General features: G+C 65.1%; 100 protein-coding genes. 49 read left to right on the plus strand and 51 right to left on the minus strand.

The annotated features are described in order from the left end of the window. Positions 1 to 206: 206 nt before the first annotated feature. On the minus strand, positions 207 to 1,763 hold the full coding sequence (locus AC3WL2_RS11415) for an MFS transporter (protein WP_102684135.1): 1,557 nt from the start codon (positions 1,761 to 1,763) through the stop codon (positions 207 to 209). A 151-nt stretch (positions 1,764 to 1,914) separates the two neighbouring features. Between AC3WL2_RS11415 and AC3WL2_RS11420 the strand changes: the two genes are divergently transcribed. From AC3WL2_RS11420 to cysC, 3 genes are read left to right on the plus strand one after another with little or no spacing between them, the layout of a single operon-like run. Further along, positions 1,915 to 2,787: a LysR family transcriptional regulator gene (locus AC3WL2_RS11420; protein WP_102684136.1), complete on the plus strand. Its 873-nt coding sequence runs from the start codon at positions 1,915 to 1,917 to the stop codon at positions 2,785 to 2,787. Further along, positions 2,777 to 3,793 (plus strand): hypothetical protein, encoded by a 1,017-nt coding sequence (locus AC3WL2_RS11425; protein ID WP_256582559.1) that lies wholly within the window; start codon positions 2,777 to 2,779, stop codon positions 3,791 to 3,793. The genes AC3WL2_RS11420 and AC3WL2_RS11425 overlap by 11 nt, the downstream gene beginning before the upstream one ends. Positions 3,794 to 3,849: 56 nt before the next feature. Beyond that, on the plus strand, positions 3,850 to 4,425 hold the full coding sequence (gene cysC, locus AC3WL2_RS11430; protein ID WP_102684137.1) for an adenylyl-sulfate kinase: 576 nt from the start codon (positions 3,850 to 3,852) through the stop codon (positions 4,423 to 4,425). A gap of 32 nt (positions 4,426 to 4,457) precedes the next feature. Here cysC and AC3WL2_RS11435 read toward each other — a convergent pair whose 3' ends face one another. The 12 genes from AC3WL2_RS11435 to AC3WL2_RS11490 all read right to left on the minus strand — a co-directional run bounded on the left by AC3WL2_RS11435 (position 4,458) and on the right by AC3WL2_RS11490 (position 25,534). Further along, positions 4,458 to 5,954 carry a TolC family protein gene (locus AC3WL2_RS11435; RefSeq protein ID WP_102684138.1) on the minus strand — a complete coding sequence of 499 codons (1,497 nt, stop codon included), beginning with the start codon at positions 5,952 to 5,954 and terminating at the stop codon, positions 4,458 to 4,460. Positions 5,955 to 6,017: 63 nt separating this feature from the next. Continuing rightward, complete coding sequence (locus tag AC3WL2_RS11440) at positions 6,018 to 13,412, minus strand: Ig-like domain-containing protein (protein ID WP_102684139.1); 7,395 nt, start codon at positions 13,410 to 13,412, stop codon at positions 6,018 to 6,020. Between the two features lie 138 nt (positions 13,413 to 13,550). Beyond that, positions 13,551 to 14,141, minus strand: a complete 591-nt coding sequence (locus AC3WL2_RS11445) for a phage tail protein (RefSeq protein ID WP_102684140.1) — start codon at positions 14,139 to 14,141, stop codon at positions 13,551 to 13,553. A 75-nt stretch (positions 14,142 to 14,216) separates the two neighbouring features. Then, on the minus strand, positions 14,217 to 14,777 hold the full coding sequence (locus tag AC3WL2_RS11450; protein ID WP_102684141.1) for a GNAT family N-acetyltransferase: 561 nt from the start codon (positions 14,775 to 14,777) through the stop codon (positions 14,217 to 14,219). Positions 14,778 to 14,952: 175 nt separating this feature from the next. Continuing rightward, positions 14,953 to 15,936: a sulfotransferase family protein gene (locus tag AC3WL2_RS11455; protein WP_102684142.1), complete on the minus strand. Its 984-nt coding sequence runs from the start codon at positions 15,934 to 15,936 to the stop codon at positions 14,953 to 14,955. Then, on the minus strand, positions 15,924 to 16,724 hold the full coding sequence (locus AC3WL2_RS11460; protein ID WP_102684143.1) for an aspartyl/asparaginyl beta-hydroxylase domain-containing protein: 801 nt from the start codon (positions 16,722 to 16,724) through the stop codon (positions 15,924 to 15,926). The genes AC3WL2_RS11455 and AC3WL2_RS11460 overlap by 13 nt, the downstream gene beginning before the upstream one ends. Positions 16,725 to 16,811: 87 nt before the next feature. Next, positions 16,812 to 18,908: an HlyD family efflux transporter periplasmic adaptor subunit gene (locus tag AC3WL2_RS11465; protein ID WP_102684144.1), complete on the minus strand. Its 2,097-nt coding sequence runs from the start codon at positions 18,906 to 18,908 to the stop codon at positions 16,812 to 16,814. Further along, positions 18,905 to 20,224 carry an efflux RND transporter periplasmic adaptor subunit gene (locus AC3WL2_RS11470; protein WP_102684145.1) on the minus strand — a complete coding sequence of 440 codons (1,320 nt, stop codon included), beginning with the start codon at positions 20,222 to 20,224 and terminating at the stop codon, positions 18,905 to 18,907. The genes AC3WL2_RS11465 and AC3WL2_RS11470 overlap by 4 nt, the downstream gene beginning before the upstream one ends. Then, positions 20,221 to 20,997: an efflux RND transporter periplasmic adaptor subunit gene (locus AC3WL2_RS11475; RefSeq protein WP_046857240.1), complete on the minus strand. Its 777-nt coding sequence runs from the start codon at positions 20,995 to 20,997 to the stop codon at positions 20,221 to 20,223. The genes AC3WL2_RS11470 and AC3WL2_RS11475 overlap by 4 nt, the downstream gene beginning before the upstream one ends. A 173-nt stretch (positions 20,998 to 21,170) precedes the next feature. Beyond that, positions 21,171 to 22,565 (minus strand): GABA permease, encoded by a 1,395-nt coding sequence (gene gabP, locus AC3WL2_RS11480; RefSeq protein ID WP_102684146.1) that lies wholly within the window; start codon positions 22,563 to 22,565, stop codon positions 21,171 to 21,173. 353 nt (positions 22,566 to 22,918) lie between these two features. Beyond that, a complete protein-coding gene (locus AC3WL2_RS11485; RefSeq protein ID WP_102684147.1) occupies positions 22,919 to 23,935 on the minus strand; it encodes a magnesium transporter CorA family protein in 1,017 nt (338 codons plus the stop codon). Between the two features lie 12 nt (positions 23,936 to 23,947). After that, positions 23,948 to 25,534, minus strand: coding sequence for a RimK family ATP-grasp domain-containing protein (locus AC3WL2_RS11490; protein WP_250888383.1), 1,587 nt, complete (start codon positions 25,532 to 25,534; stop codon positions 23,948 to 23,950). Positions 25,535 to 25,626: 92 nt separating this feature from the next. Between AC3WL2_RS11490 and AC3WL2_RS11495 the strand changes: the two genes are divergently transcribed. The 4 genes from AC3WL2_RS11495 to AC3WL2_RS11510 all read left to right on the plus strand — a co-directional run bounded on the left by AC3WL2_RS11495 (position 25,627) and on the right by AC3WL2_RS11510 (position 29,765). Beyond that, on the plus strand, positions 25,627 to 26,739 hold the full coding sequence (locus tag AC3WL2_RS11495) for a peptidase C39 family protein (protein WP_102684149.1): 1,113 nt from the start codon (positions 25,627 to 25,629) through the stop codon (positions 26,737 to 26,739). 126 nt (positions 26,740 to 26,865) lie between these two features. Next, on the plus strand, positions 26,866 to 27,864 hold the full coding sequence (locus tag AC3WL2_RS11500) for an RHS repeat-associated core domain-containing protein (protein ID WP_102684150.1): 999 nt from the start codon (positions 26,866 to 26,868) through the stop codon (positions 27,862 to 27,864). A gap of 100 nt (positions 27,865 to 27,964) precedes the next feature. Further along, positions 27,965 to 28,732: an RHS repeat-associated core domain-containing protein gene (locus AC3WL2_RS11505; RefSeq protein ID WP_102684151.1), complete on the plus strand. Its 768-nt coding sequence runs from the start codon at positions 27,965 to 27,967 to the stop codon at positions 28,730 to 28,732. Positions 28,733 to 28,871: 139 nt separating this feature from the next. Beyond that, on the plus strand, positions 28,872 to 29,765 hold the full coding sequence (locus AC3WL2_RS11510; RefSeq protein WP_102684152.1) for a GNAT family N-acetyltransferase: 894 nt from the start codon (positions 28,872 to 28,874) through the stop codon (positions 29,763 to 29,765). Between the two features lie 52 nt (positions 29,766 to 29,817). On the opposite strand, the gene AC3WL2_RS11515 is transcribed toward AC3WL2_RS11510, so the two are convergent. From AC3WL2_RS11515 to AC3WL2_RS11530, 4 genes are all read right to left on the minus strand, one after another. Beyond that, positions 29,818 to 30,828: a zinc-dependent alcohol dehydrogenase family protein gene (locus AC3WL2_RS11515; protein ID WP_102684153.1), complete on the minus strand. Its 1,011-nt coding sequence runs from the start codon at positions 30,826 to 30,828 to the stop codon at positions 29,818 to 29,820. Between the two features lie 83 nt (positions 30,829 to 30,911). Continuing rightward, entirely contained in the window at positions 30,912 to 31,502 is a 591-nt protein-coding gene (locus AC3WL2_RS11520) for an HAD family hydrolase (protein WP_102684154.1), read from the minus strand. Next, positions 31,499 to 32,368, minus strand: coding sequence for an acyl-CoA thioesterase II (gene tesB / locus AC3WL2_RS11525; RefSeq protein ID WP_102684155.1), 870 nt, complete (start codon positions 32,366 to 32,368; stop codon positions 31,499 to 31,501). Before tesB ends, AC3WL2_RS11520 begins: the two co-directional genes overlap by 4 nt. A 92-nt stretch (positions 32,369 to 32,460) precedes the next feature. Beyond that, complete coding sequence (locus AC3WL2_RS11530) at positions 32,461 to 33,030, minus strand: GNAT family N-acetyltransferase (RefSeq protein ID WP_102684156.1); 570 nt, start codon at positions 33,028 to 33,030, stop codon at positions 32,461 to 32,463. Positions 33,031 to 33,197: 167 nt separating this feature from the next. Here AC3WL2_RS11530 and pmrG point away from each other — a divergent pair, with 167 nt between their 5' ends. From pmrG to AC3WL2_RS11545, 3 genes are all read left to right on the plus strand, one after another. Continuing rightward, positions 33,198 to 33,884, plus strand: a complete 687-nt coding sequence (pmrG, locus tag AC3WL2_RS11535) for a lipopolysaccharide core heptose(II)-phosphate phosphatase PmrG (RefSeq protein ID WP_102684157.1) — start codon at positions 33,198 to 33,200, stop codon at positions 33,882 to 33,884. A 105-nt stretch (positions 33,885 to 33,989) separates the two neighbouring features. Then, on the plus strand, positions 33,990 to 34,904 hold the full coding sequence (locus tag AC3WL2_RS11540) for a histone deacetylase family protein (protein WP_102684182.1): 915 nt from the start codon (positions 33,990 to 33,992) through the stop codon (positions 34,902 to 34,904). A 148-nt stretch (positions 34,905 to 35,052) separates the two neighbouring features. Then, positions 35,053 to 36,294: a TIGR03862 family flavoprotein gene (locus AC3WL2_RS11545; RefSeq protein WP_102684158.1), complete on the plus strand. Its 1,242-nt coding sequence runs from the start codon at positions 35,053 to 35,055 to the stop codon at positions 36,292 to 36,294. A 34-nt stretch (positions 36,295 to 36,328) separates the two neighbouring features. On the opposite strand, the gene rhlE1 is transcribed toward AC3WL2_RS11545, so the two are convergent. Both rhlE1 and yedA read right to left on the minus strand, forming a co-directional pair. Continuing rightward, positions 36,329 to 37,660, minus strand: coding sequence for an RNA helicase RhlE1 (gene rhlE1, locus AC3WL2_RS11550; RefSeq protein ID WP_102684159.1), 1,332 nt, complete (start codon positions 37,658 to 37,660; stop codon positions 36,329 to 36,331). Between the two features lie 55 nt (positions 37,661 to 37,715). Continuing rightward, positions 37,716 to 38,636 carry a drug/metabolite exporter YedA gene (yedA, locus tag AC3WL2_RS11555; protein ID WP_102684160.1) on the minus strand — a complete coding sequence of 307 codons (921 nt, stop codon included), beginning with the start codon at positions 38,634 to 38,636 and terminating at the stop codon, positions 37,716 to 37,718. A 152-nt stretch (positions 38,637 to 38,788) separates the two neighbouring features. On the opposite strand from yedA, the gene AC3WL2_RS11560 reads away from it, so the two are divergent. Beyond that, on the plus strand, positions 38,789 to 39,247 hold the full coding sequence (locus AC3WL2_RS11560; RefSeq protein WP_023631363.1) for an Lrp/AsnC family transcriptional regulator: 459 nt from the start codon (positions 38,789 to 38,791) through the stop codon (positions 39,245 to 39,247). 8 nt (positions 39,248 to 39,255) lie between these two features. Here AC3WL2_RS11560 and AC3WL2_RS11565 read toward each other — a convergent pair whose 3' ends face one another. Both AC3WL2_RS11565 and AC3WL2_RS11570 read right to left on the minus strand, forming a co-directional pair. After that, on the minus strand, positions 39,256 to 39,735 hold the full coding sequence (locus AC3WL2_RS11565; protein WP_023631362.1) for an NYN domain-containing protein: 480 nt from the start codon (positions 39,733 to 39,735) through the stop codon (positions 39,256 to 39,258). Positions 39,736 to 39,843: 108 nt separating this feature from the next. Further along, entirely contained in the window at positions 39,844 to 40,578 is a 735-nt protein-coding gene (locus tag AC3WL2_RS11570) for a DUF2076 domain-containing protein (RefSeq protein ID WP_102684161.1), read from the minus strand. Between the two features lie 157 nt (positions 40,579 to 40,735). Between AC3WL2_RS11570 and AC3WL2_RS11575 the strand changes: the two genes are divergently transcribed. Continuing rightward, positions 40,736 to 41,398: a YciC family protein gene (locus tag AC3WL2_RS11575; protein ID WP_102684162.1), complete on the plus strand. Its 663-nt coding sequence runs from the start codon at positions 40,736 to 40,738 to the stop codon at positions 41,396 to 41,398. 10 nt (positions 41,399 to 41,408) lie between these two features. Here AC3WL2_RS11575 and hrpB read toward each other — a convergent pair whose 3' ends face one another. Then, on the minus strand, positions 41,409 to 43,937 hold the full coding sequence (hrpB, locus tag AC3WL2_RS11580) for an ATP-dependent helicase HrpB (RefSeq protein ID WP_102684163.1): 2,529 nt from the start codon (positions 43,935 to 43,937) through the stop codon (positions 41,409 to 41,411). A gap of 119 nt (positions 43,938 to 44,056) precedes the next feature. On the opposite strand from hrpB, the gene AC3WL2_RS11585 reads away from it, so the two are divergent. Both AC3WL2_RS11585 and AC3WL2_RS11590 read left to right on the plus strand, forming a co-directional pair. Beyond that, positions 44,057 to 44,476: a polyribonucleotide nucleotidyltransferase gene (locus AC3WL2_RS11585; protein WP_102684164.1), complete on the plus strand. Its 420-nt coding sequence runs from the start codon at positions 44,057 to 44,059 to the stop codon at positions 44,474 to 44,476. A 25-nt stretch (positions 44,477 to 44,501) separates the two neighbouring features. Then, entirely contained in the window at positions 44,502 to 45,371 is an 870-nt protein-coding gene (locus AC3WL2_RS11590; protein WP_102684165.1) for a cation diffusion facilitator family transporter, read from the plus strand. 21 nt (positions 45,372 to 45,392) lie between these two features. Here AC3WL2_RS11590 and AC3WL2_RS11595 read toward each other — a convergent pair whose 3' ends face one another. After that, positions 45,393 to 46,226 (minus strand): DUF6515 family protein, encoded by an 834-nt coding sequence (locus AC3WL2_RS11595; protein WP_102684166.1) that lies wholly within the window; start codon positions 46,224 to 46,226, stop codon positions 45,393 to 45,395. A gap of 444 nt (positions 46,227 to 46,670) precedes the next feature. Here AC3WL2_RS11595 and AC3WL2_RS11600 point away from each other — a divergent pair, with 444 nt between their 5' ends. Then, entirely contained in the window at positions 46,671 to 47,147 is a 477-nt protein-coding gene (locus tag AC3WL2_RS11600) for an Lrp/AsnC family transcriptional regulator (protein ID WP_011535815.1), read from the plus strand. A gap of 53 nt (positions 47,148 to 47,200) precedes the next feature. Then, on the plus strand, positions 47,201 to 47,404 hold the full coding sequence (locus AC3WL2_RS11605; protein WP_023631482.1) for a DUF2788 domain-containing protein: 204 nt from the start codon (positions 47,201 to 47,203) through the stop codon (positions 47,402 to 47,404). A 23-nt stretch (positions 47,405 to 47,427) separates the two neighbouring features. Here AC3WL2_RS11605 and AC3WL2_RS11610 read toward each other — a convergent pair whose 3' ends face one another. The 4 genes from AC3WL2_RS11610 to AC3WL2_RS11625 form a co-directional block, all read right to left on the minus strand. Continuing rightward, a complete protein-coding gene (locus AC3WL2_RS11610) occupies positions 47,428 to 48,057 on the minus strand; it encodes a pseudouridine synthase (protein ID WP_102684167.1) in 630 nt (209 codons plus the stop codon). A gap of 6 nt (positions 48,058 to 48,063) precedes the next feature. Beyond that, positions 48,064 to 49,527 carry an AMP nucleosidase gene (gene amn, locus AC3WL2_RS11615; RefSeq protein WP_023632409.1) on the minus strand — a complete coding sequence of 488 codons (1,464 nt, stop codon included), beginning with the start codon at positions 49,525 to 49,527 and terminating at the stop codon, positions 48,064 to 48,066. Between the two features lie 77 nt (positions 49,528 to 49,604). Next, entirely contained in the window at positions 49,605 to 51,257 is a 1,653-nt protein-coding gene (locus AC3WL2_RS11620) for an acyl-CoA dehydrogenase family protein (RefSeq protein ID WP_102684168.1), read from the minus strand. Between the two features lie 99 nt (positions 51,258 to 51,356). Continuing rightward, a complete protein-coding gene (locus AC3WL2_RS11625) occupies positions 51,357 to 53,348 on the minus strand; it encodes a sensor histidine kinase (protein ID WP_102690671.1) in 1,992 nt (663 codons plus the stop codon). Positions 53,349 to 53,613: 265 nt separating this feature from the next. Between AC3WL2_RS11625 and AC3WL2_RS11630 the strand changes: the two genes are divergently transcribed. From AC3WL2_RS11630 to lnt, 8 genes are all read left to right on the plus strand, one after another. Next, positions 53,614 to 54,411 carry a hydroxymethylpyrimidine/phosphomethylpyrimidine kinase gene (locus tag AC3WL2_RS11630; RefSeq protein WP_102684169.1) on the plus strand — a complete coding sequence of 266 codons (798 nt, stop codon included), beginning with the start codon at positions 53,614 to 53,616 and terminating at the stop codon, positions 54,409 to 54,411. 14 nt (positions 54,412 to 54,425) lie between these two features. After that, entirely contained in the window at positions 54,426 to 55,049 is a 624-nt protein-coding gene (thiE, locus tag AC3WL2_RS11635) for a thiamine phosphate synthase (RefSeq protein ID WP_102684170.1), read from the plus strand. 17 nt (positions 55,050 to 55,066) lie between these two features. Beyond that, the gene (gene hemL, locus AC3WL2_RS11640) at positions 55,067 to 56,350 is read left to right on the plus strand and encodes a glutamate-1-semialdehyde 2,1-aminomutase (protein WP_102684171.1); all 1,284 of its coding nucleotides are present in this window, start codon (positions 55,067 to 55,069) and stop codon (positions 56,348 to 56,350) included. 199 nt (positions 56,351 to 56,549) lie between these two features. Then, on the plus strand, positions 56,550 to 57,095 hold the full coding sequence (locus AC3WL2_RS11645; protein WP_102684172.1) for a tetratricopeptide repeat protein: 546 nt from the start codon (positions 56,550 to 56,552) through the stop codon (positions 57,093 to 57,095). Between the two features lie 179 nt (positions 57,096 to 57,274). Then, a complete protein-coding gene (locus AC3WL2_RS11650; RefSeq protein ID WP_102684173.1) occupies positions 57,275 to 58,273 on the plus strand; it encodes a PhoH family protein in 999 nt (332 codons plus the stop codon). Next, positions 58,266 to 58,739 (plus strand): rRNA maturation RNase YbeY, encoded by a 474-nt coding sequence (gene ybeY, locus AC3WL2_RS11655; RefSeq protein ID WP_102684174.1) that lies wholly within the window; start codon positions 58,266 to 58,268, stop codon positions 58,737 to 58,739. The genes AC3WL2_RS11650 and ybeY overlap by 8 nt, the downstream gene beginning before the upstream one ends. 26 nt (positions 58,740 to 58,765) lie before the next feature. After that, positions 58,766 to 59,605: a CorC family transporter gene (locus AC3WL2_RS11660; RefSeq protein WP_023630352.1), complete on the plus strand. Its 840-nt coding sequence runs from the start codon at positions 58,766 to 58,768 to the stop codon at positions 59,603 to 59,605. Positions 59,606 to 59,613: 8 nt separating this feature from the next. Beyond that, positions 59,614 to 61,131 carry an apolipoprotein N-acyltransferase gene (gene lnt, locus AC3WL2_RS11665; protein ID WP_102684175.1) on the plus strand — a complete coding sequence of 506 codons (1,518 nt, stop codon included), beginning with the start codon at positions 59,614 to 59,616 and terminating at the stop codon, positions 61,129 to 61,131. A gap of 32 nt (positions 61,132 to 61,163) precedes the next feature. Here lnt and AC3WL2_RS11670 read toward each other — a convergent pair whose 3' ends face one another. Both AC3WL2_RS11670 and AC3WL2_RS11675 read right to left on the minus strand, forming a co-directional pair. Next, a complete protein-coding gene (locus AC3WL2_RS11670; RefSeq protein ID WP_102684176.1) occupies positions 61,164 to 61,925 on the minus strand; it encodes a YdcF family protein in 762 nt (253 codons plus the stop codon). 123 nt (positions 61,926 to 62,048) lie between these two features. After that, complete coding sequence (locus tag AC3WL2_RS11675; protein WP_046857271.1) at positions 62,049 to 62,363, minus strand: hypothetical protein; 315 nt, start codon at positions 62,361 to 62,363, stop codon at positions 62,049 to 62,051. Positions 62,364 to 62,600: 237 nt separating this feature from the next. Between AC3WL2_RS11675 and leuS the strand changes: the two genes are divergently transcribed. The 5 genes from leuS (at position 62,601) to AC3WL2_RS11700 (ending at position 68,608) form a co-directional block, all read left to right on the plus strand. Continuing rightward, positions 62,601 to 65,207 (plus strand): leucine--tRNA ligase, encoded by a 2,607-nt coding sequence (gene leuS, locus AC3WL2_RS11680; protein ID WP_102684177.1) that lies wholly within the window; start codon positions 62,601 to 62,603, stop codon positions 65,205 to 65,207. 62 nt (positions 65,208 to 65,269) lie between these two features. After that, positions 65,270 to 65,875, plus strand: coding sequence for an LPS-assembly lipoprotein LptE (locus tag AC3WL2_RS11685; protein ID WP_102684178.1), 606 nt, complete (start codon positions 65,270 to 65,272; stop codon positions 65,873 to 65,875). A gap of 37 nt (positions 65,876 to 65,912) precedes the next feature. Then, a complete protein-coding gene (gene holA / locus AC3WL2_RS11690) occupies positions 65,913 to 66,950 on the plus strand; it encodes a DNA polymerase III subunit delta (RefSeq protein WP_102684179.1) in 1,038 nt (345 codons plus the stop codon). A gap of 117 nt (positions 66,951 to 67,067) precedes the next feature. Further along, a complete protein-coding gene (arfA, locus tag AC3WL2_RS11695; protein ID WP_102684180.1) occupies positions 67,068 to 67,232 on the plus strand; it encodes an alternative ribosome rescue factor ArfA in 165 nt (54 codons plus the stop codon). A gap of 62 nt (positions 67,233 to 67,294) precedes the next feature. Continuing rightward, positions 67,295 to 68,608, plus strand: a complete 1,314-nt coding sequence (locus AC3WL2_RS11700) for a lytic murein transglycosylase (protein WP_102690672.1) — start codon at positions 67,295 to 67,297, stop codon at positions 68,606 to 68,608. 34 nt (positions 68,609 to 68,642) lie between these two features. Here the strand turns inward: AC3WL2_RS11700 and AC3WL2_RS11705 are convergent, their stop codons facing one another. The 13 genes from AC3WL2_RS11705 to AC3WL2_RS11765 all read right to left on the minus strand — a co-directional run bounded on the left by AC3WL2_RS11705 (position 68,643) and on the right by AC3WL2_RS11765 (position 81,101). After that, on the minus strand, positions 68,643 to 69,581 hold the full coding sequence (locus AC3WL2_RS11705; protein ID WP_102683779.1) for a S66 peptidase family protein: 939 nt from the start codon (positions 69,579 to 69,581) through the stop codon (positions 68,643 to 68,645). 98 nt (positions 69,582 to 69,679) lie between these two features. Beyond that, entirely contained in the window at positions 69,680 to 70,696 is a 1,017-nt protein-coding gene (gene lipA / locus AC3WL2_RS11710; RefSeq protein WP_102683780.1) for a lipoyl synthase, read from the minus strand. A 2-nt stretch (positions 70,697 to 70,698) separates the two neighbouring features. Further along, complete coding sequence (lipB, locus tag AC3WL2_RS11715; protein WP_102683781.1) at positions 70,699 to 71,346, minus strand: lipoyl(octanoyl) transferase LipB; 648 nt, start codon at positions 71,344 to 71,346, stop codon at positions 70,699 to 70,701. Continuing rightward, the gene (locus tag AC3WL2_RS11720; protein ID WP_102683782.1) at positions 71,346 to 71,621 is read right to left on the minus strand and encodes a DUF493 domain-containing protein; all 276 of its coding nucleotides are present in this window, start codon (positions 71,619 to 71,621) and stop codon (positions 71,346 to 71,348) included. The genes lipB and AC3WL2_RS11720 overlap by 1 nt, the downstream gene beginning before the upstream one ends. A 70-nt stretch (positions 71,622 to 71,691) precedes the next feature. Continuing rightward, complete coding sequence (locus tag AC3WL2_RS11725; protein ID WP_046857279.1) at positions 71,692 to 72,852, minus strand: D-alanyl-D-alanine carboxypeptidase family protein; 1,161 nt, start codon at positions 72,850 to 72,852, stop codon at positions 71,692 to 71,694. 278 nt (positions 72,853 to 73,130) lie between these two features. Beyond that, entirely contained in the window at positions 73,131 to 74,129 is a 999-nt protein-coding gene (locus tag AC3WL2_RS11730; RefSeq protein WP_046857280.1) for a septal ring lytic transglycosylase RlpA family protein, read from the minus strand. Further along, a complete protein-coding gene (gene mltB, locus AC3WL2_RS11735) occupies positions 74,130 to 75,140 on the minus strand; it encodes a lytic murein transglycosylase B (RefSeq protein WP_102683833.1) in 1,011 nt (336 codons plus the stop codon). It lies immediately after the preceding gene. 17 nt (positions 75,141 to 75,157) lie between these two features. After that, positions 75,158 to 76,261, minus strand: a complete 1,104-nt coding sequence (rodA, locus tag AC3WL2_RS11740) for a rod shape-determining protein RodA (RefSeq protein WP_052062270.1) — start codon at positions 76,259 to 76,261, stop codon at positions 75,158 to 75,160. A gap of 38 nt (positions 76,262 to 76,299) precedes the next feature. Beyond that, positions 76,300 to 78,198 (minus strand): penicillin-binding protein 2, encoded by a 1,899-nt coding sequence (gene mrdA, locus AC3WL2_RS11745; protein ID WP_102683783.1) that lies wholly within the window; start codon positions 78,196 to 78,198, stop codon positions 76,300 to 76,302. Between the two features lie 17 nt (positions 78,199 to 78,215). After that, positions 78,216 to 78,683: a 23S rRNA (pseudouridine(1915)-N(3))-methyltransferase RlmH gene (gene rlmH, locus AC3WL2_RS11750; RefSeq protein WP_023631106.1), complete on the minus strand. Its 468-nt coding sequence runs from the start codon at positions 78,681 to 78,683 to the stop codon at positions 78,216 to 78,218. A gap of 9 nt (positions 78,684 to 78,692) precedes the next feature. After that, positions 78,693 to 79,124 (minus strand): ribosome silencing factor, encoded by a 432-nt coding sequence (rsfS, locus tag AC3WL2_RS11755; RefSeq protein WP_102683784.1) that lies wholly within the window; start codon positions 79,122 to 79,124, stop codon positions 78,693 to 78,695. 44 nt (positions 79,125 to 79,168) lie between these two features. Beyond that, positions 79,169 to 79,861 (minus strand): nicotinate-nucleotide adenylyltransferase, encoded by a 693-nt coding sequence (gene nadD / locus AC3WL2_RS11760; protein WP_102683785.1) that lies wholly within the window; start codon positions 79,859 to 79,861, stop codon positions 79,169 to 79,171. Continuing rightward, positions 79,830 to 81,101, minus strand: a complete 1,272-nt coding sequence (locus tag AC3WL2_RS11765) for a glutamate-5-semialdehyde dehydrogenase (protein WP_102683786.1) — start codon at positions 81,099 to 81,101, stop codon at positions 79,830 to 79,832. The genes nadD and AC3WL2_RS11765 overlap by 32 nt, the downstream gene beginning before the upstream one ends. 297 nt (positions 81,102 to 81,398) lie before the next feature. On the opposite strand from AC3WL2_RS11765, the gene AC3WL2_RS11770 reads away from it, so the two are divergent. Together AC3WL2_RS11770 and AC3WL2_RS11775 are read left to right on the plus strand one after the other, a co-directional pair. Next, positions 81,399 to 82,091: a DNA-3-methyladenine glycosylase gene (locus AC3WL2_RS11770; protein WP_102683787.1), complete on the plus strand. Its 693-nt coding sequence runs from the start codon at positions 81,399 to 81,401 to the stop codon at positions 82,089 to 82,091. 3 nt (positions 82,092 to 82,094) lie between these two features. Then, positions 82,095 to 83,411, plus strand: a complete 1,317-nt coding sequence (locus tag AC3WL2_RS11775; RefSeq protein ID WP_102683788.1) for a bifunctional DedA family/phosphatase PAP2 family protein — start codon at positions 82,095 to 82,097, stop codon at positions 83,409 to 83,411. 54 nt (positions 83,412 to 83,465) lie between these two features. Here AC3WL2_RS11775 and AC3WL2_RS11780 read toward each other — a convergent pair whose 3' ends face one another. Genes AC3WL2_RS11780 through AC3WL2_RS11790 form a run of 3 tightly spaced genes read right to left on the minus strand, consistent with a single transcriptional unit; the run spans position 83,466 to position 85,141 of the window. Then, a complete protein-coding gene (locus AC3WL2_RS11780) occupies positions 83,466 to 84,056 on the minus strand; it encodes an LON peptidase substrate-binding domain-containing protein (RefSeq protein ID WP_102683789.1) in 591 nt (196 codons plus the stop codon). 9 nt (positions 84,057 to 84,065) lie between these two features. Beyond that, entirely contained in the window at positions 84,066 to 84,782 is a 717-nt protein-coding gene (locus tag AC3WL2_RS11785; protein ID WP_102683790.1) for an LrgB family protein, read from the minus strand. Next, the gene (locus AC3WL2_RS11790) at positions 84,779 to 85,141 is read right to left on the minus strand and encodes a CidA/LrgA family protein (protein WP_102683791.1); all 363 of its coding nucleotides are present in this window, start codon (positions 85,139 to 85,141) and stop codon (positions 84,779 to 84,781) included. The genes AC3WL2_RS11785 and AC3WL2_RS11790 overlap by 4 nt, the downstream gene beginning before the upstream one ends. Before the next feature lie 151 nt (positions 85,142 to 85,292). On the opposite strand from AC3WL2_RS11790, the gene AC3WL2_RS11795 reads away from it, so the two are divergent. The 3 genes from AC3WL2_RS11795 to AC3WL2_RS11805 all read left to right on the plus strand — a co-directional run bounded on the left by AC3WL2_RS11795 (position 85,293) and on the right by AC3WL2_RS11805 (position 88,260). Then, the gene (locus tag AC3WL2_RS11795; protein ID WP_023631661.1) at positions 85,293 to 85,748 is read left to right on the plus strand and encodes a MaoC family dehydratase; all 456 of its coding nucleotides are present in this window, start codon (positions 85,293 to 85,295) and stop codon (positions 85,746 to 85,748) included. 106 nt (positions 85,749 to 85,854) lie between these two features. After that, complete coding sequence (locus tag AC3WL2_RS11800) at positions 85,855 to 87,588, plus strand: C13 family peptidase (protein WP_102683792.1); 1,734 nt, start codon at positions 85,855 to 85,857, stop codon at positions 87,586 to 87,588. A gap of 27 nt (positions 87,589 to 87,615) precedes the next feature. Further along, the gene (locus AC3WL2_RS11805) at positions 87,616 to 88,260 is read left to right on the plus strand and encodes an oxidoreductase (protein WP_102683793.1); all 645 of its coding nucleotides are present in this window, start codon (positions 87,616 to 87,618) and stop codon (positions 88,258 to 88,260) included. A 93-nt stretch (positions 88,261 to 88,353) separates the two neighbouring features. Here AC3WL2_RS11805 and AC3WL2_RS11810 read toward each other — a convergent pair whose 3' ends face one another. The 4 genes from AC3WL2_RS11810 to AC3WL2_RS11825 form a co-directional block, all read right to left on the minus strand. Beyond that, on the minus strand, positions 88,354 to 88,614 hold the full coding sequence (locus AC3WL2_RS11810) for a YceK/YidQ family lipoprotein (RefSeq protein ID WP_371918108.1): 261 nt from the start codon (positions 88,612 to 88,614) through the stop codon (positions 88,354 to 88,356). A gap of 23 nt (positions 88,615 to 88,637) precedes the next feature. Then, on the minus strand, positions 88,638 to 89,267 hold the full coding sequence (gene ubiX, locus AC3WL2_RS11815; RefSeq protein WP_011532009.1) for a flavin prenyltransferase UbiX: 630 nt from the start codon (positions 89,265 to 89,267) through the stop codon (positions 88,638 to 88,640). Beyond that, complete coding sequence (mpl, locus tag AC3WL2_RS11820) at positions 89,264 to 90,613, minus strand: UDP-N-acetylmuramate:L-alanyl-gamma-D-glutamyl-meso-diaminopimelate ligase (RefSeq protein ID WP_102683795.1); 1,350 nt, start codon at positions 90,611 to 90,613, stop codon at positions 89,264 to 89,266. Before mpl ends, ubiX begins: the two co-directional genes overlap by 4 nt. Before the next feature lie 66 nt (positions 90,614 to 90,679). Continuing rightward, complete coding sequence (locus AC3WL2_RS11825; protein ID WP_102683796.1) at positions 90,680 to 92,614, minus strand: sigma-54-dependent Fis family transcriptional regulator; 1,935 nt, start codon at positions 92,612 to 92,614, stop codon at positions 90,680 to 90,682. A gap of 267 nt (positions 92,615 to 92,881) precedes the next feature. Here AC3WL2_RS11825 and exaC point away from each other — a divergent pair, with 267 nt between their 5' ends. The 9 genes from exaC (at position 92,882) to AC3WL2_RS11870 (ending at position 102,123) form a co-directional block, all read left to right on the plus strand. Further along, positions 92,882 to 94,402: an acetaldehyde dehydrogenase ExaC gene (gene exaC / locus AC3WL2_RS11830; protein ID WP_102683797.1), complete on the plus strand. Its 1,521-nt coding sequence runs from the start codon at positions 92,882 to 92,884 to the stop codon at positions 94,400 to 94,402. A 159-nt stretch (positions 94,403 to 94,561) separates the two neighbouring features. Next, positions 94,562 to 96,010, plus strand: a complete 1,449-nt coding sequence (gene eat / locus AC3WL2_RS11835) for an ethanolamine permease (protein ID WP_084941828.1) — start codon at positions 94,562 to 94,564, stop codon at positions 96,008 to 96,010. Positions 96,011 to 96,059: 49 nt separating this feature from the next. Beyond that, positions 96,060 to 97,454: an ethanolamine ammonia-lyase subunit EutB gene (locus AC3WL2_RS11840; RefSeq protein ID WP_102683798.1), complete on the plus strand. Its 1,395-nt coding sequence runs from the start codon at positions 96,060 to 96,062 to the stop codon at positions 97,452 to 97,454. Positions 97,455 to 97,462: 8 nt separating this feature from the next. Then, complete coding sequence (gene eutC / locus AC3WL2_RS11845; protein ID WP_102683799.1) at positions 97,463 to 98,281, plus strand: ethanolamine ammonia-lyase subunit EutC; 819 nt, start codon at positions 97,463 to 97,465, stop codon at positions 98,279 to 98,281. 107 nt (positions 98,282 to 98,388) lie between these two features. Next, on the plus strand, positions 98,389 to 98,847 hold the full coding sequence (locus tag AC3WL2_RS11850) for a GNAT family N-acetyltransferase (protein WP_102683800.1): 459 nt from the start codon (positions 98,389 to 98,391) through the stop codon (positions 98,845 to 98,847). A gap of 266 nt (positions 98,848 to 99,113) precedes the next feature. Then, positions 99,114 to 99,761, plus strand: a complete 648-nt coding sequence (locus AC3WL2_RS11855) for a DedA family protein (RefSeq protein ID WP_102683801.1) — start codon at positions 99,114 to 99,116, stop codon at positions 99,759 to 99,761. Positions 99,762 to 99,768: 7 nt separating this feature from the next. Beyond that, positions 99,769 to 100,584: a M90 family metallopeptidase gene (locus AC3WL2_RS11860; RefSeq protein WP_102683802.1), complete on the plus strand. Its 816-nt coding sequence runs from the start codon at positions 99,769 to 99,771 to the stop codon at positions 100,582 to 100,584. A gap of 91 nt (positions 100,585 to 100,675) precedes the next feature. Continuing rightward, positions 100,676 to 101,203: an inorganic diphosphatase gene (gene ppa, locus AC3WL2_RS11865; protein ID WP_016484715.1), complete on the plus strand. Its 528-nt coding sequence runs from the start codon at positions 100,676 to 100,678 to the stop codon at positions 101,201 to 101,203. Positions 101,204 to 101,424: 221 nt separating this feature from the next. Next, the gene (locus AC3WL2_RS11870) at positions 101,425 to 102,123 is read left to right on the plus strand and encodes a LexA family transcriptional regulator (protein WP_102683803.1); all 699 of its coding nucleotides are present in this window, start codon (positions 101,425 to 101,427) and stop codon (positions 102,121 to 102,123) included. A 253-nt stretch (positions 102,124 to 102,376) separates the two neighbouring features. Here the strand turns inward: AC3WL2_RS11870 and AC3WL2_RS11875 are convergent, their stop codons facing one another. Next, positions 102,377 to 105,304 carry a TonB-dependent receptor gene (locus tag AC3WL2_RS11875; RefSeq protein WP_102683804.1) on the minus strand — a complete coding sequence of 976 codons (2,928 nt, stop codon included), beginning with the start codon at positions 105,302 to 105,304 and terminating at the stop codon, positions 102,377 to 102,379. 170 nt (positions 105,305 to 105,474) lie between these two features. On the opposite strand from AC3WL2_RS11875, the gene AC3WL2_RS11880 reads away from it, so the two are divergent. The 6 genes from AC3WL2_RS11880 to AC3WL2_RS11905 all read left to right on the plus strand — a co-directional run bounded on the left by AC3WL2_RS11880 (position 105,475) and on the right by AC3WL2_RS11905 (position 112,363). After that, a complete protein-coding gene (locus AC3WL2_RS11880; RefSeq protein ID WP_102683805.1) occupies positions 105,475 to 106,014 on the plus strand; it encodes a sigma-70 family RNA polymerase sigma factor in 540 nt (179 codons plus the stop codon). Further along, the gene (locus tag AC3WL2_RS11885; RefSeq protein ID WP_102683806.1) at positions 106,007 to 106,936 is read left to right on the plus strand and encodes a FecR family protein; all 930 of its coding nucleotides are present in this window, start codon (positions 106,007 to 106,009) and stop codon (positions 106,934 to 106,936) included. The genes AC3WL2_RS11880 and AC3WL2_RS11885 overlap by 8 nt, the downstream gene beginning before the upstream one ends. A 100-nt stretch (positions 106,937 to 107,036) precedes the next feature. Then, positions 107,037 to 107,753, plus strand: coding sequence for a response regulator transcription factor (locus AC3WL2_RS11890; protein ID WP_219730280.1), 717 nt, complete (start codon positions 107,037 to 107,039; stop codon positions 107,751 to 107,753). Then, on the plus strand, positions 107,753 to 109,090 hold the full coding sequence (locus AC3WL2_RS11895) for a HAMP domain-containing sensor histidine kinase (protein WP_102683808.1): 1,338 nt from the start codon (positions 107,753 to 107,755) through the stop codon (positions 109,088 to 109,090). The genes AC3WL2_RS11890 and AC3WL2_RS11895 overlap by 1 nt, the downstream gene beginning before the upstream one ends. Before the next feature lie 83 nt (positions 109,091 to 109,173). Then, positions 109,174 to 111,399 (plus strand): TonB-dependent siderophore receptor, encoded by a 2,226-nt coding sequence (locus tag AC3WL2_RS11900; protein ID WP_102683809.1) that lies wholly within the window; start codon positions 109,174 to 109,176, stop codon positions 111,397 to 111,399. Between the two features lie 73 nt (positions 111,400 to 111,472). Next, positions 111,473 to 112,363, plus strand: coding sequence for an alpha/beta hydrolase (locus AC3WL2_RS11905; protein WP_102683810.1), 891 nt, complete (start codon positions 111,473 to 111,475; stop codon positions 112,361 to 112,363). A gap of 111 nt (positions 112,364 to 112,474) precedes the next feature. Here AC3WL2_RS11905 and AC3WL2_RS11910 read toward each other — a convergent pair whose 3' ends face one another. Continuing rightward, positions 112,475 to 113,272 carry a nucleotidyltransferase domain-containing protein gene (locus AC3WL2_RS11910; protein ID WP_102683811.1) on the minus strand — a complete coding sequence of 266 codons (798 nt, stop codon included), beginning with the start codon at positions 113,270 to 113,272 and terminating at the stop codon, positions 112,475 to 112,477. Between the last annotated feature and the right edge of the window lie 39 nt (positions 113,273 to 113,311).

Below are 113,311 nucleotides of genomic sequence, written 5' to 3' on the forward strand. Positions count from 1 at the left end.
TGCGATCTCTCGTAGCGGGAGGCGAATCATACAGCGTTACAACCTGCTGTCAACTGCCTTTTTCACCGCTGCCGATCAGATGACCGAAGCACTTCCGGAACCTTTCCAAACAATCAACTCATTGATATTCAAAGAGTTTTTCGATCCGATGTCGCTGGAAGTGGGGCGCATTATAAGGGGATCTGAAACCCCGTCAACCGTTAATTTCATATATTTGCAATGTCCGGTTCAGGCTGATGAAGAGCCTCCCCGATCGGCAAGGGCTTGTTCAGCAGTACCCCCACCAGCACCGCAAAGATCAGCGCCGCGACACCGGCACTGCACAGCACCGCCTCGAAGCCGCCGATGAGCGCCTGGCGCGCCAGGGGTGCCGCCACCTCTCTCAGCCTTGGGTCAAGCAACGCCAACGCAGCCTGCAGATCCCCCGCCGCCACCCGCGTGGCCATCTCCCCCGCCGCACCCAACGCCTCGGGTGCCTGGATCGCCAGGGCATCGCGCAGCAGTTGCCCACTGCGCGCCGCAAGGATGCCGCCGAGAATGCCTATGGCGAGGACGATGGCCCCAAAGCGCGTGGTGGTGCTTAGCCCCGAAGCCATACCGGTGCGCTCACGCGGCACGCAGGCCATGATGTTCTTCTGCGTATCGCCATTGAGCAGCCCCGCTCCGGCACCCAGCACGACACTGGCCAGGGCGAACGCGGCATAGCTACCCTGGCCGGTGGCCCAGGCGCAGGCCAGGTTGCCCACCCCGACCAGGACCAACCCCAATGCAAATACCTGGGCCGGCGACAGGCGCGCAGCCATGCGCATGCCCAGCCGAGGCGTCAGCAGCATGGCCACGGCGAACGGCAGCATGCCCGCGCCCGCGGCGAGGGCCGAGAGCTGCAAACCGCCCTGCAGGTACAACGGCAGCAAAGTCATCATCACCTGCGCACAGGCGGCATAGGCGAACATTCCCAGCAAGGCACCGATGAAGCGCCCGCTGCGCAGCAGGCCGAGGTCGACCATTGGCCGCGCTTGGCTGCGCTCGACCATCACGAACAGGCCAAGCAGGAACGCGGCGATCAGCAGACGCCCCAGTGTGGGGGCGCTATCCCAACCGACCCGATTGGCGTCGATCAAGGCCCAGATCAGGTAGCCCAGGCCACCGGCGAAAGTCAGACTGCCCAGTGGATCGAACCGCGCCGCCGAACCGTCGCGGGACTCCTCGATACTGCGTACGACCATGACCGCCAGCACGATCACCAGCGGCAGGTTGATATAGAAGATCCAGCGCCAGCCCAAGGTACTGGCGATCAGCCCACCGAGCAGCGGCGCGAAGGTGATGGTCGCGCCCATGCAGGCGCCCCAGAAGGCCCAGGCCCGCATGCGTTCCTGCGGCGCATGGAAACGGTGGCCGATGGCGGCCAGCGCGGCAGTCAGCAACAACGCGGCACCGATGCCCTTGGCTGCGCGGGCAAGATCAAGGAACAACAGGCTCGGCGCGGCGCCGCACGCCAGCGAGGCAGCGCCGAACAGCGCCAGGCCGAGCAGCAGCATGCGCCGCCTGCCGAAGCGGTCGGCCAGGCTGCCAGCGGGTAGCAGGCAGGCAGCGAACGCCAGCAAATACGCACTGACCACCCATTCGATGTCGCTGAACGAGCCGGACAGGTCGCGGGCAATGCTGGGCAGGCTGACCGCAACGATGTTGGTGTCGAGGATGATCACGGCGCACACCGCCGAGGCGGTGAACAGGGTGAAGCGTGGTGAGGCGGCTGCAGGCATGGCAAGGCTCCGTCATAGAGAGCAGGCAGGTCGTCGCCGCTTTACCGCCACGACGCCAGCCTTGTAGTGTTGCCTCAACCATAACGCCGCAGGGCGCCCGGCTTGTTAGCCAGCACGTCCCGCGTCATTAGCGCCTGGCTAACGAGGCCCCATGGAGATACGTCACTTCCGCTACTTCCTTGCCGTCGCCCGCCACGGCCACTTCACCCGCGCCGCCGAACAACTGGGTATCGCCCCGCCGACCCTGAGCCGGCAGATCCAGGACATGGAGCGTGAGCTGGGCGTGCGGCTGTTCGAACGCAGCCAGCGCGAGGTAAGCCTCACCGCCGCCGGCCAGGCCTTGCTCACCGAGGCCGAACAGGCGGTGCAGCAGTTCGACGCCGCACAGTTGGGTGCGCAGCGTGCCGGTCGCGGCGACAGTGGGCGGATCGAACTCGGCTACGTTGCCTCGGCGGCTTACTCCGGCACCCTGCAGCAACAGGTCAGTCGGTTTGCCCAGGCTTATCCCGGCATACAGCTGAACATTCGCGAAGTGCCCATGCTCGAGCTCCCCTCTCTTGTCGACGAGGGCCAACTCGACCTCGCCTACTTGCGCTCGCCGATGGAGCTGCCGCAGAGCCTGAATGCCATCGCCCTGCACCAGGAAGGTTTCGTCCTGGCGCTGCCGGCCAGCTCGCGTCTCAACGAACTGAAGACCATCCCGGCCTCACGCCTGGCCGACGAAACCTTCATCTTGCCCGAGCAGATCTCCGGCACACTGGCAATTGCCAGCCAGGGCAGTTTCACCCCGCGCCTGGGGCCGCAACCGGGCAGCCTGGTGGCGGTGCTCACCCTGGTGTCACTGGGCCAGGGCGTGGCCGTGGTACCGGCTTCGGTGGTCCAGCGCATCAGTTTGCCCCAGGTCAACTACCGGCCCATCGCCGACGCCCAGGCAAGTTCATGGCTGAGCCTGGTGCACCGCCGCTTCGAAAAGTCGCCCGCAGTGCTGCGCTATATAGAAGGAGTGCGCCAAGGTGCCGAATGATCACCTACGTTCTGGCTTTCGGGCACTGCTGGCGCTGCTCGCCTGCCTGGCCTGGCCCACGTGGGCCGGCGACGCCATGCAGACGATGGCGCTGGGCAAGCCTGCGCCCTACCCTTTCTTCACCTATGCCAATGCCAGGCTCGACACCCGCCTGCCGGTCCAACATGCAGTGATCGTGCTCCATGGCGTGCACCGTGATGCCGACCACTACTATCGCAGCGGCCTGACCCTGCTCGGCAATGCGGGACTTCCCCAGGACGACACGCTGCTGCTGGCCCCCCGCTTCTTCAGCGAAGACGATCCCCAGACAACGCCCACTCCGCCCTTGTGGTTGAAAAGCCAATGGTTGCAGGGCCACGAGTCCGTGGCCGGACGCTCCGGCATCTCAGCATTCGCCGTGCTAGACGACCTTCTCGCCTACCTTGCCGATCGTCATCGATTTCCACACCTTGAAGACATCACCTTGATCGGCCATTCCGCCGGCGGCCAACTGTTGCAGCGCTATACGCTGCTCGGCACGGGCGACCAGGCGCTGCGCGCCCTTGGCATCCATGTGCGCTACATTGTCGCCAGCCCTTCCACCTACCTGTACCTGGATGCCAACCGCCCCCTTGGCGAAGGCTTCGCCCCTTTACCTGCCGCGCAGTGCGCTGACTACGACCGTTACCGCTATGGCCTGCCGGGCGCACCGGACTACTTCGCCACGCAGCATCTCGATGCCCGCCAGGTGCTCAGCCGCTACGCCGCACGCGACGTGACCTACCTGGTCGGCGAACGCGACCGCCACCCCCGCAGCCGGATCATGGACCGCAGCTGTGCAGCCCAGGCCCAGGGTCGTGACCGGGTCGAGCGGCAACTCAACTACCTGCGCTACGAGGCTTTTCTTGCCCAGCGCTGGTCGATTACGCTCGCGCATCGTCAGCACGTACTGCCGGGTATCGGCCATGACCCCGCCTGCCTGCTGACCGATCCAGGCGTTGCGCAGTTGCTGTTCCCCGGCCACTGACATTCCACCACGCCGCGCAGTACACTCGGGCCCTCCCCCTTTCGGAGACGTCCAAGGTGCATCACGCAGGAAGCGATGAACATCCACCGGCACGTGCCCGAGCTGGCGCGGTCATCTGGCTTACCGGACTCTCCGGCGCGGGAAAGTCGACACTGGCCCAGGCCCTGGCCCGAGAGCTCCACGAGCTGGGACATGGCTGCTATGTACTCGACGGTGATGTACTGCGCACAGGGCTGAATGCCGACTTGGGTTTCTCGCCCGAGGATCGCCATGAAAACATCCGCCGCACCGCCGAGGTGGCGGCGCTGTTTGCCGATGCCGGGCTGATCTGCATTACCGCGTTGATCTCACCCTATCGCGCCGGACGCGCCACCGCGCGCCAGGCCTGCAAGGCGGGCTTCCACGAAGTGCACGTCAAGGCTGATCTGGCCACCTGCGAGGCCCGCGACCCCAAGGGCCTGTATCGCCGCGCCCGAGCGGGAGAGCTACCGGCCTTCACCGGGATCGATGCGCCCTACGAAGTGCCGGAGCGCCCGGAGCTGGTGGTGGAGACGACACAAGTGCCGCTGGCGATAGCCACGGCGCAACTGTTGGCGTACGTACAGCAGCGGGTACTGCACCAACCGCAGTAGGCGCAGGCTGACCCCGCGCCTGCTGGTTGCACTCAACTGCCCGGGGCGATATCGCCACGCTGCCAGCGTGCCTCGTTATTACCCAGGGCCTGGGCAATGTCGGCGAGTTCGCCGGACGGCAGGGTCTGTGGCAACGGGTCGAGCCCGGCGCTGGCGAACACCTGGCCATAGCTATTGCGCAGCTCGGCATAGGCCAGGTCGCGGCGCAGGTCGGCCTGCAGCGCATTCAGTTCCCCCTGGATCAGCTCCAGCTCGCCAATGCCCTGCGCCTGGTGGCGATTGCGCAGTTGCTCGACGATCTGCTGGTCAAGGGCGACCAATTGCTGGCTGGTGGCGAACTGGCGGCGAGCTTCGTTGTAATTGGCATTGGCCACGTAGAGCTGGGCCAGGATGGCCATCGACATCGCCTGGCGACGCGCCTCGACCACCTGTTCGCCAGCCTTGGCGACGTCGATGGACGCCGGCCCCGACAGCACGTTGAACAGGTTCCAGGTGACCTTGACGCCATAATCGGCCCAGTGCTGGTTGGTCAGGAAGCTGTTGCTGTCGTAGTGCCCACCCGCCGAGAACTCCAGCCCCGGCAGCATGCGCAGCATCGACTTGCGCACCTCGGCGGCGCTGATGCGGGCCTGGTAGTCCTGCTCGCGCAATTCGGGGCGCGTGGCCAGGGCCTGCTGCTCCAGCGCTTCGAGGCCCACCTTGAGCTCCGGCACGCTGTAGTCGTCAGTGGCGGCGAGGGTCAGCTCGCTACCCGGCGGCAGGTTGATCAGCGCGCCGAGTTCGGTCTTGGCCAGCGACAGCGCACGGCGCTGTTCCTCCAGCTGGCGGGTGGCCTCGATCAATGAGCGCTGGTAGTTGAGCGCCTGGATCGGGTCGCCGATGCGCTGGTCCCCCATGCGCTGGCTGTTGTCCCGGGCCTGCTCGACCCGCACCATCAGCGCGTCGATCTGCTTGAGCAAGCGCTCGGCGGCGACCGCCCGCCAGTAGGCCGAGCGTACGTCCTGGATGATGGTCTGCACCACCTTGCGCCGGCGCTCCTGGACGATCAGGCGCTGATCGCCCTGTTGCTTGGCGCTGACATAGCTGACACCGAAGTCGAGCACGTTCCACACCATGGTCAGGTCGGCCACGTCGCGGTCGCGGTCCTGGGAGGTCGATGGCTCCAGGGATTGGGTATTGGTCAGCACGCTTTGGCTGCTTGATGCGCTGACGTTGCTGCGCCCGGCGTAACCGGCCGACAGGGCCATGCGCGGCAGCATGTCGAAGGTGGCCAGGTCGACCTGGCGTTGGGCCAGGGCTTCTTCCATGATCTTGAGGCGTGCCTCCAGGTTGTACTTGACCGCACGAGCCATGGCCTGGTGCAGGGTCAGCGGCCCATGCAAGGCCTCCTGGCCCTTGAACATGCTGGCAAGGTCCGCCCGCGCCCGCTGCTCGCTGACACTGCGGTCGATGGGTTGGGTCTTGACCGCGCACCCTGTTACCGCCAGTGCCAGTACGCTTACCGCAAAAATCCTCGATGTTCTGCTCATCCCTGTCCGCCCCCTTGGTACGGCACTGCTTTTCTTCTAATTGGATTGCTCGCGTGCGCCGGCTCAGGCCTGCGGCACGGGTACCTCGACCTGCCCCAACACCTGCGCCAGTTGCCTGGCCTGGCGTTGCTCCCCCTCCTGGAAGGCCTGCAACTGCTGCCCGAGGGTCGGCGCCCCGGTCAGGCCCTTGCCCGCCCCTGCCTCTGCCCCCTGGCGGAATGGCTTGCCACCGCTCAGTTCATACTGGCCACCGTCATCCGGCAGCGTCTTGTCGAAGATGTTGGCCAGGCTGCTGGCCCCGAACACGTTGGCGTCACCACCACCAAAGCCGAGGAAACCGGCCCCCGAACCATTGCCGATACCGCTGTCAGCGTGCTGGCCGGCGAACACCTGGGCCAGGTAGCTCGGCGCCAGCGCACCGTTCTGGATGAACAGATTGCCCAAGGTCGGCAGCCCGCCGCCCGTTGTCGGCACCTCGAACAGCGGCTGTGGCAGCAGCGGCGACTGGAACGGCGCCGTTACCGGCAACGGTGCGATCACCACCGGCGTGCCTGGGCTGGCCTGGCCCGGGCGCGCCGGTGGGTATGCGCGGAATTCCGGATCACCGTCGGTAGACTGCAATGTCACGCTTTGCCCGGCGAAGCCGCCGACCACGTCGTTGCCTGCGCCATCGCGAATGCCGGTGCCACTGGCCTTGAGCCCAAGGGCCAGGCCACCACTGCCCGCCACGCCTGCGACATTGACCTGCCAGGTATGGCCGTCGAGGCGTACCAGCGACTGAAGCGTGCCACTGGCGTTGCCACTGGCCAGCAGTTCGAAGTCGCCCAGGTCGACCCCGCTGACGTCTTCGCTGAAGGTAACGGTGAAGGACTGGCTGCCCGGCGTCGGCGACGGATTCGCCACGATCGAGACCACGCCGGGTGGCGTGCTGTCGACAATGACCCCGTGGCTGTCGCCAATATTGTTCAGCGCCGGTGTCAGTTGATTGCCGGCCGCATCGTGCAGGCTCGCGCCATTGGCCGACAGGCCAAGCACCTGGATGCCATCGGCATCGTTGTCGCCGGCCTGGATCTGGTACTGGAACACCAGCGTCGGCGTGCCTGAGCCGGCCACGAAATCGGCGTAAACCGTGCGCCCGCCGACATCCAGGGCAAGCCGCGGCACGCCGTCGACCATCACCGCCTCGCTGGTGCTGACCACGAAGGTGAGCACATCGCCCGTGTTATAGGGGACGCCGACCGGCACGCCGACACTGCCCACCGTGGGGGCGTCGCGGTCGATGTTGTACGTGGCGCCGGTCAGGCCACCGACCAAGGCGTTGCCGGCCACATCGGTGATACCCGTGGCGCTGCCATTGAGGTTCAGGCCCAGGGTGCCGGTGCCGTGCACACCACTGACGGTGATGACATAGACTCCACCGCCCAGCGCTTGCAGGCCGCTGAGCGTGCCGCTGGCCGAGCCGGTGCCGACCAGGCTGAAATCGCTGAGATCGACGCCATTGACCTGCTCGTTGAAGGTCACGGTGAAGCGCACGCTCTGGGCGTTGCTCGGCGACGGGTCGAGGGTGACGATGCCGACCGCGCTCGGCGCCTGGGTGTCGACCAGCACCTGGTGGGTGTCAGCCACGCCATTGAGGGTCAGGTCCATGGCATTGCCCGCGGCGTCGACAAGGGTCGCACCATTGGCGACAAGGCCGGTCACGGTGATGCCGTCAGCGTCGTTGTCACCGGCCTGGACGATGTACTGAAACACCAGGGTCGAGGTGCCGGCGCCCGCCACCAGTTCGGCAAACACCGTGTGCCCGCCGATGTCCAGCGCCAGGCGCGGCGCCCCCGTGACCTGGACCGCTTCACTGGCGTTGACCACGAACACCAGCGAGTCGCCGGCGTTGTAGGACACCCCCGCCGGGCCACCGACGCTGGTCACGCTGGGAACGCGGGTGTCGATGGCGTAGTTGTTGGAATCGGTACTGCCCACGCCGGCGTTGCCCGAAGACGCCGCGACCACGCCGCTGTTGTCCAGGGTGATCAGGTTGCTGGTGTCCTCGACCCCGTTGCCAGGTGTCAGGGTCGCGGTCCAGGTGATGCCGCCATCGCTGCTGCTCAACCCGCTCAAGGTGCCATTGGCCACTGTCAGGTCGGCCAGGGTGAAGCCGCTCACCGCCTCGCTGAAAGTGATGGTCACCAGGCTCGACTCGCCCGCGCGCAGGGCCGTATCGGCAACCACGACGGTGGCGGTGGGGACGACGGTGTTGACCGTGTAGTTGGCCGATGAAGTGGTGCCGGTTCCGCTGTTGCCGGCCAGGTCGGTGTAGCCCGTGTTGTTCAGTACGATCAGGTTAGTGGCGTCCTGCACGCCGTTGCTCGGCGTGAAGATGGCGGTCCAGGTGATACCGCCGTCGACGCTGGACAGCGTGCCCAGGGTGCCATTGGGCAAGTTCAGGTCAGCGTTGGTGAAGCCCGCTACCGCCTCGCTGAACGTGATGGTCACCAACGAGGTTTCACCGACGCGTAGATCGCTGTCGGCCATGACGATGGTGGCGGTTGGCCGCTGGCTGTCGACGGCGTAGTTGTTCGAGTCGGTGGCGCCGGAACCGGCGTTGCCGGCGGTGTCCGTCACCCCGCTGTTATCCAGGGTGATCACGTTGGAGGTGTCGGTGATGCCGGCGGTCGGCGTCAGGGTCGCGGTCCAGGTGATACCGCCATCGCTGCTGCTCAGCCCGCTCAGGGTGCCGTTGGCCACGGTCAGGTCGGCATTGGTGAATCCGCTCACCGCCTCGCTGAAGGTGATGGTCACCAGCGACGTCTCGCCGATGGCCAGGTTGCTGTCGGCCACCACGATGGTCGCCGTCGGGCGCTGGGTGTCGATGGCATAGTTGTTCGAGTCGGTGCTGCCGGTACCGGCATTGCCGCTGCTCTGGCCGACCACGCCGCTGTTGTCGAGGGTGATCAGGTTGGTGCTGTCGGTGATGTTGCCGGTCGGGGTGAAGGTGGCCGTCCAGGTAATGCCGCCGTCGGCGCTGGAGACCGCGCTCAGGGTGCCGTTGGCCACGGTCAGGTCCGCGTTGGTGAATCCGCTCACCGCCTCGCTGAACGTGATGGTTACCAGTGAGGTTTCACCGATGCGCAGCGCCGCATCGCTTACCACCACGGTGGCCGTGGGTTGCATGGTGCTGACGCCGTAGTTGTTGGAGTTGGTGGTACCGCTGCCGGCGTTGCCAGCCAGGTCGGCCACCCCGCTGTTGCTCAGGGCAATCACGTTGGTGGCGTCCTGCACGTTTACCGAAGGGGTGAACGTCGCCGTCCAGGTGATGCCGCCATCACTGCTGGAAAGCCCACTCAAGTTGCCGTTCGCCACCGTCAGATCGGCGAGGGTGAAGCCGGTTACAGCCTCGCTGAAGGTAATGGTCACCGTGGTGGTCTCGCCGACGGTGAGATTGTTGTCGGCGACCACGATGGTGGCCGTCGGGCGCTGGGTGTCGACGGTGTAGTTGTTCGAGTCGGTCGTGCCGCTACCGGCGTTGCCGGCCAGATCGGCCACCCCGCTGTTGTCCAGGGTGATGAGGTTGGTGGTGTCGGTGATGTTGCTTGACGGGGTGAAGGTGGCCGTCCAGGTGATCCCGCCGTCGCTGCTGGACACCGCGCTCAAGTTGCCGTTGGCCACCGTCACGTCGGCATTGCTGAAACCGCTCACGGCCTCGCTGAAGGTGAACGTCACCAGCGACGTCTGGCCGATGACCAGGGTGGGGTTGGCCACCACGATGGTCGCGATCGGGCGCACGGTGTCGATGGCGTAGTTGTTCGAGTTGGTGGTGCCGCTGCCGGCGTTGCCAGCGCCATCGCTCACCCCGGTGTTGTCCAGGGTGATGACATTGGTCGCGTCGGTGATGGTGCTGTTCGGGGTGAATGTCGCGGTCCAGGTGATCCCGCCGTCGCTGCTGGAGACGGCGCTCAGGGTGCCGTTGGCCACCGTCAGGTCGGCATTGGTGAAGCCGGTCACGGCCTCGCTGAAGGTGAACGTCACCAGCGACGTCTGGCCGATGGCCAGGGTGGGGCTGGCCACCACGATGGTCGCCGTCGGGCGCTGGGTGTCGATGGCGTAGTTGTTCGAGTTGGTGGTGCCGCTGCCGGCGTTGCCAGCGGCATCGCTCACCCCGGTGTTGTCCAGATTGATGAGGTTGGTCGCGTCGGTGATGGCGTTGGTCGGGGTGAACGTCGCGGTCCAGGTGATCCCGCCATCGCTGCTGGACACCGTGCTCAAGGTGCCGTTGGCCACCGTCAGGTCGGCATTGGTGAAGCCGGTCACGGCCTCGCTGAAGGTGATGGTCACCTGGGACGTCTCACCGATGCTCAGGTTGCTGTCGGCCACCACGATGGTCGCCGTCGGGCGCTGTGTGTCGATGCTGTAGTTGGCCGAATTGGTGGTGCCTACGCCAGCGTTGCCGGCCAGGTCGGTGACACCGGCGTTGTTCAGGGTGATGACGTTGCTGGCGTTGGTGATGCTGTTGGTCGGGGTGAAGGTGGCGGTCCAGGTCTTGCCGCCATCGCTGCTGGACACCGCGCTCAGGGTGCCGTTGGCCACCGTCAGGTCGGCATTGGAGAAACCGCTCACCACCTCGCTGAAGGTGATGGTCACCGTCGCGGTCTCGCCCACTTTCAGGGCCGTGTCGCTGAGGGTGATGGTGGCGGTGGGCGGAACCGTCTCGTGAATGGCCACCGTGACCGAAGCCGCGCTGGAGGTGGCGCCATCGCCATCGTTGACGGTGACCGACAGGGTGCGGGTGGCCTGGCCGATGCTGTTGGCGGCATTGCTGTTGTCGTAGGTGAGGTTGCGCACCACCGCCTGGACTGCTGCGGCCGTGGCATTGCCGTTGAACGTCAGCACCAGGTTGGCGCCGCCCGTGCCGCCGGTATAGGTGCCGATGGCCACTCCGCCGTAGCTCACCGTGCTGCCGCTGACGCCGATCTGCCCGGCGCCATTGCCCTGGTTGCGGATGCCCAGCAGATCTTCGCCGGCCACACCGTTGGCGCTGACCGCCACGGTCAGGTTTCCGCTGGCAAAGTCGGCCGAGTCGCTGTCGGTGACCGTGGCGTTGCTGCCGCTGTCGAGCAGCACGGCGCCACTGCCTTGGATGAAGGTCTGGCTGTCGCCGTTGAGGTTGCCGATCACCGGCGCGGCATTGAGTGGCTGGACCACCACCGAAGCGGTGCGGGTAGTACTGCCCATGTCGTCATTGATACTGACGGTCACGCTACGGGTGCCGCTGGTGTAGGCCCCTGCGGCGTTGCCATAGGTCACTGCGGCAAGTACCGCACGATACTGGGCCAGGGTGGCCACGCCGCTGAGCGACAGCACCGCGCTGCCCGAGCCGCTGATGGTGATGCCGTAACTGGCCGCCGTGGCGATCTGCCCGGCGCTGAGCGACAGGGTCTCGCTGCCGCCATCGAGCACGCCGCCCAAGGTCAGGGTGGCACCACTGACCTGGGTATCGCCGTCGGATTGGCTGATGTTGATGTTCGGCACGATCACCACCGGGGAGCCGGCGAAATTGACGGTGCTGTCGTTACCACCGGTGCTGGTGTCCAGGTCGACCAGCGGCGGCGCCGAGTACAGCACCTCGTAGGCACCGATATCGACACCGCCGCCACGGGGCCGGTCGAAACCGCGCAGGTCGGTGGCCGGCGCGCCCGCCTGGGTGCCCTGGTCGATGGCGTTGCTGGCAGTGCTGGCCAGGCGGTAATCGCCGCCGGCGGCATTGACGAAGTTGACCGGGGTGCCGATCAGGTTGGTGGTGCTGGTGTAGCCACCGCCACTGCCGCTGTTGGTGGCGGCATCAAGGGCAGCGCCGTTGACCGTGTTGCCACTGATGATGCTGTTGAGCACCGTCACCGTGCCGGCGCCGCCAGTGGCCCACCCCAGGCCGGCGGAGTTGATGGTGCCACTGCTGGTGTTGAGGTAGGTGTTGTTGGCGATGGTGCTGTTGACGATGCTGACCGAGCCACCGGTATTGCTCAGCACGATGACCGAGGCGCCAGCGACCGTGGCAGTGGCGGCGTAGGTCCCACTGTTGTTGTAGATCGCCACGTTTTCCAGGACGTGGTTGTTGGCGCCGCCCAGGCGTACCAGCGACGACATGCCGGTGGCGCCGATGATGCTCGCATTGTTGTCATGGATCGTGGTGTTGCGTACCACCACCGTGGAGCCTAGGGTGGTCGCCGAGTTGATCACGGTGCCGGCGTTGTCCTGGAAGTTGGAATCCTCGACGGTGATCGAACCGCCATTGGCGCGGATGGCCCCACCGGTGATGTTGCCGGAGAAATGCCGCATGTCCAGGTTGCGCACCGTCAGCACACCGCCGCCGTTGCTTTGCAGGCCCGAGGCCTCGCCAGCATCGCGGATGTTGTTGCTGTTGACGTCGCCACTGAGGATGATGTCGCCCTTGCCGTCGCCGTCGACATCACCGTTGATGGTGATGTTGCTGGTCACCGCCAGCGCCGTGGCCGACGACCAGCGAATGGTCCCGCCTTTCAGGTTCTGGTGGAACACGATGATGTCGTTGCCGCTGCCCGCGGCGGAGCCATCTACCGAAGTGTCGGTGTTCGCGGCCTGGATGGCTTCGGCCAGGGATACCTGGCCATCGTTGGCGATGAGTGACGCATTGCTGCTGGTGACGGTGATGGTCGCCAGCGAGGTATTGAATGCCGACAGGTCGCCGCGCTGCACGCCCACGCCAGTGGCCACCGCGCCGGAAACGGTCTCCAGTTCCCAGTCCTCGCCAGCGCGGTTGCCAGTCGAGTCGGCCGAGGCGCCCACGTCGGCACCGCTGAGCCGCGCCACCTCGTTGACGAACATCTGGCCATCGCTGCCGGCGCCGGTGTTGCAAGCAAAGAAGCGGATATCGCCGCCTGGGGCCAGGCTGGCGCCGATGCGCGCCAGGTCGGTTCCATGGCTGGCCAGTTGGTTGGCCCAGATGGCATTGCCGGCCAGGTACACATAGCCGCTGTCGCCGTGGCTGATGATATCGACTGAAGTCACGTCGCTACGGCCATTGAGATAGTCGGCGATCTGCTTGAAGCCATCCTTGCCGTTGTCCAGCACCACCACCTCGACCCCGGCAGGCAGGCCGGCGATGAGTTTCTGGTAATCACTTACCGCAGAGTCGACGAATACCACTTCATGATTGCCCGGAGCCTGGGAGATCGGCGCGGTGGCCGGTGCCGCCTGATGGGCCGGTTCGTGGGCGGTGTTATCGCGGGTACTGGCCGCATCACTGGCGGCGCTGGTGTCCTTGCCTCCGGTGGCGGCTGCGGCGGCTTCGACCGCCTGAGCCCCCTGATCGGCGACCACGCCCACCGAGGCGTCGAACATCATGCGCGGTTCCAGGGCCTGGATGAGACTGGGCCGGCTCGCGGAAACGTTGGGTGTGTGGGTGTCTTTACCGCGTTTCCAGAATGCCATGATGCCCTCGCTCAGCCCTGCGGCTGCTTATGCCTGCCGTCCCTGCAATGAGGACGGCCTGTCCTTGTCTGGTAATCCTGAACGGACGACGGGGCGCCAATGCGCGCCCCGCAGCCCTGCCTGCCTAGCCAACCGGCTTCAGTTGCGTGAGGGGAAGATCCCTTCGGTCGCGATGATGAAGTTGATGCCCAGGTAAGGGCTCTGGTTCGAGAACGGCTGATTGCCTGCCGCGGTCACCCCTGTCGTGGCAGGGATGGTGAGGTTGAAGGGTTTGAGCGTGGTATTGCTGGCGGTAGAGGCGTATATGTCGATCGACACCCCCGAACCGGACGAATCCTTCGGTTTGGCCAGCACGCCAGTGGTCGAGGGTGCAGGCAGGTCGGCGTCACCTTCTGCGGCAGGGATGGCGACCGATACGGTCTGCGCGGGGATGTTCACGGCCTGCGACGCCATGTTCAGCGATGTCAGCGTGGTAGTCGGCGTGCCGGCTGCCTCGCCCAGCACGACACTCGGCAAGCCTGGCCCCTGCCCCTGCTGGACAGGTGCGCGACCACGCAGGTCAGGCAGGGCGAATGTAGTCTGGCCATTGCCACCGTAGGTCGTACCCAGAATCGAGAACAACGCGGTGTTCTGGGCGATGCTTAGCAGCTGCCCTTGGCAAAACATCCAACCCCGTGGCGCGAAGTTTCCCGCGAACAATGTGATCTGACCGATGAATGGCTCACTCATTTACTGCACTCCTTTGACAACGCGGCAAGGACGGGCCTCAAGGCCCGCAGGTAATCACGTTCGTGACAGGCACGCTCAGAGCTGCCGATCGGCGTGGAAAATCGTCTGGAGCTCCGGCCCCCTTGGATATCGGGGCTCACCGGTCGCATCAATCGCGGCAATGGACGCTGGCCGGCTCATTTTCAGCGACAAGCCGTTCTCGCCGACCACCCGGAACCCACAGCGCTGATAGAGCCGCAAGGCCGGGTTGTGGGCGGTCACATGCAGGCCGGCGCTGAGCCCCCGTTCATCGGCACGTGCCAGCCACTGGCCGAGCAGCCGGCTGCCGATGCCACGGCCGCGCCAGGCGGGCAGCAGGGCCATGTCGATGAATTGCACGTGGCTGTCGGTCCACTGCAGGCAGGCACGGCCGATGCGCTCGCCCGCCGTTTCGATGACAAAGAAGCCGGCGTCGGCGAACTGGGCCTGGTAGTAGTCGTGCTGGGCCTGGAACTGCTGGTCGAGGAAGGCATCGATAGCGGCCTGCGGCCACGGCAGCAGGGCCATTTCGGCGGCACGCGTGGTGCCATAGAGCTCGCGCAGGAACGCCCGGTCGGCGTCCACCATGGGACGGAGGTTCACCTCGGGGATGGACATCGGGTCTGGCTTCCCTGCGTAAGGTTACCCCATGGTGAGGGGCGCACATCCAAGTGAATTGTCCTACACGATCACCCGCAGCGTAGCCGAACAACAAGGCATATAGCCACTACTGTAGCGTGGTCTTTGCAACTATTTTCTCAAACACCCGTTCGAGGTATTTTGACGCCGGTTTCTAGGCATTTCGCAACCGTATGGATTCCAAAGCGTTGTAAGGCTGCAGGGCCCAACGGGCGATCGCCGCGCGCACCTCGTCGCTGGCTTCGTCACGCTTGCGCTGGCCATCGGCGCTGAAGTTCAGGGCCGGCTGCTTGGCGTCGAAGGCCGCGACCGCCTGCAAATCCGCTACTTCGCCTGGCAGGATGCCGAACAGTGGCCCCAGGCGCCCCCAGACAGCATCGGGCAACTCGCTGTAGTTCACCGCTATGGCACCTTCGCGTTCGCACAACGCTAGGCCAGCCGCAAGGATTTCGCCAATCATCCGGCAGGTGTATTGCACCGCGCCCATGCCCTGGGCCTCGGCCAGCACACTGTCGAGCCCAGAGGCACCAAGCAGGCCCGGTACCCGGTGCATGCCCGGCTGGCGCAATTGGGAAACCACGATTTCCAGCGGGTCACGGTAGAGGAATACCCGTGGCACCTGGGGATACAGCGCCGTCAGCAGTGGCGCGTCGAAGATGCTCCAGGCGTCGAGCTTGATCAACAGGTGGCGCTCGTCGCCCCGACGACGCTGACCGTAGGCCGAGCACAGCGCCCGCAATGCATCGGCCTGCCAGGCGACGGCGGACGGGTCCTGGCGCGCGGCACGCAACAGGTTGTCCAACGGCGGCGGCTCGGACAGCACGATGTTGCGGGCCTGACTGGCGAGCAATTGGGCGATCAGCGTCGAGCCACAGCGCGAGGCATGGAACACCAGCACCGAGGGCGCCAGGCCCGGGCTGTGCAGTTGCCAGTCGAGCAAAGCCTGGACATCGGTGTCGCGGCGCATGGCCTGGTTGAAGGGCAAGCGCAGTGCCTGGTCGACGTCGTCGCGGAAAAACGGCCGGGCCAGGCGCCTCTCGCCGAACCAGCACCAGTCCACCCGCCATCCGGCGTCGCCTTGCCAGAGGCGGATGGGCAGCCAGCCGTGAAAATCCATCGGGGTATTCACACTCGCCATTGATCGCTCCATGCCTGCTTGCCCCGGCGCATGGCGCCCAGGACCTCTGCCTCGGAAAACGCCAGCCCTAGCTCGGCACCAAGGCGCACCGCCTCGGCCACGAAGGCCCGGGGATCCTCCAACGCCTGTAGTTGCGCGGCCAATGCCGGCGCCTCACTCACCTGCTGGCGAAACCGTTCGAATGCCTGCCCAGCCCTCCCGGGCTGCAGTGCCGGCGTCTGCGCCAGGCCTCCGTCGATCAGCGCCAGTAGCCAAGGGTCGGCCGCGCAGTCGAGTACCAGGTGGATGCGCTCACCGGGCCCGGGGTTGTTGACCCGGTGGGGGCGCGACAAGTCGATGAACCAGCACTCGCCCGGGCGCATCGGCACTTGCAGGCCATCCACAAGAAACTCCACGCCCGGAGGGCTCAGCAGCGGTATGTGCAAGCGCAGGCAGCCGCCTGGGCGCCCGAGGTCGGGGTCACGGTGCTCGTGTATGCGCGCCCCCGCGCCCAGGCGAAGCAGGCGGGCGGCGCGCAGCGATGCCTGGAAGGGTGCGAGTGCTTGCTGCCAGGCCGGCTCGCCCTGCCACCAGGCCAGGCTATTCGGCGCGCCTGTGCCTGGGGCCAGAGGCAACGGCGCGTCCTCGGCGGCGACCAGCGCCACACCGCTCCAGTCACCCTCGTGGTAGCCCCGGTTGAAGTGCGCCTGCCAGGCGTGAGTGTCCAGCCGGGTCAGGGCCTGCAGCAACGCGGGCAGGTTGGTGGGCAAGGTAAGGCGGGAACACAGTGGCAGAGCGGTCTCGGTCATGCGGGCTCCTTGCGTTGGCATTGTCTTGAACGGTGTTCCTGGCATGGACAGCCTAAAGGCGACGGGTCCCTGGAGGGGAAAGGCCGCCTAAAACCCACTCTCACGAACCCCCAACGCCGCCAATCGTCGCCAGGCGGCCCCCAGCAACGACTCGCGCGCGCCCTCCAGTACCACCACCCCACGCAACGGCTGGGCCACATCGGGCACTTCGCCCAACGGGCTCAGGCGCACGCCATACTGGGCCTGCACCGGCTCCGCACGCTGCTGGCCATCACGCCGCACGGCTACCGGGCCATGGCGGTCGGAGGCCAGCGCTTCGAGCTCCAGCACGGCAACGCCGGTGGCATCCACCTGCTCCACGCGCACCGGCAATGCCGGGCGCGCCGGGTCATCGGCGATGAAGCGCCCTTCGCTGCCGGCCGCCACCCGCCACAGATCGGCTTCGGCCAGGTAACCGCGCAAACGCAGCCCCGGCTCGACTACCCGGCCCAAGGTTAGTGCCGGGCTTACCCATTGCCCCGCTGCCAGGCCGGCCGGCAGGTCACGCAGCACACCGTCGCGGGGCGCGCGCAGCTGCAGGCGCTCGCGCTGGGCGGCCAGGCCGCGGTACTCGGCCACGGCTTCGGCCAGTTGCTGCTCTAGCACCCCAGCGTCCGCCGCCGTCTCGCTGCGCCCGGCCTGGCGGCGCAACAGCAGCTGCAGGATGTCGATCTCGCGGCGCACGATGGACTGGCGCGACGTCAGGTCGGGCGATTCCAGCTCCACCAGCAGCTCGCCCTGGCGAACCGCCTGCCCTTCGCCCACCGGCAAGCTTTTCACCCGTGCCGCCACCGGCGCATGCAGGGCGCTGACGCGGGACGCCTCGAGCATCGCCGGCACGTCCACCGCGCCACGCCAGGGCAGCACCAGCACGGCCAGCAGCAAACCCAGCCCGGCCGCCACCCGCAGCGTCTTGCCCGGCGCCGCCTGGCCACGGTGCAGCCACCATTGCCGCAACTCCTTGTACACCGGCATACCGATGAACCAGGCCAGCTCCACCAGCATCAGGAAGATGCCCAGCACCTTGAAGAACAGGTGATACACCGCCAGGGCGATACCGAAGAACAGCACCGCGCGCCACAGCCAGGCGCCATAGCCCCACACCAGCAAACGGCGGCGCATGGTCGGCGACCAGGCTTCCGGGGCTGGCTCGCCATAGCCGAACAGCGCCTCGCGCAATCGCCAGCGACACAGGGCAAAGGCGCGGTTCTGCAGGTTCTCGACCCGCCACAAGTCACTGATCAGGAAGTAGCCATCAAAACGCATGAAGGGGTTGAGATTGACCAGTAAGGTGGTGATCCAGGTGGCGCTGGCCAGCATGAACGCTGCCGTGCGTGCCGGGCCGTCAGGCAGCAGCGACCAGGCCAGCAGCGCCAGCACCGCCAGCAGCAGCTCGGCGAACACCCCACCGGCATCGATCAGCAACCGCGCACGGCGGTCGCTGACGCGCCAGGCATCGCTGACATCGGTGTAGAACATCGGCAACAGCACCATGAACGCCAGGCCCATGCTCTGCACCCGGCACCCGGCGCGCTTGGCCATGAAGGCGTGGCCGAACTCATGGCAGAGCTTGGCGAACCCTAGCGCCGCGCCAAAGGCGAGGATGCCGCCGAGGCTGAACAGGTGCGGGAACGTGGCAATGAAGCGCGACCAGTCGCGGATCACCAGGAACATGCCCAACGCCAGCACCAACGGCAGGGCGTAGCGCAAGATCCAGCCTCCATGGCGTTCGAGCATCGGCCATGCGCGGTTGAGGAAGGCATCCGGGCGCCACAGCGGAATCCTGAAGAACAGGTACTGGTGCAGCACACGGGTCCACAGGCTCTGCCGGGTGGCGGCGGCCTTGGTCGCATAGCTTTCGCGCTGGCGGGCATCTTCGGCGCCGATCAGGTCGTGCTGGCCGAGAAACAGCAACAGTTCTTCCAATGCCTGCTCGTCGACTGCCAGGCCAGGCTCGGCATTGGCGGCAGCCAGCACACGCTGCGGGTCGCCCAGGCGCCAGTGCTGCAACAGCCGCACGGCGCCACCGCCCAGCTTGAAGTAACGCCCGCGCAGCGGGTCGGCCAGGGTCCACTGCGGCGCGCCGTCATGCCCGGCCGCCGCTGGCGACAGCTGCAGGTCGACGCGCAACGCCGGCAGGGTCACAGCCCCAGCCCCTGACGCAACGCAGCCAGCGGGCGACGCAGCAGGTAATAGACCAGCGGTGCGCGCTCCCCATACACCTTGGCGGTACCACGCAAGCCGATGCGCGGCGGTGCCTCGTCGAAACCGGCGTCCAGCCGGTAGGCCAGTTGCCCGGCTGCGGTGGCCTGGGCCTCGTAGGCCGCGCGCTCCAAGCGGGCGCCATGGCGATGCAGCGGGTCGCTGTCGAGGAACAACGCCACTTCGGCGCCGGGTTGCAAGGCGATGGCATCGCCCACCGGCAGCTCCAGGCGCAGTTCGGCCTGCTGCGGATCGGCCAGTTGCATCAGGCGCTCGCCGGTCTGCACGGGCTTGCCGGTCCAGCGCTCGGCGTCGGCGAACACCGCGATTCCCGCACGCTCGGCGCGAATTTCGCTGCGGCCGAGGAGCTGGCGGGCGTAGTCGAGTTCGGCGCGTTTCTGTTCCACGCGGGCGGCCAGCAGGTCGAGGCGGGCATTGGATTCGGCATCGCTGAAGGCGCGCTGGGTGCTGGCCTTGAGCTCAGCCTCGGCGACCCCGAGGGCGCGCTCGGCGACATCGACCTGGGCCTTGAGGGTGGTGGCGTCGAAGCGCACCAGCAGGTCACCGACGGCGACCGTCTGGTTGGGCTTGACCAGGAACTCGGCGATCACCCCGTCCAGCGGCGCGGCAACCACCCGCCCTGCCCGCGGCACGACCTCGGCCGGGGCCAGCACCGACTGGCGCACCGGCACCAACAGCACCAGCAACGACAACCCCAAGGCCGCCAGCAGGCGCCGCCGTGGCCAACGCAATCGCCAGGGTTTGGCCGGGCCCAAAGCCAGCCAGGCATGCGCGTAGGTCTCCCCCAACTGATTGAGCAGGGCTTGCTCGGCGGGGTTGAACGCCTGGTCGCGGGCCAGCCACAGCCCGCCGAACGCTTCGCCCTGGCGATCGAGCAAGGGCAACCAAAATGCGTGAGCGGCCGACAACAACTGCCAGTCTGCCTGGGCCTGGGTATCCAGCGTCGCCGGATCCACGGCCCCCGTCCGGGCCGCCACACCGGCGGCCTGGAGCGTGTGAGCGGCGCGTTCGACAAACGCCACGAACGGCGCATGGGCCTCGACCACACTGATGCCGGTCAGTGCTCGAACCTTGCCGGCGATCAGCAGGGCGGCATGGCGAAAACCAAACAGTGTCTGGCCATCGTTGACCATGTTGTAGGCGAGCTGCTCGGGACCAGCCGCCTGGCGGGCCTGACGCTGCAGGCCGAGAAACAGCGCGAAGGCACGCTCAGCCACCCCCGTGGCGGCGGCCGTCATGGTTGTGCGGCGAAGTGGGCGGTGCCGCTCATGCCGGCCAGCAGCCCCTGGCTGTCACGGGGCAGTTCGCCGATCAGCAGCAACGTCTGGCTGCCCTCGTCGATCCGTGCGCCGACGCGCTTGACCTGTGCCTGCAGCGGCTTGCCGGTTTCATCGGGAACGAACTCGAACGGCTGGCCTTGCTTGAGCTGCCCCAGCCAACGCGAGGGCACCAGCAGGTGGATCTCCAGCGAGCGGTTGTCCACCACCTCAAGCAGCGGTGACCCACTGGCGACGCTTTCATGGGGCTGGGCCCGGCGCTGAACCACCCGGCCATCGAACGGCGCGCTGACCACGCAGCGCCGGACCTGCACCTGGTACACCTGGGCCTCGGCCTGGGCCTGGGCCTGCTTGGCCTCGGCCAACGACACCTCGAACTGGCCGACCGACTTCAGCGCGGCCAGTTGGCGGTTGTGGTTGAGTTCCTCGCGGGCAGCGCGCACGGCGGCCTGGGCGGCGTTGAGCTGGGCCTGGTAGGCGCTGCAATCGAAGCGCGCCAGGGTGCTGCCCTGCTTGAAGTCCTGGCCATCGGCATAGGGCATCTCGACGATGCGCCCGGCCAGCTCACTGGACAGCACGGCCTGGTCACGGGCACGCAGCACACCACGGGGATTCTGCCCGGCGCTGGACGCAGCGGGGGTATCGAGCAAGGGGTCGGCGGGTGGGTCGCCGGCCTGCGCCAGCGGCAGGTGCAACAGACCCAGGGTCAAAGCCAGACGGAAACCGCGAAGCATGTTGCGCACTCCCTTGCGAGCTGATGGCCGGAGTGTAAGACAAAAAATGATGGCACGGATATATCACGCCGATGAAGATTCGGGGCTTTGCCAAAACCCGCAAATCCTCCGGGAAACGTCATGGCAACGCGTAGGCTCGGGCTTGCCACGTTGCGGGCAAGCCCGGTTTCACCTCAACCCGCAGAGCCTGCTGCTGCGGCGCCCCGCGCATGCCCCCGGGTGGTGATGATGCCGAGGAACGAGATCACGATCGCCAGGCTCAAGGTGGCGGTGACCTCGGCGCGGTGTTCCTCGGTGAACATCATCACGGCCAGTGCGCCGCCGATGAACAGGATCACCGCCCAGGTCAGCCAGGGGAACAGCCACATGCGGAACTTGAGGTTGGCGCTTTCGCGCTCCAGCCGTGCACGCATGCGCAACTGCGAAATGGCGATCACCAGGTACACCAGCAAGGCAATGGCGCCGGAGCTGGCCAGCAGGAACTCGAACACGCCCTTGGGCGCGAAGTAGTTGAGAATGGCGATGGCCGCGCCGATCAGGGTGCTGCCGAACACCGCCGCACGCGGCACGCCAACCCGTGAAGTGTTCTTCAGCAGCGCTGGCGCATCGCCGCGCTTGGCCAGCGAGTACATCATCCGCGAGGCGATGTAGATCGACGAGTTCATGCAACTGGTCACCGCGATCAGCACCACGAAGTCGACCATCAGCGCGGCGTTGGGGATGTTCATGATCTCCAGCGCGCGCTGGTAGGAGCCCACCACAGCCAACTGCGGGTCATTCCACGGCACTACCGAGATGATCACGAAGATCGACAGGATATAGAACGTACTGATGCGCCAGATCACCGAACGGGTGGCCTTGGCGATGTTGCGCGCCGGATCGCTGGACTCGGAAGCGGCGATGGTCACCGCCTCGGTGCCGATGAAACTGAACATCACGGTGATGAAGGCACCGACCACCGCCGACCAGCCCTTGGGCGCGAAGCCGCCATGCTCGTCGACCAGCGTGCTCAACCCGCTGACCTCGCGCTCCGGCAACCAGCCTGCCAGTGCGGCAAAACCCAGGCCGATGAAGCCGAGGATCGCGGTGACCTTGAGAATGGCGAACCAGAATTCGAACTCGCCGTACTTGGCCACGCTGAACAGGTTGGTGCAGGCCAGCAGCAGCACCGAGGCCAGGGCGAAGATCCAGCTGTCCACCTGGGGGAACCAGGCGTTGAGCACATGCCCCGCAGCCAGCGCCTCGATGGGGATCACCAGCACCCAGAACCACCAGTACAGCCAGCCGATGGTATAGCCGGCCCAGCGCCCGATGGCCTGGTCGGCATAGGTGGAGAACGAGCCGGTATCAGGATGGGCCACTGCCATTTCACCGAGCATGCGCATGACCAGCACCACCAGGGTGCCGGCCACAAAATAGGAAAGAATGGTGGCGGGCCCGGCAGCCGCGATAGCATGCCCGGAGCCGACGAAAAGTCCCGCGCCGATGATGCCGGCGATGGACAGCATCGTTACGTGACGTGGCTTGAAACCTTGAGCAAGGTTGCCATCAGTTCCCACGGTGTTCATTGGTCTTGTTCTCTTTTTACTGACACAAGGAAGGGACGGGCAGGCGTAGGCGAAACGGTCTCCTCGGCTAAGGGCGGAGTACGTTGCGCACGCTCTGTTACGGCCTTCTCATGCGCCCGGGGCAACGCACCATGGGGATGCGGGCTTCACTTTAAGCTGGGCGCGGCGCGAGCAAAATGCTCGAAAACGTCAGACAACTGTTCGATCACGACACCGCGTGCCCGTGCACGTCAGTCAAGCCCCCGGACATGCCTGTTTGCGTCAGTCGCGGTCACGCAGGTAGTCCCAGTAGAAGTTCACCACCGCGAACACCACGATCACCGTGACGATCATCAGGCCGATCTGCAGATTGCTCATGGCGCTCTCCAATTGGCGATACCAGGGAATGAGGGGGTCGGCCGTGCAACGGGGCGCTCGGTTTGCGCAAGGGGCACCACGGGCCGACGCCCCCTGGCCAGGCGCTTGAGCGCCAGCACCATGAGCACGCCCAGCAGCATCATCGTCAGCACCAGCACGGCATAGGCCAGCCACCAGGGCACGCCTGCCGTCATCATGCTGAACTCGGACATCCCGCCAATGCTGGCGATCAGGTTCAGCGGCAGGAACACCACGTTGATCAGGGTGAGCTTGCGCAGGGTCTCGTTCATCGCGTTGTTGGCCAGGTTGCCGCGGGCGTCCATCAGGCCGGCGAACACCGTCGAGTAGATTTCGGCCTGCTTGTGGCACTGGTTGTTCTCGATGACCAGGTCGTCGATCAGCGCCAGCACCTCGGGGTTGAAATGGCGCTTCTCGCCATGGGCGCGCAAGCGCGAGAGCACCGCGCCATTGCTGTGGATGGCGTTGATGTAGTGGATCAAGCTCTCGCTGAGGTTGAACATCTGCATCAGGTGATGGTTCTCCAGCGACTGCTCGAAGCGCTGCTGCAGTTCGCGGGCGACCATCTTGATCACCTTCAGGTGCCCCAGGTAGTGATGCAGGTTGTCCAGCAGGATGGCCAGCAGCACATCCATCGGATCATGCAGCGCATGGCGCTGCCCGAGGCCGTCGAGCAGGGAGGCGTCCGGGGCGATCAGCACCAGGTGGCCGTCGACCATCAACATGCCGAACGAAGACACCTGGAAGGCGAAACTGTTGCCCCCGGTGTAGCTCTCCGGGCGTTTCCAGATCAGGAACAGGCCATCGCGGTGCAGTTCTATGCGTGACACCTCGTCCGGGTCGAGTGCCGAAGCCAGGGCATGGGCATCCAGGTGGAACCAAGCCTGCAACAGCTCACGCTCAGCACTGTCCGGCTCTACGAACAGCAGCACCTCGCAATCGAGTCCTTCGCGCTTGCGCAACTGGCCATGGGCCAGGCTATAGCTTTCGATCATGCCAGCACCTCGTTACCAGGCTTGCCCCCGGCGCTTCTGCTCCAGGCGACGGATGAATTCCTCCAGCACCAGGGTGTAAAGGTCGTCATGCAGGTAGGCATCCTCGATGCCTGCGTCGAGGTTGGGGTTGTCGTTGACCTCTATTACCACCACCCGCTCGCCGACCTGTTTGAGGTCGACGCCGTACAGGCCATCGCCGATCAGGTTGGCGGCCTTGACCGCCAGCTCCACCACCGCCCGCGGCGCCTCGTGCACGGCCAGGGTGCGGCACTCGCCGTTGACCTCGTCGCGCTGGGCCTGATGGTTGAAGATCTGCCAGTGGCCCTTGGACATGAAGTACTGGCAGGCAAAAATCGGTTTGCGGTTGAGCACACCGATACGCCAGTCGTACTCGGTGTAGAGGTATTCCTGGGCAAGCAGCAGTACCGAATGCTCGAACAGGTCGGCGGTGGCGGCCTGGAGTTCGCCGGGGTCCTTGACCTTGATCACGCCCCGGGAGAAACAGCCGTCGGGGATCTTCAGCACCAGCGGAAAGCCCAACCGCTCGCCGATGCCTTCCAGGGCCTGAGGGTTGTCGCGGTAGAGGATCTCGCTGGCCGGCATGGCCAGGCGATGGCTGCGCAGCAGGTCGGTCAGGTACACCTTGTTGGTGCAGCGCAGGATCGATGCCGGGTCGTCCATTACCACCAGCCCTTCGCTCTCGGCCTTCTTGGCGAAGCGGTAGGTGTGGTTGTCGACGCTGGTGGTCTCGCGGATCAGCAGGGCATCGTATTCGGCCAGACGGGCGTAGTCTTTTTTGCCGATCAGCTCGACATCGACCCCCAACTGGCGCCCGGCGCGGATGAAGTGTTCCAGTGCCTTGGGGTTGGAAGGCGGCAGCGCTTCGTCAGGGTCGTGGAGGATCGCCAGGTCGTATCGCGCCACGCGGCGCGAGCGTGGCTGGCGCCAGATCCTGCGGCTGAAGCCATCGAGGGCGTTGGCGAACGGGTCCTGCTGGTCTTCACGCAACTTGTGCAGCGCACCGGCCTTGACCCCGGCGATATGCCAGGTGCTGGTCTTGCGGAACTCCACCAGCAGGATCGGGCACGGGAAACTTTCGAACAGCTGGCGGGCGATGTCCTGCAGCGGTTCCAGATCGGTACGGCCGAAATACAGGGTCAGGGTGAACCCTTCGGTTTCTCCATAGGGGTGATTGGCCAAGGCACTCTCGAGGCTGCGCGCCATGTCGTCGAGGGCCAATCCGTATAACGACTTACGGGTCAACTCACTGATACTTCTGACCGAGGGAATGACTTTATGCCCTCGCGCCTCGGCCAACAACGAACAATAATAACCGTGACCTAGATACTTGTAATTACGACATAGGTTTATTACCTGGACACGCTTGCCGTTATCGGCCTCGCGTGGCTCCTCCAGGTACTCCTGGGCCGTCAAGACGTCCTCGCTGGGCAGGTACGAAGCCCAGTCCTCACGCCGTTCAACGATGATCACCAGCTGACTTGACTTATTATCCAGCGTCAGTGGATAAATAACACCAGCTGTACTTGAGTGTGAACTTTCCCCGGGCCAGCCAGGTAAAGGTTCCTGAAACGAAGACATGATTGAAGCCCTGTGTTGGGTAGACACGGTTTCTATTAAGCACGAAGTTTTTCGAATGTCCCGTTTCATTACGCAACTTTTACGGCGGCCCTATGCACATCGAATTTCGCCTGGCAACTGTTGACGACCTGCCGGCCCTGCTGGCGCTGGAGAACCAGTGCTTCGCCATCGACCGACTGACCCCGCGCAGCTTTCGCTGGATGCTGTCCCACGCCAACGCCAGCCTGCTGGTGGCGCAACGCGACGGACAACTGATGGGTTATGCACTGTTACTCTTCCACCGTGGCACCTCGCTGGCCCGGCTGTATTCCATCGCCATTGCCGAACAGGCGCGTGGCCATGGCCTTGGCGCCCGCTTGCTGGAACAGGCCGAACATTGCGCCCTGGAGCACGAACGCGCCTACCTGCGTCTTGAGGTACGCACCGACAATCCCAAGGCCATTGCCCTGTACGAACGCCATGGCTACCGCCGCTTCGCCCAGGTCGACGACTACTACGAGGACCACACCAGCGCCCTGCGCTACGAAAAGCGCATCCTCCAGCACCCGGCGGGCGAGACGCGACCGGTTCCCTACTATGCCCAGACCACCGATTTCACCTGCGGCCCGGCCTGCCTGCTGATGGCCATGGCCGCGCTGCGATCGCAGCGCCCGCCAAGCCGCCGCGAGGAACTGCGCCTGTGGCGCGAGGCAACCACCGTGTTCATGACCTCCGGCCACGGCGGCTGCAGCCCCCACGGGCTGGCGCTGGCCGCATGGCGTCGGGGCTTTCGCGTGCGCCTGCTGCTCAATACCGAAGGGCCGCTGTTTCTCGATGGCGTGCGCCAGCCCGGCAAGAAGGAGGTCATGCGCCTGGTTCATGAGGACTTCTGCGCCGAATTGCAGGACAGCGACGTGGAGGTCGCCCGGCAGGCCCCCGACCTGCCCCGGGTACTGGCCGAAGGCGGCCTGGCGCTGGTGCTGATCAGCAACTACCGGCTGACCGGTAGCAAGGCGCCGCATTGGGTGCTGGTCACCGCCTGCGACGACGACTTCGTCTACCTGCACGACCCCGACACCGACCACGCTCGTCACCGGCAGGCCCTGGACTGCCAGCACCTGCCGGTCAGCTACCAGGAGTTCCAGCGCATGAGCCTGTTCGGTGGACGCAAGTTGCGGGCGGCGGTGGTGCTGTTCGAACGCGAATGCGCATTGGGCCAGAGATGATGCACGCCGGGGTGACTTGCCATGCGCACCCGATGGACCTGACATTTTTGCCAGTTACCCGGGCATCTTCCTGGTGCTAGCTTGATTTCACGCGGCGGTAAAAATAGTGGGAAGGTGCCTGGCTCGATGGATCAACTTCCTGAACTTATGTTGGCAATTGGACAAGAGGTCACCATGAAGACCACAAAGATGCTCGCGTCCGACTGGATGCAGACGCCACAAGTTGCGCAAAGCGGAGCGCTGCGCTTGCCTTGCAGCCATGCACCTTACGGTCACCGCAGCGCACCGACTGGCGCTCCGGATACAGGACTCACCGGACAACGGCGCGAGACCGGACTGGGCTGGTACCTGCTGGGCAACGGCCACAGGTGCTATAGCCCTGTGCTGATGCGCTTCCACTCTCCTGATTTGACCAACAGTCCTTGGAGCGGAGGGGGCGTCAACAGTTATATCTACTGCCAGGGGGATCCAATCAACTTCCATGATCGAAGTGGCCGAATCAAAAGCTTGGCGAATTCCACGGTAAGCACGTCCTCGTATCAGAATTTCAGCACAGCGACGAATACCACGGCAGGCATCATGCCTGGCGTCACTGCACTCTCATTCCTCGCTATCAGTAAGATGAACTCAGCGAGTATTTCTAGTACCGACGCAGCTATTTTGGCTGCTGGAGGTGTCGGTGCAGCTATTTATGCCGCAGGAAAAGTGGCGAGATACACATATGACGAGAATGTAGCCACTATATTGGAAGATGTAGGTACCACGGTTGTGAACGTATCAGGCATCGCCTCAATTGCCGCATTCTACAAATCCACAAAAGATGCACGATTTCAAAACCTTGCAGATCAACATATTTCCTCGTCACCGTTAATGTCACCTACGGGCACTGACCATGTCGACTCGCTTTTCTCTTCGAAGCCCTCAACCCCAGCCAGAGCCAGAGTTAATGTGATAGGAGGCAGAGCCTTGTATGTTTCATCCTCCTCGACACCCAGCAACAGTGCTCATTCATCCAGGGCCACTCTGTCCACGCCCGGATTCATGGGAAACATTAAGAATATATTCAACTTTATCAATGGAAATAAAGTACGCTCATCAGAGACCATCAACCTTGACGACCTTTGACAACCTCGAATACTCGAGCATGATAAATCACAGTGCCGACCCTTGAACAAATCCACATAGCAGCCATACAAGTGTCAGCCCAACTATAGTTTTCAGCCTTATGAAAAAGCATAATCACCCGACTAGTTTCTCCGGCAGCAAGCTGCTGACCATTGACCGCAGTGGTTCCGTACTGGATCTGCTGATAAAGCCATTTTCATATTCCTGCTTCGGTTACCTACCCGCCGATCATGGGCTATCCGTAATGCTGGCTTTCAATGCACTGCCGCTAGAGCCTTCTATTGGCTGCTATCTGCTGGGCAACGGTCGACGGGCCTACAACCCTATGTTGATGCGCTTCCAATCCCCGGATGCACTAAGCCCATTCGAAGCCGGGGGGCTCAACGCGTATGGTTACTGTGAGGGTGACCCGATGAACTGGCAGGACAAGTCAGGGCAGGCTCGCAGTTTCATCGAAAAGATTATGAGCTTTGTAGGAAACGGCCATGTGGAACATGTGGAATTTGTACAGCCCACTCCGCCCACTCCCCCCAACACACCAGAGCCAAGCAGAGCGGACAGAACACCTGGACATGCGGCGTCAAGAAAAGAAGTAAAATTCTCTGAAAAAGCCAGCATTGCAGCCTATGGACTTATAGACGCGCCCGACGTAGAAAAAAAATACCAACACACCGCCAAGGCCAAATTCGAACTTGAAGAAGCAGAGTCCGAATATAAAGCCAACCCAACAAATAAAAACAAAATAAGGCTTGGCAAAGCAGTTGATAAACAGCGAAGCGCGACCGTCCAGTTCAAAATTTCCAGAAAAACCACACCACCACTTTATACACCCCCAGTCACTTACCAGGAAAATATAAGAACCGAATAAGCATTTGACACAACTGACACAACTTTACTTTAAAACACAACACGTCACTTATCACCCGCCCCACTGGCTACAACTTATTACAGTTCAACATCCCCACCACTGCTAATCTACAGTTCCTTTTCGCTGAAAATTCGACACCATGGCAATCTTCCTCAATGATCCCTCCTTTGAGCGGATGGAGCACTACCACGACAACCCGCATCTGCGCGCCGAACTCAACGCCCTCACCCGCCAGACCTATGGCTTCGACTTCGAAGCCTGGTACCAGGCCGGTTTCTGGCAAGCCGACAACCAGCCGTGCTCACTGGTTCGCGACGGAAAGATGCTGGCCAACGCCTCGGCCAACCTGCTCGACTTCACCCTCGGTGGCCAACATATGCGCTGCGTTCAGATCGGCACGGTGATGACTGCGCCCGAAGCACGAGGCCGTGGCTACAGCCGTTATCTGATGGAAGTGCTGGTCGAGCGCTGGGCAGGCCACTGCGACCTGCTGTACCTGTTCGCCAACAGCACCGTACTCGATCTCTATCCCAAGTTTGGTTTTCGCCGAGTGGTCGAACACGAGTACTACCAACCCTGGTCGGCGCAGCCACGAGCCACGACCTTCCACCCGGTGAATCTGGATGATGGCGAACAACGTCAACGCTTCATCGATGCGCTGGAAAAGAGTTGTCCACAGGCACGATTGAGCCTGGTACCGAATGTGCCGCTGACGATGTTCTATTGCGATGGGCCATACCGGGAGGCGGTGTTCCATTCCGCAGAGCACGAGGCCTATGTGGTGATCGAACATGATGGCGAGCGGATGGTGCTGGTGGACGTGTTCTGCGAACGCGAACTGGTGCTCGCCGATATGGTGGCTGAACTGGTCACGGCTACGACCCGGGAGGTAGTGCTGGGATTTGCGCCGCTACATAGCGATGGCTTCGCGACGCGAGTTGTGGATAACGATGATGCGCTGTTCGTCTGGGGCGCGGCCCCCACCAGTGTCGATGGACAGGCGCTGATGTTTCCATTGCTGTCCCATACCTGAACTGGGTCCCACGCCAAACAGCGCACCGTCTCTTCACAGGGCCCTCAGACCTTCACCAGGTCAGGCAGATCTTGCCGAAATGCCGGTTGCTCTCCTGATACCTGAACGCCTCGACCATCTGCTCCAGTTCGAAATGCTTGTCCACCACCGGCCGCAGGCCGTTGGCGTCGATGGCGCGGACCATCGCCTGCTGCTGGGCGCGGCTGCCCACCAGCACGCCCTGCAGGCGGATCTGACGCACCAGCGCCTGCACCAACGGCAACTGCCCGGCCACGCCGGTGAGAATGCCGATCAACGACACGTGGCCACCGATGCGCGCCGCGATCATCGACTGCTCCAGGGTGGCCGGGCCGCCGACTTCGATCACATGGTCCACGCCACGGCCGCCGGTGAGTTCACGGACCTTTTCGCCCCAGGCAGGCGTGGCCTTGTAGTTGATCAAGTGATCCGCGCCCAGTGCCTTGAGGCGCTCGAGCTTGGCATCGCTGGACGAGGTGGCGATCACCGTGGCGCCGGCCAGCTTGGCGAACTGCAGGGCAAAGATCGACACGCCACCGGTGCCCTGCACCAGCACGCTGTCACCGGGCTTGAGGTGGTCGTCGCTCATCAACGCGCGCCAGGCGGTGAGGCCGGCGGTGGTCAGCGTCGCCGACTCGGCATGGCTGTAGCCTTTGGGCGCATGGGTGAAGGAGGTGGCCCGGGCGGTCACCTGTTCGCGGGCGTAGCCGTCGATGCCATCCCCCGGCACGCTGGCGAAGCCCTCGACCTGGGCCTGGCCGTCGAGCCAGTCGGGGAAGAACGTACTGACCACGGCATCGCCAACCTGGAACTCACTGACCCCGGCCCCCACCGCGATCACTTCGCCAGCGCCGTCGGCCATCGGGATGCGCCGCTCGCTCGGCCCCCACATGCCACTGACCACGGCGAAGTCGTGGTAGTTGAGGGAGCTGGCATGCAGGCGCACGGTGATCTCACCGGCCTTGGGCGCGGCGGTTTCGCAGGTGCCGACCTGGACCTTGTCGTAGCCGCCGCCGGGCAGGACGTAGAGGGCCTTGGTGCTCATGGGATGGGTCTCCATCATGGGAAAAGGTGCAGTGCAGCTTAGACAGGTCTGGACGATCGCGGGGCAGGCCCGCGACAGGGGCGTCAGCCGAGCAGCGCCCTCAACGCCCGGCAATCGGCCGCGTGCCAGTCGGCCAACTGCGGCCAGGGATTGTCCGGCAAGTTGACCAGCACGGTGCGGGTGCCTGCGGCCCGGCCGCAGTCGAGGTCGAAGCGGTAGTCACCGACCATCACCATTGCACCGGGGCTCACACCCCAGGCCCGGGCGATCTGCAACAACCCGTCCGGGCTGGGCTTGGGGGCCGCCTCGTCGCGACCGAGGATATGTTCGACCGGGAAGCAGTCAGCCAGGCCGATGGCCTCGAGGGTCACGTGGGCAAGCTCGCGGGCATTGCGCGTGAGAATGGCCAGCCGGCAGTCGCGTCGGGCCAGTTCGCGCACCAGTTCCACGGCGCCGTCGGCGGCCTTGGAGGCGATCGCCAGGTCGCGCTCATGCTCCAGCAGCCAGGCATGCTTGGCTGCCGCCTCCGCTGCCGGCAAGGCTGCCAGGTGGGTGAGGATGTCGTGCTCGGACGGGATTTCGAGCGCTTCGCGGATGGCCGCGAAGTCATGCACGGCAACCGTCAAGGTGCCGTCCATGTCGAACACCCAATGGCGAATGTCGCCCAGGCTCATGCCCAGTCCTTGCGATGGCGGATCAGGCCTTCCTGGGTCGAAGAGGCCACCAGTTGCCCGGCGCGGTTGAAGATGCTGCCCCGGCAGAAGCCACGGGCATTGCCGGCCCAGGGGCTGTCGGTGGCGTACAGCAGCCAGTCATCGGCGCGCAGGTCACGGTGGAACCATAGCGAGTGGTCGAGGCTGGCGATCTGCATGTCCTTCTGCCACACCGACTTGCCATGGGGCAGCAAGGATGTGGTGAGCAGGCCGAAGTCCGAGGCGTACGCCAGCAGGTACTTGTGCAGCGCCGGAATATCCGGGAGGTTGCCATCGGCACGGAACCAGGCGTACTTGACCGGGTCGCCAGGCTTGGGATTGAACGGGTCGCGCTCGGTGACCGGACGGATCTCGATGGGCTTGGCGCACAGCACCTTCTCGCGGATGCGCTCGGGCAGCTTGTCAGCCATGGCGCTGGCCAGCTCGACCTCGCTAGGCAGGTTCTCCGGGCCGACCACATCGGGCATCTGCGCCTGGTGCTCGAAGCCTTCTTCGTCGTACTGGAACGAGGCGCTGCAGGTGAAGATCGGCTGGCCCTTCTGGATCGCCGTGACCCGCCGGGTGCTGAAACTGCCGCCGTCACGGACACGATCCACTGAGTAGACCACCGGCATGCTGGCATCACCCGGGCGCAGGAAGTAGCCATGCAGCGAATGCACATGGCGCGCATCCTCGACCGTCTGGCTGGCCGCCGACAACGACTGACCGAGCACCTGGCCACCGTACAGCTGGCGGAAGCCCAGGTCCTGGCTGCGTCCGCGGAACAGGTTCTCCTCGATGGACTCGAGGCTCAGCAAGTCGACCAGATCGTCGAGTACGTGGCTCATGGGGGTTCTCCTGGCAAGGCAATACGGCGCGTTTATGCCGGCGAATGATACAGGGTTTTGCCGTTCGTCCCGTCGTACGAATGGCGAGCTATTCAGCCGCGCAGGTTCTGTTGCCAGCGGGCGCGGTCGATGCGGTACAACACATGAGGGCGCAGCGGATCGTTCGGCGGCAGGCGTGGGTGCTCGAAGCTGCCCTCGAGGTCCTGAACCATGCCGATGGCCTGCATCACTTTCTGCGACGGCAAGTTGCCCTCGGTGGTGAACGACACCACCTCGTCCAGATGCAACTGGGCGAAGGCACAGCGCAGGCAAGCCCAGGCCGCCTCGCTGGCGAAACCCAGCCCCCAGTGCCGGCGGGCCAGGCGCCAGCCGATCTCCACCGCCGGGGCGAAGGGCGCGTCGAAGTTGACGTTGAGCAGCCCGGTCATGCCGATGAAGGCACCGCTGTCCTTGCGCTCCAATGCCCACAGGCCGAAGCCGTACTCGTTGAAATGACCGCGCACGCGGCCGATCAGCGCGGCCGCCTCGACCCGGGTCATCGGTGCGGGGAAGTAACGCATCACCTGTGGGTCGGCGCACAAGGCGGCGAACTCGCGCAGGTCGTCGTCCTGCCATTGGCGCAGCACCAGGCGCGGGCTTTCCAGTTCGAGGATGGCGGTCATCGGCGCGGCTCCAGAATCTCGGTCTGGCAGTTTACAGCGTAGGCCGCGTCCATCGTCCAGCCGATGCATTTTTCACATCGGCTTCACCGCTCCCCGACAGGCGCCTTCGCACAATGCCGGCACCCACCGCGGCCTTGGTCGACGCCGCACTGCCATCGGAGTGACGCATGCCCCCCAGCAACACCCTGCACAACCCGGCCCTGCTGGCCCGCCCCGAACGCCGCCGCTCACGTACCGCGCTCGGCGCCGCCATCGGCCTGCTCCTGGTACTGGCTGGGACCAGCACCTGGCTAGCGACGAGGACGCACATCGTGAACCTTGGCAACGAGCAACAACTGAGTGACAGCGGCCTGCTGCAGGACTGGAAGGAAGGCGCGGTGATCGTGATGATCCGCCATGCCGAACGCTGTGACAGCGCCCCAGGCCCCTGCCTGGACGATGCGACCGGCATAACCGTGGCCGGCAGCCAGGCGGCGCAGCGGGTCGGCCACGGCTTGCGGCAGCTGGGGCTGACCGGAGCCGATGTGCTCAGCAGCCCGAAGCTGCGTACCCGCCAGACCGCGCACTTCATCCTTGGCCAGGCCGTGTCCAGCGAAGACTGGCTGGAGCGCTGCGACCGACCGTTCCCCGCCGAGGCCATGGCCCGCAAGCGGCCCGGGCACAACCTGGTACTGGTGACCCACAATGGTTGCATCGATCACTTCGCCCGCCAGCAGCATGTGCCGGGCGGCGAGCGTGAGAGCGGCTACGCCAGTGCGCTGTTCGTGTCGGTGGATGGCAATGGCAAGGCGCGGATTCTGGGGCGGATGAACGAGCCGGACTGGCAAAGGGTGCTGGCATCGGCAGGCCAATGAGCGCCACAAGATCACCGCAGCTCCGTGGGCTTGCCCCGCGATTGCGTTGGCGCCAGCGCCACCAATACTGGCAAGATCGGTGTTCGCCCCCAACGCGCCGACACCATGCCCCTGCCGCTGATCTACCACGACGACTACAGCCCCGAATTCCCGCCGGACCATCGCTTCCCGATGGACAAGTTCCGCCTGCTGCGCGATCACCTGGTAGACAGCGGCCTGACCACCGACACCGCCCTGCTGCGCCCTGAAATCTGCCCCACCGACATCCTCGCCCTGGCCCATGACCGTGCCTATATCGAGCGCTACATGAACGGCGAACTGTCCCGCGAGGACCAGCGCCGCCTGGGCCTGCCCTGGAGCGAAGCCCTGGCCCGACGCACCGTGCGTGCAGTGGGTGGTTCACTGCTGGCCGCCGAGCAAGCGCTGCAGCATGGCATCGCCTGCCACTTGGCCGGCGGCACCCATCACGCCCACTACGACCACCCGGCCGGCTTCTGCATCTTCAACGACCTGGCGGTGATCAGCCGCTACCTGCTGGAGGCCGGACGCGTACACCGGGTGCTGATATTCGACTGCGATGTGCACCAGGGCGACGGCACCGCGCGCATTCTCCACGACACGCCGGAGGCGATCACCGTGTCGCTGCACTGCGAGCAGAACTTCCCGGCGCGCAAGGCCCAGAGCGACTGGGACATCCCCCTGCCCCGCGGCATGCATGACAGCGCCTACCTCAAGGTGGTCGAGGATGCGCTGAACTACCTGCTGCCGTTGTACCAGCCAGACCTTGTGCTGTACGACGCTGGCGTCGATGTGCACAAGGACGACGCCCTGGGCTACCTGCAACTGACCGACGCAGGCCTCGCTGCCCGCGACGAGCATGTGCTGCGCCAGTGCCTGGGCCGCGACATCCCGGTAGTAGGGGTGATCGGTGGCGGCTACAGCAAGGACCGCCAAGCCCTGGCACGGCGCCATGGCATCCTCCACCACAGCGCGGCGCGGGTGCTCGGTTGTTCACAATGACTGTGGAACCGCCTGTGGATAACCTGCGAGAAAGGTGCTCCGGCCCTTTAACCGCCTGAGCTGCAAAGATATGATCATTTTTTGATCAGTGTCGTGGCAGGTCCGCTGAGGTAGAATACGCGGCCTTTTCCACAGCCCGTCGCCCGCCATGAACGATCCTCGCCCTGCCTCCCGCCCCCTTGTCGCCGTGATCGGTGGCGGCCCCGCCGGCCTGATGGCCGCCGAGACCCTGGCACGACGCGGGATGGCGGTGGAAGTCTTCGACGCGATGCCGTCGGTGGGGCGCAAGTTCCTGCTGGCCGGTGTCGGCGGCATGAACATCACCCATTCCGAGCCCTACCCGGCCTTCGTCGGCCGCTACGGTAAACGCCACGGCGAGATCGACACGCTGCTGCGCGACTTCGACGCCGATGCCCTGCGTCAGTGGATTCACGGCCTGGGCATCGAAACCTTCGTCGGCACCTCGGGCCGCGTATTTCCCCGCGACATGAAGGCCGCGCCGCTGCTGCGGGCCTGGCTCAAGCGCCTGCGCGAGGCCGGGGTGGTTATCCACACCCGCCACCGTTGGCTGGGCTGGACCGACGCTGGTGCCTTGCGGATCAGTTATCCACAGGGCGAACGACAAGTGCAGGTAGACGCCGTGGTACTGGCGCTGGGTGGCGGTAGTTGGGCGCGCCTGGGTTCGGACGGCGCCTGGGTGCCGCTGCTGACTGAACGAGGTGTGGATATCTCCACACTGCAGGCAAGCAACTGCGGCTTCGAAGTCGCAGGCTGGAGCACGCTGCTCAAGGACAAGTTCGCCGGTGCCCCGCTGAAGAACATTGCCTTGAGCGTCCCTGGCGCCGCGCCGCGCAAGGGCGAGTTCATCCTCACCGCTCAGGGAGTGGAAGGCAGCCTGGTGTATGCCTGGTCGGCGGCGCTGCGCGAGGCGATCAACCGCGACGGTCGGGCGACCCTGCTGCTGGACCTGCTGCCGGACCGGCCTGTGGACAAGATTGCCCAGGCCCTGGCCAGGCCGCGTGGATCGCGCTCGATGGCCAAGCATCTGCACGGTCAGCTGGGCATCGACGGGGTGAAAGCGGCGTTGCTGCGCGAACTGACCGACCAGGCGACCTTTGCCGACCCCGCCTGCCTGGCAGCGGCGATCAAGGCGCTGCCGATCGTGCTGGTGCGGACCCGGCCGCTGGACGAGGCGATCAGCAGTGGCGGCGGGGTGCAGTTCGAAGGGTTGGACGACGGACTGATGGTGCGCAACCTGCCCGGGGTGTTCTGCGCGGGGGAGATGCTGGATTGGGAAGCCCCGACGGGTGGGTACCTGCTAACGGCGTGCTTCGCTAGTGGGTTGCGGGCGGGAAATGCGGCAGCTGATTGGCTGACGCGCCTGACCTGAAGAATGCCGGGGCTGCTAGGCAGCCCCGAGGATCTCAAGGCTTGGGCTTGCGCGGCTTGCCACCGAACGCCGGTACCTTGCGCACCGCCTTGACCGCCGGCGCAGCAGCCCCCGCTCCCTCGCTGTCCATCCAGCGCCCCAGGCCTCGCTTGGCGCTGTTCTCCTTCGGCTTCTTGGGCTTCTTCGGTTTCTTCAGCACCTGGCCACTGGCATCGGTCACCGGCACCCGGTGATCGGGGATGAAATCCGGCTCCTCGTGCCGTGGCAACACCTGGCGGATCAGGGTCTCGATCGCGGCCAGCAATTGCACCTCGTCGGCACACACCAGCGAAATCGCCTCGCCCTTGTTCCCTGCGCGGCCGGTACGGCCGATGCGGTGCACGTAGTCTTCGGCGACGATTGGCAGGTCGAGGTTGACCACCAGCGGCAAGTCGTCGATGTCCAGGCCGCGAGCGGCCACATCGGTGGCCACCAATACCTGGATCTCACGGGCCTTGAAGCTGTCCAGGGCGCGCTGGCGAGTGGCCTGCGGACGGTCGCCATGGATGCCGTCGGCGTTCACGCCCTCGGCCAACAGACGCTCGACCAGTTGATCGACACCGTTGCGAGTCTTGGCGAATACCAGCACCTGCTTCCAGCGCTGCTTGCGCATCAGGTGGATGAACAGGTCGGCCTTGCGCTTTTTATCCACAGGCACCAGCCACTGCTTGACCGTGCTCGCGGCGGCGTTGCGCGGGCTCACTTCGATGCTCAGCGGATCGTTCAGCGCCAGGCCCGCGAGCAGACGGATCTGCTCGGAGAAGGTGGCGGAGAACAGCAGCGTCTGGCGCTTGCGCGGCAACGCCGCGTACACCGACTGCAGTTCTTCGGCAAAACCCAGGTCGAGCATGCGGTCGGCTTCGTCGAGCACCAGGGTCTGCACCTGGTTGAACTTCACCGCGTTTTGGCGGAAGAGGTCGAGCAAGCGGCCTGGGGTCGCCACCAACAGGTCGACACCACGACGCAGGCGCATCATCTGCGGGTTGATGCTGACCCCGCCATACACCGCGTAGGTGCTCAGCGGCAGGTTTTCGGCGTACTCGCGCACGTTGTTGTGCACCTGCTCGGCCAGCTCGCGGGTCGGCACCAGCACCAGCGCACGGATCGAGTTGCTGGCGACCTTCTCCCCTTCCAGGGCCAGGCGCTGCAGCACCGGCAAGGCGAAGCCGGCGGTCTTGCCGGTGCCGGTCTGGGCGGCGGCCATCAGGTCGCGACCGGCGAGCACGGCGGGGATGGCCTTGGCCTGGACCGGGGTGGGCGTGGTGTAGTCCAGCGTCTGCAAGGTGCGCAGCAGCGGTTCGATCAGGCCGAGTTGGGCGAAATTCATGGCAATACCGTCAGGGGGTTCAGCGAAGGCGGCAAGTTTACCGCAACGCCCTGCCCTACTTGCACATTTCGCCTTTCAGCGGCACCGGCTGCTGCGGCGCCTTGCGCCATTGCGGCAGGCCGATCAGCACCACCGCGCCAATGATCACCGCCATGGCCACGCACTCCTCGGCGCCGATCTGCTCGCCGGCGAAAACGATCCCCAACAGCACCGCCACCGCCGGGTTGACGTAGGCGTAGCTGGTGGCCGCTGCCGGGCGCACGTGCTTGAGCAGGTACATGTAGGAACTGAACGCCAGGATCGAGCCGAAGAACACCAGATAGGCCAGCGCCCCCCAACCGGCGGCCGTGGGCATCTGGGTCAGCCGCTCGCCGCTCACGGCGCTGCCGATCAGCAAGGCGGCGCCGCCCACGAGCATTTCCGCGGCACTGGCCATGGCGCCCTGGGGCAGCGGCAGGCTCTTGCTCCACACCGAGCCGAAGGCCCAGGCCGCCGCGGCGAAAAGGATCAGCGCCGCGCCCATGGGGCTGGCCTGCAGGTTCGAGCCCAGGTTGAGCATGCCGATGCCGACGAGTCCAAGGGCGATCCCCGCCCATTCCAGGCGCGAGTTGCGATGGCCGAAGAACAGCCCGAACACCAGGGTGAACAGCGGCACCGTGGCTACCGCCAGCGCCGCCACGCCCGAGGCGACCCCGGCATGCTCGGCCAGGGTCACACCACCGTTGCCGCAACTGAGCAGGAGAAAGCCGATGGCGCCGGCCGCGCGCCACTGCGGCCAGGTCGGCGCTGGCGCGCCGCGCCAGCGCAGGAAGCCATACAGCAGGCTGCCGGCAATCACGAAACGCACGCCGGCCATCAGCATCGGCGGCCAGGACTCCACGCCGATTCGAATGAACAGGTAGGTCGAGCCCCACACCAGGTACAAGGCAAGGAAGGCTCCGATGAGCAACAGCGGGAAGCGGCGGGCGGTGGACATGGCAGGGCTCGAAATCCGTTTACGGGTGGATTAGTTTAGAAAGGCCCTCGCGCAAACTTAAGTTACAAAACACGTTTAAAACACCGAAACACTTTGCAATACACGGTTATGCAGACGCTTCACCGTCGATTGCAAGGTCACCTGGAATCGCCATGGACAAGTACGATCGCATGCTTCTCGCCGCGCTGCTGGAAAACGGCCGGGCCACCTACGCGCAGCTGGCGCGCCAGGTCAACCTCTCCGCCCCGGCGGTGGCCGAACGGGTGGCCAAGCTGGAGGCCAGCGGTGTGATCAGCGGTTACACGGCCAAGGTCGACCTGGAAAAAATCGGCCTGCCGATCCAGTGCGTGATGGAACTGCGCCTGGCCAGCCATGGCAACCAGCAGGCCTACGAGGCCTTGGAGAAGATCCCTGAACTTACCGAGTGCCACCGGGTGACCGGTGACCCGTGCGTGATCATGCAAGCGGCCGTCACGTCCATGGGCGAGTTGGAGGCGCTGATCAACCGCGTGTCGCAGCTGGGCTTCACCAAGACCTCGATCATCCTGTCCAGCGCGGTGGCGCGAAGGGTGCCGCTGGGGCATCTGGGGGGTAATGGCAAAAAAACCTGAGCGTGGGTTCAGTGACGCAGCAGCAGCCTGCCCTCGATCGGCACGTAGCGGCTTGCGGCGCGGATTACCGACAACGCCGTCAACCCCGGCACGCCGTACACGACGGTTTCCACGCCATGGCGTTGCATTGCCCGCTCCAGCAACAGGTCGAAATCACCGTCGCCGGAGGCCAGCACTACCTGGTCGACCCGTGCCGCCGCCTCGATCACATCGAGGGTGATGCCTACGTCCCAGTCACCCTTGGCCGAACCGTCGGCACGTTGGATGAACGGCTTTAGGCGCACCTCGAAACCGAGGTTGCGCAGGATCTGCTGGAACTGTTGCTGCTTGCTGTCGCCGCGGTCGATGGCATAGGCCACCGCTTCGACGATCTGGCCCTCGCGGCTAACGTCGGCCCACAGCGCGGCGTAGTTGAAATGGCAGCCATGGCCTTGGCGAACCGTGTAGTAGAGGTTCTGTACATCGGCGAACAGCGCGATTTTCTTCACCGGGAGCCTCTCTCTGGCAGTGGCAGGCAATCGCGGGGCAATCCCGCTCCCACGCTTCGACAGGAGCGAGCTTGCCCCGCGATCAGACGCTGCAGTATGCCAGAGCCCTCAGACGTAGTCGTCGTCCGAGAAGAAGCCGCCATCATCGCCGCCGCTGTAGTCGGTATCGGCGAACCCACCCTGGTCATTGCCCCAGCCACCGTTGTCGGCTACCTGGCGCTGACTGTCCTGATCGTTCCAGCCGCCAGCGTCGCTGGCCGGCGCCGGCTCTTCCTTGATCACCTCGACGATTTCTTCAGGCTGCGAGTTGTGGTTGAACAGGCTGCTGATACCTTGAGCCAGCAGCACGCCACCAGCCACTCCCGCAGCAGTCTGCATTGCCCCGCCGAGGAAGCTGCTGGCACCGCTGCGCGCCGGAGCAGGCGCCGCACCGAAACCCTGTTGCGGTGGTGGCGGGGTATAAGCCTGCGGCGCCGGCTCACGCCAACCCCCTGTGGAAGTCGAAGCCGCTGCAACCGGCCGCTGCGGCTCCGGGCTGCGCGCTCCCGCGCCGAAGATGCTGGAAAGAAAACCGCCGCCGCTGCCACTGGGGCGACTTGCCTCCAGTTGCGCCCGCGCTTGCTTGAGCTCGGCTTCGAGCTGCTTGTTCTGCTCGTCCAGGCGCTTGATCGCCGCCTCCTGGACCAGAATCGCCTGGGCCATGTAGTAAGGCGCCGCCGGCTGCTGGCGCAGGTGCTCCTCGATGCGTGCCTGGGCCTGGGCATCGCGCGGCTGGGCCGGATCTTCGGCTTGCTTTAGACGGCCGAACAGGCCATCGATCAGGGTTTGTTCTTCAGTGTTCATCGGGGCAACCTCGTGCGCTGAACAGGGCATCGGACAGCGTCAAAGATGGGGGGCCGGGCGCAGCGATTCAATTGCGCTGGCCATGAAACTTTTTTCAGCAAGCGGTTGGTCTGGGCTAAAGTTACGCCCTGCTTTTTCCGCCATGCGATGTTGACCGATGAATCCGTTGAGCGTTCTGCGCGACTCCCTGTACTTCTTCCGCCGTCACCTGACGGGCATCCTCCAGCTGTGCCTGCCGTTGGTGGTACTCGAAGCCCTCGGCACCCAGCTGCTCTACAACCAGCTGGGCGAACAGGCCTCGCCGGCCTACGGCATGCTGGTCAGCCTGCTGTTCTATCCGCTGTACAGCGCCGCGCTGATCCTCTACCTCGACACCCGCAGCAATGGCCAGGCCATCGCCAAGCGCGACCTGTTCGCCCGCGCCCTGCAGCTGTGGCCGATGCTGGCCCTGCTGATCGTGATCAGCTCGCTGCTGATCATGGCGGGCCTGGCGCTGTTCATCTTCCCCGGCGTGTGGATCATGGTGAACCTGGTGTTCGCCGAGTACCTGCTGGTGCTGCGCGGCCTGCCGGTGATCGAGGCGATGCGCACCAGCGCGCGCATGACCACCGGGCACTTCCTGCGCATCATGGTGTGCATGCTCTCGGTACTGGCGCCGCTGTGGCTGATCGACGGCCTGCTGCTGCAGCTGTTCCCCGAGCCACAGGCCGGCGTGCAACTGGCATTGGACAGCCTCAGCGGCTTCCTGCAGCTGTTCAGCACCGTGGTGCTGTACAGGTTGTTCATGCTACTGGAGAGTGAGGCGGGCGCAACCACCTGATCGCGCGCGCTCAGGCTTTCCTCGGCTTGGCCCGCGCCGTAGCCTCGGCCACCAGTGGGTCTTCCGGCCAGTAGTGCTTGGGATAGCGCCCTTTCAGGTCCTTCTTCACCTCGGCGTAGGTGGTGCGCCAGAAGTTGGCCAGGTCCTGGGTCACTTGCACAGGCCGACGTGCTGGCGACAACAGGTGCAGCTTGACCTGCTGCCGCCCATTGGCGATGCGTGGAGTGTCGGCCAGGCCAAACAGCTCCTGCAGGCGCACGGCCAGGATCGGTGGTTGCTCGCTGTAGTCCAGGCGGATGCTTGAGCCCGAAGGCACGGCCAGGTGCGACGGTGCGAGCTCGTCCAGGCGCTGGGGCAGCGGCCAGGGCAGCAGGTTGCGCAGGATCGAGGCCAGATCCAGGTTGGAAAAATGGCTCAGCCGCGACACCTTGCCGAGGTAGGGTTGCAACCAGTCTTCCAGGCTGGCCAGCAAGGCATCGTCACCCAGGTCAGGCCATTCGCTGTGGTTGTCCTTTTCCAGGTCGAGCTGGCGCAGCAGCACGACACGGGCCTGCCACTGGCGCAGTTCCGGGGTCCAGGTCAGCAGGTTCAAGCCTTTGCGCCGTACCAGGCCGAGCAACGCCTTGGCCCGCGCCTCGTCGTCCAGCCCAGGCAACGGTTCACGGCTGAGCACCAGCTCGCCGACCTTGCGCTGGCGCTCGGCGCGCAACACCTGCTCGCGTTCGTCCCAGTCGAGCAGGTCGAGCTGCTCCACCTGCTCGGCCAACACTCCGTCGAACAGCGACGGGTCGAACTCGGCAGCCAGGTAGATGCGCTCCTCGCGTTGCCCCTGACGGCTGCCCAGGTCGGCGATCACCAGCCACGGGCTTTTCATCAGCACATCGGCTTCGGCGAACAATGCCGCGCGGCCATTGGCCAGGCGATACTCGGCGCCGCCGTCGCGACGTTGTTGCGCCACCCGGTCAGGGTAGGCCAGCGCCAGCACCGCGCCCAACCAGCGAGGATGATCGGGGTCGGCGACCGGGCTGCGCGGTTTGCCACGTAGCTGACCACGATACTGACGAGCCAGTTGCCGGGCGCGTTGCACGCCGCCCTGCCCGCCCCGGGAGGCGCGGCTTTCTCCGCTGAGCAAAGCCAGCCGGCTATGCAGGTCGGCACCGCCGCCGCGCATGATGTCGCGCTCGCCCAACAACGCGGCGACATCGCACGCCAGGTTGGCCAACCCAAGATCCTGGCCGCGCAGCAGCAGGTGGGCGATACGCGGATGCGCAGGCAGCTCGGCCATGGCCTGACCATGGGCGCTCAGGTTGTCGCGACAACCCGGCTTGAAGGCGCCGAGCCGGGCCAGCAGGTCCTGAGCTTGCGCGAAGGCGGCCGCTGGCGGTTGATCAAGCCAGCTAAGCTGCTCCGGCGGCACACCCCAGCGCGCCAACTGCAGGGCCAGCCCGGCCAGGTCGGCCTGGAGGATTTCGGCGCTGCCGTGGGCCGCCAGTTGGTCATGTTGCGCCTCGGACCACAGCCGATAGCACACGCCAGGCTCGAGGCGCCCGGCACGCCCGGCGCGCTGGGTAGCGCTGGCGCGGGAGATGCGCTGGGTGTCCAGGCGGGTCATGCCGCTGCCGGGGTCGAAGCGCGGCACCCGCGCCAGCCCGGCGTCGATCACCACGCGCACACCGTCGATGGTCAGGCTGGTCTCCGCGATATTGGTGGCCAGCACCACCTTGCGCTGGCCCTTGGGCGCCGGCTCGATGGCGGCGCGCTGGGCACTCAGCTCAAGCTCACCGTGCAGCGGGCAGAGCAGGATCTCGGGGCGCTCGCCCACAGCCTCCTGCAGAGCCTGGTGCACGCGGCGGATCTCGGCCTGTCCGGGGAGGAACACCAACAGGCTGCCGGATTCATCGGCCAGGGCCTGGAGCACGCAGTCGACCACGCGCGGCTCGACGAACTCGCCAGGCTGGAACGGCCGGCCCCAGCAGATATCCACCGGATGCATGCGCCCCTGGCTGCTGATGATCGGTGCATCGTCGAGCAGGCGCGACAGGCGCTCGCCCTCCAAGGTTGCCGACATCAGCAGGACCTTCAGCGGCGGCTGGTCACGCAGCAACGCCCGGCCGTTGAGGCTCAGGGCCAGGGCCAGGTCGGCATCCAGGCTGCGCTCGTGGAACTCGTCGAAGATCACCAGGCCCACGCCTTCAAGCGCAGGATCGCTTTGCAGGCGGCGGGTGAGGATGCCTTCAGTGACCACTTCGATACGCGTGTTCGGGCCGACCTTGCTGTCCAGGCGGATGCGATAGCCCACGGTCTCGCCGACCTTCTCGCCCAGTTCACTGGCCAGGCGTTCGGCGGCGGCGCGGGCGGCCAGGCGCCGCGGCTCGAGCATGAGGATGGTCTGCCCGGCCAGCCAGTGCTCGTCGAGCAGCGCCAGCGGTACGCGGGTGGTCTTGCCGGCGCCGGGGGGCGCCTCGAGCACCGCTTCGTCACGTTCGGCCAGGGCTTGGCGCAGGTCGGACAATACGGCATCGATCGGTAATGAAATCATGGTGGTCCTCGAACAATCGTCCGAGTATAACGGCGAACCGAGGCTGCCCTATCATGGTCTTAACCTCAGGCGCCGGCGATTGCCGCGCCCTTGATCGTCGTTACCTTCCGGAGATTCACATGCGCATCCCTTCCCGCGTCATCGGTGGCGCCCTCATCGCCACCCTGCTGACCCAGCTGACGGCCTGCGGCACCCTGTTCTACCCTGACCGTCGCGGCCAGATCGAAGGCAAGATCGACCCTGTGGTCGCGGCCATGGACGCCATTGGTATTCTCTTCTACGTGCTCCCCGGCCTGATCGCCTTCGGTATCGACTTCGCCACTGGCGCCATCTACTACCCCGGCGGCAAGAGCGCGCAGATCGACCCGGCCAAGCTCAAGCCGGCGGTCAATGCCGACGGCCAGGTCGACAGGACCAAGCTGCAGGCTATCCTGGAGAGCGAACTGGGCCAGCGCCTGCCATTGAACGACCCACGGCTGATCCAGCACCGTGGCAGTGTCGAGCAACTGGCCAGCTACGGCCTGGTGCCTGCCGCCTGATCTGACCACGGACGATCTTCTGCGCATGACCGCCACCGCCGAACACCAACGCTTGCTGCGCCTGGCCACCCGCGCCTCGCTGAGCGTCGCCTGCATCCTGGTGCTGAGCAAGGCCGTGGCCTGGTGGCTGAGCGGCTCGGTCAGCCTGCTGGCCGGGCTGACCGACTCGGCGCTGGATGCCGCCGCCTCCTTTCTCAACCTGCTGGCCGTTCACTACGCCTTGCGCCCCGCCGACGACGACCACCGTTTCGGCCATGGCAAGGCCGAAGCCCTGGCCGGCATGGCCCAAGCACTGTTCATCGGGGTCAGCGCGGTGCTGATCGGGGTCCAGGCGGTTGATCGGCTGACGTCGCCGGAGCCTTTGGGCGACACTGCCGCCGGCATCGTGGTGATGCTGCTGTCGCTGGTACTGACCCTCGCATTGCTGGCATTTCAGCGCAAAGTCATCCGCGCGACCGGCTCCACGGCCGTGCGCGCCGACTCGCTGCACTACCGATCCGACCTGCTGCTCAACGCCAGCATCCTCCTGGCGCTGCTGCTGGCCCGCTTCGGCTGGCCACAGCTCGATGCCCTGTTTGGCCTGGGTATCGCCCTGTACATCCTGTGGAGTGCGCTGCAGATCGCCCGCGAGAGCACGGCGATCCTGATGGACAAGGAACTGCCTGCCGATGTCGGCGAGCGCATGCTCGAAGTGGTGCTGGCGATTCCCGGGGTGAAGGGGGTGCATGACCTGCGCACACGGGTGTCCGGCAGCCAGTGGTTCGTGCAACTGCATCTGGAACTGCCCGGCGAAATGCCGCTGCATGCCGCCCATGAGTTGTGCGTGCAGGCTTCGCAGGTCATTCGCCAGCGCTATCCGCGGGCCGATGTGATGGTTCACGCCGACCCGGTGTAGCCCGCGCTCGCAATTGCCTTGTCAATTGACGCTGTAGCCGCGCCCACTCAGGCACGCCCCCAATGCCCGCCTATAGTTGTCCGCCACATTGGCCGGAGGCGCATAGGTCGCCGTCGCCGGATCGAACCCCGACTGACTCACCGCCCAGCGGTGGCACTGGTAGCGGTCCTGCTCCTGCTGCTCCGGCCCCTGGCCGTACATCGGGTAGGCGATCACATCATAGCCACTGCCCTGCTGCTGCGGTGCAGGCGCAACGCTGGGCGGGTTGACCACCACATACTCGCGGCTGTCAGCCTGGTACTGGTAGTACGTGTCGGCCACCAGGAAGAACAACGCACCGCTCAACCACACCTCGCGGGCATAGGGCGGCAGATAGCCGACCCGCACACCGTAAGGCGGCGTGACCACCACGTAGCCGCCGCCATGCGGCCGGTACCAATAACCGCCGGAGTAGAAGTAGTCCTGTCCACGATAAGGCACCTTCCAGTAGCGGTCCGGGAAGCGATCGACAGTGTGCCCGGGGTGATACTGCGGCCCTGGCCCCCAGCCATTGCCATGACCATCAGGCCGTCCCGACCAATTGCCGCCCGGGCGCTGACCCGGACCACCCGCCTCCCAGTGACGGTTGTCACCGTAACGCCGGGGAATGTCCTGGTAGTAGCCCTGGCGCGGCGGTTGCGTCTGGCGCACTTCGTCACGTGAGTTGAGCGGCGATCCACGCCGTTCGCCACCGCCCTGCTCCTGTTGGCCGCCATGACTGTCATGCCCGTCTCCGGGACCCTCGGCCAGGGCGCCCAGGCTGATGCCCAGGCCCAGCAAACCAACACCTGCCAACCGCCAGATGCGCGAACTCATGTTGTTCCTCTCGATGAAAACGCCCGCTTGTACCGTTCGCAGTCTACTCCGGGGACCACGACCGGCAGATGAAACAGCGCACAGCCTAGTGCGGTGTTTCACAAATGACGACTCTGATTCGCGGCACAATAAAAAAGGGAGGCCTTGCGGCCTCCCTTCGGGAATTGTCGTCCGTGCTCGGCGCTTGTGGCACCGGCTCACCTCGCGCCGTCTTCTGGACAGTGCGTAGCCCGGGGGCCTGGCGGATCCTGTTGGATGGCTGGCCGCGACCGCCCGCCTAGGGCGCGTCGCCGTGGACTGATGTCCGGGCAGTGATTCTGGTGATAAAGATAGGGCAGACGCTGGGGCAGAGGATTGCGAAGATTGCTCTGATAAATACCGCTTGCGCAATTTTTCACTCAGGATCGATAATTCGCCGCAATCCGAACAGAAAAGGTCCTTTCCATGAGCAAGCTCGACCGCTACGACCTGAGCATCCTCGCCGAATTGCAGCGCGATGCGCGCATCTCCAACCAGGAACTGGCCGAACGCATCGGCTTGTCGCCGTCCCCCTGCTCGCGCCGGGTCAAGCAGCTCGAGGACGACGGCTACATCTCGCGCCAGGTGGCCCTGCTGGATCGCAAGAAACTCGGCCTGAGCCTGACAGCCTATGTGCTGATCGGCATGGACCGGCACACCCCGGAACGCTTCGAAACCTTCGAGGCGGCGATCCGCAGCCTGCCCCAGGTCCTCGAATGCAGCCTGGTCACCGGAATGGACGCCGACTACCAGCTCAAGGTGGTGGTGCCGGACATGGACCATTACCAGAAACTGCTGCTGGGCAGCCTGACCCGTATCGAAGGAGTAACCAGCGTGCGCTCCAGCTTCGTGCTCAACCAGGTGCTGGCCAGCACCGAGCTGCCATTGACCCACCTGCGTTGAATCCCTGCGCGCCCGGCGTATGATCGGGCTTTGCGCTTGCCTGGAGTAAACCGATGGATCCCGCCGTATTCGAAGAGTGGATGATGATCATCCTCGTCACCGTGCTGATCGCCTTCATGGGCTTCATCGTCTGGGACCTGGCGAAGAAGTCCAAGGCGGGGCGCTTTGGCACGCTGATCCTGTTCTTTGTGCTGGGCCTTGGCGTGCTGGCGTTCATCATCAAGAGCGTGGTCGTGGGGTTTCTGGAAGGGGTCTGACGACCCCAACGCCGGGGCGGCGACTACAGCTTCGCCGCCACTTCCCGCCATCGCCCCTGCTCCAACCCTTCGATCGTCCAGTCACCGATACGCACCCGTACCAGACGCAAGGTCGGCAGCCCCACCGCCGCCGTCATCCGCCGCACCTGGCGATTACGGCCTTCACGGATCACCAGCTCCAGCCAGGCAGTCGGCACGCTCTTGCGAAAACGTACCGGCGGATTGCGCGGCCACAACTCGGGCTCCTCGAGCAGACGTGCCTGCGCCGGCAGCGTGGGCCCGTCGTTGAGTTCGACGCCCTCGCGCAGGCGCTGTAGCTGCTCCTCGCTCGGCTCGCCCTCTACCTGCACCCAGTAGGTCTTGGCCAGCTTGTGCCTGGGGTCGGCGATCCGCGCCTGCAGGCGCCCGTCGTTGGTCAGCAGCAGCAGGCCCTCGCTGTCGCGGTCCAGGCGTCCGGCCGGGTAGATGCCGGGGATGTCGATGAAATCCTTGAGCGTGGCGCGCCCCTCGCCGTCGCTGAACTGGGTGAGCACATCGAACGGTTTGTTGAACAGGATCAGGCGCGACTCGGCCGGCGGCGCCTTGGGCTGGCGACGCGGGCCGGTGGTTCGCGCCGCAGGGCGGCGCGGGGTGCTACGGGGTGGCAGGGGCATGGATCCTCAGCGGAACGGCGGCTCATCGAAGCTGCGCAGTTTACGCGAGTGCAGCGAGTTGAGCTCGGTGCGCAGCAGGTCGAGGGCGGCGATGCCGATCTTCAGGTGCTGGCTGACCGCGCGGTTGTAGAAGGCGTTGGCCGACCCCGGTAGCTTGATCTCGCTGTGCAGCGGCTTGTCGGAAACGCACAGCAAGGTGCCGTAGGGGACACGCAGGCGGTAACCCTGGGCCGCGATGGTGCCACTTTCCATGTCCACCGCCACGGCACGGGACAGGTTGATCAACGGGCGCTCCTGTGCCCAGCGCAGCTCCCAGTTGCGGTCGTCGTAGGTGAGCACGGTGCCGGTGCGCAGGCGCTTCTTGAGCTGCTCGCCACGTTCGCCGGTGACCTGCGCGGCAGCTTCCTGCAACGCCAGCTGCACCTCGGCCAGGGCCGGGATCGGGATGTTCGGCGGCACGACCCGGTCGAGGATGCCGTCGCGGCGCATGTAGGCATGCGCCAGCACGTAGTCGCCGATGGTCTGCGACTGGCGCAGGCCGCCGCAGTGGCCGATCATCAGCCAGCAGTGCGGACGCAGCACCGCCAGGTGGTCGGTGATGTTCTTGGCGTTGGACGGGCCGACGCCGATGTTGACCAGGGTCACGCCATCGCCGTCGGCGGCGATCAGGTGGTAGGCCGGCATCTGGTAGCGGTGCCAGACCACGCTGGCGACCAGGGCCTGGGCCTCGCCGTTGTCCATGCCCTTCTCGATGACCACGTTGCCCGGCAGGACCATGCGCACGAAGCGTGGGTCCTCGCGCAGTTGCTCAAGGCCATGGGCGATGAACTGGTCGACGTAGCGATGGTAGTTGGTCAGCAGGATCCATGGCTGCATGTGCCGCCAGTCGCTGCCGGTGTAGTGCACCAGGCGGCGCAGGGAGAAGTCCACGCGGGCGGCGTCGAACAGCGCCAGCGGCAGGGTTTCGGCGCTTTCCCAGTCGTACAGGCCATCGGCGGTGTTGTCGGTGGCCGCCGACAGGTCGGTACTGGGGAACACCCGCGCCAGTTGCGCCGCGGTGATGCCGCTGCCCGCCAGCTCATCGCCCTGGTCAACCACGTAAGGGTAAGGAATGTTCTGTTCGCTGACACCAACTTCCACCGTCACGGTGTAGTCGTGCATCAACGGGCGCAGCTGTTCGAGCAGATAACCACGGAACGCCGCAGGTTGGGTGACAGTGACGCTGTATGTGCCATCCACCTGGACCTTGGCGTAGGCACGCGTGGTCGCGGCGACTTCACCCTGGCTGGAATAGATGAGGCGCAGGGCCGGGTAGCGAAACAGCGCGCGTTCTTCGTCACCGGGCTCGGTGCGGTCTTTCAGGTAGCGCTTGAGGGCCTGGCTCAGGGCACCGGTGGCCTGTTCATGCAAGGCCGCCAGACGGTCGACGGCCTGTTCGGGGGTATCAACGACTACAAACGCTTGGCTCACGCTGGGCTTCCTGTCTTATGGAATGCATGACAACCATCTTGCCTGCGTTGCAGGGTAAAAACACCCCCGCGATGGCGTTATCCGGCCCACACCGGCGTGGCCCTGGCTACCAGTGCCGCAGCATCAACCCCGCGCGGCAATGCGCCGTACACGCGACCACCACCGCCCAGCCGACTGCCGATGAACGCGTCGCTCACCGTGGCGTTGCCCGCCTCCAGCAACAGCTTGGCCTGCAACGCCACGGCAATGTCCTCGGTCAGTTGCCGGGCGCGATACTGGATATCGCCGGTATCGGCGAACGCGCCCTTGAGGTTGCCGATGAACGCCGCCAGGCGTGGGTCGCCATGCCCGTCCCCCAGCTCGGTAAACAGCGCCTCCAGCACACCCGGCTCCTTCGACAAGGCGCGCAGCACGTCCAGACACTGCACATTGCCCGAGCCCTCCCAGGTCGAGTTGACCGGCGCCTCGCGGTACAGCCGCGGGAGGATGCTGTCCTCGACGTAGCCGGCGCCGCCCAGGCACTCGGCGGCCTCGTTGATCATCCCGGGGGCGCGCTTGCAGATCCAGTACTTGCCCACGGCTGTCACCAGGCGGGCGAAATGTGCCTGCTGCGGGTCGTCGAGCCGATCAAGCGCCTGGCCCATGCGCAGGCTCAGGGCCAATGCGGCCTCGCTTTCCAGGGCAAGGTCGGCGAGCACGTTCTGCATCAAGGGCTGTTCGGCCAGCACGCGCCCACCGACCTTGCGGTGGGCGCAGTGATGCGCGGCCTGGGTCAAGGCCTGGCGCATCAAGGCGCTGGAGCCGACCATGCAATCGAAGCGGGTCATGGCCACCATCTCGATGATGGTCGGCACACCGCGCCCCTCCTCGCCCACCATCCAGGCCAGGGCGCCACGAAACTCCACTTCGCTGGAGGCGTTGGAACAGTTGCCGAGCTTGTTCTTCAGGCGCTGGATATAGAACTGGTTGCGGTTGTCGTCAGGGCGGTGCCGAGGCAACAGGAAGCAGCTCAGGCCCTTGTCGGTCTGCGCCAGGGTGAGGAAGGCATCGCACATGGGTGCCGAGCAGAACCATTTGTGCCCCACCAGTTCATAGGGCTGGCCTGCACCGGGCGCGCCGACTGGGTAAGCGCGGGTGGTGTTGGCGCGCACGTCGGTACCGCCCTGTTTTTCAGTCATGGCCATGCCGAGGGTGACACCAGCCTTGTGCCGGTCGCCGACGTTGCGCGGGTCGTACTCGCGGGCAAGGACCTTCGGCAGCCAGTAGCCGGCCAGCTCAGGCTGCAGCCGCAGGGCCGGCACGGCAGCGAAGGTCATGGTCAGCGGGCAGCCGGTACCGGCCTCGGCCTGGCTGTGCAGGTAGGTCATCGCGGCACGCGCCACGTGGGCACCGTCCCGTGGCTCGGCCCACGGCAGCGAGGGCAAGCCGTGCTCGACGGCGGTACGCATCAACTGGTGATACGCGGGGTGGAACTCCACCAGGTCGATGCGGTGGCCATAGCGGTCATGGCTGCTGAACTCGGGCTTGTGGGCATTGGCCAGGAAACCCGCCGTCATCAGCGGCCCACCGGCCAGGGCACCGTAGGCATCGATCCGCGACTCGGCCCAGCCGGCGCCGAAACGCCGCGACCACTCCTGCAAGGGCTGGTCTAGGCGGTAGAGGTTGGCACCGTCGAGGGACGGCGGCTGGTTGGTGACTTCGTGGGTTTCAGCGAACTGGTGCAGGTTCATCGGGGCCTCCTGGATCCGCTCATGGCTGGATAACCCAGTGAAGCACCGCGGGCCGGTCAGTCAAAGTGACAAAACGGACTACATCGGGGGCACCTCTGTTCAGAAGCGGTCCAGGCTCGAGGCGGCACGGGCCGGTGGAGCCTGCACCTGTGCCACCATCAGGGGCAGCGTCAGCTCGAACCGACTGCCCAGCCCCTGGGTGGACTCATGGGACAACGTGGCGCCGATCAACTCGCTCAACTGGCGGCAGATGGACAGGCCGATCCCCAATCCGCCATAGCGCCGGGTCATCGAACCGTCCACCTGGAAGAAGCGCTGGTACAGCACCGCCTGGTCCAGATCGTCGAAACCGATGCCACTGTCGCTGACCGTGAGGCTCAGTACCAGGCTGTCAGGTCCGGTACGCCGGCCACGGGCCTGCACGGTAACGCCGCCCTGGTGGGTGAACTTCAGCCCGTTGTCCACCAGGCACGCCAGGCAGCGGGCGAGCTTCTGCGCATCGCCGACCAGGCTGTCGGGCAGGTCGGCGGGGATGTCCAGGCTCAGGTACAGGCCCTTGGCCAGCGCCTGGCTCGCATAACCGGCCCGCAGTTCCTGGAGCAGGCGCCGCAGGCTGAACGCCATGCCATGGTTGCGCAGGCGCCCGGCCTGCAGTTCGGTGAGGATGAGGATATCGTCGACCATCGCCATCATGTCCTGGGCCGAGCCGGTGGCGGTGCGATGGTACTGAGCCTGCTCGGCGCTCATGGGCAGTGTGTGCAGCAGTTCCAGCGAACCGATCACGCCGTTCATCGGCGTGCGCAGCTCGTGGGTCACGGTGGCGAGGAACTCGTCCTTGAGCCGGTTGCTGCGGGCCAGTTGCAGGTTCAGTTGCTCCAGGGTGCGTCCGGTGTCACGCAGGGTCTGCGCCTGCTGCTCGCGCAAGCTGTTGATGCGGTCGGCCAGGGCCAGCGACAACAGCGCCACCTCCAGCGCCGCGCCAAGCTGGCTGGCGTACATGGTGATGAACAGGTTGGGCAGGTGCCCAAGCACCATCAAGGTGTTGACCAGCCCGCCGACGAGGAAGGCCGTCCAGGCGATGATGAACCAGCGCGCAACGCGCAAGCCACGCCACCAGGCATACAACCCCGCACTGAAGATGCTCACGGTGAACAACAGTGCCAGCAGCGTGGCCATGCGCAGCGCCACGCCGTAACGCAGGGTCACCGCCAGCACCATCACCAGCGCACCACCTGCCATCAACCCCTTCAGCAGGCGGTCGAGGCCACGGCTGAGGTTGCCCAGTTGCAGGAAATGGCGGGCGAACTGGCAGCCGAACAACCCGGCGGCGCCGATGAACAATGGCGTGGCGGCATTTGCCCACCAGGGGTTGTCCGGCCAGAAGTAGGCGATGCCGGCACCGTTGACCGAAACCTGGTACAGGCCGAACGAGGCAATGTAGAGGATGTAGTACAGGTAGCTGACATCACGCACGCTGAGGTACAGGAACAAGTTGTAAACCAGCATTACCAGCAGCACGCCGTAGATCATGCCCAGCACGTAAAGACGCGTGGGCTGGTCTTCCAGATAGGCCTGGGCCGACCACAATGTCAGCGGCGCCTGGATCGAACCCTGGCTGTGCAGGCGCAGGTAGACGGTCGTCGCCTGGCCAGGGTGCAGCGGCAGCTCGAACAGATAGTTGTTCTGGCGGATCTGCCGGCTGGCATAGGGCAAGGCATCACCCGTGCGCTGGGCCAGGCGATAGGTGCCCTGCGCGTCCGGCAGATAGAGTTCCAGATGATCCAGCGGCGGGTAGGCAAGCTCCAGCAACCACTGGCGTGGTGCTGGCGAAGGCGTGGCTGAATAGGCAAGATCGACACGGAGCCAGAAAACGGAGGTCGAATAGCCGGCGTTGAGCACCTCGTCGTGATGGGCATGGAAGCGTCCGGCGAATGCGGCGGTACTGACCTGGGCGATGCTGGCGCTGCCATCGTGGTCTTCATAGACCTGCATGTAGCGGCCCAGCGGCAAGCGCCCGGTGGAGTCGTCGAATTCGACCGCTCCGGCAAGCAGGGGCAAGCAGCCCAGAAGCACAATCAGCAAATAGCGCATACAGCCCCAGCATGGCCTGTCCGGTCGCGTCGCGGTTGCCTCCCTTCCCTTTGAGACGACGTGATCCGGCAGAACCCGTTCATCGAGTTATCCGAGCACTCTAGCATAGCCTCCAGCACTGCTCGGCAGCTACTGAGATTTTCAATGCAGAGGCTCTAGGACGCACGTTTCAGAATATCCAACAAAACCAACCTGACCACTTGATCAGCAATTCTCTCGCCGCGACCGAACCGCACAAAAAGGTTTGGTGATAAGCTCGCCGACCATGAATACCTACAGCTCCCGCCCCGTTGTCCTCTGTCTCTCCGGCCACGACCCCAGTGGTGGCGCCGGGCTGCAGGCAGATATCGAAGCCCTGATCGCCCAGGGTTGTCACGCCGCACCCGCCGTGACCGCCCTGACCGTGCAGGATACCGTCAACGTTTCCGACTTCCGCGTGCTTGACCGCGAGTGGGTGCTGGCCCAGGCCAACGCCGTGCTGGCCGACTCCCCGGTAGCCGCGGTGAAGCTGGGCATGCTCGGCTCGATCGAGATGGTCGACACCGTCGCCGAACTGCTGTCCGCCCACCCGCACCTGCCTCTGGTCTGCGACCCCGTTCTGCGCGCCGGTGGCGGTGGCCGCCTGGGCAAGGACGAGGTCGGCTACGCGCTGCGCGAACGCCTGCTGCCGCTGGCCACCATCGCCACGCCGAACCTGCCGGAAGCACGCATTCTGGCGGAACTGCCCGAAGGCACCGCGGACGAGTGCGCCGAGAAACTGCTGCCGTTCTGTAGACACCTGTTGATTACCGGCGGTCACGGCGACGAGGTGGAAATCCACAACCGCCTATATAGCCGCGACGGTCAGCAGCACACCTGGACCTGCCAACGCCTGCCGGGGAGCTACCACGGCTCGGGCTGCACCCTGGCCAGCGCCCTTGCCGGCCGCCTGGCTCTGGGCGAAGCATTGACCAGCGCCGTGCGCAGCGCCCTGGACTACACCTGGCGCACCCTGCGCGACGCAGAACAGCTGGGCAAGGGCCAGTACGTACCGCGCCGCCTGCCCCTGGATTTCTGTTCCTGACACGAGGCCATCCGATGAAGCTCCGCGGTCTGTACGCGATCACCGACAGCCAGCTGCTGGCCGGCCGTTTCCTCTCCCACGTTGAAGCGGCGCTGGAAGGTGGCGTTCGTCTGCTGCAATACCGCGACAAGAGCGACGATACCGCCCACAGGCTGCGCGAGGCCCAAGCGCTGAAGACGCTCTGTGAGCGTTACGGCACCGAGCTGATCATCAACGACGACGCCGAACTGGCTGCCCGCCTGGGCGTTGGCGTGCACCTCGGCCAGACCGATGGCCCGCTCACGCCGGCCCGCGCCCTGCTCGGCCGCGAGGCGATCATCGGCTCGACCTGCCACGCCAGCCTGGACCTCGCGCGGCAGGCCGCCAGCGAAGGCGCCAGCTATGTCGCCTTCGGCCGCTTCTTCAATTCCGTCACCAAACCGGGCGCGCCCGCCGCCAGCGTCGAACTGCTGGAACAGGCCCGCGCCCAGGTCAAGCTGCCGATCGCGGTGATCGGCGGCATCACCCTCGACAACGCCGCCCCGCTGGTCGCCCATGGCGCCGACCTGCTGGCGGTTATCCACGGCCTGTTCGGTGCCGACAGCGCGCAGGAAGTCACCCGCCGCGCCCGCGCCTTCAATGCCCTGTTCGCTTGCTGATTTCGAGAGAAGATCCCATGTCCCGTTCCGAAGCCCTGTTCGCCCAAGCCCAGAAACACATCCCCGGTGGCGTCAACTCGCCGGTGCGTGCCTTCAAGAGCGTCGGCGGCACCCCGCTGTTCTTCAAGCACGCTGAAGGCGCCTACGTCATCGATGAAGACGACAAGCGCTACGTCGACTATGTCGGTTCCTGGGGCCCGATGATCCTCGGCCATGCCCATCCGGACGTGCTGGACTCCGTACGCAAGCAGTTGGAGCACGGTTTGTCCTACGGCGCGCCGACCGCCATGGAAACCGAGATGGCCGACCTGGTCTGCTCGATCGTGCCGTCGATGGAGATGGTGCGCATGGTCAGCTCCGGCACCGAAGCAACCATGAGCGCCATCCGCCTGGCCCGTGGCTACACCGGCCGTGACGCCATCATCAAGTTCGAAGGCTGCTACCACGGTCACTCCGACAGCCTGCTGGTCAAGGCCGGCTCCGGCCTGCTGACCCAGGGCGTGCCAAGCTCGGCTGGAGTACCGGCGGACTTCGCCAAGCACACCCTGACCCTGCCGTTCAACGACATTGCCGCCGTCGAGAAGACCCTGGCCGACGTCGGCCAGAGCGTGGCCTGCATCATCGTCGAGCCGGTAGCTGGCAACATGAACTGCGTGCCGCCGGCGCCGGGCTTCCTCGAAGGCCTGCGCGCGCTGTGCGACCAGCACGGCGTGGTACTGATCTTCGACGAGGTGATGACCGGCTTCCGCGTCTCCCTCGGCGGTGCCCAGGGCCACTATGGCATCACCCCCGACTTGTCGACCTTCGGCAAGATCGTCGGCGGTGGCATGCCGGTTGGCTGCTTCGGCGGCAAGCGCGAAATCATGGGCTGCATCGCCCCGCTGGGCCCGGTCTACCAGGCCGGTACCCTGTCGGGCAATCCGCTGGCCATGGCCGCCGGCCTGACCACCCTGAAGCTGATCAGCCGCCCGGGCTTCCATGACGAGCTGAGTGCCTTCACCAGCCGCATGCTCGATGGCCTGCAACAGCGTGCCGATGCCGCGGGTATCCCGTTCGTCACCACTCAGGCGGGCGCCATGTTCGGGCTGTACTTCAGCGGCGCCGACGATATCGTCACCTTCGACGACGTGATGGCCAGCGATGCCGAACGCTTCAAGCGCTTCTTCCACCTGATGCTCGAAGGCGGCGTGTACCTGGCGCCAAGCGCCTTCGAAGCGGGTTTCACCTCCATTGCCCATGGCGACAAGGAGCTGCAGATCACCTTGGATGCGGCCGAGCGGGCATTTGCCAAGCTGAAGTAAGGGTGTTCCTGTCTCGGCCTGATCGCGGCCTTGCCCCACGATCAGGCCGGACCAAGCAAGCCTGTGAACCCCATCACAACCCGCTACGTCCCATCCGGCTGTAGAAATTCGCGTAAATCTTTGTAAGGTAGGCGCTGCTTATCCCATAATGTGCCACCAGAGACATTGGCCGTAGCTTTGCAGAGGTAAGTCGATCCCCATGAACCGCACCGGCCGCGCCCTTACCCTGGGCTGCCTGTTGCTTCTTCAGCCCCTGCTGGCCTTGGCGGAGGGCGGTAATTCGTTGCTGATTCCAGCGACGGGCCGCTGCGCCCTCGATACCGCGCCCGAAGACCTGCCCAATGCCCTGAAGGCCTGCGAGCAGACTGCTCAGTCAGGGGATGCCGAAGCGCAGTACGAGCTGGGCGAGTTCTACTACAGCGGCACGCCGCGCCAACTCGACAACGCGCTCAAGTGGTTCGAGAAAGCCTCGCTGCAAGGCCAGGCGCAGGCACAATACCGTCTTGGCTCGATGTTCTTCCACGGTGAAGGGGTCAAGGCCAACAACGTGCAAGCCTACATCCTGCTCAAGATCGCCGCGGTCAACGGTGCCGAAGACGCCCTGGACATGGCCGACGAAGTCACCGAGCAGATGCCCCGCGACGAGCTCGAGCACGCTACCCAGGTACTCGGCCAGATCTTCCGCAAATACCTGCTGGAACTGCAGAACGCCGAAGGGCGCACGCCCTTCTCCCCGCTTCCCTGAACCGTTGCCCGGCCCGGCGCTGGCCCCGGCATCATCGATTCGTCAACTTGCCCTGCCATGCTTGACGCACGGATCGGACGCTTCCCAGCGACCCTTGATCGTTTCAGTGCTTTCGCCACTGCCACTCAAGGGTTATTCTTGAGTTCACATTCATTGCCGTCGAGCGGCTAAAAACGACCTTGAACGCACCCATACAACCCCATCGCTTTATCCTCGAGCCCTTCGAGGCCCATCGCTTCGCCAACCTGTGCGGCCAGTTCGACGAGCACCTGCGCCTGATCGAACAACGCCTGGCCATCGAGATCCGCAACCGCGGCAATCAGTTCGAACTGATCGGCGAGCCCAAGACCACCTCCGCCGCCGAGCAACTGCTGCGCCGCCTCTATCGCGAAGCCAAGGCGAACGAGCTGTCACCGGAAACGGTGCACCTCTATCTCCAGGAGTCGACGATCGAGAACATCGAGAATCCGGCCGTCAACGAAGTCAGCGTTTCGCTGCGCACGCGCAAGGGCAATATCCGCCCGCGCGGCGTCAACCAGCAGCGCTACGTCAAGGAAATCCTGGCCAACGACATCAACTTCGGCATCGGCCCGGCCGGTACCGGCAAGACGTATCTGGCCGTGGCCTGCGCGGTCGATGCGCTGGAGCGTGAACAGGTGCGCCGCATCCTGCTGGTGCGCCCGGCGGTCGAGGCCGGCGAAAAGCTCGGCTTCCTGCCCGGCGACCTGGCCCAGAAGATCGACCCGTACCTGCGCCCACTCTACGACGCGCTCTACGAGATGCTTGGCTTCGAGCACGTGGCCAAGCTGATCGAGCGCCAGGTGATCGAGATCGCGCCACTGGCCTACATGCGCGGCCGCACCCTGAACAACAGCTTCATCATCCTCGACGAGAGCCAGAACACCACGCTCGAACAGATGAAGATGTTCCTCACCCGCATCGGCTTCGGCTCGACCGCGGTGATCACCGGTGACATCACCCAGGTCGACCTGCCCCGCGGCACCAAGTCGGGCCTGGCCCATGTGATCGAGGTGCTCAAGGACGTGCCAGGCATCAGCTTCACCCATTTCCAGCCCAAGGACGTGGTACGCCACCCGTTGGTGCAGCGTATCGTTGAAGCCTACGACCGCTTCGAAGCCCGTCAGTCCAAGCCCGAGGCAACCGGCAAAGATGCTTGAACTCGACCTGCAACGGGCCACGGACGCCGCTGCCCCCGATGACGCCGCCTTCCGCCGCTGGTGCGAACTTGCCCTGCGCCAGCGCAGCGCCGACTCGGAAATGACCATCCGCCTGGTCGACGCCACCGAAGGTCGCGAGCTGAACCATACCTACCGGCACAAGGACTACGCCACCAACGTGCTGTCCTTCCCCGCCGACGTCCCCGACGAGCTGCTCGACATCCCGCTGTTGGGCGACCTGGTGATCTGCGTGCCGGTGGTCGAGCGCGAGGCCGCCGAACAGGGCAAGTCCCTGGAGGCGCACTGGGCGCACCTGGTCATCCACGGCTGCCTGCACCTGCTCGGCTACGACCACATCGAAGACGATGAAGCCGAGGAAATGGAAGCGCTGGAACGGCAATTGCTGGCGGAACTGGGTCACCCGGACCCTTACGCCGACGACGAAACCGAAACAATCACACACTGATACTGCAAGGATCACGAGTAACCGCCATGAGCGAAGACCGATCGAGCAACGGGCAGAAGTCCTGGTTGGGTAAGCTGACCCAGGCTTTTGCCCATGAGCCGAAAAACCGCCAGGAGCTCCTTGAGCTGCTGCGCGAAGCCCATCAGAACAAACTGCTCGACAGCGAAGCGCTGACCATCGTCGAAGGCGCCATCCAGGTCGCCGACCTGCAGGTACGCGACATCATGGTGCCGCGCTCGCAGATGATCAGCATCAAGGCCAACCAGTCGCCCCGCGAGTTCCTGCCGGCAGTGATCGATGCCGCGCACTCGCGCTACCCGGTGATTGGCGAGAGCCACGACGATGTGCTCGGCATTCTGCTCGCCAAGGACCTGCTGCCGCTGATCCTCAAGGAGAATGGCGACAGCTTCAACATCAAGGACCTGCTGCGCCCGGCCACCTTCGTGCCCGAGTCCAAGCGCCTGAACGTGCTGCTGCGCGAGTTCCGCGCCAACCACAACCACATGGCCATCGTCATCGACGAATACGGCGGCGTGGCGGGGCTGGTGACCATCGAGGACGTGCTCGAGCAGATCGTCGGCGATATCGAGGACGAGCATGACGTCGAGGAAGACAGCTACATCAAGCCGCTGCCCAGCGGCGACTTCCTGGTCAAGGCACTGACCCCGATCGAGAACTTCAACGAGTTCTTCGACAGCGAATTCTCCGATGACGAGTTCGACACGGTCGGCGGCCTGGTGATGAGTGCGTTCGGCCATTTGCCCAAACGTAACGAAACCACCGAGATCGGCGGCTACCGCTTCCGCATTCTCAATGCCGACAGCCGCCGGATACACTTGCTGCGCCTGACACCGATCAACCGTTAAGGACGAACATGCGCTGGATCACCCGCCCCGGCTGGCCCGGTAACCTGCTGGCCATGGCGGCCGGCGCCTCCACCCTGCTGGCCCTGGCCCCCTTCGACATCTGGCCGCTGGCCCTGCTGTCCATCGCGCTGTTCTATGCCGGGCTGCGCGAGCTGAGCCCGCGACAGGCCCTGGGCCGGGGCTGGTGCTTCGGCTTCGGCCTCTACGGCGCCGGCACCTGGTGGATCTACGTCAGCATGAACACCTACGGCGGCGCCTCGCCGCTGCTGGCGATCCTGCTGCTGCTGGCATTCTTCGCCTGCCTGGCTTTCTTCTTCGCGTTGCCCGCCTGGCTCTGGGCACGCTGGCTGCGTCGCGACGAGGCGCCGCTGGCAGACGCCTTGTGCTTTGCCGCCCTGTGGTTGCTGCAGGAGGCCTTCCGGGGCTGGTTCCTCACCGGCTTTCCTTGGCTCTACGCAGGCTACAGCCAGCTCGACGGCCCACTGGCGGGCCTCGCGCCGCTGGGCGGCGTGTGGCTGATCTCGTTCGCCCTGGCGCTTACCGCCGCCTTGCTGTGCAACCTCCATCGCCTGCGCCAGCGCCGCTCGTTCCTGGCCGTTGGTGCGGTGCTGCTGGTGGCGCCATGGATCATCGGCCTGGCCCTGAAGGATCACGTCTGGACCAAGCCGGCAGGTGATCCGCTGAAGGTCGCGGCCCTGCAAGGCAACGTCGAGCAGGACCTGAAGTGGGACCCGGCGCATGTCGATGCGCAACTGGCGCTGTACCGCGACATGAGCTTCAGCTCCAAGCCCGTCGACCTGCTGGTTTGGCCGGAAACCGCCGTGCCGGTGCTCAAGGACCAGGCCCAGGGCTACATCGACATGATGGGCAACTTTGCCGCCGAGAGGCACTCGGCACTCATCACCGGCGTGCCGGTGCGGCAGATGGTCCACCACCAGCGCCGCTACTTCAACGGCATCACCGTGACCGGCGAGGGCGACGGCACCTACCTCAAGCAGAAGCTGGTGCCCTTCGGTGAATACGTTCCATTGCAGGACATGCTGCGCGGCCTGATCGAGTTCTTCAACTTGCCGATGTCGGATTTCGCCCGTGGTCCCGAGGACCAGCCATTGCTGCAGGCCAAGGGTTACCAGATCGCCCCGTACATTTGCTACGAAGTGGTCTATCCCGAATTCGCCGCGAGCCTGGCCGCACGCAGCGACCTGCTGCTGACCATCAGCAACGACACCTGGTTCGGCACCTCGATCGGCCCGCTGCAGCACCTGCAGATGGCTCAGATGCGCGCGCTGGAGGCCGGCCGCTGGATGATCCGCGCCACCAACAACGGTGTGACCGCGCTGATCGACCCGTTCGGCAGGATCACCGCGCAGGTCCCGCAGTTCCAGCGTGCGGTCCTGTACGGCGAGGTGGTGCCGATGCAGCAACTGACGCCGTACCTGCAATGGCGCTCGTGGCCGCTGGCGATCGTCTGCGTGCTGCTGGTGGGCTGGGCCTTGCTGGCCGGGCGCATCGCACGCACCGTCTGAAGCATCCCTTGGGCCGCTTAGCGGCCCAAGTCTTAGTAGAACAGGCGATACCCCACTAACCCCGCCGCCTCGTTGAGCAACTGCCCGCTCTGCCACATTGCCCGGTTTTCCGGCAGCAACCCCGCGAACGGCCGCGCATGATCGCGCCCCAGGAACCCCACCGGCGCCGGCACCACTTCGAACCCCGCCCGCTCGAAACTCCAGCGCGAGCGCTGCATGTGCCAGGCCTGCGTCACCACCACCACCCGCTTGATACCCAGCGGTTGCAACACCTTGGCGCTGAACTCGGCGTTTTCCCAGGTGGTGTGGCTGGCTTCCTCCTTCCAGGAAACCTTTACGCCAAAGTCCGCCTCCAGGCGGTCAGCCATCAGTTGGGCCTCACTGGGCGGCGTGCCATAGTGCAAGCCACCGCTGGTCAGCACCGGCAGCCCTGAGGCCTTGGCCAGTTGCGCGGCGTAGCGCATGCGCTCGAGGGCAACGTAGGTTGGCTGATCAAGGCCACCCCAGGCCGGGTCGCCGCGCTCCCGTCCGGCGCCCAGGACCACGATGGCGTCGGCCCTGGATGCCAGGCCTGCCCACCCCTCGAGCGCCAACGCAGGTTCTGTTTCAAGGGTTCGGGCAACTTGCTCGACCGTCAGTGGCAAGCTCATCAGCCACAAGCCACCCAGCCCCAGGGTGAAACAGGCCGCGGCCAGGCGCGGACGGCGCCGGCGCCACCACCAGGCGGCCAGCAGCAACAGGAACAGGACGCCAGGCGGCATCAACCATTGTTTGATGAAAAAGCGGATCGGCATCACACACCTCCATGGAAGGCGTGCAGCCTAAGAGGATCGGCACCGGGCCTCAAGGGCAACCGGCGCCGATCGATGCGTGCATTACGAAAACCGGCGCGTCGCCGCGCCTGCAACCCTGAACGGCTATCGGGACGGCAATGTCCTGGAGCTGGCTGGGGCGCCGGGGCGCCTGCGGTCCTTGAGCCAGACAATCCTGGCCGAGGACGGCTCCGGTTGCGGGTAGGCACCGGCACTGGCAAATCGGCCTTCCGGGAGGGATTCCAGGTAGGCTTTGATCACCTCGAACTCGGCATGGCTCAGGCCACGTAACTCCAGTTCGGCAGGCATCTCGTCGCGCAATCGCACGGAGGTTCTGGCCACTTCCAGTGCCAGGCCCAAACGGTCGATCAAGCGCTCGTAAAGCTCCGGTTTGCTTGCGGTTAGTTGCGACTCTCCCATCCGTTCACCTCATTGAAGGTAAGAATATCTCCCCCCACAGATGAGCTTAGCGTCACTCGTAAAAGCGGCCGGGCGCCGCGACCAACGGCCCGCGCGGCGGGCGATGCAATCAGGGTTTCCCACGATGCGCGGCGCTCATGTATGCTACGGCGTTCACTCTTGCAGATCCCGGAGTGCCGGACGCAGCGAGGTCGAGCTGCCTGGAACATGTCTCTTATCTCTCAATACAAAGTAGCCATGCACGAACAATACACGCCCCGTGATGTAGAAGCCGCCGCCCAGAATGCCTGGGACGAGCAACAATCGTTCGCTGTCACCGAACAGCCAGGCAAAGACACCTACTATTGCCTATCGATGTTCCCGTACCCGAGCGGCAAGCTACACATGGGCCACGTGCGCAACTACACCATCGGTGACGTGATTGCCCGCTACCAGCGCATGCTGGGCAAGAACGTCCTGCAACCGATGGGCTGGGACGCCTTCGGCATGCCGGCGGAAAACGCCGCGATGAAGAACAACGTCGCCCCGGCCAAGTGGACCTACGAGAACATCGACTACATGAAGACCCAGCTCAAGAGCCTGGGTCTGGCCATCGACTGGTCGCGTGAAGTCACCACCTGCAAGCCGGACTACTACCGCTGGGAGCAGTGGCTGTTCACCCGCCTGTTCGAGAAAGGCATCATCTACCGCAAGAACGGCACCGTGAACTGGGACCCGGCGGACCAGACCGTCCTGGCCAACGAGCAGGTCATCGATGGCCGTGGCTGGCGCTCGGGCGCGCTTATCGAAAAGCGCGAAATCCCGATGTACTACTTCCGCATCACCGACTACGCCGACGAGCTGCTGGAAAGCCTCGACGAGCTGCCGGGCTGGCCCGAGCAGGTCAAGACCATGCAGCGCAACTGGATCGGCAAGTCCCGCGGCATGGAAGTGCAGTTCCCCTATGACCAGGCGAGCATCGGTCATGAGGGCACCCTGAAAGTCTTCACCACCCGTCCGGACACCCTGATGGGCGCCACCTACGTTGCCGTCGCCGCCGAACACCCGCTGGCCACCCAGGCCGCCCAGGGCAACCCGGCGCTGCAGGCGTTCATCGACGAGTGCAAGAGCGGCAGCGTCGCCGAGGCCGACATGGCCACGCAGGAGAAGAAGGGCATGGCCACTTCCCTGTTCGTCGAGCACCCGCTGACCGGCGAAAAGCTGCCGGTATGGGTCGCCAACTACGTGCTGATGCACTACGGCGATGGCGCTGTCATGGCCGTGCCGGCGCACGACGAGCGCGACTTCGAGTTCGCCCACAAGTACAACCTGCCGGTCAAGGCGGTGGTGCGCACCAGCGTCGGCGACGAAGTCGGCAGCGAGTGGCTGGCCGCCTACGGCGAACATGGCCAGCTGATCAACTCCGGCGAGTTCGACGGCCTGGACTTCCAGGGCGCCTTCGATGCCATCGAGGCCGCGCTGATCAGCAAGGACCTCGGCAAGTCGCGCACCCAGTTCCGCCTGCGCGACTGGGGCATCAGCCGCCAGCGCTACTGGGGTTGCCCGATCCCGATCATCCACTGCCCGTCCTGCGGCGACGTGCCGGTGCCGGAAGACCAGCTGCCCGTTACACTTCCGGAAAACGTGGTACCGGACGGTGCCGGTTCGCCCCTGGCGCGCATGCCCGAGTTCTACGAGTGCACCTGCCCGAAATGCGGCACCGCGGCCAAGCGCGAAACCGACACCATGGACACCTTCGTCGAGTCGTCCTGGTACTTCGCCCGCTATGCCTCGCCGAACTACGATAAAGGCCTGGTCGACCCTAAAGCCGCCAACCACTGGCTGCCTGTCGACCAGTACATCGGCGGCATCGAGCACGCCATCCTGCACCTGCTGTATGCGCGCTTCTTCCACAAGCTGATGCGTGACGAAGGCCTGGTCACCTCCAACGAGCCGTTCAAGAACCTGCTGACCCAGGGCATGGTCGTCGCCGAAACCTACTACCGCGTCGCCAGCAACGGCGGCAAGGACTGGTTCAACCCGGCCGACGTCGAGATCGAGCGTGACGCCAAGGCCAAGATCATCGGCGCGCGCCTGAAGACCGATGGCCTGCCGGTGGAAATCGGCGGCACCGAGAAGATGTCGAAGTCGAAGAACAACGGCGTCGACCCGCAGTCGATGATCGAGCAGTACGGCGCCGACACCTGCCGCCTGTTCATGATGTTCGCCTCGCCACCCGACATGAGCCTGGAATGGTCCGACTCCGGCGTCGAAGGCGCCAGCCGCTTCCTGCGCCGCGTCTGGCGCCTGGCCCAGGCCCACGTGGCCCAAGGCCTGCCGGGCACGCTGGACATCGCCGCCCTGAGCGACGAGCAGAAGGTCATCCGTCGCGCCATCCATGCCGCGATCAAGCAGGCCAGTACCGACGTGGGCCAGTACCACAAGTTCAACACCGCCATCGCCCAGGTGATGACCGTGATGAACGTGCTGGAGAAGGCGCCACAGGCGACCGCCCAGGACCGCGCCCTGCTGCAGGAGGGCCTCGAGGCCGTGACCCTGCTGCTGGCACCGATCACCCCGCACATCTCCCATGAGCTGTGGAAGCAGCTGGGCCACGACCAGGCGGTGATCGATGCGAACTGGCCGATTGTCGATGAAGGCGCCCTGGTACAGGACACCGTGACCCTGGTGGTACAGGTCAACGGCAAGCTGCGTGGCCAGGTGGAGATGCCAGCCGCCGCCAGCCGCGAGGAAGTCGAGGCCGCCGCTCGCAACAACGAGAATGTCCTGCGCTTCACCGACGGCCTGACCATCCGCAAGGTCATCGTCGTTCCGGGCAAACTGGTCAACATCGTCGCCAACTGATGGCAACGCCCGCCTGCATATCCTGCAGGCGGGCGTAATCGGTCCACGAGGGAGCAACACACATGATCAAACGCAATCTGCTGGTAATGGGCCTGGCTGTCTTGCTCAGCGCCTGCGGTTTCCAGCTGCGCGGCACCGGCACCAACGAACTGAGCATCAAGGAAATTGACCTCGGCGCCCGTAACGAATACGGCCCGACCGTCATGCAGCTGCGCCGCACCTTGCAAAGCAGCGGCGTGAAAGTCTATTCCGGCGCCCCCTACAAGCTGGTGCTCACCAACGAGCAGGAAACCCAGCGCGCTGCAACCTACAGCGGTGGCAACCGTTCGGCCGAGTACGAACTCACGACCGTGCTGAACTATACGATCGAAGGCCAGAACGACAGCATGTTGCTTGAAGACAAGCTGCAAGTGCAGAAGTACTACGTCTACAACGGCAACAACATCACCGGCTCCGGCCAGGAAGCGAACCAGGTCCGCGAGGAAATGCGTCGTGACCTGGTACAGGCCATGATGGCTCGCCTCCAGCAACTGACCCCGACGCGCCTTGACGAGCTGCAACGCAAGGCCAACGAGCGCGCCGAAGCCGAGGCTCGCGCCCTGAAGGAAGCCCAGCGCATCCAGGACGAGACGCCTCAGCAGTCGCCGCTGGAAGTCCCGGCTCCCTGAGCCTGAACGGGGCACCTGAGGTGCCCCGCCCTTCGCCATGAAGCTCTCCCCCGCCCAACTCAACAAGCACCTGCAAGGCCAGCTGGCGCCCGTCTACATCGTCAGCGGTGACGACCCGCTGCTGTGCCAGGAGGCCGCCGACGCCATCCGCGGCGCCGCGCGCCAGCAGGGCTACGACGAACGCCAGGTGTTCAGCGCCGATGCCAACTTCGACTGGGGCAACCTGCTGCTGGCCGGGGCCAGCCTGTCGTTGTTCGCCCAGCGCCGGCTGCTGGAGCTGCGCCTGCCCTCGGGCAAGCCCGGCGACAAAGGCGCTGCCGCGCTGATGGAATACTGCGCCAACCCGGCCGAGGACACGCTGCTGCTGATCAGCCTGCCCAAGCTCGATGGCAGCGCGCAGAAAACCAAGTGGGGCAAGGCCTTGATCGAAGGCGCGCACTGCCAGTTCATCCAGATCTGGCCGGTGGACGCCCAGCAATTGCCGCAGTGGATCAACCAGCGCCTGTCCCAGGCCGGGCTGTCGGCCCAGCGTGACGCCATTGACCTGATCGCCGCTCGGGTCGAGGGCAACCTGCTGGCCGCCGCCCAGGAGATCGAGAAGCTCAAGTTGCTCGCCGAGGGCAACCAGATCACCGTCGAAACCGTCCAGGCCGCTGTCGCCGACAGCGCCCGCTTCGATGTGTTCGGGCTGGTCGATGCCATTCTCAATGGCGAAGCGGCCCATGCCCTGCGCATGCTCGAAGGACTGCGCGGCGAAGGTGTCGAGCCGCCGGTCATTCTCTGGGCCCTTGCGCGTGAACTGCGCTTGCTGGCCGGGCTCGCGCAGCAGTTCAGCCAGGGCGTGCCGCTGGACAAGGCCTTCAGCCAGGCACGCCCACCGGTGTGGGACAAGCGCCGACCGCTGGTGAGCAAGGCCCTGCAGCGCCTCTCTGCGCAGCGCTGGGCCATGCTGCTGCAGGATGCCCAGCGGATCGATGCGCAGATCAAGGGGCAGGCCGAAGGCTCGCCGTGGACCAGCCTGGCACGCCTGTCGCTGCTCATGGCCGGACAGCGCCTGGCGCTGCCCGCCGAATAAAGCGCATTGCGGGTCACGCCCGCGATGAGCCCCCGCTGCCATAAACACAATCAATTGGCTCACATGGCGCTACAGGCCTACAGTGCGCCCGCAATCCACCCCGACCGGGAATCCACCATGAGCAAGAAGCAAAAAAAGCACGGTCCCAACAAGGCCAAGTCGATCATCGCCCAACCGCTGTTCCGCTGCCGCCAGGAACAGGCAGGAAAAGGCAAAGGCAGCTACCGCCGCGAAGCCTTCCAATCGAGAGATTGGGAGGCTTCCTGCTTTATGGCCGCCTGAAAAGGCATGAAATGCGCAGGCATGGTATGGTCGGCACCTGACCTGCAATTCTGGATCTGTGCATGCCCTCTCGTCTCACTCTCCGCTGGCAACCCCGCCAGCTGATCGCGGCCACAAGCTTCATCCTGCTCGTCGCCTGCGCCGAGAAACCCACCGCCGCCGATGCCCTGCCGCTGGCACCCGCCCAGCCCGCACCCGTCGTAACGCTACCTGGCGCCACGCTCGATAGCAGCAACGAAATCCAGCCCCTGCAGACCTTCGCCCAATGGCAGGCCGGTTTCCGCGAGCAAGCCCTGCAAGCCGGGATCAGCGCCAACCTGTTCGACCGCGCCTTCCTCGGCGTCACCCCGGACATGGACGTGATCAAGGCTGACCGCAGCCAACCGGAGTTCACCCGCCCGGTCTGGGAATACCTCGACGGCGCCCTGTCGCCGCTGCGCGTACGCAACGGCAAGAAACTGCTCGAACAGAATGCCGAGCTGCTGGCACGCATCGAGCAACGCTACGGCGTCGACCGCCAGGTGCTGGTTTCGGTGTGGGGCATGGAGAGCAACTTCGGCCAGTTCCAGGGCAGCAAGTCGGTGATCCGTTCGCTGGCCACCCTGGCCTATGAAGGCCGCCGCCCCCAGTTTGCCCAGGACCAACTGATCGCCGCCCTGCAGATCCTGCAAAACGGCGACATCCAGCCTGACGCGATGCGCGGCTCTTGGGCCGGCGCCATGGGCCAGACCCAGTTCATCCCGACTACCTACCTCACCCACGCGGTGGATTTCGACGGTGACGGTCGCCGCGACATCTGGAACAGCACCGCCGATGCGCTGGCCTCCACCGCGCACTACCTGCAGGCCTCCGGCTGGAAGCGTGGCCAGCCCTGGGGCTTCGAGGTACAGGTACCTGCTGGCTTCGACTGGTGGCTGGCCGATGGCAGCCAGCGCAAGAGCGTCAGCGAATGGTTGCAACTGGGCGTGAAACTGCCCGCTGGTACCGCATTGCCCACCGGCAGCAACCAGCTGTCCGCCGCCCTGCTGCTGCCCGCCGGCGCCCGTGGGCCGGCGTTCCTGGTACTGGACAACTTCCGCGCGATCCTCAAGTACAACAACTCGTCTTCCTATGCGCTGGCGGTGAGCCTGCTGGGGGATCGCTTCTACGGTTGGGGGTTCATTGCCGGCAGCTGGCCGAAAGAAGACCTGCCGCTGAGCCGCAGCGAACGAATCGAGCTGCAGACCTTGCTCAACGCCAGTGGCCATGAGGCAGGCAATCCTGACGGGATCATCGGCGCCAATACCCGCAAGGCCATTCGCAATGCCCAGCAGGCGCAGGGCTGGCCGGCGGATGGTTATCCGACGCACAAGCTGCTCGACAGCCTGCGTCGCTAGAAAGTACTGGGGCCGCAAAGCGGCCCCAACTGTTTCAGGCCTTGAACAAGGCCTGCTCGAGCACCAGCCGTTTCGCTCCCGCCTCGAGCCTGACCTGCGCGCCCAATGGCAGGCACACATTCGGATCACAATGTCCGCTGCGCCACCCCGCCAGCACCGGCACCCCGAGCGGGCCGAAGATATCCAGCAGCAAGGGCGTCATGGCCGCGACCGTGATCCCGGCAAAATCCCCCACCAGTACACCACGCACACCCTCCAGCTTGCCGGCCAGGCGCAATTGGGTCAGCAGGCGGTCGACACGATAGAGCGGCTCGTTGACGTCCTCGATGAACAGGATGCTGTCCCGGGTGTCGACTTCCGCCAACGTCCCCAGCGTGGTGCCGAGCAGCGACAGGTTGCCACCGACCAGACGCCCGCTGGCAACACCGGACACCACGCTGGTGAGCGCAAAAGCCGCTGGATGGCCGATCGCATCACCCGCCCCCAGCCGTCCCCTCAACTGCCCGAACAGAGAGCTGACGGTGGGCTCGAGCTTGCCCCCCAGCAGGTCGGCATTGAGCATTGCGCCATGGAAGGCCAGCATCCCGGTATGTCGATTGAGCGCCGAATGCAGGGCGGTGATGTCGCTGTAACCCACCAGGGGCTTGGGATGGCGGCGGATCAGCTCGAAGTCGATGCGGTCCAGCAGGCGCATGCTGCCGTAACCGCCGCGCATGCACAGGATGGCGTCGATGTCCGGGGCGCTGAACGCATCGTGCAAGTCGCGCAGGCGCTGCTCGTCGCTTCCGGCAAGGTAACCGTCCGCCTGCAGCACCCCAGGATAGATGCGGCACTGCTGGCCACGGTCTTCGAACCACCGGCGGGCCTTGTCGGTATCCAGCCGTGCCGGACCGGCCGGGGCGACGATGGCGAAACGGGCGTTGTCAGGCAGGGCCTTGGGCAACAGGTACTCGGCAGTTTCCAGGCAATTCATCGCGCCACTCCTTGCAGCTTGTCGCTTGAAACTTGTAGCTCAAAAAAAAGCCGATGCCGCCTTCCGGCGCGCATCGGCATGTCCCGCTCAAGCCCGTCTCAGAGCTTGATCTTGGCTTCGTGGGCCTGCTGGTCGGCGTGGTACGACGAGCGTACCAGAGGGCCGGAGGCGACGTTCTTGAAGCCCATCTTGTAACCTTCCTCGGCGAACCAGGCGAAGGTGTCCGGGTGCACGAAGCGCTGTACCGGCAGGTGGTTGCGCGATGGCTGCAGGTACTGGCCGAGGGTGAGCATGTCGATATCGTGCTCGCGCATGCGGTGCATCACCTCGATGACCTCCTCGTCGGTCTCGCCCAGGCCCAGCATCAGGCCGGACTTGGTCGGTACGTGCGGGACCATCTGCTTGAACTTCTGCAGCAGGTCCAACGACCAGTCGTAGTCCGAACCTGGGCGTGCGGCCTTGTACAGGCGCGGCACGGTCTCGAGGTTGTGGTTGAACACATCCGGCGGAGTCTGCGCGGTAATTTCCAGTGCCACGTCCATGCGGCCGCGATAGTCCGGCACCAGGGTCTCAAGCTGCACGCCCGGCGACAGCGCGCGGATCTCGCGAATGCAGTCGGCGAAGTGCTGGGCACCGCCATCACGCAGGTCGTCGCGGTCCACCGAGGTGATCACCACGTACTTGAGGCGCAGATCGGCGATGGCCACGGCCAGGTTCTTCGGCTCGTCCAGATCCAGCGGCTTCGGCCGGCCGTGACCGACGTCGCAGAACGGGCAGCGGCGGGTGCAGATGTCGCCCATGATCATGAAGGTGGCGGTACCGCCAGAGAAGCACTCACCCAGGTTCGGGCAGGAGGCTTCTTCGCATACGCTGTGCAGCTTGTGCTTGCGCAGCAGTTGCTTGATGCGGTCGACTTCCGGGGAAACCGGAATGCGCACGCGGATCCAGTCGGGTTTTTTCGGCAGCTCTTCGGTGGGGATGATCTTCACCGGGATACGTGCCACTTTGTCGGCCCCACGCAGCTTCACGCCGGCTTCCACTTTTTTAGGAGCAGGGCGTGGGGTGACGTCTTGCGTCGGGATCAGGTTCGGCACGGCTTCTTGCACAGTTGTCATAATCAGTCGATTCCGCCCGTCAGGGTCGTCTGCTCAGCATAGTCGAGGTGCTTGACCAGCTGTCCGCGCAGCCTTGTCCTGACCTCAATGAGTTCGATCGGACCTGCCAGGTCGCGCAGCTGGGTCATGGCCAGCCCCGCATACCCACAGGGGTTGATTCGGCGGAATGGCGCAAGGTCCATGTCCACGTTCAGGGCAAGGCCGTGGAACGAACGGCCATTGCGGATTCGAAGGCCAAGGGACGCGATCTTCGCGCCATCGACATAGACGCCCGGGGCGTCGGGTTTGGCCAGCGCCTGCACGCCATAGCTGGCGAGCAGGTCGATGAGGGTCTGCTCGATGCGGCTGACCAGCTCGCGCACGCCGATACTCAGGCGGCGCACGTCCAGCAGCAGGTAGGCCACCAGCTGGCCGGGGCCATGGTAGGTGACCTGGCCGCCGCGGTCGGTCTGCACCACTGGTATCTCGCCGGGGATCAGCAGGTGCTCGGCCTTGCCGGCCTGGCCCTGGGTGAACACCGGAGGATGCTCGACCAGCCAGACTTCGTCCAGGCTGTCCGGGCCACGCTGCTCGGTAAAGCGACGCATGGCCTCCAGCACCGGTTCATAGGGCTGCAGGCCAAGATCGCGAAAACCGAGGCAAGCGGGCATCACAGCACCATTTTCACGATGCCGGTAGCGCGCAAGGCGCTGTTGATGTCATGCAACTGGTCCTCACCGGTGGCAACGATATGCAGCTGCACCGTGGTGTACTTGCCTTCCTTGCTCTGGCGTTCGGCCAGCGTCGAGAGGTCGACCCTGGCGTACTTGCTGAGAATCTCGATTACCGTGTCCTTGAAACCGACAACGGTGTCACCGATCACCTTGATCGGGTAATCCTCGCAGGGGAATTCGATCTTGTGCGACTTGACGTCTTCTTCGCTCATGGCGGAAACGGCCTCGTAAGCCGTGGCAGCAGCGCCCCCGCCTGGTTCACGGGGGCGTGCAAGTCACGTATCAGTTGAACAAACCGTAGAAGAACAGGCGGATGCTGTCCCACATGCGGCCGAAGAAACCTGCTTCCTCGACGCCGTCCAGGGCGATGAGGTCGGCACTGTGAACCACTTTCTCGTCCAGTTTGACTTCCACTTTGCCGATCACGTCACCTTTGGCGATGGGCGCGGTCAGTTGCGGGTTCATGGTCATCGAAGCCTGGAGGCGTTTCAATTGGCCTTTAGGCATGGTCATGGTCAGGTCGTTGGCCAGGCCGGCTTTCACCTGGTTGGTCGCGCCTTTCCATACCGGGGCTTGGGTCAGCTCGGTGCCTTTCTGGTAGAAGGTCTGGGTTTCGAAGAAGCGGAAACCGTAAGTCAGCAGCTTCTGGGTCTCGGCGGCCCGCGATTGCTCGCTGTTGGTACCAAACACCACGGCGATCAGACGCTGGCCGTCACGCACGGCCGAGGCGACCATGCAGTAGCCGGCTTCGTCGGTGTGGCCGGTCTTCAGGCCGTCGACGGTCTTGTCGCGCCACAGCAGCAGGTTGCGGTTAGGCTGCTTGATGTTGTTCCAGAAGAACTCTTTCTGCGAATAGATGGCGTAGTGCGCAGGATCTTCGTTGATGATCGCGCGCGCCAGCAGGGCCATGTCGTGGGCCGAGGAGTAATGCTCCGGGTTCGGCAGGCCGGTGGGGTTCATGAAGTGGCTGTTGGCCATGCCCAGGTCGGTGGCGGTCTTGTTCATCATGTCGGCGAAGGCATCTTCGCTGCCGGCGATGTGCTCGGACAGGGCGACCGATGCATCGTTGCCGGACTGGATGATGATGCCGTGCAGCAGGTCGCTGACGGTCACCTGGCTGCCGACCTTGATGAACATGCGCGAGCCGCCGGTGCGCCAGGCGTTCTCGCTGACGGTCACCGGGTCGTTCTCGCCAATCTGGCCACGACGGATGTCCAGGGTGGCGATGTAGGCGGTCATCAGCTTGGTCAGACTGGCTGGCGGCAGGCGCTCGTCACCGTTGTTCTCGACCAGCACGTTGCCGCTGGACGCGTCCATGAGTACATAGGACTTGGCGGCCAGTTGCGGTGGTGCCGGCATCATCTGCTCCGCTGCGAAGGCAGCAGGGGTGATCAGCAGCAGAACAGGCAGGCAAAGTCGTTTGGCAAGGTTGGTGATGTTCATCCGTCTCTCGTAAATCGCTAATGGTCTGATGTTCCGTGGGCAAGTTCATTTGCCCAGCGCCCCGTCAGTCTAGTTTTATGGCCTGTGGCCTGGCCCAAAAAGTGCGGCGTAATGCCGCTGCGGGCAAAAACGGGCATTGTACATATCATTGCCCGGCAATTCATGAACAAACCGACAGGTCGGCGTATCGGTTCATCGCGGGGCAAGCCCGCTCCCACGCCGTTCGGAGCACCTGACGTGGGAGCGGGCTTGCCCCGCGATGAAGCTGAAGCGACCGATCAGTCAGTGACCACCTTGGCCTGACCGAGATTGGCCAGGCGAATGCTGTCCTGGGCCTGCTGGATCTCACCCTGGCTGCTGATCGGTCCCAGGCGTACACGGTGCAGGGTCTGCTGGTTGCGCACGACGGAGCTGATGAATACCGGCGCGCTGACCATGGTGCTCAGCTTCGAGCGCAGCAATTCGGCGGCGTCCGGGTTGGCGAACGCGCCCACTTGCAGGATGCTGCCGCCGCTGGCGTTCGGCACATTGTTGCCGCCCACCTGCACCGGCACCACCGGCGCCGCGTGCTGCTGCGGCGGCGGGGTCCACTGCTCGACGCGTCCGGTGCTGGCGGCGATCGGCTGGGCCTGGGCCACCTGCGGCTCCTTGAGCACCATCGGCGGCTGCTGGCCACGCTGGGCCCACCATTGCTGCGGGTCGATGCCTTCGACGCGCACGTGCGCGGTGCCGCTTTCGGCATAGCCCAGCTTCTTCGCAGCAGCGTAGGACAGGTCGATGATACGGTCGGAATAGAACGGGCCACGGTCGTTGACCCTCAGGATCACGCTGCGCCCGTTGGCCAGGTTGGTCACCCGCACGTAGGCCGGCAGCGGCAGGGTCTTGTGCGCCGCGCTCATGCCATAGAGGTCATAGAGCTCGCCGTTGGCGGTGTTCTGGCCATGGAACTTGGTGCCGTACCACGACGCTGTGCCTTCGGCGCGGTAGTTGCGCGAATCCTGCATCGGGTAGTAGGTCTTGCCCAGCACCGTGTACGGGTTGGCCTTGTAGTTGCCGGTGTGCACGGTCGGGGTGGCGTCGGGGATCTTGTTGACGTCCACGTCCCACCAGGGCGCGCCGTCCTTGTGGGCACGGTTGATGTCCAGGCCCGGTTGCGCACGCACGGTGTTGCCGCTCTGCGGGGTGGAGGGCCGACTGGACGAGCAACTGGCCAGCACCAGGCCGACGGCGACGCAGGTCAGCAGTTTTGCGGCATTTGCAGTGAAGAGTTCGCGCATTTACTTGACGCCCCGTGCCAGAACCAGCTGTTGCGAAAGCTGATGCACCGCCATGGCATACATCACGCTGCGGTTGTAGCGAGTGATCGCGTAGAAATTCTTCAGGCCCATCCAGTACTCAGGGCCGTATTCACCTTCCAGGCGGAAGGCGGTGACCGGCAGATCATCGCGCAGCGCATCATGACTCGACCAGCCCAGCGCCCGCAACTGCGCGACCGTCTTCACCGGCTCGATGCCGCTGGTCAGGCCTTCGTCGGCGCGCTCGCCACGCACGCTGGCGCGGCTGACCACAGGCTCCCCGGCCACCCAGCCGTGGCGCTTGAAGTAGCTGGCGACACTGCCGATGGCATCGTCCGGGTTGTTCCAGATATTGATGTGCCCGTCGCCGTCGAAGTCCACGGCATAGGCACGGAAGCTGCTCGGCATGAACTGCGGCAGGCCCATGGCGCCGGCGTAGGAGCCCTTGAGCGTGAGCGGGTCAAGTTGCTCTTCGCGGGCCAGCAGAAGGAATTCGCGCAACTCCTTGCGGAAGAATTCGGCGCGTGGCGGATAATCGAAGCCCAGCGTGGACAGCGCGTCGATGACGCGATAGTTGCCGGTATTGCGGCCGAAGAAGGTTTCCACCCCGATGATCGAGACAATCACCTGCGCCGGCACGCCGTATTCCTGCTCGGCGCGGGCCAGCACGGCCTCGTGCTGGCGCCAGAAGTCCACACCACGGGCGATGCGCGCATCGGTGATGAACATCGGGCGGTATTCCTTCCACGGCTTGACCCGTTCGGCCGGCCGCGAGATCGCATCGAGGATCGCCTGCTTGCGCTGCACCTCGCGGAACACACCCATCAGTTGCTCGCCGGCAAAGCCATAGTCGCGAGTCATCTCGCCAACGAACTCGGCCACTTGCGGCGACCCGTCATAGTCACCGGCATTGGCCTGCTGGACTGCGCCGAGCAAACCCAACGCGCCGAACCACGGCGCCAGGCGGGCAGCCCAGCCACGCACTGCTTGCATGAAATTCTTCACCTTTTTCAAACCTGTGCGATCCATTTGCGGTGCGTATGGATCGACATCAGAACGCCAAACGCTGACAGCAGCGTCACCAACGAAGTTCCGCCATAGCTGATAAAGGGCAGCGGCACGCCCACCACGGGCAGAAGGCCGCTGACCATACCGATATTGACGAACACATAAACAAAGAAGGTCATGGTCAGGCTGCCCGCGAGCAGCTTGCCGAACAGGGTCTGGGCCTGGGCGGTGATCATCAGCCCGCGACCGATCAACAGGATGTAGATCAGCAGCAGCAGGCAGATGCCGACCAGGCCGAACTCCTCGCCGAGCACGGCGATGATGAAGTCGGTGTGGCTCTCGGGCAGGAAGTCCAGGTGCGACTGGGTACCCAGCAGCCAGCCCTTGCCGAACACACCGCCCGAACCGATCGCCGCCTTCGACTGGATGATGTTCCAGCCGGTACCCAGCGGGTCGCTTTCCGGGTCGAGGAAGGTCAGTACGCGCTGCTTCTGGTAGTCATGCATGACGAAGAACCACATCGCCACCGCCACCGGCACCGCCGCCGCGATCACACTGACGATCCAGCGCCAGCGCAGCCCCCCCATGAACAGCACGAACGCTCCCGAGGCCAGGATCAGCAACGCCGTACCCAGGTCGGGCTGGCGCACGATGAGGATGAACGGCACGCCGATCAGGATCAGGCTGATCGCCACATGCTTGAGGTGTGGCGGCAAGGTGCGTTTGGACAGGTACCAGGCGATGGTCGCCGGCATGATGATCTTCATGAATTCCGAGGGCTGGAAGCGGATCACCCCGGGAATATTGATCCATCGCGTCGCGCCCATGGCGTTGTGGCCCATCACGTCCACCACGATCAACAGGAACACCCCTGCCAGGTAGGCCAGTGGCACCCAACGCGCCATGAAGCGCGGCTCGAGCTGGGCGATGATGAACATTGACACCAGCCCGATGCCGAACGAGCTGGCCTGCTTCATCAGCAGGTCCCAGTTCTTGCCGCTGGCCGAATACAGCACGAACAGGCTGCCGGCGGCGAGCGTCAGCAGGATAAGCAGCAAGGGGCCGTCGATATGGATGCGCTGCAGGAAGCTGGCGCGCCTGCGCATCACGTCCTCGCTGGAGAGCATGCGGTCGAAGTTGTTCTTCACGGGGCCGATTCCTGGGCGACTGTAGCAGGGGCAAACTCGGGCTTGAGCCGGCCATTCTCGTCAAGCAGCCAGGCATCCATGACCTGACGTACCACGGGGGCAGCGACACCGGAGCCGGACTCGCCGTTCTCGACCATGACCGAGACCACGATCCTGGGGTCGTCGGCCGGGGCGAAGGCGACAAACAGGGCATGGTCGCGGTGGCGTTCCTGGAGTTTGTTGCGGTCGTACTTCTCGCCCTGCTTGATCGCCACTACCTGGGCGGTACCGCTCTTGCCGGCGATGCGGTACTGCGAGCCGATGGCGGCCTTGCGGGCGGTCCCGCGGGCGCCGTGCATCACCTGCTCCATGCCGTGGGTGACCCGGGCCCAGTCGGACTTGTCGCGCAGAACAATGTTTTCCATGGGGTTCTCGTCCACCGGTGGCTGGCCTTCTATGGTCTTGGCCAGGTGCGGGCGGTTCCACACGCCTTTGTTGGCGATCAGCGCGGTGGCCTGGGCCAGTTGCAGCGGCGTGGTCTGCATGTAGCCCTGGCCAATGCCGAGAATCAGGGTTTCGCCGGGGAACCAGGCCTGGCGGCGGGTGGCGCGCTTCCATTCGCGGGACGGCATCAAGCCGGGCGACTCCTCGAACATGTCCAGGGCGACTTTCTGCCCGATACCGAACTTGTTCATGTAGCTGGACAGCCGGTCGATGCCCATCTTGTGCGCGAGATCGTAGAAGTACGTATCGTTTGACCGCATGATCGCCACATCCAGATCAACCCAGCCATCGCCGCTGCGGTTCCAGTTGCGGTATTTGTGATCGTAGTTGGGCAGTTGGTAGTAACCCGGGTCGAACACCCGGCTGCCCGCCGTCACCACGCCACTGTCGAGCCCGGCGATCGCCACCGCAGGCTTGATGGTCGAGCCCGGCGGGTAGAGGCCGCGCAGCACGCGGTTGAACAGCGGCCGGTCGATCGAGTCGCGCAGTTCGGCGTAAGCCTTGAAGCCGATGCCGGTGACGAATAGATTGGGGTCGAAACTCGGCTGGCTGACCATCGCCAGCACTTCGCCGGTGCGCGGATCGAGGGCGACGATGGCGCCACGGCGCCCGCCCAACGCCTGCTCGGCGGCTTCCTGCAGCTTGATGTCGAGGCTCAGGACAATATCCTTGCCCGGCTTCGGGTCGGTACGCTTGAGCACCCGCAGTACGCGCCCCCGAGCGTTGGTCTCGACTTCCTCATAGCCCACTTGGCCATGCAGTTCGTCTTCGTAGAAGCGCTCGATGCCGGTCTTGCCGATATGGTGGGTGCCGCTGTAGTTCACCGGGTCGAGTGTCTTGAGCTCCTTCTCGTTGATCCGCCCGACATAGCCCACCGAATGGGCGAAGTGCGCGCCCTGGGGATAGTGGCGGACCAGCTGCGCGGCCACTTCCACACCAGGCAGACGGAACTGGTTGACCGCGATGCGGGCAATCTGTTCTTCGTTGAGCTCGAACAGGATCGGCACCGGCTCGAATGGCCTGCGCCCCTGCTTCATGCGTTTCTCGAACAGGGCACGGTCGTCAGGGGTGAGCTCGAGCACCTCGACGATCACGTCCAGCACATCCTGCCATTTGCCCGCGTTGCCAGCGCGTTCGCGGGTCATCACCAGGCTGAAGCTGGGGCGGTTGTCGGCCACCACCACCCCGTTGCGGTCGAAGATCAGCCCGCGGGTCGGCGGGATCGGCTGCACATGCACCCGGTTGTTCTCCGACAGCGTCGAGTGATAGTCGTACTGGATGACCTGCAGGTAATACAGCCGGGCGATCAATACGCAGACGAGCAGCACCACCGCCACGGCGCCCACGACGACGCGGTTGCGCACCAGGCGGGCGTCTTTCTCGTGGTCCTTGAGGCGGATCTGCTGCGGCATCGGACAGGCTTACAGGTTCATTTGTGGTAGGGATGCCCGGACAACACGGTCCAGGCGCGGTAGATCTGCTCGCCGATGAGTATCCTTACCAACGGGTGCGGCAACGTCAGCGGCGACAGCGACCAGCGCTGTTCGCTGCGCGCGCAGACTTCCGGCGCCAGCCCTTCCGGGCCGCCCACCATCAGGTTGACCGTGCGCGCATCCAGGCGCCAACGGTCCAGCTCGCCCGCCAGTTGCTCGGTACTCCAGGGCTTGCCATGGACCTCGAGGGTGACGATGCGTTCCCCAGGCTGCACCTTGCTCAGCATCGCCTCGCCCTCCTGACGGATCAGGCGGGCGACATCGGCGTTCTTGCCGCGGGTGTTCAGCGGGATTTCCACCAGCTCCAGCGCAAGCTCCGGGGGCAGGCGCTTGGCATATTCATGCCAGCCTTCCTCGACCCACTTGGGCATGCGCGAGCCGACCGCGATCAGGCGCAGACGCACGACGCTTCCTTATTCCCGGTCTTTGAGCTTGTCGGTGAAGTAGTCGCTGGCGTTTTCCGGGCTGTGGTGCTTGGCATCGGCGGCACGGCTCTGCTCGGCGCCCAACCACAGGCGCTCCAGGTCGTAGAACTGGCGGGCAGCGGCAGTCATCATGTGCACGATGACGTCGTTCAGGTCCAGCAGCACCCAGTCGCTGTCGCCCTTGCCTTCTTCACCCAGCGGCTGTGCGCCTTGTTTCTTGACCGCTTCACGGACCTTTTCCAGCATCGCGTTGATCTGGCGGTTGGAGGTACCGGTGGCAATGATCATGTAGTCGGTCAGGCTGTGCTTTTCACGCACGTCGATGACCTGGATGTCCTGGGCCTTGACGTCCTCCAGAGCCGTGATGGTCAGTTTGACCAGCTCTTCGCCACTGATGCCATTGATTTTCTGCTTGCTCATATAAAACTCGTTCAACTCGTTGGATGAGGCGCCCACTGGCGCCGTCAGTTGGACACACGATACAGGTCGTGTGCCTCGATATAGGCCAGTACTGCGTCCGGCACCAGGAACCGCACCGACTTGCCGCTGGCCAGCAGCTGTCGGATTTGCGTGGCGGACACCGCAAGCGGAGTCTGCCAGACGAACGAAATGTGCCCCGCCGGGCCGGACATGGCGGTGGGATCGCTCTCCGAGCGCGCCGCCAGCAGGTTGCGCAGCTCGTCAGGGGGTTCGACATCGGCATCCGGGCGTTGCAGCACCAGGATGTGACAGTGTTGCAGCAGCTCTTCCCAGCGATGCCAGCTGGGCAGGCCGCAGAATGCGTCCCAGCCCAGCACCAGGAACAACTGGTCGTGCGCGCTCAGTTCGCCGCGGATCGACTCCAGTGTGTCGATGGTGTACGACGGCTTGTCGCGGGCCAGCTCGCGGGCGTCCACGCTCAGGCGCTCAACACCCTGCACGGCGCCGCGCACCATGGCCAGGCGGTCCTGCGCGGCCACCTGCGGGGTGTCGCGGTGCGGCGGCCGGGCGTTGGGCAACAGGCGCAGTTCGTCCAGGCACATGAATTCGGCCACTTCCAGCGCACTGCGCAGGTGACCGATATGCACCGGGTCGAAGGTGCCGCCGAGAATGCCGACGCGCCGGACTGCGACAGGGTTGCTCAACTCAGCACGGCTCCTGGCCGCGCAGCTGGCCATCGCCGATCACCACGTACTTCTCGCAGGTCAGGCCTTCCAGGCCGACCGGGCCGCGGGCATGCAACTTGTCGGTGGAGATACCGATTTCCGCGCCCAGGCCGTATTCGAAGCCGTCGGCGAAGCAGGTCGGGGTGTTGAGCATGACCGATGCCGAGTCGACCTCGGCCATGAAGCGCCGGGCCTGGCCCTGGTGCTCGGTGATGATCGAATCGGTGTGGTGCGAGCCGTAATGGTTGATGTGCTCGATGGCCTGCTCCAGGCCGTCGACAACGCGGATCGACAGGATCGCGTCGAGGTATTCAGTGTGCCAGTCGTCTTCGCTGGCTGGCTTGGCGGCGATGAACGCCCGGGTGCGCTCGCAACCGCGCAGCTCGACGCCCTTGTCCTGGAAACGGCGGGCCATTTCCGGCAGGAAGCGCTCGACCACCGACTGGTCCACCAGCAGCGTCTCCATGGCGCCGCAGATACCGTAACGGTAGGTCTTGGCGTTGAAGGCAACGCGCCAGGCCTTGTCCAGATCGGCGTGGGCATCGACGAAGATGTGGCAGATACCGTCCAGGTGCTTGATCACCGGTACCCGGGCATCGCGGCTGATGCGTTCGATCAGGCCGCGGCCGCCACGGGGCACGATGACATCGACGAATTCCGGCATGCTGATCAGCGCGCCCACGGCTTCGCGGTCGGTGGTCTCGACCACCTGCACCACTGCCGGCGGCAGGCCGGCCTCGGCCAGGCCCCGCTGGATGCAGGTGGCGATGGCACGGTTGGAATGGATGGCTTCGGAGCCGCCGCGCAGGATGGTGGCGTTGCCCGACTTCAGGCACAGGCTGGCGGCGTCGATGGTCACGTTGGGGCGCGACTCGTAGATGATACCGATCACCCCCAGCGGCACGCGCATCTTGCCGACCTGGATCCCCGACGGGCGGTGGCTCATGTCGCGGATGGCGCCGACCGGGTCCGGCAGGCTGGCCACCTGGCGCAGGCCGGTGATCATGCCGTCGATGCGCGCCGGGGTCAGCGCCAGGCGCTCGAGCAGCGCGGGTTCCAGGCCGTTCTTGCGGCCATTGGCCAGGTCCTGCTCGTTGGCTGCGGTGAGCGCGTCGCGGGCCGCGTCGAGAGCGTCGGCGGCGGCCTGCAGGGCGCGGTTCTTCTGCGCGGTGCTGGCACGGCCGATCACCCGCGAGGCCTCACGGGCGGCGCGACCCAGGCGGGTCATGTAGTCAAGAACGGACTCGGTCATGGGTTCGGTGTCTTGGCAAAGGGGAAATCGGCTGATTATAACTGGAGCGCTCGGGTACGCCCAGCGGCGGGTGGCGGATGGTAGAAAATGGCTGCCGCCAATACGTAGGAAAGATGTAACCACCCGTATCGAAAATTACTTCGCCATGATCGCGGGGCAGGCCCGCTGCCACGCCCGGCGCGCCGTCCAGGCTTTGACGCGGGAGCGGGCGTGCCCCGTGGTGGGGTCAATCTGATTCAGCCTCGATTAAGCCATTCATTGCTATCATCCCCGCCTTCACAGCCACGAACCGCCCGTATGTCCGCCCCAGCCCCCTGCCCGGCCCGCGCCCTACCCGACAGTTTCTTCGATCGCGATGCGCAGACCCTCGCCCGCGACCTGCTGGGCAAGGTCATCCGTCACCGCCAGGGCGACCTCTGGCTGGCGGCGCGCATCATCGAGACCGAGGCCTACTACCTCACCGACAAGGGCAGCCACGCGTCACTGGGCTTTACCGAGAAGCGCAAGGCGCTGTTCCTCGATGGCGGGCATATCTACATGTACTACGCCCGCGGCGGCGATTCGCTGAACTTCAGCGCCCAGGGTCCGGGCAACGCGGTGCTGATCAAGTCCGCGTACCCCTGGACCGACGCCATTTCCGATGCCAACAGCCTGGCCCGGATGCAACTGAACAATCCCGACGCCAGCGGCGGGCTGCGCCCGCCCGAGCGCCTGTGCAACGGCCAGACCCTGCTGTGCCGCGCCATGGGCCTGAAGGTACCGCACTGGGATGCCCGGCGCTTCGACCCTGAGCGCCTGTACGTCGAGGACTGCGGCATCGAGGTACCCCGGGTGATCAAGACCACGCGCCTGGGCATTCCCCATGGCCGCGACGAACACCTGCCCTATCGCTTCGTAGACGCCGAATTCGCGCGTTTCTGCACCCGAAACCCGCTGCGGCGCGGCCAGGTCGAAGGGCAAGATTTCTTCATGCTTGAACAAGGAAACTGAACCATGGGCCAATGGCTGGACAGCCTGACCACCTGGCTTGGCGCCAACCCTCAGTGGCTGGGCCTGGCAATCTTCCTCGTGGCCTGCGTCGAATGCCTGGCCATCGCCGGCATCATCGTGCCTGGCACCGTGCTGCTGTTCGCCGTCGCCGTGCTGGCCGGCAGCGGCACCTTCAGCCTGGGCGAAACGCTATTGCTGGGTTTCCTCGGTGGCATGCTCGGCGACGCGATCTCTTATGCCATCGGCAAGTACTTCCACCAGAACATCCGCCGCCTGCCGTTGCTGCGCAGCCACCCGGAGTGGATTGGCAGCGCCGAGGCGTACTTCCAGCGCTATGGTATCGCCAGCCTGCTGGTCGGCCGCTTCATCGGCCCGCTGCGGCCGATGCTGCCGATGGTCGCCGGCATGTTCGATATGCCCCTGCCGCGCTTCATCGCGGTCAGCCTGGTGGCTGGCGCCGGTTGGTCGGTGGCCTACCTGCTGCCCGGCTGGGCCACCGGCGCGGCGATGCGCCTGCCACTGCCGGAAGGCTTCTGGCTGGACGCGGGGATTGTCATGGGCACCCTGGCGGTGCTGATCGGCCTGAGCCTGAGCACCAGCATCCGCGATCAACGCCACGGCACCCGCCTGATCGCCGCCCTCAGCGGCCTGGCGGTAACAGCGCTGTTCATCGGCTGGCGCTATTTGAGCGAATTCGACCAGGGCGTGATGACCCTGGTGCAGGAGCACCGCAGCCAGGCCATCGACGGCGCCGTGGTGGTGATCACCCGCCTGGGCGACTTCCGTACCCAGTTCTTCCTCGGTGGCTTGCTCACGGGCCTGTTGCTGCTGGCCCGGCAATGGCGCCACGCGCTGTTCGCCGGCGCGACACTGATCGGTACAGCCCTGGCCAACGGCACGCTGAAATGGCTGTTCGCCCGCGCCCGCCCCGAGGTGTTGACCGACCCGCTGACCAGCTACAGCATGCCCAGCGGGCATAGCTCGGCATCGTTCGCCTTCTTTCTGGTGCTGGCGGTGCTGGCTGGGCGCGGCCAGCCGCCGCGCATGCGCCTGACCTGGGTGCTACTGGGGTGCATCCCAGCCCTGTCCATCGCGCTGTCGCGGGTATACCTGGGTGCGCACTGGCCGACCGATATCCTTGCTGGCGCGCTGCTGGCATGCTGCGTGTGCGCGCTGAGCCTGACCTTGGTGCAATATCGCCAGCCGCTCACGGCGCTGCCGCAGCGGGTATGGTGGCTGGTATTGCCTGCGTGCATCGCGTTGCTGACATTCTTTGCCCTGCACGCACTGCCCAAGGCGTTGCTGCGCTACCAATACTGACGGCCATCACTGGGCAGCCCGCTCCTACCGAACATCGGAGCGGGCCTGGATGGTTCAGGCGAACAATTCGCCCTGGATGCGCTCCAGCAACGCCTGGATTGCCTCCAGCCTGAGCTGTGGCGAATCGATTGCCAGCAAGTCGAGCTTGTCCTCCTCCATGAACGGCAACAAGTAGGCCAGCTGGTTGCCCAACGATTGGCGCCCGTCTACGTCACGCGGCATGTCCAGCGCCTCAACCATCGGGTGTTCGCCCAGGGCCAGCAGCAGCGCCAGCAGGTCATCGTCCTGCTCCTGCAGCGGCCCATCCGCCAGTTCCGACAGCCACTGCACCTGGCCGACCATCAACTGGTCCTTCTGCACCTCGGTGCGCTCGACACGAAAACGCCGCACGCCCTCTACGCGGATGCCCAGCAGGCCGTTGTCCTGCTGCACGAAGTCGCGGATCAGCGCCTCGCAGCCGACCGACGCCACCACCGGCGCCGCCTTGCCCACCTGCTCGCCTTCCAGGATGCATACCACGCCAAAGCCTTCACCCTGCTTCATGCAACGGCCGATCATGTCCAGGTAGCGCGCCTCGAAGATCTGCAGATCGAGCAGGCAACCGGGGAACAGCACGGTATTGAGGGGAAACAGCGGTAATGTCATGTCGATTCCTCAAGCCACCAGGCTGACCGCCAACGGCAGGAACACCGCCGTGGCCACCCCCATCAGGCTCATCGCCAGCGCGGCGAAGGCGCCGCATTCGTCACTTTCCTGCAAAGCCACCGATGTGCCCACCGCGTGAGCGGTGACGCCCAGCGCCATGCCCCGGGCCTCGGGGCTGAGCACGCCGAAGCGGCTTAGCAGCGCCGGGCCGAAGATCGCACCGATCACCCCGGTGATCAGCACGAACACCGCGGCGAGGGCCGCCACACCACCAATCTGCTCGGCCACCAGCATGGCAATCGGCGAGGTAACCGACTTCGGCGCCATGGTCATCAGGATCATGTGCTCGGCGCCAAACCACCAGCCCAGCGCCAGACACGCCACGGTGGCGAACAGGCCTCCGATTACCAGCGTAGTAAATGTCGGCCAGAACAGCTGGCGGATCCGCCGCAGGTTCAGGTAGAGCGGCACCGCCAAGGCCACGGTGGCCGGGCCCAGGAGGATGTTCATGATCTCGGTGCTCTTGCGGTACTCGGCGTAGTCGATGCCGCAGACAAGCAGGATGCCGATCACCCCCAGCATCGACACCAGCACCGGTTGCAGGAAGATCCAGCGGGTCTTTTCATAACCTGCCAGCACCAGCTGGTAGGCGGCCAAGGTGATGCCGATGCCGAACAGCGGATGGTGGATGACCGCGTCGAGCGCGCCTTGCCAATCGAGGGTCATGGCTGCTCCTCGTGCTTGCCCTGGCGCTGGATGAGTTTCTGCATCAGCACGCCGACGAACACCAAGGTCGCCAGGCAGGAAATCAACAGCGCCCCGACGATGGCCCAGAAGTCCGCCGCGATGTCCCTGGCATAGACCATCACCCCCACCGCCGGCGGCACCAGCAGCAGCGGCAGGTAGCGCAGCAGGCTGCCAGCGGCCTCGTTGAGCGGCTGGCCGACTTCGCCACGAACCATCAGGAACACCAGCAGCAGCAACAGGCCGATGATGGGTCCGGGCAGGATGTGCAGGAACAAATGGTTGATCGCCGTTCCCAGCAACTGGAACAGCACCAGCCAGGTCAGACCACGCAACAGCATAGGGACCTCCGTCAGAACATGGCGGCCATTATAAGCACGCTAAGCAATTGCCTATAAGGCGATATTCGGCGAAAAACGGGCAACTTGACTGAAACGGTGCAGCGTGCTGATCTTGAACATTCGTACCAAATGACAATCTGGAGATGTCGCGATGCCCTATGTACCCGTTACAGAGCTTTCGCAGTACGTTGGCAAGGAGCTGGGCCGTTCCCAATGGCTGAAGATCGACCAAGAACGCATCAATCTGTTCGCCGAAGCCACCGGCGATTTCCAGTTCATCCATGTCGATCCGGTGAAAGCGGCCAAGACCCCGTTCGGCAGCACCATCGCCCATGGCTTCCTTACCCTGTCGCTGATCCCCAAGCTGATGGAAGACATTCTCGTGCTGCCCGAAGGGCTGAAGATGGTGGTCAACTACGGCTTGGACAGTGTGCGTTTCATCCAGCCGGTGAAGGTCGACAGCCAGGTACGACTCAAAGTCGACCTGACCGACGCCACCGAAAAGAAGCCCGGGCAATGGCTGCTCAAGGCCACGGTCACCCTTGAAATCGAAGGCGAAGAGAAGCCGGCCTACATCGCCGAACCACTGTCACTCTGCTTCGTCTGATCACCACACCGCGCCTGGTGCAGACGCACGGGGCGCGCAGCGCCCCAATTCACGGCCTGGCGTATTCTGCGGCATACTCGGCGCATCGTTTTCCCCGGAAGCCGCCATGCGCCCCCTGCTCCCTCTCACCCTGATCCTGCTGCTCGCCGCTTGTGGCGAAGGCGAATCCCTGTCTCCGCCGGACGCGCGCCTGCCCGATGGCGGTCGCTACCGTGGCCAGGTGGTGAACGGCCTGCTGCAGGGCGAGGGGCGTATCGACTACCCCAACGGCAGCTGGTACGCCGGCAACTTCAAGGATGGCCAGTGGCACGGCCAAGGTGAATGGCATGGCAGCAACGGCGAGGTCTACCGTGGACAGTTCAGTGAAGGCCTGTTCCAGGGCCTGGGCGACCTGACCACGCCCGGCAGCCACTACGCCGGCACCTTCAAGCATGGCCGCCGGGATGGCGAAGGCACCCTCAAGCAACACGACCAGACCTACCGCGGCCAGTTCAAGGACGACCAGTACGAAGGCGCGGGGCAGTTGGAGCTGGCTGACGGCAGCCGCTACCAGGGCCTGTTCGCCAAGGGCAAGCCGAACGGTGCCGGGGTACGCAGCGATGCCAGCGGCAACCAGTTCAGCGGCCACTTCATCGAGGGCCAACTACAGGGTGCCGGCACCTACGACAGCGCCGACGGCGAACAGTACATCGGCGAGTTCAAGGATAATCGCCTCGAGGGCCGTGGCCGCTACGAGAGCGCCGAAGGCGACGTCTGGATCGGCGACTTCAAGGACGGATCGCTGGCCGGCCAGGGCGAACTGCTGGGCAGCGATGGCAGCCGCTACAAGGGTGGCTTCCGTGACTGGCGCTTCGCTGGCACCGGCACCTTGCAACTGGCCGACGGTAGCCAGTATGTCGGCGGTTTCGCCGACGATGCCTACCACGGGCGTGGCAAGCTGACCCACCCGGATGGTCGCAGCGAAGCCGGCACCTGGGTCAACGGCGTGCGCGTGCGCGACGCCCAGGGCAAGCTTTTGCCCGACCCGCTCGACCTTGCCCTGCTCAACCAGGGCAAGCTGCTGGCCGACGCCCTGGCCAAGGTGCCGGCGTCGATCCCGCCGGTGCAGCTGTACAGCCTGGTGGTGGCCGGCGACGGCCAGCAGAGCGTGTTCCTGCGCGAAGCCGACTATGTCAGCAACATGCTCAAGGTGCGTTTCGGCGCCCATGGCCAGGTCACCCTGGTCAACCACCGCGACCACCTGGCCGATCGGCCCATGGCCACCCGCGAGAACCTCACCCGCGCCGCCCGCACCCTGGCCGAGCGCAGCGGCCCCGAGGACCTGGTGTTCATCTACCTGACCAGCCATGGCAGCCACGATCACCAACTGGTGCTCGACCAGCCACGCCTGCAACTGGCCGATTTGTCCGCCGACGAGCTGGCCAGCGCCCTTGCCCCGCTGAAGGACCGCGACAAGGTGATCGTCATCTCCGCCTGCTATTCCGGTGGCTACATCGCCCCGCTCAAGGACGACCGCACCCTGGTCATGACCGCCGCCCGGCCTGACCGGGTGTCATTCGGCTGTTCGGAAGAGGCCGACTTCACCTACTTCGGCGACGCCCTGTTCGCCCAGGCGTTGAACCAGACCGACGATCTGAAACAGGCGTTTGAACTGGCACGGCAAAGCGTTGCCGAACGAGAACGAAGGGAAGGTTTCGAAGCCTCTGAGCCGCAGCTCTGGGCGCCGCCGGCGGTGATCAGCCACTGGCAGCGTCTGCGCCGCCAACAAGCCGAGCACGCCCTGCGCAATGAAGCCCAGCCAGCTTCGGGGGATCAGGCAAAAAACCCTGGTGCCCACTAAGCTGTGTAGTAACGAGGGAGAGACACCATGTACCTGACGCCTCAGCATGTCCTGCTTGCCGGTGCCACGGGTCTGACAGGTGAACACCTGCTCGACCGCCTGCTCAACGAGCCCACCATCAGCCGCGTGCTGGCGCCCACGCGCCGCCCGCTGGCCGAGCATCCGCACCTGGAAAACCCGGTGGGTGACCCGGCCATGTTTCTCCCGCAACTGGCCGGACGTGTCGACATCGCCTTCTGCTGCCTGGGCACCACCCTCAAGCAGGCCGGTTCCGAGACGGCCTTCCGCGCTGTGGACCTGGACATGGTCGTGGCCTTCAGCAAACGCGCCCGGGAGTTGGGCGCCCGCCATCTGCTGGTGATCAGCGCCCTGGGCGCCGATCCGAAGTCGTCGATCTTCTACAACCGGGTCAAGGGCGAGATGGAGGAAGCCCTAAAGCAGCAGGATTGGCCGCAATTGACCATCGTGCGGCCTTCACTGTTGCTGGGCGAGCGGATCGAGCCACGGCTGGGTGAGCGCATGGCCGCACCGTTCGCCCGCCTGATACCGGGCAAGTACCGCGGCATCGAGGCTTGCACCCTGGCCCGGGCGCTGTGGCGCCTGGCGCTGGAGGAGGAGGACGGGATTCGCGTGGTCGAGTCGGACGAGTTGAGAAAACTCGGCAAAAAATAGGTCGGCAATGCCGGCCTTATCGCGGGGTAAGCCCGCTCCCACGCCCTTGAGCGATAGCCCGTAGCGTGGGAGCGGGCTTGCCCCGCGATGCTTTTACAACCCACCGGTAGCGTTGAACCCCACCCCCGCCGCTGTCAGCAACGACAACGGCAGCAGCAGCGTATCGAGCAACGCGCTCCCAGGCAGGTCCAGCCCCGGATAGGCCGGCGCCTCGGCCCCGAACCGGTCCTCTGGGCAGCACCCGCCATTGATCACGTACAGGTCAAGCCGTGTCCCGGCATACACCACCGGCGCCCCGGACTTGTTGGCATCCAGGGTGCGCACCGTGGCGCAGCCACCGAGCTGGGCCAGCATCAGCAGCCCCAGCACCAGCCGCCTCAATCATCGACCCCATGATGATGCTCGCCCCAGCGCGGCAGCATGTCCTGCGGGATATTCAGCAGGTTCAGGATGCGTGCCACGACGAAGTCGACCAGGTCGTCGATGGTCTGCGGCTGGTGGTAGAAGCCCGGCGCCGCCGGCAGGATCACCGCACCCATCTGCGACAGCTTGAGCATGTTCTCCAGGTGGATGGTCGAGAATGGTGCCTCGCGCGGAACCAGGATCAACTGACGACGTTCCTTGAGAGTCACGTCGGCCGCCCGCTCGATCAGGTTGTTGCAGGCACCGGTGGCAATCGCCGACAGGGTGCCGGTGGAACACGGCACCACCACCATCGCCGCCGGCGCGCCGGAGCCCGAAGCCACCGGCGACATCCAGTCCTCCTTGCCATACACGCGGATCTGCCCGTCGGCCGCGCCGGTGTACTCGGTCAGGAACGCCTGCATGGCCTGGGGCTTGGCTGGCAACACCACGTCGGTCTCTGTAGCCATCACCAGTTGCGCGGCCTTGGAGATGAGGAAATGCACCTCGCGGTCCTCGCGCACCAGGCAATCGAGCAGGCGCAGGCCATACTGCGCCCCGGAGGCGCCGGTCATGGCCAGGGTGATGCGTTCCGGTCCGCTCACTTCAGCGCCTCGGCCAGCTTGCCGTGCAGGCCGCCGAAGCCGCCGTTGCTCATGATCACCACATGGGTGCCCGGGCGGGCCTGGCCCTTGATGCGCTCGATGATCGCCTCAAGGCTGTCGGCCACCACGCTCGGCACCTTGCACTGCGCGGCGGTGCCGCCCAGGTCCCAGCCCAGGTTGGGCGGTGCGTACCAGATCACCTGGTCGGCGTCGTTGACGCTTTCCGGCAGGCCGTCGCGGTGCGCGCCCAGCTTCATGGAGTTGGAGCGCGGCTCGATCACCGCAATCACCGGAGCCTCGCCTACGCGCTTGCGCAGGCCATCGAGGGTAGTGGCGATGGCGGTCGGGTGGTGGGCGAAGTCGTCATAGATGGTCACGCCCTGAACCTCGGCAACCAGTTCCATGCGGCGCTTGACGCTCTTGAACGCGCTCAGGCCTTCGATACCCATGGCCGGCGCGACACCGACATGACGGGCGGCTGCCAGGGTGGCCAGGGCGTTGGCGACGTTGTGCTGGCCGGTCAGCGCCCAATCGACCACGCCTTGCGCCTGGCCTTCGAACAGCACTTCGAAGCGCGATCCGTCGGCGCTGAGCAGGCGCGCCTGCCACTGGCCACCCTCGCCCGTGGTCTGCACCGGAGTCCAGCAGCCCATGCCGATGACGCGCTCCAGCGCCTGCTCGGTGGTCGGGTGAATGACCAGGCCCTCACTGGGAATGGTGCGAACCAAGTGGTGAAACTGCCGCTCGATGGACGCCAGGTCGGGGAAGATGTCCGCGTGATCGAACTCGAGATTGTTGAGGATCGCGGTACGCGGATGGTAGTGCACGAACTTGGAGCGCTTGTCGAAGAAAGCGCTGTCGTATTCGTCGGCCTCGACCACGAAGAACGGCGTATCGCCCAGGCGCGCCGACACCGAGAAGTTCTGCGGCACGCCGCCGATCAGGAAGCCCGGGCTCATGCCGGCGTGTTCCAGCACCCAGGCCAGCATGCTGCTGGTGGTGGTCTTGCCATGGGTGCCGGCCACGGCCAGTACCCAGCGGCCCTGCAGCACATGGTCGGCCAGCCACTGCGGGCCCGATACGTACGGCAGGCCCTTGTTCAGCACGTACTCCACCGCCGGGTTGCCCCGCGACATGGCGTTGCCAACCACCACCAGGTCGGGTGCTGGCTCCAGCTGGGCCGGGTCGTAGCCTTGGGTCAGCTCGATGCCCTGGGCTTCGAGCTGGGTGCTCATCGGCGGATACACGTTGGCGTCGGAGCCGGTGACGCGGTGGCCAAGGTCCTTGGCCAGCACCGCCAGCGAACCCATGAAAGTGCCGCAAATACCGAGAATATGAATGTGCATGATCGACCTCGCAAAACGTCGAGGCAGGGTAGCCCAGGGCGAGGGAAATCGCACCCGCTGTTTCGCTCAGCAGGCCTTGGCTATGCCATGTTTGCGCAGTTTTCGATACAAGGTATTGCGGCTGATGCCCAGGTGCTCGGCGACGCGGGTCATGTGCCAGTGGTTTGCCTCCAGGGCGCTGAGCAAGGCCTGGCGCTCGGCATCTCCAAGACACACACGACCATCGTGGGAGCGTCGGTGCGCCGATGCGACTTGCTCGACGATGGCGTTGGCAGGACCCGCTCCCACGTTGCGCACCATTTGCGGGAGGTCCGGATACTCGATTCGCCCCTCCTCGCACAACGCCACCAGCGTGCGCAGCACATTGCGCAACTGCCGCACGTTCCCTGGCCAGGCAAAATCCAGCAGCGCCTGCCGTGCCTTCGGTTCGATTTCGATGACCTGCCCCTCGGCCTCCTGTGCCAGCAGGAAATCCAGCAGCTGTGCCTTGTCGCTGCGTTCGCGCAACGCCGGCAAGGCCACCTCCAGGCCGTTGAGCCGGTAGTAAAGGTCTTCGCGGAACCCGCCTTGCGCCACCCGGTCCAGCAGGTCACGGTGGGTGGCGCTGATGATCCGCACATCCACCGCCTGCGGCTCACCACCGATCGGCACTACCTGGCGCTCTTCCAGTACCCGCAGCAAGCGAGTCTGCAGCGCCAACGGCATGTCGCCGATCTCGTCCAGCAGCAAGGTGCCGCCATCGGCCTGCAGCAGCTTGCCGCGCATGCCTTCCTTGCGCGCACCAGTGAAACTGCCGCCGCGATAGCCGAACAGCTCGCTCTCGATCAGGCTCTCCGGAATCGATGCGCAGTTGATCGCCACGAACGGCTTGTCATGGCGTGCGCTGGCCTGGTGCACCGCCTGGGCAAAAGCTTCCTTGCCGCAACCGGTCTCGCCGCGCAACAGCAGCGGCACGTCACGTTCGAACACCCGCACGGCGCGGCGAAAGTCCTCGCGCAAGGCCGGATCGAGCAGGCAGATGCCCGGCACAGCGGTCTGGGGCAAGGCCACCGGCACCGACCACACCGGTGCCCGCGCCTGGCCGCGCAGGCTGGCGAATACCTGGCGACCGTCGCGGGTATACAGCGGCCACGCGCTGCTGCCCTGGGGCGTGGCGCGGCTGAACAATTCGTCGTGGCTGCAGGCGAAGAACCTGTCCAATGGCTTGCCCAGCACCCCACCACGGATAGTACCCAGCAGGTTCAACGCGCTCTGATTGGCGGCGCAGATCCGCCCGTCGCCATCGAAGGCCAGCAGGCCCTCGCTGAACAGGCCGACCGACTCGGCCTGCAGGTGGAAACGCAGCAGCCATTGCTGCTCGAAGTGGCGCAGGAAGTAGCAGCTCTCGATCATCTTCGCCGACAGGTTGACCAGCGCCATGGTGTGGAACTGGCTCTGGCGCGAGACATCGGGCCGCGCCGACGACACATCGAGTACCGCCAGCAACTCGCCGTGTGGGTCGAATACCGGGCTGGCCGAGCAGGTCAGCCCGGTATGGCGGCCACGGAAGTGCTCGTCCTGGTGAATGGTCAGGGCCTGGCGCTCGACCAGGCAGGTACCGATACCGTTGGTGCCCTCGCGGGCCTCGCTCCAGTCGGCGCCGAGCCACAGCCCGGCACGCTCGAAGATGCGCCGCTCGCTGGGCGCGGTGACGCAGTTGAGGATCACCCCGCGAGCATCGGTCAGCAACACCGCGTGCCCGGCACCGGACAACTGCTGGTGCAGGCTGTTCATCTCGTTGTCGGCGATCTGCAGCACCTGGCGCAGGCGCTCGCGGCTCTCCAGCAGGCGGCCGTGTTCGAGCACCACCGGTGCCTGGACCCGCGCGGGGTCGAGGTGGTAGTCCTCCAGGCAACGCAGCCAGGAGCGGGCGATGGACGGGTCGCTGCCCGGCCCGCTGGTCTGGCCTTGGGCGACCGTGAGCACTTGCTGGGCATGGCGGCTGAACGGATTGCTCTGCATTTCTTGTTGTTCTCCGCAGATAGAGCGTGCCGTCAGCATCCTCCAGGCGTGGACGCTTTGCAACGTTGCACCGACCCTGCGGTCACGACCTGTGTCGCAAAGGGTACAAAGTGTCACCCTGGCCGTGCCGAGGCTGGCACAGGTCATTTCGATAGCAGCGCCGCCCTTGACCCAAGTCATTGATACACAAGGGCCTCCAGGCGCTGGCCCGACCTTTGCTCTACGCTTGGTAACTCCGCAACAATCACAACGACCAGGAGACACATCATGCGTTATGCACATCCCGGCACCGAAGGCGCGAAGGTCAACTTCAAGAGCCGCTACGGCAACTACATCGGTGGTGAGTTCGTGGCGCCGGTGAAGGGGCAGTATTTCGAGAACACCTCCCCGGTCAACGGCAAGCTGATCGCCGAGTTCCCCCGTTCCACCGCCGAAGACATTGAAAAGGCCCTCGACGCGGCCCACGCTGCCGCCGATGCCTGGGGCCGCACTTCGGTGCAGGACCGTTCCAACGTCCTGCTGCGCATCGCCGACCGCATCGAACAGAACCTCGAGCTGCTGGCCATCACCGAAACCTGGGACAACGGCAAGCCGATCCGCGAGACCCTAAACGCCGACATACCGCTGGCGGTCGATCACTTCCGCTATTTCGCCGGCTGCATTCGCGCCCAGGAAGGCGGCGCCGCCGAGATCAACGAAACCACCGTGGCCTACCACATCCACGAGCCGCTGGGGGTGGTCGGGCAGATCATCCCGTGGAACTTCCCGCTGCTGATGGCCGCCTGGAAGCTCGCCCCGGCCCTCGCTGCCGGCAACTGCGTGGTGCTCAAGCCCGCCGAGCAGACCCCGCTGGGCATCAGCGTGCTGATGGAACTGATCGGCGACCTGCTGCCCAAGGGCGTGCTCAACGTGGTGCAAGGCTACGGCCGTGAAGCGGGCGAAGCCCTGGCCACCAGCAAGCGCATCGCCAAGATCGCCTTCACCGGCTCCACTCCGGTCGGCGCGCACATCATGAAATGCGCCGCCGAGAACATCATCCCCTCCACCGTCGAACTGGGCGGCAAGTCGCCGAACGTGTACTTCGAGGACATCATGCAGGCCGAGCCGAGCTTCATCGACAAGGCGGCCGAAGGCATGGTGCTGGCGTTCTTCAACCAGGGCGAGGTGTGCACCTGCCCTTCGCGTGCCCTGGTGCAGGAGTCAATCTACCCGCAGTTCATGGAAGTGGTGATGAAGAAGGTGCTGCAGATCAAGCGCGGCGACCCACTGGACACCGACACCATGGTCGGCGCCCAGGCCTCGCAGCAACAGTTCGAGAAGATCCAGTCCTACCTCAAGATCGCCCAGGAAGAGGGCGCCGAGCTGCTGACCGGCGGCAAGGTGGAGCAACTCGAAGGCGCGCTGGCCAGCGGTTACTACATCCAGCCGACCCTGCTCAAAGGCAACAACAAAATGCGCGTGTTCCAGGAGGAGATCTTCGGCCCAGTGGTCAGCGTCACCACCTTCAAGGACGAGGCCGAGGCCCTGGCGATTGCCAACGACACCGAGTTCGGCCTGGGCGCCGGCGTGTGGACCCGCGACATCAACCGCGCCTATCGCATGGGTCGCGGCATCAAGGCCGGCCGCGTATGGACCAACTGCTACCACCTGTACCCGGCGCATGCCGCGTTCGGTGGCTACAAGAAGTCCGGCGTCGGCCGTGAAACCCACAAGATGATGCTCGACCACTACCAGCAGACCAAGAACCTGCTGGTGAGCTACGACATCAACCCGCTGGGCTTCTTCTAAGTTCGGCTCATCGCGGGGCGACCCGACTTGCCCCGCGATGAGGCCTATCAGACCAGCGCGGCTCGCGTGCACGAGCCGCTCTGGCCCGCTTCCTGCAAAACGAATCACCAGTAGCCGGCAGTCCCTCCGGCAACCTAAGAAAAACAACAGGTGAACCCTATGCCAAGCGATCATTCCGGCAGCGCGCCGGCGAGTTCCTCCGTCGACTTCGAAAAGGTCGGCTCGGACTATTTCCAGCAACGTGAACTGAAGAAAGGCGCCGCCGGCTGGGTCCTGCTGGTGGGCCTGGGCGTGGCCTATGTGATCTCCGGCGACTACGCCGGCTGGAACTTCGGCCTGGCACAAGGCGGCTGGGGCGGCATGTTCCTCGCCACCCTGCTGATGGCCACCATGTACCTGTGCATGTGCTTTTCCCTGGCGGAACTGTCGTCGATGATCCCCACCGCCGGCGGCGGCTACGGCTTCGCCCGCAGCGCCTTCGGCCCCTGGGGCGGCTTCCTCACCGGCACGGCGATCCTCATCGAGTACGCCATCGCGCCCGCAGCCATCGCCGTGTTCATCGGTGCCTACTGCCAGTCGCTGTTCGGCATCGGCGGTTGGATGATCTACCTGGCCTTCTACATCGTGTTCATCGGCATCCACATCTTCGGCGTCGGCGAGGCACTGAAGCTGATGTTCATCATCACCGCGGTCGCCGCCATCGCCCTGGCCGTATTCCTGATCGGCATGGTGCCGCATTTCGATGCAGCGAACCTGTTCGACATCGCCAAGACCGACGCCGTCGGTGCCAGCAGCTTCCTGCCGTTCGGCTATGTCGGGGTCTGGGCGGCGATCCCCTATGCGATCTGGTTCTTCCTCGCGGTCGAAGGCGTGCCACTGGCCGCCGAGGAGACCAAGAACCCGAAACGTGACCTGCCCCGTGGCCTGATCGGCGCGATGCTGGTGCTGCTGGCCTTCGCCTTGCTGATCCTGGTGGTCGGCCCCGGTGGCGCCGGTTCCGAAGCCCTCAAGGCCTCGGGCAACCCGCTGGTCGAGGCGCTGTCGAAGGCCTACGGCGGTTCGACCTGGATGGGCGGCTTCGTCAACCTGGTGGGCCTGGCCGGCCTGATCGCCAGTTTCTTCTCGATCATCTATGCCTATTCGCGGCAGATCTTCGCCCTTTCCCGCGCGGGCTACCTGCCACGCAAGCTGTCCGAAACCAACAAGAGCAAGGCCCCAGTGCTGGCCCTGGTGATCCCCGGGATCATCGGCTTCGCCCTGTCGCTGACCGGCCAGGGCGACCTGCTGATCCTGGTGGCGGTGTTCGGCGCCACGCTGTCCTACGTGCTGATGATGGCCGCGCACATCACCCTGCGTATCCGTCGCCCTAAAATGGAGCGTCCGTACCGCACCCCCGGCGGCATCTTCACTTCGAGCGTGGCCCTGGTGCTGGCCTGCATCGCCGTGGTCGCCGGCTTCCTGGTCGACCCCCGGGTGGTGATTGGCGCCGCGGTGATCTATGCAGTATTAATTGCCTACTTTGCGTTCTACAGCCGCCACCACCTGGTGGCCGGTACACCGGAAGAGGAATTCGCCGCGATCCAGAAGGCCGAAGAGGCCCTGCACTGATTGCCGACTTGCGCCGCAGGCCAGCCCTGCGGCGCCCTGGAGATTCTGTATGGCAAGTTTCACGCATACCGTGGGCCACCAGGTCTACCGCTTCGACAGCCTCAAGGAGGTGATGGCCAAGGCCAGCCCGGCACGCTCGGGCGACTACCTGGCCGGCGTCGCCGCCAGCAACGACGGCGAGCGGGTGGCCGCGCAGATGGCCTTGGCCAACATCCCGCTCAAGCACTTTCTCAGCGAAGCGCTGATCCCCTACGAACAGGACGAAGTCACCCGCCTGATCATCGACACCCACGATGCCGCGGCCTTCGCCGCAGTCAGCCACCTGACCGTCGGCGGCTTGCGCGACTGGCTGCTCAGCGACCAGGCCGACGAACACAGCCTCAGGGCCCTGGCCCCCGGTTTGACGCCGGAAATGGCCGCCGCGGTTTCGAAGATCATGCGCGTGCAGGACCTGGTGCTGGTGGCGCAGAAGATCCGCGTGGTCACCGCCTTGCGCGGCACCATGGGGCTGCGCGGGCGGCTGTCGACCCGCCTGCAGCCCAACCACCCCACCGACGAGCCGGCCGGTATCGCCGCGAGCATTCTCGACGGCCTGCTGTACGGCAACGGCGATGCGATGATCGGCATCAACCCGGCCACCGACAGCATCGCCTCGATCTGCGCGCTGCTGGAAATGCTCGACGCCATCATCCAACGTTACGACATCCCCACCCAGTCCTGCGTGCTGACCCACGTCACCACCTCGATCGAGGCGATCAACCGCGGCGTGCCGCTGGACCTGGTGTTCCAGTCCATCGCCGGCACCGAGGCGGCCAACGCCGGCTTCGGCATCAATCTCAACGTGCTGCAGGAAGGCTACGAGGCCGGCCTGTCACTCAAGCGCGGCACGGTCGGGCAGAACCTGATGTACTTCGAGACCGGCCAGGGCAGCGCCCTGTCGGCCAACGCCCACCACGGCGTCGACCAGCAGACCTGCGAAACTCGCGCCTATGCGGTGGCCCGGCACTTCAAGCCGTTCCTGGTCAACACCGTGGTCGGCTTCATCGGCCCGGAGTACCTGTACAACGGCAAGCAGATCATCCGCGCCGGCCTCGAGGACCACTTCTGCGGCAAGCTGCTGGGCGTGCCGATGGGCTGCGACATCTGCTACACCAACCACGCCGAAGCCGACCAGGACGACATGGACACCCTGCTCACCCTGCTGGGCGTGGCCGGGATCAACTTCATCATGGGCATCCCCGGCTCCGACGACATCATGCTCAACTACCAGACCACCTCGTTCCACGACGCGCTCTATGCCCGCCAGACCCTGGGCCTGAAGCCCGGGCCGGAATTCGAGGCGTGGCTGGAGCGTACCGGCATCTTCACCCAGGCCGATGGCCGCATCCGCTTCGGCGACAACCTGCCGCCGGCCTTCCGCCAGGCCCTGGCACAGCTGGCCTAGAGGTAAGCATGGAACGACACGCACCCACCCCCGACAACCCCTGGCTGGCCCTGCGCAACCTCACCCCCGCGCGTATCGCCCTGGGCCGCACCGGCATCAGCCTGCCGACCGGCGCCCAACTGGACTTCCAGTTCGCCCATGCCCAGGCCCGCGACGCCGTGCACCTGCCCTTCGACCACGTCGGCCTGCGCCAGCAGCTCAGCGAGCGCGGGCGCGACAGCCTGCTGCTGCACAGCGCCGCCAGCGACCGCCATCAGTACCTGCAACGCCCGGACCTGGGCCGCCGCCTGCACGACGACTCGGCCCAGTGCCTGCGCGAGCACGCCCAGGCCAACCCCGGCGGCGTCGACCTGGCCATCGTTGTTGCCGACGGCCTGTCGGCGCTAGCCGTGCACCGCCACACCCTGCCCTTCCTGAGCCGCTTCGAGGAACAGGCCGCCGCCGATGGCTGGAGCAGCGCCCCAGTGATCCTGGTGGAGCAGGGCCGGGTCGCAGTGGCCGACGAAGTGGGCGAGCTGCTCGGCGCGCGCATGACGGTGATGCTGATCGGCGAACGCCCAGGCCTGAGTTCACCCGACAGCCTGGGCCTGTACTTCACCTACGCGCCGAAGGTCGGCCTGACCGACGCCTACCGCAACTGCATTTCCAATGTGCGCCTCGAAGGCCTGAGCTACGGCATGGCCGCTCATCGCCTGCTGTACCTGATGCGCGAGGCCTGCAGGCGCCAGCTGTCGGGGGTGAATCTGAAGGACGAAGCCGAGGTCCATAGTATCGACAGCGAAGATTCTGCCGGGAAAAGCGGAAACTTCCTGCTCGGTGAAGGGTAAAAAACATGTCACCGAAGGCGGATTGCGCTTCTAGCCTGCTTTAGGCAGCATGCCAGTGGACGCTGCTGGCAATCCGCCGTATTCCCAATGGACTCAGAGGCCCGCCCATGCGCATTATCCAGGCAACCTTGGAACACCTCGACCTGCTCACCCCGCTGTTCGTGAAATACCGCGAGTTCTATGGGCAACTGCCTTACCCGGACAGTTCGCGGGCCTTCCTTGAGAAGCGCCTCAAGCGCAAGGAGTCGATCATCTACCTGGCCCTGCCGGATGATGGCGAGGACCGCCTGATGGGCTTCTGCCAGCTCTACCCGAGCTTCTCGTCGCTGTCGCTCAAGCGCGTGTGGATCCTCAACGATATCTACGTCGCCGAAGACTCGCGGCGCATGCTGGTGGCAGACAACCTGATGCGCGAGGCCAAGAAGATGGCCAAGAAATCCAACGCCGTGCGCATGCGCGTGTCCACCAGCAGCGACAACGAAGTGGCTCAGAAGACCTACGAATCCATGGGCTTTCGCAAAGACACCGAGTTCGAGAACTACATCCTGCCGATCAGCCAGGATTGAGCAAGCCACGTACCGGGGAGCGGGCTTGTAGCGCGGTTGCCGCGATGGCCCCAGCGCGGGGCAAGCCCGCTCCCATGAACACGAACGCGATCCCACAGTCGTAACCCCTCGCTACAAACTCTCCGGGCACGATCTGGACTTCGCCGTATAATCCCCCTCCTGTCATGTGAGAAAAGTTACCGGCACAACCGGTAAACCCTCCCCAACCATGGCGCTGTCCGTCATCGCGTGCCCGTGGAAGCGGGTCAAGAACACAGGTGCTGTACATGGATTTCAACCCGCTGGACCTCATCCTGCATCTCGATGCCTACCTCGATCTGCTGGTCAACAACTACGGTCCCTGGATCTACGCCATCCTTTTCGCCGTGATCTTCTGCGAGACCGGCCTGGTGGTCATGCCGTTCCTGCCGGGTGACTCGCTGCTGTTCATCGCCGGCGCCGTGGCCGCCGGTGGCGGGATGGACCCGGCGCTGCTGGCCGGCCTGCTGATGGCCGCGGCGATTCTCGGCGACAGCACCAACTACGTTATCGGGCGCACGGCGGGCGAACGCCTGTTCCGCAACCCCAACTCGAAAATCTTCCGCAAGGACTACCTGCAGCGCACCCACGACTTCTACGAGCGCCATGGCGGCAAGACCGTCACCCTGGCGCGCTTCCTGCCGATCCTGCGTACCTTCGCGCCGTTCGTCGCCGGTATCGCCCACATGCACTATCCGCGCTTCCTGGCCTTCAGCGTCGCTGGCTCGCTGCTGTGGGTGGGCGGACTGGTGACGCTGGGCTACTTCTTCGGCAACGTGCCGTTCATCAAGCAGCACCTGTCGCTGATGGTGGTGGCGATCATCCTGCTGTCGCTGGTGCCGATGATCCTCGGCCTGCTGCGCGGCCGCTTCGGTCGCACGGCCAAGGCCCACTGACCTGCGCATGTGGTCGTTCAGCGCCTGGCGGCGCCGGCGCACCCTGGCCCGCTATCCGGTCGATCCACAGCTGTGGCAGGTGATCCGCGAACGCCTGCCGCTGCTCGACGGCATCAGCGACGAAGAAGACCGCTGGTTGCGTGACGCCTGCGTGCTGTTCCTGCGCGACAAGCACCTGACCACCCTGCCCGGGGTCGAGCTGGACGACGAGCAGCGCCTGTTCCTCGCCGCCCAGGCCCAGTTACCGCTGCTGCACCTGGGCGAACTGAACTGGTACCAGGGCTTCCACGAGATCATCCTCTACCCGGACGACTTCAAGAGCCCCCAGCGCCACCGCGACAGCAGCGGGGTCGAGCATGTCTGGGACGCCGAGCACAGCGGCGAAGCCTGGCAGCAGGGGCCGGTGATCCTCGCCTGGCCCGGCGTCCTGAGCAGCGGCGGCTGGGAGGCCTACAACCTGGTCATCCACGAACTGGCGCACAAGCTGGACATGCTCAATGGCGATGCCAACGGCCTGCCACCCTTGCACAACGGCATGCGCGTGGAGGACTGGGCCCAAGCCATGCAGCAGGCCTACGACGAGCTGAACCGCCAGCTCGACGCCAACCCCGACGCCGAGACGGCCATCGACCCCTATGCCGCGGAAAACCCGGCTGAGTTCTTCGCCGTCACCAGCGAATACTTCTTCAGCGCGCCCGACCTGCTGCACGAGGCCTACCCGAAGGTCTACCAGCAGCTGTCGCTGTTCTACCGCCAGGATCCGCTGAGTCGCCTGGCACGTCTGCAGGCCGAGCACCCGGACTATCGCGCCAGCCACGGCTGAACGCCGCGCATCAGGCCGGGCGTGGCACCCACTGTGGGAATGTGCCTATAATCGCCGCCACTTTTTTGATCAAACACGGGGGCATTGCCCAATGAGCTACAGCAAGATTCCAGCCGGCAAAGACCTGCCGAACGACATCTACGTCGCCATCGAGATCCCGGCCAACCACGCGCCGATCAAGTACGAGATCGACAAGGACAGCGACACCCTGTTCGTCGACCGCTTCATGGCCACCCCGATGTTCTACCCGGCCAACTACGGCTTCATCCCCAACACCCTGGCCGACGACGGTGATCCGCTGGACGTGCTGGTCGTGACCCCGTACCCGGTCGCCCCAGGCTCGGTGATCCGCGCCCGTCCGGTTGGCGTGCTGAACATGACCGACGACGGCGGCGGCGACGCCAAGGTCATCGCCGTTCCTCACGACAAGCTGTCGCAGTTGTATGTCGACGTGAAGGAATACACCGACCTGCCTGCCCTGCTGATCCAGCAGATCGAGCACTTCTTCGCGAACTACAAGGATCTCGAGAAGGGCAAGTGGGTCAAGATCGAAGGCTGGGACGGCGCCGACGCCGCCCGCGCCGCGATCACCAAGTCGGTCGCAGCCTACAAGGGCTGAACCTGACACGAAGAAAACCCTGCTCCGGCAGGGTTTTTTTATGGGCACCGTCAGCCACCCGGCAGCGGGCCTGAGGCAACGTGTTGGCCCTGCAATTGGACACCATATCGAATCTTCCTACCCGATCCTCAGTCCCCGCCTACAAACCGCCACATTTCCTACAAATACCCTCGACATCGGGTTGATTTCCACACCGTTCTACCGGAGATAGACTCGCCGTCATGAAAACATCCGGTGACCGTCTCAAAGCCCTCCTGCTGGAGTGCAACCTGACCCCTTCCGACTTTGCCGCGCAGCGCAAGGTCACGCCGCAGCACGTCAACAACTGGTTCAAACGCGGCGTGCCCCAGGCCAGGCTCGACGAGCTCGCCGACCTGTTCTGCGTGCGCAGGCGCTGGCTGCGCAGTGGCGAGGGCCCGAAGCATCCGACACCGCTCGCACCCGCCCGCTGCGTGCCCCAGGGCATTGCACTGCCACCGCCGCTGCTGGGCCTGGACACAGGCATGGCGCACCTGCCCCTGCATCACCTGCAGCAGGGCAGCCTGCAGGCGCTGCCGGGGCATTACCAGCCGGTTCCCCGCCGAGCCCTGGACGCCTTGCAGGTGTCGACGGAAAAAGCCATCTGCCTCGGTATGTCCGGCAACAACATGCTGCCCCTGCTGCCGGAGGGCACCCTGCTAGCCGTCGACCGCAGCTTCACCCGGGTGGTCGAAGGCGAATGCTACGCACTGCTGCACAATGGCCGCCTGCGGGTGCACCATCTCACCCTGGGCCAGAACGGCACGCTGTGCCTGCACAGCCATGACCGCCTCAACCACCCCTGCGAACGCTACACGGCCTATCAACGCCGCGTGCAGAAGGTGGAAATCCTCGGCTGGGTGTTCTGGTGGTCGTGCCTGCGCCCTGCGCGCCCAGGCTGAAACACCTCGCACCACTTTTTGCTGGGCAGGGGCCACACACACGGGTATGCTACGCGGCACATCATGCCCCCTGATGGTGCAAGCCGCATTCCAGAGGGCCTGGCGACGCCTCACACAGCCGTCCGCCATCTTTTTCAGGCCATGTTGCCAACCGTTTAAGGCGGTTGCGGCTTATCAAAAATGAGCCAAGACCGTCCCCGAGAAGCCGGCCACAAGCCGGCTTTTTAATGCCTGTCGACAAGCAAGGCACCCCTCAGAATCGCGCCACCATCCCCACCCGCCAGGTCCGTCCAGGTGCCGGCATGAAGCTCTGCGCCAGCGGATCCAGGTAGTAGCGGTCCGTCAGGTTCTGCACCGACACGTTCAGCTCGGTGTGCTCCAGCACCTTGTACTTGAGGAACAGGTCGAACAGCGCCACCGAGCGGTAGTCGATCTGCGGCGTGGTCGCGCCGGTCTGCCAGGGCTTGTCCATCTGCGCGGTGGGCCCCGAGGTATAGGTCATGCGCCCGCCCACGGTCAGCGCCTCGTCGAAGAAGCGCAAGCCGGTCAGCAGGTTGGCCGAGAAGCGTGGCGGGTTCTGCGTGTTGGTGTAAGAGCCCATGTAGCTGCCTGGCGTGCAGTCCGGGGTGTCGTGTGTGCGCTGGTACTGATTGGCGCTGGCGCGCAGCTTGCCGGCAAAGGCTGCGTCGCAGGTCTCGGTCATCAGGTAGTAGGTGGCCGACAGGTCGGCAAACACCCGCCCGGCATCGTAGTGCGACTGCAACTCCAGGCCGCGGGTGTGGAAACTGTCGGTATTGCTGAAGGTCATCTGCCCCCACAGCCCCGGGCTTGGGTCGTAGTAGCGGGTGATGTAGTGCTTGATGTCGTTGTCGAAATACGCCAGCTTGGCCGATGCCTCATCTCCGGCGGTCAGCAGGCTGCTGCGCAAGGCACTGACCCCCACCTCCCAGCTGCGCGAGCGCTCAGGCTTGAGGTGCTTGCCCGGGGTGACCTGCTGGGTGCCCTGGCTGGTCTCGAACAGCGAAGGCAGGCGCAGGCCTTGGGTATAGGAGGCATACACGAAGGTGTCGGGGAGGAACTCGACGTTGATGCCGAAAGCTGGCGAGAAGCCTCCGCCGCTGCTCTTGCCCTGCGGGGTGTAGTTGTAGCCGGTGGTCACATTGCTGACGCTTTCCGGGTGGACGACCACATTGGTCGCGCCGGACTCGTTGAACGGCACGCCATTGAACGGCTCGTTGCTGTTCTCGAAGACGATGCCATTGTTCAGGCGCGGGTCGGTGGCATCGGTGTACTGGCCGTTCTGGTCAGGGAACCACATCATGCTGCCCCAGTGCCCCGGGCTGCTGGCGGTAATCCAGCGCATTTCGCGCTCCTCGCGCCGTGCCTCGGCGAGCACGGTGTTGTCCTTGGTGCGGTAGTGGGCATAGCGGCCGCCACCCCACAGCGTCACCGCCTCGATGGGCTTGTACTCCAGGTTGCCGTTGAAGCTGAACTCCTGGCGCGACGCATCGCGCAACATGCGGTTGGCGTTGATGTCGTGCTGGGTGGCCACGACGTTCTTCTGCGGCTGCAGGTCTTCGAGCTGGAACGCACCGCCCAGGTCGAGCTTGAAATCGCCATGGTCGGTGCTGAACCGCGACACGTTGCTCAGGCCGCCACCGATGCGACGGTTGTCCTGGCGCGACCAGGCGCGGTCGGTGCGGAACAGCTGCGACTTGGGCGCCATCCAGGCCGCGCTCAAGGTGCTGGTCTTCGAGTCGGTCATCCACAGGTTGCTGGTGAGGTCCACCCACGGATTGCCCTCGGGCAGGTAGTGATAACGGGCGGTGTAGGTGTCGATCTCGATTTCGCTGGTGGGGTACTGGTAGATGCCGGCGGTGCCATAACGGAAGATGTCCGACGGCATGATCTCGCCCATGTGCCCGTCGAAGCGCCGGTAGCCGAGGTCCAGGGTGTGGTCGTCGGCCAGCCGCCAGGTGGTCTTGAGCAGGTAGGAGTCGGTCTCGGCCGACGAGTTGAGCACTTCCTCGCCGGCATTGTAGGTGTTGGCGACACTGGCCTGCTCCTCGCCCCAGCGATCATAGAGGCGGTAGCGGTCCTGGCCCTTCTTGCCGGAGAAGTAGTTGCCCTGGTTGCGGTGCGCATAGGCCGCCACCAGGTCGAAGCGCTCGTGGGAATAGGCGAAGGCGGCGCTGCCGGATTCGGCCTTGGAGCCGAATAGGCTACCGCGCTCATCACGCGGCGCCGCACTCAGGTCCTCGTCCAGGGAGTTGCGGTTGCGGTGTTCAGGCTCCACGCCGTTGTTCCACAGGTTGCCGGTCAGGCGAACGCCGACATCCTTGCCATCGACCAGGATGTCATCGACGCCGATGGTCTTCATCTCCACCGAACCGCCAATCGCCCCCGAGCGGGTGCTGGGGCCCTTGTTCACGGTGACGCTGCTGATCAGGTCGGGGTCGATGTAGCTGCGCTGCTGGGTGCCGCCGTAGCCCCGGTAGACATCCACCGCCTGCTCCGAGCCATCGACCCTGACCGCGACCCGGCTCTGCCCCTGGATGCCGCGAATATTGACGTCCAGCGCGCCGCCGTTGCGGCTGTCGCCTACCTGCACGCCGGCCACGCCCTTGAGCATGTCGCCCACCGACACGGTGCTGAAGCGGTCGAGGTCTTCACGCGACAGGTGCACCGTCGAGCGCGGCGCGCGGTAGGTATCACGCTGCGGGTCGACCATTTCACTGGAGGCGACCACGGTAGGTGTCAGCTCGGTTGCCGTCGCCGATGCCTGGGCCTGAGGGATGAGGATGTACGCCCCCCGTGAGTTGGGCAGCAGCTGCAGGCCGGTATTGGCCAGCAGGCGCCGGGCGCCCTCCTGCACGGTGTAGCGCCCCTTGAGCGCTGGCGCGGCGCGGCCGCGGGTCAGGTCGGGGTCGTAAGACAGCAACAGCCCCGATTGCTTGGCGAACACGCCCAGCGAGGTGCCCAGCGGCCCCTGGGCGATATCGTAGTCGCGGCGCGTGGCGTCGTCGGGCCGGCTGTTCTCGGTTGCCGCCGGGGCGGCCTGGGCCAGGCTTGCGCCAGAGCCCAGCAAACAGCCGAGCACCGCGCACCGTACGGCGAAGCTGATCGGGGACAAGCGTTGCAATGGGCGCGAAACAGGGGGAAGCCGATAGCTGGCGGGCATGCTTTTCTCGCTCGTGAGGTCAGTGCCCGGCACTCGATGCGGGCTTGCACCCCTTCTGTCGCACGACAGCGAAAAAGGTATATGCGTGCGATTCGCATTTTCACTTGATCTTGTGATTTAGCCAAATCTAGTGATAATTGTTTGCATTTACACCCTTGGCCCCGCTGCCCATGACCCTCTTCAAGAACCCGCCACGGCACATCGAGCACTGCGCCGTGACCACGCTGTATGTCGAACACCACGCCTGGTTGCGCGGCTGGCTGGCGTATCGCTTGCGCTCCTGGGGGCGTGGCGTGGCCGATGACCTGGCCCAGGACATTTTCGTGCGCGTGCTGGCCAGCCGCGACACCACACAGCCTGATACCCTGCGCCAGCCACGTGCCTACCTGGCCCGTATCGCCAATTGCGTGCTGGTCAGCTGGCGTCGGCGGCATTCCCTTGAGCAGGCCTGGCTCGAGGCCCTGGCGTTGGTGCCCGAAGTCGAACATCCGTCGCCCGAGCAGCAGAGCGTGATTCTCGAGACCCTGCACGAGATCGATGCCGTGCTCGACAGCCTGCGGCCACGGGTCAGGCAAGCCTTCCTGATGGCAACGCTGGACGGCATGAAGCAGAAAGACATCGCCCAGACACTGAACATCGCCTTGCCGACAGTGAAGAAGTACATCCACGAAGGCTACGTCGCCTGCCTGAGCCAGATGCCCGATGAGTGAACAGCCCCCCATCGCCCAGGCCATTCTCGCCCAGGCCGCCGCCTGGCTGCTGTTGATGCAGGAAGGACCACTGACGCCGACGCAACGGCTCGAACTGGAGCACTGGCGATACCGCGATGCCGAGCACGAACGCGCCTGGAACCGGGCGCAGCGCCTGCTCTCCCGCCTCGGCACCTTGCCTCCCACCCTGGCCCGACAGACGCTGGTGCGCCCGGACAGCAGCCGGCGCACCGTACTGCGCACTCTGCTGGTGTTGCTGGGCGCGGCCCCCCTGGGTTGGTGGGCATGGCGGCGCAGCGAGGGAGGCATCGACTACCTCACCGCCCGGGGCGAGCGCCGGGATGTGCTGCTGGCCGACGGCACCCAGGTTTCTCTCAACAGCGACAGCGAGCTGAGTGTGCGCTTCACGGCCGAGCAGCGCCTGCTGCACCTGCGCCGGGGCGAGATATACATCGCCACCGCGGCGGACCCGTCGCGGCCTTTGCGGGTGCGCACCGGGCAAGGCGTCATGCAGGCGTTGGGCACCCGCTTCAGTGTGCGCCAGTTCCCCCAGGAGACCCTGCTCGCGGTCTACGAAGGCGCCGTACAGGTCCAGCCCGAAGCCGCCGGCGGTGTCATCGTCCAGGCAGGCTCGCAGCTGCGCTTCAGCCGTGATCGATTCGATCCACTGGAGGATGCACGCGACGCTCAGCTGGCCTGGCGCAATGGCCTGCTGGTAATCGACGAGATGCCATTGCTGCAATGGACCCAGGAGCTGATGCGCTACAGCGACCAGCGCCTGGTCTGCGACCCGGCGTTGGCCGAGTTGCGGGTATCGGGCAGTTTCCCGATCGATGACCTGCCCCTGGCCCTGGCCATGTTGGCGCAGAGCCATAAGCTGCGTATCCGCAGCGAGGCCGGGGGGACATTCATCAGCCGCTGACATTACACAGCCGCTCCCGCATGTGACGTGTAACGCGACGAAATGCCAGCACCTGGCCATTGCCCCGGCACCGCCGTCAATGGGATGATTCGTATTTGCAATGTATTCTCATCAAGGCAATCCCGTGTCCCCCAAGCTCCTCCTCGCCGAAGACGATCCCCGCCTGCGCCAGGACCTGGAACACCACTTCCTGCGCCGTGGCTTCAGTGTTCAGGCCTGCGAGAACGGCACCCAGGCCTTGAATGCGATACGCCAGACACACTTCGACCTGCTGCTGCTGGACATCATGCTCCCGGGTGTCGACGGCCTCAGCCTGCTCGACGAACTGCGCCGGCACCAGGCCGTGCCGGTGATGCTGATGTCGGCCCTGGGTGCCGAGCAGGACCGCATCAGCGGTTTCACCCGTGGCGCCGACGACTACCTGCCCAAACCCTTCAGCCTGGCCGAGCTCGATGCCCGGGTCGACGCCCTGCTGCGCCGGGTGGCGCTGGACCGGCGCCCGCCCGCTCCGCGCAATGCCTGCGCACTGGACTTCGACACGGCCAACCATGATGTCGCGCACCATGGCCAGAACGCCGGCCTGACCGGTTCCGAGTACCGCCTGCTGATGACCTTGCAGGCCCACCCCGGCGAGGCGCTGAGCAAGGCTTTCCTATATCAAAGCGTCCTGCACCGGGCCTACACCCGCCTCGACCGCGGCCTGGATGTGCATGTCTGCAACCTACGCCGCAAGCTCGCCGCCATCGGTGCGGGGCACCTGGAGATCCAGGCCGTGCGTGGCCAGGGCTATATCCTGGTCGACCCGGGTAGCGCCTGATGCGCCGACATCCGCTGCTGTGGAAACTGGCGCTGCTGCAGGTATGTTTCTGCCTGCTGCTGACCTGGCTGATCTGGACCTGGGGACTGTCGGTGGAACGCAGTACCTACTTCCTCGCCCCCGCCGACCGGATGTACCTGGCCGGCTTCGCCGAACAGGCCGAGCAGGCCTGGCGCACGGACGGCGCCGTCGGCGTTGAGCGCCTGCGCCGCGAACTGGAAGTCCGGGAAGACACCTGGGTCGCCATCATCGGCCCGCACCTGCAGAGCCTCGGTACCACGTCGCTGAGCGCCGAAGAGGCCAGCCGCCTGACCTTCATGCGCAAGCTCGACTGGCCCATGAGCCGGCGCCTGCAGGACGAGTTGCCCTATGTGAGCATCGAGTTCCCCAGCCGCCCCCAGGAGGGTCGCCTGGTCATTCAACTCCCCGAGCACCTGCTGCCGACCGGGTTGACCCCCTGGACCCACGTGATCACCCACGGCGTGGCCCCTGCCCTGCTCGCCTTGTTGCTGGGCCTGGCGTTGTACCGCCACCTGGTCGTGCCCCTCAACCGCCTGCGCGACCGCGCCGATGCATTGCGCGCCGACGATTTGGACGGCCCCCGCCTGCCCTTGCAGGAACGCCGCGACGAGCTGGGCGAACTGGCCCAGGCCTTCGAGCACATGGCCGTGCGCCTGCGCAGGAGCCTCGACCAGCAACGCTTGCTGTTGCGCACGCTGTCCCACGAACTGCGCACGCCACTGGCGCGCCTGCGCATCGCCCATGACAGCGGCCTGCCCCCGGAGCAGTTGCGCCAGCGCCTGGACCGGGAAGTGGACGACATGCAGAAACTGCTGGAGGACACCCTCGACCTGGCGTGGCTGGACACCGAGCAGCCGCAACTGGCGACCGAGCCGGTGCTGGTGCTCTCGGTGTGGGAAGCGCTGGTGCAGGACAGCTGCTTCGAGAGCGGCTGGGCGATGGCGCGACTGCCCTGCTCGCTCGGCCTCGACTGCGTGGTGCAGGCCCACCTGGACAGCCTGGCCCAGGCCTTGGAAAACCTGCTGCGCAACGCCATCCGTCATTCGCCCGCCGGTGGCCAGGTCAGCCTGGAGGGCTGGCGCGAGGGCACGCACTGGCACCTGTGCCTGCGCGACCACGGACCTGGGGTGCCGGAGGCGGAGCTCGAACCGATCTTCCAGGCCTATCGCCGCCTGCCCGGCAGCGGCGCCGGTTTCGGCCTGGGCCTGGCCATCGCCCGGCGCGCCATCGAGCTGCAGGGCGGACGGCTCTGGGCGAGCAATGGCTACCCTGGGTTGTGCCTGCACCTGCTGCTGCCCGCGGCCGAAAGTGTTTAGAAAGTTAATGCGCTTTACTCTCAAATAAGAGCCATTACCATCTGTGATCTCTTGAAATCAGCCCGCCGCGCCGGAGATCACACATGTCGCCCCGCCCGCTTTGCCTATCACCCTTCCTGCTGCTGTCCAGCTGCCTGCTGAGCAGCGCCGTGCACGCCGCCAACCAGCCCGCACCGATCGAGCTGGAAAGCCAGAACGTGGTGGCCACCGCGCTGGAAGAGACCAAGCAGGCGCCCGGTGTTTCGATCATCACCGCCGAAGACATCAAGAAGCGCCCGCCGGCCAACGACCTGTCGCAGATCATCCGCACCATGCCGGGGGTCAACCTGACCGGCAACTCCACCAGCGGTCAACGCGGCAACAACCGTCAGATCGACATTCGTGGCATGGGGCCGGAGAACACCCTGATCCTGGTCGATGGCAAGCCGGTCAGCAGCCGCAGCTCAGTACGCTACGGCTGGCGTGGCGAACGCGACTCGCGCGGCGACACCAACTGGGTGCCGGCCGACCAGGTCGAGCGCATCGAAGTGATCCGCGGCCCGGCTGCCGCACGTTACGGCTCCGGCGCCATGGGCGGGGTGGTCAACATCATCACCAAGCAGGCTTCCAACGAAACCCACGGCAATGCCACGCTGTACCAGAGCTTCCCGCAACATGGCGACGAAGGCGCAACCCGGCGCATGAGCTTCGGGCTCAATGGCCCGCTCACCGACAGTCTCAGCTACCGCATCTACGGCAATGTCGCCACCACGGATTCAGACGACTGGGATATCAACCAAGGTCATGAGTCGCGACGCACCGGCAATCAGATCGGCACCCTGCCCGCCGGTCGTGAAGGTGTACGCAACAAGGACGTCAATGGCCTGCTCAGCTGGCGCCTGAACCCAGAGCAGCGGCTCGACTTCGAGGCCGGCTTCAGCCGTCAGGGCAACATCTATGCCGGCGATACCCAGAACACCAACAGCAACGCCCAGGTCAAAAGCATGATTGGTCACGAAACCAATCGCCTGTACCGAGAGCACTACGCGATCACCCATCACGGCGACTGGGACTTCGGCAGCTCAATGGCCTACCTGCAATACGAGAAGACGCGTAACACCCGTTTGGGCGAAGGCCTCGCAGGCGGTACCGAAGGCCAGTTCAATGGCCCTTTCGCCACCTCGACCCTGCGCGACCTGACCGCCCATGGCGAGCTCAACCTGCCGCTGCATGCCTGGCGCGACCAGACCCTGACCCTGGGCAGCGAGTGGAGCCAGCAAAGGCTGGACGACCCCAGCGCCAACACCCAGAGCACCAGCGAAGGCGGCAGCGTACCCGGCCTGACCAGCAGCGGTCGCAGTACCAGCACCCAGGCGCAGATCTTCTCGCTGTTCGCCGAGGACAACATCGAACTGCTGCCCGGCACCATGCTCACCCCGGCGCTGCGCTTCGACCACCACAGCATCGTCGGCGACAACTGGAGCCCGTCGCTCAACCTGTCCCACGCGCTGACCGACACCCTGACGCTCAAGGCCGGCATCGCCCGCGCCTACAAGGCGCCGAACCTGTACCAGCTCAACCCCGACTACCTGCTCTACAGCCGCGGCCAGGGGTGCTACGGACAGACCACCAGCTGCTACCTGCAGGGCAACGAGCACCTGGAGGCCGAGACCAGCGTCAACAAAGAGCTGGGCATCGAGTTCCAGGACAACGGCTGGGTCGCCGGCCTGACCTACTTCCGCAACGACTACAAGAACAAGATCGACTCGGGCCTTAGCGGCATCGGCCAGGCATCCGGTGGCGTCGGCGGCAACGCCAACGCGACGCTCTACCAGTGGGAAAACATCCCCAAGGCGCTGGTCGAAGGCCTGGAAGGTACCCTGACCATCCCGCTGAGCGAGCAGTTGAAGTGGAGCAACAACTTCACCTACATGCTGCAATCGAAGAACAAGACCACCGGCGAGACCCTGTCGGTCACCCCGGCCTACACCCTCAACTCGATGCTCGACTGGCAAGCCACGGACGACCTGTCGCTGCAACTGAGCGTGGCCTGGTACGGCAAGCAGACGCCGAAGAAGTACGACTACCAGGGCAAGCGCGTGACCGGCAGCGCCAACGACCAGGTGGCGCCTTACGCCCTGGTCGGGGCCAGCGGCACCTACGCCCTGACCAAGAACCTGAGCCTGACTGCCGGCATCGACAACCTGTTCGACAAACGCCTGTACCGCGCCGGCAACGCCCAGGCGGTCAACGGCATCGAAGGCGCGGGTGCGGCGACCTACAACGAACCGGGCCGGACGCTCTACACCAGCCTGACCGCCTCCTTCTGAACCCAACCCGCCCCGCCGTTGCCTCGCACGATGCGACGGCGGTGTGTCATGGACGACACCACGAGAACGCCTGATGAAGATCCCAACCCTTGTCCTGGCATTGCTGCTGGCCGGTACGGCTTTGGCGCAGCCGCACCCCGAACAGAAGATGGACACCACCCTGCTGCAGCGCCAGGACATGGCCTATCGCTTCAGCCACCTCGACCTGGACTCGCGGGATGGCCAGCGCCATTACCGCCTGTGGATCGGCAAGCCCCAGCGCCCGGCACCCGCCAGCGGCTACCCGGTGCTATGGATGCTCGATGGCAACGCCGCGATCAGCGCCTTGGCACCGCAACAGCTGCAGGCGCTCGCCAACGGCCAGGCACCGCTGCTGATCGCCATCGGCTACCAGACCGACCAACGCATCGAGCGTTCCGCCCGTACCTATGACTACACACCAGTCGTACCTGGGCTGGCCGAGCAGCGTGATCCGCTGACAGGCCAGGCCAGTGGCGGTGTCGATGCATTCCTCGACCTGCTGGAGCAGCGCATGCGCCCGATGGTCGCCGCTGTGGCGCCCATCGACCCGCAACGACAGATGCTCTGGGGCCACTCCTATGGCGGGCTGGCGGTGCTGCACACACTGTTCACCCGCCCGTGGCTGTTCAGCGACTATGCGGCGGCCAGCCCATCGTTGTGGTGGAACGACGGGACCATCGTGGCCGAGATGCAAGGGTTACAGGGGCGGCTGGGCAGCCACCGGCCAAGCCTGCTGCTGATGCGCGGCACGCGGGAGCCGGCCAATCCCCGGGGGCCGCTGCAGGGCGATGTGCAACGACCTGCCCGGGCGCTGGTGGCCAGTCTGGCCGGAGTGAAGGGATTGTCAGTGACTTTCCAGCCATTCGACGGCCTGGACCACGGAGCAATGCTGCCGGCCTCACTGCGGTTCGTGCTGGACAGGATGTCCAGGTCGGCTCAGTGAGGCCTCATTCGTTGTAGAAGCGGTTTTAGCCGCGATGCAAGCCAGGCGTTGTCTGGCACCCGCTTCGCGGGTGATCGCGGCTGAAGCCGCTCCTACAGATGCCGCACCCCCTCATCCAGCTTGGCGCACGATGTCCCGCAGGAAATCATCCAGCAGCCCGGTGTCACCACGCGTCACCGGCACCTCCCGCGCCTCATCCGCCCGCGCCAGCTCGGCCTCGATGAACCCATGCAGTACCTCGTCTCGCGGCCCGTGCTCGGCTTCGCCGCTGCGTCGTTTCACGGCCAGCAACGCATCGATCGCCGTCTGCAGGCGCGGGTCATCGACGGTGCGTGCCATCAACGCGGCGAACGCCGTCGGCGGCATGCCCAGGCCCTGGTCGATCCAGCGCACCGCCAGCAAAGGTCGCAGCACATATAGGTACTTCTTGAAGCGAACCGTCTCGCCCATCAGGTAGCCACGCAGGTTCTTGCGTGCCATCGACAGGTAGTGATGGCGCACCGCGCGTGGCGAGTAGAACGCCTCGCCCAGCTCGCGCAAGCGTCTGGTAGCTTCGGTGTCGGCGCGATACACCAGCGGCGAGCCCAGCCACTCGAGCAGGCTCGGGTTGGCGCCGCGCATCAGGCGCAGGGTCTTGCGCAGCTCCCAGCCGCTGATGTCCAGTTCGTCGCTCAGTGGCCGCTCGATCACGTCGCGAGGCTCGTCCACCCGCAGGTACCAGTCGTTGCGCGGCACGTAGACGAAGCGCACATCGTAATCGCTGTCCGGCGAAGCGAAGCCCCAGGCACGGCTGCCGGACTCGCAGGCATAAAGCACGGTCACCTGGTGCTCGCGCTCGATACGTTGCAGTTCATCGAGCACCCGGGCGCGCATCGCCTCGGGCAGTGGGTGGGGGTCGTCCTGATACATGTCTTCGTTCCTTGTACTGGGCGCCACACGGCGCCCGTC

It is taken from the genome of Pseudomonas sp. FW305-96 (assembly GCF_058783825.1).

What these genes read in the sequence shown, in the direction of transcription:
- arfA (WP_102684180.1), top strand. Translation starts at nt 67,068, where the DNA reads ATGAGCAAGAAGCAAAAAAAGCACGGTCCCAACAAGGCCAAGTCGATC.
- AC3WL2_RS11520 (WP_102684154.1), bottom strand. Translation starts at nt 31,502, where the DNA reads ATGAGCCTGGGCGACATTCGCCATTGGGTGTTCGACATGGACGGCACC.
- mltB (WP_102683833.1), bottom strand. Translation starts at nt 75,140, where the DNA reads ATGCAAGCAGTGCGTGGCTGGGCTGCCCGCCTGGCGCCGTGGTTCGGC.
- ppa (WP_016484715.1), top strand. Translation starts at nt 100,676, where the DNA reads ATGAGCTACAGCAAGATTCCAGCCGGCAAAGACCTGCCGAACGACATC.
- AC3WL2_RS11860 (WP_102683802.1), top strand. Translation starts at nt 99,769, where the DNA reads ATGTGGTCGTTCAGCGCCTGGCGGCGCCGGCGCACCCTGGCCCGCTAT.
- AC3WL2_RS11515 (WP_102684153.1), bottom strand. Translation starts at nt 30,828, where the DNA reads ATGAGCACCAAGGCCCTCTACGTCCTGCCCGGCGGCGGCTACGACAAG.
- AC3WL2_RS11585 (WP_102684164.1), top strand. Translation starts at nt 44,057, where the DNA reads ATGCGCATCCCTTCCCGCGTCATCGGTGGCGCCCTCATCGCCACCCTG.
- AC3WL2_RS11910 (WP_102683811.1), bottom strand. Translation starts at nt 113,272, where the DNA reads ATGTATCAGGACGACCCCCACCCACTGCCCGAGGCGATGCGCGCCCGG.
- lnt (WP_102684175.1), top strand. Translation starts at nt 59,614, where the DNA reads ATGCGCTGGATCACCCGCCCCGGCTGGCCCGGTAACCTGCTGGCCATG.
- AC3WL2_RS11545 (WP_102684158.1), top strand. Translation starts at nt 35,053, where the DNA reads ATGAACGATCCTCGCCCTGCCTCCCGCCCCCTTGTCGCCGTGATCGGT.
- ybeY (WP_102684174.1), top strand. Translation starts at nt 58,266, where the DNA reads ATGCTTGAACTCGACCTGCAACGGGCCACGGACGCCGCTGCCCCCGAT.
- AC3WL2_RS11485 (WP_102684147.1), bottom strand. Translation starts at nt 23,935, where the DNA reads ATGATCGAAAGCTATAGCCTGGCCCATGGCCAGTTGCGCAAGCGCGAA.
- AC3WL2_RS11700 (WP_102690672.1), top strand. Translation starts at nt 67,295, where the DNA reads ATGCCCTCTCGTCTCACTCTCCGCTGGCAACCCCGCCAGCTGATCGCG.
- AC3WL2_RS11885 (WP_102683806.1), top strand. Translation starts at nt 106,007, where the DNA reads ATGAGTGAACAGCCCCCCATCGCCCAGGCCATTCTCGCCCAGGCCGCC.
- AC3WL2_RS11450 (WP_102684141.1), bottom strand. Translation starts at nt 14,777, where the DNA reads ATGTCCATCCCCGAGGTGAACCTCCGTCCCATGGTGGACGCCGACCGG.
- holA (WP_102684179.1), top strand. Translation starts at nt 65,913, where the DNA reads ATGAAGCTCTCCCCCGCCCAACTCAACAAGCACCTGCAAGGCCAGCTG.
- AC3WL2_RS11560 (WP_023631363.1), top strand. Translation starts at nt 38,789, where the DNA reads ATGGACAAGTACGATCGCATGCTTCTCGCCGCGCTGCTGGAAAACGGC.
- AC3WL2_RS11605 (WP_023631482.1), top strand. Translation starts at nt 47,201, where the DNA reads ATGGATCCCGCCGTATTCGAAGAGTGGATGATGATCATCCTCGTCACC.
- AC3WL2_RS11890 (WP_219730280.1), top strand. Translation starts at nt 107,037, where the DNA reads ATGTATTCTCATCAAGGCAATCCCGTGTCCCCCAAGCTCCTCCTCGCC.
- tesB (WP_102684155.1), bottom strand. Translation starts at nt 32,368, where the DNA reads ATGAGCCACGTACTCGACGATCTGGTCGACTTGCTGAGCCTCGAGTCC.
- hemL (WP_102684171.1), top strand. Translation starts at nt 55,067, where the DNA reads ATGTCCCGTTCCGAAGCCCTGTTCGCCCAAGCCCAGAAACACATCCCC.
- exaC (WP_102683797.1), top strand. Translation starts at nt 92,882, where the DNA reads ATGCGTTATGCACATCCCGGCACCGAAGGCGCGAAGGTCAACTTCAAG.
- AC3WL2_RS11770 (WP_102683787.1), top strand. Translation starts at nt 81,399, where the DNA reads ATGTCCGCCCCAGCCCCCTGCCCGGCCCGCGCCCTACCCGACAGTTTC.
- AC3WL2_RS11455 (WP_102684142.1), bottom strand. Translation starts at nt 15,936, where the DNA reads ATGGCGAGTGTGAATACCCCGATGGATTTTCACGGCTGGCTGCCCATC.
- AC3WL2_RS11670 (WP_102684176.1), bottom strand. Translation starts at nt 61,925, where the DNA reads ATGCCGATCCGCTTTTTCATCAAACAATGGTTGATGCCGCCTGGCGTC.
- AC3WL2_RS11470 (WP_102684145.1), bottom strand. Translation starts at nt 20,224, where the DNA reads ATGACGGCCGCCGCCACGGGGGTGGCTGAGCGTGCCTTCGCGCTGTTT.
- AC3WL2_RS11875 (WP_102683804.1), bottom strand. Translation starts at nt 105,304, where the DNA reads ATGCCCGCCAGCTATCGGCTTCCCCCTGTTTCGCGCCCATTGCAACGC.
- AC3WL2_RS11725 (WP_046857279.1), bottom strand. Translation starts at nt 72,852, where the DNA reads ATGAACATCACCAACCTTGCCAAACGACTTTGCCTGCCTGTTCTGCTG.
- AC3WL2_RS11570 (WP_102684161.1), bottom strand. Translation starts at nt 40,578, where the DNA reads ATGAACACTGAAGAACAAACCCTGATCGATGGCCTGTTCGGCCGTCTA.
- AC3WL2_RS11440 (WP_102684139.1), bottom strand. Translation starts at nt 13,412, where the DNA reads ATGGCATTCTGGAAACGCGGTAAAGACACCCACACACCCAACGTTTCC.
- AC3WL2_RS11705 (WP_102683779.1), bottom strand. Translation starts at nt 69,581, where the DNA reads ATGAATTGCCTGGAAACTGCCGAGTACCTGTTGCCCAAGGCCCTGCCT.
- AC3WL2_RS11790 (WP_102683791.1), bottom strand. Translation starts at nt 85,141, where the DNA reads ATGCTGTTGCGTGGTCTGACCTGGCTGGTGCTGTTCCAGTTGCTGGGA.
- AC3WL2_RS11620 (WP_102684168.1), bottom strand. Translation starts at nt 51,257, where the DNA reads ATGAACCTGCACCAGTTCGCTGAAACCCACGAAGTCACCAACCAGCCG.
- AC3WL2_RS11475 (WP_046857240.1), bottom strand. Translation starts at nt 20,997, where the DNA reads ATGCTTCGCGGTTTCCGTCTGGCTTTGACCCTGGGTCTGTTGCACCTG.
- AC3WL2_RS11460 (WP_102684143.1), bottom strand. Translation starts at nt 16,724, where the DNA reads ATGACCGAGACCGCTCTGCCACTGTGTTCCCGCCTTACCTTGCCCACC.
- mrdA (WP_102683783.1), bottom strand. Translation starts at nt 78,198, where the DNA reads ATGCCGCAGCAGATCCGCCTCAAGGACCACGAGAAAGACGCCCGCCTG.
- yedA (WP_102684160.1), bottom strand. Translation starts at nt 38,636, where the DNA reads ATGTCCACCGCCCGCCGCTTCCCGCTGTTGCTCATCGGAGCCTTCCTT.
- eutC (WP_102683799.1), top strand. Translation starts at nt 97,463, where the DNA reads ATGGAACGACACGCACCCACCCCCGACAACCCCTGGCTGGCCCTGCGC.
- AC3WL2_RS11645 (WP_102684172.1), top strand. Translation starts at nt 56,550, where the DNA reads ATGAACCGCACCGGCCGCGCCCTTACCCTGGGCTGCCTGTTGCTTCTT.
- AC3WL2_RS11825 (WP_102683796.1), bottom strand. Translation starts at nt 92,614, where the DNA reads ATGCAGAGCAATCCGTTCAGCCGCCATGCCCAGCAAGTGCTCACGGTC.
- mpl (WP_102683795.1), bottom strand. Translation starts at nt 90,613, where the DNA reads ATGCACATTCATATTCTCGGTATTTGCGGCACTTTCATGGGTTCGCTG.
- gabP (WP_102684146.1), bottom strand. Translation starts at nt 22,565, where the DNA reads ATGAACACCGTGGGAACTGATGGCAACCTTGCTCAAGGTTTCAAGCCA.
- AC3WL2_RS11805 (WP_102683793.1), top strand. Translation starts at nt 87,616, where the DNA reads ATGTACCTGACGCCTCAGCATGTCCTGCTTGCCGGTGCCACGGGTCTG.
- hrpB (WP_102684163.1), bottom strand. Translation starts at nt 43,937, where the DNA reads ATGATTTCATTACCGATCGATGCCGTATTGTCCGACCTGCGCCAAGCC.
- rodA (WP_052062270.1), bottom strand. Translation starts at nt 76,261, where the DNA reads ATGCGCAGGCGCGCCAGCTTCCTGCAGCGCATCCATATCGACGGCCCC.
- pmrG (WP_102684157.1), top strand. Translation starts at nt 33,198, where the DNA reads ATGCCCCCCAGCAACACCCTGCACAACCCGGCCCTGCTGGCCCGCCCC.
- AC3WL2_RS11445 (WP_102684140.1), bottom strand. Translation starts at nt 14,141, where the DNA reads ATGAGTGAGCCATTCATCGGTCAGATCACATTGTTCGCGGGAAACTTC.
- lipB (WP_102683781.1), bottom strand. Translation starts at nt 71,346, where the DNA reads ATGCCCGCTTGCCTCGGTTTTCGCGATCTTGGCCTGCAGCCCTATGAA.
- AC3WL2_RS11730 (WP_046857280.1), bottom strand. Translation starts at nt 74,129, where the DNA reads ATGCGCGAACTCTTCACTGCAAATGCCGCAAAACTGCTGACCTGCGTC.
- AC3WL2_RS11775 (WP_102683788.1), top strand. Translation starts at nt 82,095, where the DNA reads ATGGGCCAATGGCTGGACAGCCTGACCACCTGGCTTGGCGCCAACCCT.
- thiE (WP_102684170.1), top strand. Translation starts at nt 54,426, where the DNA reads ATGAAGCTCCGCGGTCTGTACGCGATCACCGACAGCCAGCTGCTGGCC.
- AC3WL2_RS11685 (WP_102684178.1), top strand. Translation starts at nt 65,270, where the DNA reads ATGATCAAACGCAATCTGCTGGTAATGGGCCTGGCTGTCTTGCTCAGC.
- AC3WL2_RS11630 (WP_102684169.1), top strand. Translation starts at nt 53,614, where the DNA reads ATGAATACCTACAGCTCCCGCCCCGTTGTCCTCTGTCTCTCCGGCCAC.
- AC3WL2_RS11895 (WP_102683808.1), top strand. Translation starts at nt 107,753, where the DNA reads ATGCGCCGACATCCGCTGCTGTGGAAACTGGCGCTGCTGCAGGTATGT.
- AC3WL2_RS11595 (WP_102684166.1), bottom strand. Translation starts at nt 46,226, where the DNA reads ATGAGTTCGCGCATCTGGCGGTTGGCAGGTGTTGGTTTGCTGGGCCTG.
- rhlE1 (WP_102684159.1), bottom strand. Translation starts at nt 37,660, where the DNA reads ATGAATTTCGCCCAACTCGGCCTGATCGAACCGCTGCTGCGCACCTTG.
- AC3WL2_RS11795 (WP_023631661.1), top strand. Translation starts at nt 85,293, where the DNA reads ATGCCCTATGTACCCGTTACAGAGCTTTCGCAGTACGTTGGCAAGGAG.
- AC3WL2_RS11850 (WP_102683800.1), top strand. Translation starts at nt 98,389, where the DNA reads ATGCGCATTATCCAGGCAACCTTGGAACACCTCGACCTGCTCACCCCG.
- AC3WL2_RS11870 (WP_102683803.1), top strand. Translation starts at nt 101,425, where the DNA reads ATGAAAACATCCGGTGACCGTCTCAAAGCCCTCCTGCTGGAGTGCAAC.
- AC3WL2_RS11540 (WP_102684182.1), top strand. Translation starts at nt 33,990, where the DNA reads ATGCCCCTGCCGCTGATCTACCACGACGACTACAGCCCCGAATTCCCG.
- AC3WL2_RS11840 (WP_102683798.1), top strand. Translation starts at nt 96,060, where the DNA reads ATGGCAAGTTTCACGCATACCGTGGGCCACCAGGTCTACCGCTTCGAC.
- AC3WL2_RS11855 (WP_102683801.1), top strand. Translation starts at nt 99,114, where the DNA reads ATGGATTTCAACCCGCTGGACCTCATCCTGCATCTCGATGCCTACCTC.
- AC3WL2_RS11600 (WP_011535815.1), top strand. Translation starts at nt 46,671, where the DNA reads ATGAGCAAGCTCGACCGCTACGACCTGAGCATCCTCGCCGAATTGCAG.
- AC3WL2_RS11420 (WP_102684136.1), top strand. Translation starts at nt 1,915, where the DNA reads ATGGAGATACGTCACTTCCGCTACTTCCTTGCCGTCGCCCGCCACGGC.
- AC3WL2_RS11880 (WP_102683805.1), top strand. Translation starts at nt 105,475, where the DNA reads ATGACCCTCTTCAAGAACCCGCCACGGCACATCGAGCACTGCGCCGTG.
- AC3WL2_RS11505 (WP_102684151.1), top strand. Translation starts at nt 27,965, where the DNA reads ATGAAAAAGCATAATCACCCGACTAGTTTCTCCGGCAGCAAGCTGCTG.
- eat (WP_084941828.1), top strand. Translation starts at nt 94,562, where the DNA reads ATGCCAAGCGATCATTCCGGCAGCGCGCCGGCGAGTTCCTCCGTCGAC.
- AC3WL2_RS11785 (WP_102683790.1), bottom strand. Translation starts at nt 84,782, where the DNA reads ATGACCCTCGATTGGCAAGGCGCGCTCGACGCGGTCATCCACCATCCG.
- AC3WL2_RS11510 (WP_102684152.1), top strand. Translation starts at nt 28,872, where the DNA reads ATGGCAATCTTCCTCAATGATCCCTCCTTTGAGCGGATGGAGCACTAC.
- AC3WL2_RS11415 (WP_102684135.1), bottom strand. Translation starts at nt 1,763, where the DNA reads ATGCCTGCAGCCGCCTCACCACGCTTCACCCTGTTCACCGCCTCGGCG.
- AC3WL2_RS11720 (WP_102683782.1), bottom strand. Translation starts at nt 71,621, where the DNA reads ATGAGCGAAGAAGACGTCAAGTCGCACAAGATCGAATTCCCCTGCGAG.
- AC3WL2_RS11610 (WP_102684167.1), bottom strand. Translation starts at nt 48,057, where the DNA reads ATGCCCCTGCCACCCCGTAGCACCCCGCGCCGCCCTGCGGCGCGAACC.
- lipA (WP_102683780.1), bottom strand. Translation starts at nt 70,696, where the DNA reads ATGACAACTGTGCAAGAAGCCGTGCCGAACCTGATCCCGACGCAAGAC.
- AC3WL2_RS11490 (WP_250888383.1), bottom strand. Translation starts at nt 25,534, where the DNA reads ATGTCTTCGTTTCAGGAACCTTTACCTGGCTGGCCCGGGGAAAGTTCA.
- AC3WL2_RS11660 (WP_023630352.1), top strand. Translation starts at nt 58,766, where the DNA reads ATGAGCGAAGACCGATCGAGCAACGGGCAGAAGTCCTGGTTGGGTAAG.
- AC3WL2_RS11800 (WP_102683792.1), top strand. Translation starts at nt 85,855, where the DNA reads ATGCGCCCCCTGCTCCCTCTCACCCTGATCCTGCTGCTCGCCGCTTGT.
- rsfS (WP_102683784.1), bottom strand. Translation starts at nt 79,124, where the DNA reads ATGAGCAAGCAGAAAATCAATGGCATCAGTGGCGAAGAGCTGGTCAAA.
- leuS (WP_102684177.1), top strand. Translation starts at nt 62,601, where the DNA reads ATGCACGAACAATACACGCCCCGTGATGTAGAAGCCGCCGCCCAGAAT.
- AC3WL2_RS11530 (WP_102684156.1), bottom strand. Translation starts at nt 33,030, where the DNA reads ATGACCGCCATCCTCGAACTGGAAAGCCCGCGCCTGGTGCTGCGCCAA.
- AC3WL2_RS11625 (WP_102690671.1), bottom strand. Translation starts at nt 53,348, where the DNA reads ATGCGCTATTTGCTGATTGTGCTTCTGGGCTGCTTGCCCCTGCTTGCC.
- AC3WL2_RS11500 (WP_102684150.1), top strand. Translation starts at nt 26,866, where the DNA reads ATGGATCAACTTCCTGAACTTATGTTGGCAATTGGACAAGAGGTCACC.
- AC3WL2_RS11780 (WP_102683789.1), bottom strand. Translation starts at nt 84,056, where the DNA reads ATGACATTACCGCTGTTTCCCCTCAATACCGTGCTGTTCCCCGGTTGC.
- AC3WL2_RS11435 (WP_102684138.1), bottom strand. Translation starts at nt 5,954, where the DNA reads ATGAGCAGAACATCGAGGATTTTTGCGGTAAGCGTACTGGCACTGGCG.
- AC3WL2_RS11590 (WP_102684165.1), top strand. Translation starts at nt 44,502, where the DNA reads ATGACCGCCACCGCCGAACACCAACGCTTGCTGCGCCTGGCCACCCGC.
- AC3WL2_RS11810 (WP_371918108.1), bottom strand. Translation starts at nt 88,614, where the DNA reads ATGCTGGCCCAGCTCGGTGGCTGCGCCACGGTGCGCACCCTGGATGCC.
- AC3WL2_RS11900 (WP_102683809.1), top strand. Translation starts at nt 109,174, where the DNA reads ATGTCGCCCCGCCCGCTTTGCCTATCACCCTTCCTGCTGCTGTCCAGC.
- AC3WL2_RS11905 (WP_102683810.1), top strand. Translation starts at nt 111,473, where the DNA reads ATGAAGATCCCAACCCTTGTCCTGGCATTGCTGCTGGCCGGTACGGCT.
- AC3WL2_RS11575 (WP_102684162.1), top strand. Translation starts at nt 40,736, where the DNA reads ATGAATCCGTTGAGCGTTCTGCGCGACTCCCTGTACTTCTTCCGCCGT.
- AC3WL2_RS11495 (WP_102684149.1), top strand. Translation starts at nt 25,627, where the DNA reads ATGCACATCGAATTTCGCCTGGCAACTGTTGACGACCTGCCGGCCCTG.
- nadD (WP_102683785.1), bottom strand. Translation starts at nt 79,861, where the DNA reads ATGGCCAGCTGCGCGGCCAGGAGCCGTGCTGAGTTGAGCAACCCTGTC.
- AC3WL2_RS11765 (WP_102683786.1), bottom strand. Translation starts at nt 81,101, where the DNA reads ATGACCGAGTCCGTTCTTGACTACATGACCCGCCTGGGTCGCGCCGCC.
- AC3WL2_RS11675 (WP_046857271.1), bottom strand. Translation starts at nt 62,363, where the DNA reads ATGGGAGAGTCGCAACTAACCGCAAGCAAACCGGAGCTTTACGAGCGC.